Genomic DNA, 86,820 nt, shown 5'->3' with positions numbered 1-86,820 from the left:
GCTGTGCGTTGCAACAAAATTACTAAATCTGAAAGCTATTCCCAGCGAAAAAATGGAAAGCACAAAACCCTGAAAATAATAATCTACTCAAAAATCATGCACCAAAAAAGTTTTCAACAACGAAGATGAGTTTGGAATGATTCCAAATAAGCATCTGCGGAGAAAAGAAAAACGAGGCAAAAGTAGCGAGGAAATGGACTTTCACGGACTAAAATACGAATTAAAACAAGCCGGACAACAATCTGTATATAAAGCGTTTTCAATTTGTATATAAATCGTTTCTGTTTTATATATAAATCGTTTTCAATAAATATATAGATCGTAAGTGATTTATATATAAATCGCAGACCCCAAAAAGCCTTTTCCGAAGTCGGAATAAAAGAAGCACCCGCCGAGTTCTACGGAGAACTCCGACGGGTGCAGTCTGGATATGTATGTGGTGGGGCCTATGCCAAGATGCTATCCTTTTGCATGTGATTCAATGTAGCTGCACGATTCCGCTCTGCGATCTCGGATCGGATCGAGGGCTGTCGCTGTACCGAGGTATCCGAATAGGAGCCTATTCGGGTTTGATGTCAGGTGATGGGGCGTAGACGGTAGTTTTTCGATGTGTGGCATACTGTATAATAGTCTCTTTTTCAATTTATTGCTCGCCTCCAATACAGGGGAAATTCACGGTTCGGAGCAATGCTTTTCGGGAAGACAAAATTAGCCAAATCTTTTTTCTCCCGCCAACGGCCGGTATGCTTGCTCTTGGCTGCAGGTGTGTGAGCAACTGATTACAGATTCGCATAAAGCCAAAAAGTCCGATAAAAAAGATTACCTTTGCACCGGAATAAAGATGGTCAGGTAGCTCAGCTGGATAGAGCAATAGCCTTCTAAGCTATCGGTCCTGGGTTCGAATCCCAGCCTGATCACAGAAAGAAAAAGGGATGCGATAAGCATCCCTTTTTCTTTCTGTGATCGGGCAATAGAGATTCTTCCTTATCTTAGCGCGACTTAAAAAGAGGACAATAGCCTGTCATAGCTTTGTCGTTGCTGCATCGAACAAGAAACACAACACAATGATGAAACGTTTTTTCCTGGCCTTAGGGCTATTACTTCTGTGCGTCCCCATGCTGCAAGCAGGACCGGTGACGCGATCCAAAGCCGAACAAACGGCCAAGAACTTTTTTGCCAAACGGCAATACACAGCCTCTTCATCGGCTCCAAGTATCCGAATGGATTTCGTATATAAGGCTGCTGAAAGAGGGGAGGCTTTATTTTTCATCTTCAATCGAGGAGAAAAAGACGGCTTTGTCCTCGTCTCAGCAGACGACCGTTTTCCCGAAGTAATAGGATATGCCTTCAAAGGGCATTTCGATGCTGCCCGTATGCCGGACAACCTCAGGGGATGGCTCAAAGGTTATGAACGTGAAATGCTTGCCGTAATGGACGGCAAGGCTGATCCGATAGATCCTATCCGTGAAGCCAAGCCCACACGGGACCTGCCATCATCTGTTACCCCTATTTTGGAAACGGGTGAACATGAATCGGATCCGATCTTGTGGGATCAGAGCTATCCATTTAATACCTTGCATCCCCTACTCCCTTCGGGACAACAGGCTTATACCGGTTGTGTCGCCACCGCGATGGGACAAATCATGCGTCATTACAAGTGGCCGGAGAAGGCTTCCGGAGGATATGACTACTACGATGATATGACGGGGACGCATACCCACTACTCCGGCACATTCGGCGATACTTACGACTGGAGCAACATGCCCGGTAGCGTTTCCGTTGATGTCAGCCCCGAAGAGGTCAAAGCACTGAGTACTTTCATGCGCGATGTAAGTTTTTCAGTCAATATGCAATTTGCAAGTTTCGGCAGTGGCACCTATTCTCTGTTCGTCGAGCGTGCTTTGCGTGAGAATTTTCATTACAAGAAATCGCTTCGCTACGTCTATCGTTTCAACACTCCGAGTCTGGAGTGGAAAGCTATCATCCGTAAGGAACTGGCAGAAAACAGGCCTGTGTATTATGCCGGTGCAGACGGATCGATGGGACATGCTTTCGTCTGCGATGGATACGAACCGGACGGAACGTTCCACTTCAACTGGGGATGGGGCGGTATGAGCAACGGTAATTTCTACCTCAACCTACTCAATCCGGGTTCGCTTGGGACAGGTGCAGGCAATGGTGGCTACTCCACTGACCAAGAGGTTATCATAGGAATAGAGCCTGCCAATGATGGCGATCCCGGCATCGTACCGGATCCGACCATCACGCTCTATGGGTTGCAACACAAGATGTCCGAAGAAGCACTTGAGCTGAATGTGGAAATCAAGAACTATTCCACTTATGCCGGGGATGTAAAATTGGCTTACCGCTTGACGCTTCCCGATGGAACGGAAACGATCAACTCAGCCGTCACCGTCCCCATCATCTGGGAAGACATTATCGGAGAAAGCACAGGCAACATAACCATACCACGCAGTCGATTTGCCGAGGGGAAAAATATCATCTCCATACTCTATCGAACAGATGGTATGGCGGATTGGAAAGAACTCAAGCATATACTTATGGGGCTTGCCAATAAGATAGAAGTGACTATGCCTGCCGGAGATGTAGCTTACTCCGTTGCCGATGCCAGGATCGTTCTCAAAGACGGTTCTCTTTCGCACAACCTGAAAGCCTACTCCGACTGTAAGCTCGGTGCCACAGTCTACAACCCGGGTACGGAAGAATTTCGCAGTCGCGTCACCTTTGCCCTCCGCAATACAGAGGGACGGCTCTATTTCCTTGGCAGACGTTTAGTCGAATTGCTCCCGGGAGATGAAGACGGCGAAAAAGTTTCGCTGACAATAACGGGACTCAAAGCTCGTGCAGGACAATACATGCTTGTCTGTACAGGTGATATGGAATCGCTTATGGAAGATGCCTCATGGATCGAGCTGGCTTCCATAGAAGTAGCAGAGAATACGAGTACCCATTCATCGTTGCTGGTGGCCTCCAATCCACAGATCGATCTTCTCACAGTTCATCGGGCCAATCCCGAGACATTGCCGACTTTCAGCATCACGAATGAAGGTGGTGCTACTTTCTCCGGAGAAATCGAAATAGTGGCTATAAAGGCTCATTCGGAAGCTTTCTTCCAAGCGAAAAAAGAACACATGAGTCTTGCCAAAGGAGAAACCCAAGTATTGTCTCCGGAACTGACTGCGGCCTCTTCTCTCTATACAAATGCCGATCTCTTTCCCGATGGTATCTATTACATTGTCATCAGAGAGCAGGGATTTTGGGATCCGATCGATTTGTTTGGGGACTATTACTATCGTATTCGTCTCGTTACGGACCTATCCTCTTCGGACATTGCAGGCAAGGACGCTTCTACTATAGTACTCTATCCCAATCCTGCTCGTGATTATGTCCATGTAGCCATTCCTCCTACATATGCAGGAAGCACACTTCGCATGTTCGATATTCAAGGGCGAATGCAGCTCTCCACGAAGATCGAATCTGCCGATATGCGCCTCGACATCGGACATCTCCCGAAGGGTACCTATATCGTTGTGGTAGAAGACATGGTCGGGAAGCTCTTCATTCGCTGATTTAGTCTGTCAGCAGCAATAACCGACAAGGGCAATACCGGAAGGGAGATCCCCTCAGGCATTGCCCTTGCATCGTTTGTTAGGATACACCAAAGAAAGGAGATAAAGAGTTCGGTTTGCTTCATACTGATGGGATCCTCAATAGCATTTCCGCTTCTTCGCCGATGGCGATATTATATCACGAAGGCTTTTTCTTGTGCAACTCCAGTATTCCCAATACCGTTTATTTAGTATAAATCCGACTTCAAATACCTACAAGTTGGGATTGTTCGTTTTTTGTGAACGTCTCAACTTTGCAGCCGGATAGAACCTAATAACGTAAGATCAGATAATTATGAAAAAAATCATTTTCTCCGCACTCTGTGCATTGCCTTTGATTGTCTCTCTCACTTCTTGTGGAAAAAAGAAAGATGAGCCGAACCAACCCTCCACGCCCGAAGCAGTAACCAAAACCGTAACTATCGATGCTTCGAAATACGAAACGTGGCAGTATTTCTCTTTCTCTAAGGGTGAAGTCGTTAATGTTGCCGACTATAAGAACGATTTGAATTGGGACATGGCCCTCCACCGATATGACGTTCGTCTCAATTGTGGTGAAAGTGGCAAGGGAAAAGGTGGTGCCGTATTCTCCGGTGTGACAGAGATGGATCAGGTCACTACCGTTCCTGCAGAAGGTTATATGGTAGACGTTCTTGGTCGTATTACAGTCAAGTATTCGATGGGACCTGATGGCCATGTGATGGAGCATGAAGATCAGGGCTTCAGTGAAGTGATTAGCGGTAAGAAGAATGTGCAAGGATTTGCTTCTGGTGGCTGGTTGGAATTCTCTCACGGCCCTGCCGGTCCCACTTACAAGCTGAGCAAAAAAGTTTTCTTCGTTCGTGGTGCTGATGGAAATGTTGCCAAGGTGCAGTTCACTGACTATCAGGATGCAGAACTGAAAAAAGGAGTCATCACTTTCACTTATACGTACCCCGTTAAATAAGTTAAGAGGGAAATATGAAAAGTGTAGTAACAAAGCAGGCCCTCATCGGCCTGCTTTTCTTTAGTATAAGTATATACTCCCATGCGGCCAACCCTCCGGCCCAACCCATAGATACCACCGTATGCCGCAACATCGCTCTTGACGATGTGGTTGTAACCGGTAGCCGTACAGTCCGTCTGCTTAAAGATGTGCCTGTCCCCACAAAGGTGTTCAAGGCTAAAGATATAAAAGCTATCGCCCCTTCTTCTTTTATTGACGTACTGCAGTATATCCTTCCCGGGATCGAATTTACCAAGCATGGTTCCAGAGATCAGCTCAATGCTCAGGGCTTTGACGAAAGCTCTATTCTCTTCCTCGTCGATGGCGAATTGATTTCGACAGGATCTACCAGTGGGATAGATTTCGAACGAATCAATCCGGACGACATCGAGCGAATCGAGGTGCTCCGCGGAGCTTCCTCTGCGTTGTACGGATCCAATGCTATCGGAGGTGTTATCAATATCATCACCCGTACAGCCAAGGATCCTTTTCGCGTATCTGCTTCGGCTCGATACGATAGTCGCGACGGACAGAAATACGATGTAGCGGCAGGGGTGAAACGTGGGATCTTCTCCAGTCAAACCGGTGTACAATATAGAGCGGACAAAAGCTATATTTTGGCCGATCAGTTCGAGCAGGAACTGAATGTCGCAGGCAATACGACATGGAATATAAATCAGAAGTTTACAATCACTCCGAAAGAAAACTTATCCTTCAACCTTGCCGGACTGGTGAATCTGCGTAAGCAGCACTGGACGGATAAGATCGACTTTCTGTACAACTCCTACGATGTCAAAGCCGGTGCCAACTGGCGTATCAGCGAGACTTCGGATCTGGACATTTCTTATCACTACGACAAATACAGCCGTGATACCTGTCTGATCAAAACTGAGAACCAAAAGAAACTCCCCATTTTCGATGAGGATATGCACCATTTGCGAGCACAATACAATCTCAATCTTGCTGAAGTCCACTTTTTCAATGTGGGTTTGGAGTATATCCATGATAATGTAGCATCGCCCCGTCTTTCCTCTCCGAGCAACCCGGGGGAAAAGTCTGTGAACAACAAAATCCTATACGGACAGTACATATATAAAGTAACCCCCAAACTCGTATTGAGCTATGGAGGACGCTTGGACAAGCACTCCGGATTCGGCTTGCACTATACATCGCGCCTGTCTGCCATGTACAAGTACAGCCATGTCACCAATCGCTTGTCTTATGCGGAAGGGTATCGTGCCCCTTCTTTGCAGGAAATGTACTTTTTCTTCAATCATGGTGCCTTCTTTATTTACGGCAATCCGAATTTGAAACCGGAGAAGAGCCGCATGCTCTCATACTCGGCAGAAGCTCACTGGAATAAGCTTACACTGATGGGGAACGTCTTCTTCAACCATGTTCGCAATCGGATCGATTTCACCTACAAAGGCACAGATTTGATCTACACCAACGTATCGAAAGAAATGAGAATATTCGGCTTTGAAGGACAAGCCAACGTAGTATTGCCTTACGGCTTTGGTTTTCGAGCTTCGTATTCCTACACTTATGATCGATGGAAGGCGACCGATAAGGCCGGAACTGAGATGAAACTCTCAAACACTCGCCCTCATGCAGCTACTGCCACTCTCTCTTACGGACACAATTTCTCGAAGAATTACAGACTTGCCTCCAACTTCTCCGCGCGCTTCCTTTCCGATCTGAAAACAGGGCGCATGAACTCCGACGAGTTGTTTGAGGAAATAACGTATCCGGGTTACACCATCTGTCGTTTGGATATAGAGAATCATTTCTATCGGAACTATACGCTCCATATCGGTGCGGAGAACCTGTTCGATTATAAACCCAAAGCATTGGCATTCAATTCCCCGACATCACCCGGGCGTATCATATACGGGTTGGTTCGGATCACTTTCTAATACGACTTATTTGCAACAGAAATATAATTCGTTACGATGAAGAAAAAAATAATTTATCTGTTGGTAGCCATCTTATTGGTGGCTATCGGCTTTGCATTTTGGATGTTCCGTCCACAACCCTCGCGTGTGGCATTGGTGAACTTCCCCCAGTTTATGGTGGCACGAATGAGTCTTTCTTCCGATGCACGAAATGTGACAGTAAACGTTGAGGACGACCTCAGCAAACTGAAGAAGTACGATGCGGTACTATGTTTCGGCATGGGTGCAAAATGGAACGAAGACGATCGTGCCCAGATCAAGAGTTTGGAAGAAAAGCAGATCCCCTATATCGTGATGTCTGCCACCAATCCGGAGAACAACCTCTGCTCTATCGATAGCACAAAGGCGGAAGTACTCTCCAAATACTTCAGCTATGGAGGTGGCAAGAACTATAGATCGGGATTCAACTACCTGCGTCAGGAGATTCTGGGAAAATCTCTTCGGGAAGGTAAGATCGAGGCACCGATCGAGTATGCCGGCAACCTCTTCTTCGGCAAGACCGATGAGGATATTTTCGAATCCATGGATACTTATATGCAGTACTATCGTACGCATGGTTATCGCGAGGGTGCTCCGCGCGTAGCACTGCTGATAGGCTTCGGCAATCCCTTCAACTCGAACCGCGAGCATATAGACGAGCTTGTAGCCTCTTTGGAAAAAAGCGGACTCAATGTCTTCCCGTTTTCAGCAGGCAATAAGCGTCTCGAATTCTTGGAACTCATCAATCCCGACCTTCTGATTTATATGCCTCACGGACGTTTGGCAGCAGGCCATTCCACTGAAGCGGAAGCATGGCTCCGCAAGCAAAATGTTCCTATTCTGGCACCTCTTACAATCGGCAATCTTCGAGAGACTTGGTTGGAAGACAAGCAAGGTATGGTAGGCGGCTTCTTGGCACAGAGCGTATCGACTCCCGAGTTGGACGGTGCCATGGTTCCCTTTGCATTGGTTGCTCTCGAAAAAGATGCCAAGACAGGATTACAACTCTTCAGAACCATCCCCGGACGACTGGAGGTATTCACCAGTCTGGTGAACAAATACATCGTCCTAAAGAACAAACCCAACAAGGAGAAGCGCGTTGCCATCTACTATTTCAAGGGACCGGGACAAAACAGCCTCGTAGCACAAGGAATAGAGACCCTGCCTTCTATCTATAATGTATTGCGCAAGATGCAGAGCGAAGGCTATGACCTCACCGGATTGCCCACCGATGAAGCTGCTTTCGAAAAGATTATCATGACGCAAGGAGCTATTTTCAATAGCTATGCCGAGGGCAATCTGGCACGCTTTACCGAAAGTGGCTATCCGGCATTCGTACCCACAAGTGATTTGAAGCAATGGATGCAAGAAGTCCTTACGCCAAATCAAATCCAGCTTCTGCAAGAACGCTACGGAGAAGCTCCCGGAGAATACTATTCGATGGAACAAAACGGAGTGGGCGGCATCGGTGTAACCCGTGTACAGTTTGGCAATGTCGTTCTTTTGCCTCAGCCCGTACAAGGTGGAGGAGCCAATGACTTCAAAGCCGTACACGGCTCTAATCCGGTACCTCCTTACGCCTATGTAGCCTCATATCTGTGGACACAGAAAGCATTCAAAGCAGATGTGATGATGCACTTCGGTACGCATGGCAGCCTTGAGTTTATCCCCGGCAAGCAGATTGCTCTCTCTTCTGAGGATTGGACAGACCGCCTCGTCAATGACCTGCCCCATATCTACTACTACACCATCGCCAATATCGGTGAAGGAATGATCGCCAAGCGCAGAAGCTATGCCGGTACGGTATCTTATTTGGCTCCTCCTTTCATCGAAACGCGCATGAGGGGTCAAGTAAGCGAGTTCCTCAGCTTGACGGATAAATATCTGGAGCAGGACAACGATGATAAAGCCCTGTCTCTCCGCATCAAGGCCTTGGCCGTGAAGAACGGCTACCATCGCGATCTGAAGCTCGACTCCATCCTCGACAAACCTTATACACGTGAGCAAATCGTCTCTCTTTCCGACTTTGCCGAAGAACTTGCTGTCAGCAAGATCCCGGGCGGTATGTACAAGACAGGTATCATGTTCCCGGAAGAAAAGATCCGTTCTTCCGTGAAGCATATTGCTACGGATCCTATTGCTTATGCTTTGGCTGCTATCGACCGTCAGCGTGGACGCTACACGCAGGAGCAGCAGGATAGCGAACGATTCTTCACCAACCATTATCGTCGTCCTGCCGAAGCACTGGTGGAGCGTTACCTTGGACGTGAGACGGTGGATGTGAATGCAGCATTGACTACGCTGGGTGTACTGTCCAGTGAAATTGCCCAATCCGAAGCCGTAGTCCGCTCTGCAGAGGATAAAGCATCTTCCATGCGCGAGCAAATGATGGCTGCATCCGGCGGCCGTATGCCTACATCGGCCGAGATGGCGATGATGAGGAAGATGGGCGAGCAGATGAGAACAAACGGAGGTTCCGGACCCGACTCGGCACAGATAGCTGCCATGAAAGCCATGGCTGCTAAGATGAAAGCAAATGGAGGAAAGGAACCCGACTCGGCTCAAATCGCTGCCATGAAAGCCATGGCCGCTAAGATGAAGAGCGATGGAGCACAGCACGCTATGCCTTCTCACGGCAAGGATTCTATGCAAGCGGCACATTCGGAAAAGGCAAAAGCCATGATGCCCGATAAGTCGAAAGCCAAGCAACCGGCCATGGCGAATCAGCCGTCACGAGAACTTACGGCCAAAGATAAAGCCATGGCAGCAAGCATCAGCGAACTCAAGCATGCCATTGCCCAAATACCTTTCTACTATAAGGCACTCAAAAACAGCCCACAGCTGGAGCTGACCTCTATGATGAACGCTCTCTCCGGCGGTTATACGGCACCCTCGCCCGGCGGCGACTATATCGCCAATCCGGAGACACTTCCTACCGGAAGAAACCTCTTCTCTATCAATGCCGAGGCCACACCATCAGCAGCTGCATGGGAAAAAGGAAAGAAGATGGCAGAAGACATGCTGGCCGACTACGCTCGCCGTCACAATGGCGAACTTCCTACGAAAGTCAGCTTTACGCTATGGAGCAGTAGCTTCATCGAAAGCGAAGGTGCTACCATAGCTGAAATACTCTATCTGCTCGGGACGGAGCCCGTACGCGATCCGATGGGACGTGTGCAGGACATCCGACTGATACCGATCGAAAAACTCGGCCGCAAACGTATCGATGTGGTAGTACAAACGTCCGGGCAGCTTCGCGACTTGGCTGCTTCTCGCCTGTTCCTTATCCAAAAGGCTGTGGATCTGGCTGCTGCCCAAAAGTCCGAGAGCGACAACGAAGTTGCTCGTGGTGCAGTAGATGCGGAGAAAGTATTGCTCGGCAAGGGCCTTTCTCCGGCTGATGCACGTATGCTGGCTACGCAGCGTGTATTCGGTGGCGTGAACGGCAACTACGGTACCGGCATCCAATCCATGGTCGAAAGCGGTGATCGCTGGGAAACCGAAAAAGAGATTGCAGATGTTTACCTCAACAACATGGGCGCAATCTACGGTATGCAAGGTCGCTGGGGAGATTTCCAACAAGGTATGTTCGAAGCAGCTTTGCAGAATGTGGATGCCGTGGTACAACCTCGCCAGAGCAATACGTGGGGAGCCTTGAGCCTCGACCACGTCTATGAATTCATGGGTGGCCTCACGCTCTCTGTCCGCCAAGTGACGGGCAAAGATCCGGAAGCATACTTCAACGACCTGCGCAATCGTCACAAGACACGCGTGCAAGAACTGAAACAAGCCATCGGCGTGGAAGCCAGAACTACGATCCTCAATCCTACCTATATCCAAGAGCAGCTCAAAGAGGGACAGAATGCCGCCAACGGAATTGCCGAAACGATCCGCAATACCTATGGCTGGAATGTCATGAAGCCTTCGGCCATCGACAAAGAATTGTGGGATGACATCTACGCTACTTATGTGAAAGATGAGAAGAATCTGGGCGTCCACGAATTTTTCCGCGAAAACAACCCTGCCGCTTTGCAGGAGTTCACTGCCGTAATGATGGAGACCGCACGCAAGGGTATGTGGAAAGCTACACCCGAACAGCTGAAAGCTATTGCCGAATTGCATGCCAAATCCGTGGCTGAATTCGGAGCCGGCTGTAGCGGATTCGTTTGCGACAATGCCAAGCTGCGCAGCTTCATCGGCGAACGCCTCGATGCAAGTGACAAGAAAGCCTACGAAGAGAAGGTAGCCGATGCTCGCGAAGTATCGATCAAGGATGCCAAGAAGGGACAGCGACTCAAGAAAGAGACTCGCTCAAGTGAGGATACCTCCAGCCCTGTCACCTCCTACCTGCTGCCTGCAGGAGTAGCCCTCGTGGTGATAATCCTGATACTCTTCCTCATTGCCAAGCGCAGAAAAGGAAAAGAATGAGAGAAGTCCTGCTGACCATAGCCTTATTGGCTACGCTCAAGTATCTGTTCGAGGAGGGAGTACATAGTTCCCTCCTCGTCCGATGCTTGCATGCGGTGGCCTACGCGGCTTTCATCGCACTCGTACACGGACTGACGCAGCACGTCAGCCGGATGGAGGTCGAGACTCTCCTGTACTCGCCCGAAGCCCTGCGCAATGTCTCTCTGGCTGTGATGGTGGATCTGCTATATGTCGTATATATATGTACGCACCGTCCCTCCTCCTTCCGCCTGTACCGAACGTGGGTGCGCCATTTGCCTCCGCTCCTGTTCTTCCCCACCCTCTTCTATCTGCGTCTGAGTCTGTTCTACGTCCTGCCGGGCTATTCGTTTGTTGGAGTTTCCATCGTGATGGCCCTCATCGTGGCAGCCCTGAGTATAACGGCTCCCTATCTGTGGAGAGCACTCGGACTCAAACGGGAGGCCTTGCGGGAACCGCTTGTTCTGCTTTCGCTCTGCACCTTTGTCTTCGTCATTGCTGCCGGAGTGTTGCACCCCGACTCCGCAGTGCGAACAGCCGGTATCACTACCGACTGGTGGCAGGCACTCTATCTCTTCCTGATCGTCTTGGCCGGAGCCTCAATCGGCTATTTGGCCCCTCGCCTGTGGGCTGTAATCAGAAGAAAAAACAACCGAAAAAAATAATCATCGAATCGGACCGGATCCTCATCCCACGCCGAACCACTCACTAACAATACTTTCCCAATGAACTTCTTGTCCAACGTCATGTTTTGGGTCTCCAACGGCCTGTTGGTACCGGTAGTCGCCGGACTCATCTATCTTTTCATCAAATCTCTTCTCCTCCTCGGCACCCTCTTCGGCACGTGGCAGAGCTACCGTCGCCGGCAGGAGACCTTCGCCCGCATCATCGAAAACAAGGCCGGCCTCGACACCGAAGCCCTCAGAGCCGAAGCAGCCAAACGCCCCCACGCCCCGTTCGAAAATGTGCTGGCCGAAGTCCTCGATGCCGATTCCGCCCGTCGCAACCTGCTCATCGGCCGGTACGAGCTCTCTCGTGAGCAGCGTCTGAGTTCGGCCAAAGTACTCACTAAGTTCGGCCCCATACTCGGTCTGATGGGTACGCTCATCCCGATGGGCCCGGCCCTTGTCGGGCTCTCCACGGGCGACATCGGGCAGATGGCTTATAATATGCAGGTAGCCTTTGCCACCACGGTCATCGGTATGTTTGCCTCGGCTGTAGGGTACATAGCCCTGCACATCGTGCGCACTTACAACCGGAACGACCTCGTTTGGCTCGATTATATCAACGAAAAACTCTCCTGATCGCCATGCCCAGAAGACGCTTCCACGAAGAAGACACGGATCCCTCCTCACTCGTATCCAACCTCTTCGACGTAGCCATGGTCTTTGCCGTGGCTCTGATGGTTGCCCTCGTCACCAAATTCAACATGACCGAAGTCTTCAGCAAGGAAGACTACACGATCGTCAAGAATCCCGGCAAGGACAACATGGAAATCCTGATCAAGAAAGGCGATAAGGTGGAGAAGTACACCCCGTCCGACGAATCCTCCGATGGAGCCGGCAGCAAAGGCAAGCGCGTAGGTGTAGCTTACCAGCTGGAAAGCGGCGAAATCATCTACGTGCCGGAAGACTAAGACGGAGAAACCGGCTATTATCATCCGACCTCAAGCCCAAAAGCTCTTTTTTCTATTTCCTCCGGCCCTGCGAAAGCACTTTTTGCAGGGCCGGTTTTTTATATCAAACGCCGTAGACAAAATAAATAAAGCATTGCTTCAATTCTGGCCTATGATTTACAGAATCGAATTGACACATGCATATTCGAGTATGAGGTATTAAATAATTCAAATACATATATGTATTCGAGAGGGTGTTGGTGATCAAACAAATACAATCCGAAACATAGCCATGGGAGTATTTTTTTGCTATATTTGCGAACAATTAGGTGCTCTCCCGAAAGGCGTGTATTCCTACCGATAGAGCAACATAGCGTAGATTAAATATTTTGATAAAAGAAACAAAAGACATGTTATCCACTCTACTCCTGCCCAATGCTCATTCGAGCTTACTCGCACGAAATCGGTCGGCATATTTCATTGCCTACAAAAACAAATGCTCGTATGAAGAATAGAGCTTAATAGCTCTTATACCGACACCTCAAGACATAAGGCACCCGTCGCATTCGACCACGAATTCGACGGGTGCCTCCGTTTTATCGACTCACGAAATAATCATCATAGACCAACGATTTATATAGAAATTATTTCCGACCTATATATTAACTGAAAACGATTTATATATAAAGTAAAAACGATCTATATATAAATTGAAAATGATTTGTATATAGATCATTAAGTGGCAGATTGAAAAATACCTTTTGATCTGGCAAAGTCTATTTTCAACTCTTTCTTGCCTCGTTTTATACTCCTCTATAGGTGCTTATTTAGAATCATTCCAAACACATCTTCGCTGTTGAAAACTTTTTTGGCACGTATTTTCATGACAGAAAAAGGATAATAAAAAAGAGAGAATCATACCCCATGAATGGATTGTAATATATCGACACTTAATATAAGAGCTATTAAAATTATCGGCCATTAGATTTTCAAAAGGAGATCAGAAGTAGATTGAAAGCCATCGAATATACCTAAATAGGCACAAAAACGGAAAAAGAATACCTCAAAGTAGGTATTGGCCTGTCTGGTGGTGGCCAATACCTTTGTGTCGCTAATAACCAATGAGAAAAATCATTATGAAAAAACTTTTTTTAGCCTCCATGGCTTTCTTATGCGTATGGATATGGAATGCTGGTGCGCAGACAATGGCACCAAACTATTTCCATGCAAACCCACAACAGTTCAAACAAAGAATCGCAAAAGTAAAAAACTTCTCTTCTTGTTTTTTCTATGAATATGGAGTGAACAATCGCTTGAAAAAGATCCGTTCAGAAAACCAAACAGGACAAACTATTCAGGAAAGAGTATTCTCTTACAACGATGCCGGATACATGATTCGAGAGGAAGAATATGTGGGATTGGATCTGACTCTTTTGGGGAAATATGAGTATGAGCGGAACGATAAGGGGTATATTACCCATTTCAAACGCCATATGCCCAATGAGAATCTGGAATTGGTCGAGGATATACGCATCGATTTCTTTTATGATACCGATATGAAACTGATCAAAGCAGAAATAGATGCATTTAACCATATGTCGAATGAGTGGTACGACCTGCGTACAACGAATCTTGTATACAACGAAAATGGACTTCTAAAAGAAGTAATCCAGATAGACACTGAAAGCGGAGAAGAATTGAACAGAGAAATACTTACGTACAATAACGTCAATAAAATAGTCTCTATCAGATTTAAGCCAGGGCATGCAGGTATAGGAGAAGAAAAGGAGTGGATATTCGAATACGACAATGAGAATTTGGATATTATCAAAGCCGGGCGCGAAGATTTCTGGCGTTACTACCAGTATGACAAAGAAAAACTTGCCTCTGAAACATTTTTCCCAAAATCAAGTTTGGTTTATTTAGTATACTTCGGCCCCAAAGACTACATGGATTTTTCAGGTTTACCATCCATGAACAGTTATACGCATGCTGTGATCAAAGAGACTGAAAATGAGATGGAAGTTACTTACGAATCCAACGCCGCGTATAGTCTTACAATCATTCAGCCGGAAAACGGGGAGATAAAATTGACTGCCGATGGAGAATCTTTGAGCAGTGGTTCCATGCTGGTTGGAGGACATACGATCACCGTCCACCCTACACCTGCTGATGGATATGAAGTCGATAAGGTATTGGTGAACGGACAAAGCATCGAAAAGCCGTATCAATTCGTTATTGAAAAGAATACTGAGGTGACTGCCTTGATGAAAAAGAGTAATGCTGCTGACGAGATCGCAGCACAAGACTTCCGCATCTATCCCGTACCAACCTCCAAAGATTTAACGATAGAAATACCGTTAGAAATGGTGGGAAAAGTGGCATCCCTCATAGATATGAACGGACGGATTGTTTACAGAATTACGCTTGATAATATCTTCCAGCAGATAGACATCAGCCATCTCAAAGGTATTTTCCTCTTGCAGATCGGTGATATTACAGAAAGAGTGATCGTTCAATAACGACGCGCGAGTACAGACAAAAAGATCGGGGCAGCATGGTGAGAGACTTTTTCTCTCTCCGATGCTGTCCCGATTGCTTTATTATCTTTTCTATCCGAAAAAAATTAGATCTGGAAGTCTATACATGCCCGACCGTCCTTATACGGAGCTATCAACTCTCGAACGACGGTCATGTGAGCAGGATGCTCGGCATAGGCTTTGACATCGGCGAGACTATCAAGGTCTGCCTCCAGCATAAAGTCATACTCTTCGGTAGGATTCATATTGAGGCGAACGCTCATGCTTCGCAGGGGTTCTATTACTTGTACGAGGGCTTCCAGTGCATCCTTGATCAGGTGCAGGTGTTTCGTTTTGGCTTCTGCAGAGTCAAAACCTGCCAACTTGAACATCACGATATGTTTGATCATAGTGCAGATGTTATAATTTTTCGGTGAGCAATTCGTCGTCTATATGCGAATCTTTATATCCGAGGAAATATAGGACCCCGTCAAGACCGACCGTGGAAAGGCTCTGCTGAGCTGTGGCCTTTACTTTCGGTTTGGCATTGAATGCAATACCGAGACCGGCAAGTCCGATCATAGGCAGGTCATTGGCTCCATCGCCTACGGCAACAGTCTGCATGAGGTCTATCTTCTCTACCTGAGCAATGAGCTTGAGCAGTTCGGCCTTGCGCTTGCCATCCACCACCTCACCAACATAACGGCCGGTGAGTTTACCGTCTTTTACTTCCAACTCATTGGCATAGACATAGTCGATCCCGAACTTCTTGGCCAAATAGTTGCCGAAGTACATGAATCCCCCCGAAAGGATAGCGATCTTGAAACCTACCATCTTGAGTATCTTCATCAGACGCTCCACCCCTTCGGTAATAGGAAGACTTTCGGCGATCTCCTGCATCACAGACACATCAAGCCCTTTCAGCAGAGCCACTCGCTGGCGGAAACTCTCCGTAAAGTCGATTTCGCCTCTCATGGCACTCTCGGTAATGGCTTTGACCCGATCGCCTACGCCGGCTCTGATAGCCAGTTCGTCTATGACCTCTGTCTGGATCAGCGTAGAGTCCATATCGAAGCAAATAAGACGACGCATACGGCGGAACATACTCTCACGCTGGAAAGAAATATCCATGTTGAGCTGAGAAGCCATTTCCATGAAGTTGCGCTGTAGCTTCTCTATATCCGTGGGAGTTCCACGCATGGAAAACTCTACACTTGCTTTGGGGGAGCGATCTGTTTCATTGAGCGGAATACGACCTGTCAGTCGCTTGATGTCATCGATATTCAGTCCCTGCTCGGCACTGGATCGGGCAATGCCGGCAATCATCTCAGCCGTGATCTTCCGAGCCACAACGGTAATGATGTATCGGTTTCGCCCCTGCATTCCCACCCATTCGCTATAGGCTTCTTCTGTGATGGGTTCGAATCTGATAGTCACATCCAACTCATAGCTTTTGAACAAGAGGTCTTTCAGTATCGATCCCGAATGACTTTCGTCTGTCTGGAAGAGTATTCCGAGCGAGAGGTTATTGTGAATATCAGCTTGGCCGATATCCAGTATGAAGGCATTGTGCTTAGCCAGGATGGCAGTTAATTCAGCGGTAACACCTGGCTTATCTACTCCGTGGATGTTCGCTAAAATGAGTTTTCGTGTTGCACTCATATATGAGTTTTTATTTGATGAAAGATTTACGTACCCGAACTGCCCTGTGACACCTTATTTAAGTATCACTTTCGTGCGTACGACTTTGTTGTTTGCAGCTGTAACCTCTGCAATATAGGTGCCTCTCGGGAGAGATGCAACTCCGATAATGGCCAAATCGCCTGTCAGCTCGGTGGTTCTAATCAACTTACCGTTGAGGTCGAACAGAGAGAGACGAAGCAGTTGTGACCCCTCTATACGCAGAAAATCCGTGGCAGGACGAGGATAGATCTTGATCGCTTCGCTTACTGCGACATCGGTCAGAGCATTGCCCTGCATATCGGTATAGAAGTAGTTGTAATCGCATACCTCAGACAAGCCGTCTCCGGAGTTATAGAAATACGTTTGCTTTGTACGCATATGCTTCATGAAACTGGGCAAAATAGGGCGGAAGAACTCTTCATGCGTGGGGAACAATACGGAAGATAAAGAGATCGACGTATCATATTCGAAGTTGTTGGCGTACTTGGTGACACCAAACTCATCTTGCTCCCAACGAATACAATTATGCTTATTGTCGTATGTATAACGGTGAGTAAACATTTCTACCCACTTGTTTTGAAGAGGAAGAAATACACTGTCACGAAGCAGTACAGCATCATTATTGGCATCAAACTCATATACCATTCTACCCGTTTCGATCAAGTCGGCCGATGGGTTTTCCTGAGTCATGATGTTTATTCTCGCGATCTTGTTGTTGCGATAGGTTATCGCACGACTTTGAAAATATCCATCGCTTGTTTCTGTCGTTGTTTCAAAAGGAAGATTGCTACCACAGAAATAGTTATAGAACTCCTTTCTTAAAGCGATCTCATCTGATGGGGAGTTCTTGAACTCCCGAAGGACCAACCGATCTCCATCGTATATGTAATCTTCCACTTGGCGCATCTGGAGAGCATTGTCCATATTCACATAATAGCGTACTTGCATCAATCTGTCGTCCTCGTAGAAAAGCGAGTCTACATTAGAGAGCATACCACCGATAGATCTCTGTATCTTGGTCGGTATGGTTCCTTCTTCATAGAAATAATCGAAAACTTCGCGAGAATCGGGAACACTGATCTTGTCCAATCGATAGCGTGCATCTCTTGCTATGCGAGTTTGTACATCTATTTGAGGGATTTGGGGAGACTGAGCAGATAGGTTTTCTACGGCTACGAGTCCTGCAAAAAGGAAAAGAGAGAGTAATTGTTTCATTTGTTACTTGTTAGTTGCGGTTTTTATTTCTCCGAGCAAATATAATGTTTCATTCCATAAGTAAATCGCTCTTTGTGCGGTATCGGCATACAAATTTGACACCATAGAAGAGAGAGAGAAATACAAAAAAAGCCGTACTCGGTCTCTCGACCACGAGTACAGCCTCTTTTTGATGAGTGATTTTCCTTTTATTCCCTCTTACAAATGATCCGGAGAAGTCGCCGAATATAAAAGAGAGAAAGCCGTATTGCCCGAAGGTATTAGCCTACGAATTCGTCAGAAACGGTCAGTTTGGCACGGCCTTTTGCACGGCGAGCAGCCAATACACGACGGCCGTTTGCCGTTGCCATACGAGAGCGAAAGCCATGCTTGTTCAGTCTCTTACGGTTAGAGGGTTGATATGTTCTTTTCATTGCTCTTATATTGTTTTGTTAGTTATCCCTACACTTCGGGGTGCAAATATAGGGACTTTAATTTGATTCGCCAAAGTCTTTCAGCTCATTATAGAGCAAATGAACGGGTAGCCCCATGACATTGTAGAACGAACCCTCCACTCGCTGGATGGCGATATAGCCTATCCACTCCTGTATGCCGTACGAACCGGCTTTGTCATAGGGGCGGTAGCGTTCGAGGTAATAATCGATCTCCTCGTCGCTCAGATGCGCAAAGGTTACCAGACTGGAACACGAGAAAGCTCTTGTCTCCGACCGGTGGCTGACGCACACACCGGTCACTACCTGATGCGTACGCCCGCTTAATGTACGTAGCATCCGAGCGGCCTCTTCTCGGTCTTGCGGTTTGCCGAGAATGGCACCATCGATAATGACCACCGTATCGGCCGTAATCAGCAAAGTAGTGTCCTGCATCATACCTTTCGATCGATAAGCCTCAGCCTTCATTCGAGCGAGATAGAGCGGTACCTTCTCCGGATCGAGGTCGGCAGGGTAATCTTCTGCGATGTCCGGCATGGCCTTTTGTTCGAATCGAATATCGAGACCGGAGAGGAGTTCTTTTCTTCGGGGCGATTGCGATCCGAGTACGATCTTATATTTCTTCAGATTGTCCAGCATAAAACAACAAGATTTTTTTCGATCAAAGAGACTTCCGTCCTCTACCATCCAAACCCATTTCCCTGTGCCCAGCAGCCTTGCGCCTTGAGCGTTTGCTCGATGACATCGCGGACGACACCCTCTCCTCCTCGGCAATGGGATATGTATTTGGCCACCTGTTTGATCTCCGGCACGGCATCCGCAGGGGCAACGGGCAAAGCCACTCTCTGCATCACCGGCAGATCGGGTATATCGTCCCCTATATATACTATCTCTTCGGCTTTCAACCCTGTCTCCTGCAAGAGGTGTTCGAGCTGTTCCACTTTGTTGGACGAACGCATATAGACATGTTTGATGCCGAGATATTCTGCCCGTTTGGCTATGGCCGGACTGTATCCGCCCGTGATGATGGCCAGCAAGAAGCCTTGCTTGACGGCATATTGCATGGCATAACCGTCTTTTACATTCATCGTTCGCATAGGTTGGCCTTCGGCATCCATAGCCGAAACGGTATGGCTGATCACTCCGTCCACATCGAAGACGAATCCCCGTATGGACTTCAGGTCGAATGGAATACTACTCATGAGATTAAGATGGGGTTTATTGTTCTTTCGGTCCGTACATTTTCCAAATGCTATCGCTAAGCATCCGATAGATCTCCTGCCAATCCGGATATGGGTTGAGCAGACCGAGATGTTTTTGCAGAGTGTTTGTATCGTCTCTTTTGGCCGGCCCGGTCTGTGCCTCAGTGGCGGACATTTCCTGCACCTTGGCTGCAGTCTCCGCGATAAGAGGAGCCAGAGAGCGCGGTGGCAGGCCATGTACGGCCAGCATTTGCTCACTCAAGGCATAGAGATGATTCGTGAAATTGCAGGCAAAAACAGCAGCCAAGTGCAGATAGAGTCGCTGCTCCGATGTACAGCGCAGTACACTCCCGCTGATAAGACGAGCGACAGACTCCAACAGTCGTACCACGGCCTCATCGCTACCCTCTATATATATAGGTATGGAGGAATAGTCCACTCGGCGTTCGCGACTGAATGTCTGAAGAGGATAAAATACACCGATCCTCTCGTGATAAGGGCGAAGGGCGTCCATCGGCATACTGCCTGCCGTATGTGCCCATATTCCCGTTGTAGAAGGAAGAGAAGCAGCTACGGATTCGATAGCATGGTCGCTCACCGCAAGGAGATAAAGATCTGCATCGCAGAGCAGCTCCTCCACCCGATCGGTAGCGGTTGCTCCCGGCAACATGGAGGCCAACCTCGCGGCATGCTCGGCACACCTGCTCCATACCTGAATGGGCGGATTGCCGGCTTCGGACAAGGCCAAAGCCGTTCGGGTAGCCAGATTTCCACTGCCGACAAGCACTATGCGCACGAAAGTATCGGGCAGTCCTACAGGATCAATCATGCGACACACTCTCCCAATCGGGATATTCGCCTATAAAAACGTTCTCCCACTTCAATTCCGATGCAGGGCGCGGATCCCTGTGCTCGGCTTTGTGTCCGATGGCAATGATACACAGGACTTCCAACTGATAGGGGATATTCAGCGTATTGCGCACATACTGAGTAGCCTCCTGCCCATTCGGTGTAAGCGATCCGAAGACCTGACACCAGCAGCTGCCCAGCCCCAGATCCTCCGCCTGCAGTTGGATATAGGTAGCGGCTATCGCAGCATCTTCGTGCCAACGCTCGGAAAACATGGGCGATCCCAGCACCACTACAGCCAAGGCAGCATCCGCCAAGAAACGGGAACCATGCTGCTTCATCAGGCTTAGCACTTGCAGCTTGTCACGGTCTTCCACCAGTATATACCGGGTCTGTTGCCTGTTCTTGCCGGATGGAGCGCGCAATGCTGCTGTCATCAGAGCCTGCACATCCTCGGGCAAAAGCTGCTCTTCCGAAAACTGTCGGATAGAGCGGCGATTCTCTATTAACTCTGCAAATGATTTCATATAGACAAAGATATACAAATAGCCCTCTTGGCTATCTTCCCATCTGCACGAGAAATAGCGACAAGGCAGTACGCCCGATCGAACCCGATGGACTCCACATCTTAAAAGGACTCGATCACGAGCAAGAAAAAGCCCATTTATGGCCCCCATAAAACGTAGTGCGAGAAAATTTCACTTTTGGAGGCCTTTGAAAAATTTATTGACAACCGCTTATTTTTTCAGACGTCTATATCGGTTTACTCGTCGCCGTTGGATTGTTTTTTTTCAGGCCGGGAAAAGTTTCTCCGACAGCCGACAAAAATAAATTGTCCGGCCGGAAAATCTATATCCAAAGCTTTCGTATATATAAACAAAGCCTTTGGATATATATTTGAAACCTTTGTTTATATATCCGAAGCCTTTGAATAAAGAATTGCATAGTGGCATTTTAACTTTTCCGTACTGCAGAAAAAACTTTTTCCGGCCGGGAACGATTGTTTCTTTTATTGCAGTGATCTGTGCCGTGTATACTACCTCCCTACGAACGAGTGCTCCGGCAAAGTATCCGCCTTCGTGAAGGCATGCGGTGCAGCACAGAATCCTTTTGCATCAGTACACGTCAATCTACTTCGCCTCCCCTCTTCGAGTATGCATGCAGAGGTACGGGAATATGGTTTGTGGTTGCGATGGGTTAGATTTATCTTTGTCGCAAAAGAAATCCTTATAAATATGGTGTACAAAGTTTTTTTGTCGCTCTGCATAGGCTTAGCCCTGACAGTAAGCACTGCCCTTCATGCCCGGAAAGTAGTATCCGGACATGCCCCCATCCAAGTAGAAACGCCTGCTCGCCCGTCGGGACAGAAGCACGTTTTGCAGTTAGTAACGCCCAAACTGGAAACGGTACGTATCGGGATCATCGGTCTCGGCATGCGTGGGCCGGGTGCAGTGGAGCGATTCACCCAAATCCCCGGAGCGCAAGTGGTAGCGCTGTGCGATGTGCTCCCCGAACGTGTGGAAAAAGCCCAAGAGATCCTCGTCAAAGCCGGACTACCCAAAGCGGCAGCATACTCCGGCAGTGAGGACGCCTGGAAGAAACTATGCGAACGCAAGGACATCGACCTCGTATATATCGTCACAGACTGGAAAACCCACGCCGAAATGGGCGTATATGCGATGGAGCACGGCAAGCATGCCGCCATCGAAGTACCGGCAGCCATGACGCTCGAAGAGATATGGAAGCTCATCGACACTTCCGAGCGCACACGGAAACACTGTATCCAACTCGAAAACTGCGTATACGACTTTTTCGAGCTGACCACGCTGAATATGGCTCACCAAGGTGTATTCGGCGAGATCCTGCATGCAGAAGGGGCCTATATCCACAACCTCGAAGACTTCTGGCCCTACTACTGGAACAACTGGCGTCTGGACTACAACCGCAAGCATCGTGGCGATGTATATGCCACCCATGGTATGGGTCCGGCGTGCCAACTGCTCGACATCCATCGCGGCGACCGCATGAAGACCATCGTAGCCATGGACACGAAAGCCGTGAACGGGCCGGCATACATCAAGAAGAAGACCGGAGAGGTGGTGACCGACTTCCAAAACGGCGACCAGACAACCTCGCTCATCCGCACGGAAAAGGGCAAGACCATCCTCATCCAGCACAATGTAATGACTCCCCGCCCCTATAGCCGCAAGTACCAAGCCGTGGGTACCGACGGATTTGCAGACAAATACCCGCTGGAGATGTACTGCCTCCGTCCCACGCAAGTGGACTCCAACATAGCCCCTGACCACGAAAAGCTCAATGCCCACGGCCCCGTATCGGAGGAGGTGAAGAAGGCTTTGATGGAAAAATACAAACACCCCATCCATCGCAAACTGGAAGAGACGGCCAAAAAAGTAGGCGGACACGGTGGCATGGATTACATCATGGACTATCGTCTCATCTATTGCCTCCGCAATGGCCTGCCCCTCGATATGGATGTGTACGATCTGGCCGAATGGTGTTGTCTGGCGGAGCTAAGCCGCATCTCCATCGAAAACGGCTCTGCCCCCGTAGCCATCCCCGATTTCACGCGTGGCAATTGGGATAAAGTAAAGGGCTACCGGCACGCAATGGCAGAGTAAAGACAATCGGACACTATGAGGAATTTCCTATTGGCACTTGCGGCAACTTTGACTGCCGCAAGTGTCGTTTTCAGTGCAGAGGCACAGATCGCAGAGCCGGGGCTTCCATATTGGAAAGACATCCGTACAGTAAGCGTAAACAAAGAACCGGCGCGTTCGTCCTTCATGACCTATGCCGACCGAAGCGAAGCTCTCACCGGCAAGTATGAGAAGAGTTCGTACTACCGTCTTCTGAACGGCACGTGGCGATTCTTCTATGCCGAGAGCGAGGCACATCTGCCTGCCGGCATAACGGATAGCTCGGCAGACGCAGACGGATGGCACGACATCCAAGTCCCCGGCAACTGGGAGATACAGGGGCACGGTGTGGCCATCTACACCAATCACGGATACGAGTTTCAGCCTCGCAATCCGCAGCCGCCCAAGCTGCCGGAGGCCAACCCCGTAGGAGTATATCGGCGCGAGATAGAAGTACCCACGGACTGGATGGAGCGCGACATCTATCTCCATATAGCCGGAGCCAAGTCCGGACTCTATGTCTATATCAACGGGCAGGAAGTCGGCTACAGCGAAGACTCCAAGAATCCGGCCGAATTTCTCATCAATCCGTATATCCATGCCGGAAAAAACATACTCACGCTCAAGATCTATCGTTGGAGTACCGGCTCGTATCTGGAGTGTCAGGACTTCTGGCGCATCAGTGGCATCGAACGCGATGTATTCCTCTATGCACAGCCCAAGGCGGCAGTGAAGGATTTCAGCATCAAATCCACACTCGATGATAGCTACCGCAATGGTATATTCTCCCTGAAAGCCGACTTGCGAAACCGTCGTAACAAAGACACCGAGCTGTCTCTGACCTACGAGCTGCTCGATGCCAAAGGAAAGGCTATCGCCACCGAAACCCGTTCGACCCTCATAGCTGCCGGCGGAGAGAGCACCCTCTCTTTCCAAGCTCGGCCGAATGCGGTACATACATGGACGTCGGAGCATCCCTACCTCTATAAGCTCTTGATGACGGTACGGGAGAATGGCCAAGTCACCGAGGTAATACCGTTCCGTGTCGGCTTTCGCAGGATCGAAATCAAGCCAATAGAGGAAAAAGCGGCCAACGGTATGCCCTACGTATGCTTCTTTGTCAATGGACAACCCATCAAGTTGAAAGGGGTCAATATGCACGAACATAATCCCGTCACCGGTCATTACGTACCCGAGGAGCTGATGCGCCGGGATTTGGAGCTGATGAAGCAGCACAATCTGAATGCCGTCCGGCTGGCACACTACCCGCAAGATCGCCGTTTCTACGAGCTGTGCGACGAATACGGGTTCTACGTGTACGACGAGGCCAACATCGAAAGCCATGGCATGTACTACAACCTGCGCCGTGGGGGCACCTTGGGCAATAATCCCGAGTGGCTGAAGCCTCATATGGATCGTATAGCGAATATGTTCGAACGCAACAAAAACCACCCGTGCGTTACGATCTGGTCGCTCGGCAATGAAGCAGGCAACGGGTACAACTTCTATCAGGCCTATCTCTGGCTGAAAGAGGCCGATTGCGATCTGATGGCGCGCCCCGTGAATTACGAACGTGCCCAATGGGAGTGGAATACGGATATGTACGTACCCCAATATCCCGATGCGAAATGGTTGGAAGACATCGGGCAGGCCGGTAGCGATCGCCCTGTGATCCCCTCGGAATACGCTCATGCCATGGGCAATTCCACCGGCAACCTGTGGGGGCAGTGGCAGGCTATCTACAAGTACCCCAACCTCCAAGGCGGCTTCATCTGGGACTGGGTGGATCAGGGCATCCTGCGCACTGACGATAAGGGGAAATCCTATTGGGCTTATGGAGGAGACTTCGGAGTGGATGCACCGAGCGATGGCAACTTCCTTTGCAACGGACTGGTCAATCCCGACCGCACACCCCATCCTGCCATGCAGGAGGTGAAGTATGTGCATCAAAACGTAGGCTTCGAAGCAGTGGATGCCGCCAAGGGACATTTCCGCATCACGAATCGGTTCTACTTCACCAACCTCAAGAAATACCGCCTGCGCTATACGGTTTCGGCTAATGGCAAAGCCGTGCAAAGCAAGGTCATCGGCTTAGACCTCGATCCTCAGACTTCATCGGATATTACCATACCAGTAGCGAAGCTCAAGCCGATGGCCGGTGTAGAATACTTTGTCGATTTCAGCGTGCAGACCCTACAGGCAGAGCCGCTGATTCCTATAGGGTATGAGATTGCCCACGATCAATTCCGACTTCCCATCGAAGCCCAAAAGACTACCTACCGCGCTACAGGCCCTACCCTGTGCACAAGCACAGAAGGAGATGAATTGAGGGTCGTTTCGTCCAAAGTCCATTTCGTTTTCAACAAAAAGAGTGGATTGGTAACCTCTTATAGGGTGGATGGTCAGGAGTTTTTCCAAGACGGATTCGGCATACAGCCCAATTTCTGGCGTGCTCCCACCGACAACGACTACGGCAACGGTGCTCCAAGACGCTTGCAGATATGGAAGGAATCGAGCCGTGACTTCCAAGTAGTCGAGGCAGGATTAGCCACCGAAGGGAATGCCGTCCTGCTCAAAGCGACCTATCTGCTTGATGCCGGCAACCTCTATGGCCTGACCTATAAAATATATCCCGATGGTGTGGTGAACGTGAAAATGCGATTCTCTTCGACGGATATGGAGACCGACGAATATGAATGGTCCGAAGCAGCCCGAACCGCTACATTCTCCCCCGGCAGAGAAGCTCTGCGCAAGGAAGCTTCTACCCTCGAAGTGCCTCGTATAGGTGTACGCTTCCGCCTTCCTGCGGATATGAATGAGGTACGATACTTCGGAAGAGGGCCGGATGAGAACTATATCGACCGCAATTACGGGGCGACCGTAGGCTTGTACACTACTGCTGCCGACAGGATGTACTATAACTATGTACGTCCGCAAGAGAACGGGCATCGTACCGATACACGCTGGCTGATGCTGCACGGACGAGGCTTGGGCTTGGGCATAGTAGCCGACGAAACGATCGGCTTCAACGCTCTTCGGCAAGCTATCGAGGACTTCGATTCGGAAGAAGCCAAGCACAGACCTTACCAATGGAACAACTTTTCACCGGCCGAGATACAAAGCCGAGATGAGAGCAAAGCTCGCAACGTCCTCCGTCGGCAGCATCATGTCAATGATGTGCCCGTGCGCGACTTCGTAGAGGTGTGCGTGGATATGAAACAACAAGGAGTAGGAGGATACGATAGCTGGTCGGCTCTTCCCGAACCTCAGCACCGCCTACCGGCCAATCGGGAATACAGTTGGGGCTTTACCCTTCTTTCGGTACGGTCAGTCGGACAAATGACTACTGCCACCCGATACGCCTACTAAGCGACAGGAGTGGTGAAAGCAACGAGAGTATCACCCACACTCATAGATCTTATACAGAATAAAATACAGCATAACGCATGAAGCAACTGAATGAAATAGTAGCACATTTCCACACCGAGGGAAGCGTGGCAGAGATCCTACCCTTAGGTGCCGGTCTTATCAATGATACTTACAAAGTAGTAACAGCCGAAGCCGATGCACCTGACTACGTTTTGCAACGAATCAATCACACCATATTCAAAGATGTGGAAATGCTACAGGCCAATATTACGGCCGTAACTGCACACATCCGGCACAAGCTGACCGAATCGGGAGCCGATGATATCGAACGCAAAGTGCTCACCCTCGTCACAAGCGATGGGGACAAGACATATTATTACGATGGAGAAAACTATTGGCGGATGATGGTTTTCATTCCCCGAGCACAAACCTTCGAGGCGGTAACACCCGAATACTCGCGATATGCAGGACAAGCATTCGGCAACTTCCAAGCCATACTGTCGGATTTACCCGACAAATTGGGCGAAACCATTCCCGACTTCCATAATATGGAGTTCAGGCTCAGCCAGCTACACGATGCCTTGAAGACCGATCCGGTGGGGCGCGTTGAGGAAGTTCGTTACTATATCGATGAAATAGAAAGGCGAGCAGAGGAAATGTGCAAGGCAGAGCGTCTGCATCGCGAAGGAAAACTGTCCAAACGGGTATGTCACTGCGACACGAAGGTAAACAACATGCTTTTCGACGAAGACGGACATGTACTTTGCGTCATCGACCTCGACACCGTGATGCCGAACTTTATCTTCTCCGACTATGGCGACTTTCTCCGTACCGGAGCCAATACCGGCGAGGAGGACGACAAAGACCTCGACCGTGTAAACTTCGACATGGAAATCTTCAAGGCCTTTACCGAAGGATACCTGAAGGGGGCAAGCTCTTTCCTCACCGACATCGAAATAGAGAATCTCCCATATGCCGCAGCACTCTTTCCCTATATGCAGTGTGTACGCTTCCTGACGGACTACATCAACGGTGATATGTATTATAAGATCAAGTACCCCGAGCACAATCTGGTGCGTACTCGTGCACAGTTCAAGCTGCTACAGAGCGTGGAGGAGTACATGCCTCAGATGCAAGCATTTATCAACCAATGCCTTGGCCGATAAGGCTTTTACCCCATACGAATAGGATGTATCTTTTTGTCAATTCGGTACTACGAAAGTTTTGTACCTTAGCGCGCATGAAAAAGACCAATCTGTTTTTGTCCCTGCTGGTGATCTTTATCACCGGTAGCTTTATGACTGCCTGTGCACAGAAGTCCAAGACGAACAAACTCACCGAAGAAGATCGGAGCCGCAATGAGTATGTACAGTCGATGGATGTGCTTAGCAATATTATCGGCAATGTCAGGCTGTATTTCGTAGACACCATAAGTATCAATCAGATGACTCGCCGCGGTATAGATGCCATGTTGGGCGGGCTTGACCCCTATACCGAATACATTCCTTTCGAGGAAATGGACGAACTGAAACTGATGACTACAGGTGAGTATGCCGGAGTCGGAGCGATCATATCGCAGCGGCCCGACAGCTCTGTGATCATCCAACGCCCTATGGAAGGAATGCCCGCAGACGAAGCAGGGTTGATAGCCGGCGACCGCATCCTGACCATCGATGGTAAAGACTTCCGAAAATCCACCACACCGAAAGTAAGTCAAGCACTGAAAGGCATAGCCGGTACCGTTGCAAATGTGACAGTGATGCGCTACGGCGAGACCAAACCGCGCTCTTTTTCGGTAAAACGAAGAAAAGTGATCATGAACTCTGTCACTTACAGCGGTATGCTCGATGGTTCGATAGGATATATTCGGCTGAACAACTTTACGGACAAAAGTGCTGAAGAGGTGCGTTTGGCTCTATTGGATCTACGAGACAAGCAAGGCGCGAAAAGCCTCGTTTTGGACTTGAGAGGCAATGGTGGTGGACTGATGCAGGCCGCCATAGAGATAGTCAATCTATTTGTTCCCAAAGGAAAAGAGGTGGTAACAACGAAAGGTCGCATCGCAGAGTCTGCATCCGTATTCCGCACATTGACAGAACCACTCGACACGAAGCTCCCGATCGTAGTCCTGATCGACGGCCAATCGGCATCCTCTTCGGAGATTGTGGCCGGAGCATTGCAAGACATGGACAGGGCGGTACTGATGGGACAAAAGAGCTATGGCAAAGGGCTGGTACAAACTACGCGCCAGCTTCCATACAATGGTGTGATCAAATTGACCACAGCCAAATACTACATCCCAAGCGGACGGTGTATCCAGCGCATGGACTACAGCCGCACCAATCGGACGGGTGTGGCTACAGCTATTCCTGACAGCCTGCACAAAATCTTTTACACCGCTGCCGGAAGACGCGTAGAAGATGCGGGAGGAATCTTGCCCGATATCGAGGTCAAACAAGATACAGCTGCTACACTACTTTATTATATAGCAGTCAACAATGACGTATTCGATTTCGTTACAGGTTATGTGCTCAAGCATAAAACGATTGCCAAGCCGGAGGATTTTTCGATAACGAGCGAAGACTATGCGGCTTTCTGTAAGATGATGGAAGAAAAGAAGTTCGACTATGACCGTCAGAGCGGCAAGATGCTTGACAAACTGGAGGAATTGGCCAAGATAGAAGGCTACCTGCCCGAAGCCAATTCGGAACTTAAAGCTCTACGCGAAAAGCTAAAACCCAACCTGTCGCGCGACCTGCTACGATTCAAGAAAGAGATAACCAACTATCTGAACAACGAAATTGTTACCCGCTATTATTACGAGCGAGGCAGCATCCGCCAGAGTTTGCCGGAAGACAAGGTAGTCAAAGAAGCTATTAAGCTGCTGAAAGACCATCCGGAACAAATTCGACAGATCCTTGCCGGCCCGAAAGCAGAGAGTAAGGGATAAGCCTAAAAAGAGGGTATTACAGAATAGAACTCCGAACGTTTTGCACAAAATCGACGGAGTTCGTTTGTTTGCAATTGTCAAGCTCTCCCTGTCAAGAAAACCTTATCGTTCTTGGTTTCGAGAGATCTTGATAGAATATGAACAAATTGGCCATGCAATAATTGTGCACACAAACCTTGCGGAGCTTTCATGGTTAAATATATTAGTCGTACTTTTGCGCGCATAGATAAGTATGTAGAGACTTATACCCTCTACCGAACAAGAAACGAAATAGACAACATAACGATATGATCAAAATTACCTTTCCCGATGGCAACTTCCGCGAATATGAAGCGGGAGTTACTGGTTGGGATATAGCCGGTAGCATCAGCCCACGTTTGCAGCAAGATGTATTGGCTGCAGGCGTAAACGGACAAACGTGGGATCTGCATCGCCCGATCAATGAAGATGCAGAAGTGAAGTTATTCAAATGGGACGATGCGGAAGGCAAGCATGCATTTTGGCACTCCAGTGCCCACTTGATGGCCGAAGCATTGGAAGAATTGTATCCGGGTATTAAATTCGGCATCGGACCTGCTATCGAAAACGGGTTCTACTATGACGTGGATCCGGGCGAAGGCATTTCTATCAAAGATGCCGACCTCCCTGCCATTGAAAAAAGAATGCAGGATTTGGCTGCTCGCAAAGAAACGATCATTCGACGCGATATAGCCAAGGCCGACGCTCTTCGGATGTTTGGAGATAAGGATGACCAATATAAAGTGGAACTGATCAGCGAACTTGCTGACGGCACGATTACAACCTATACGCAAGGTGGTTTTACCGACCTTTGCCGTGGCCCGCACTTGCCCAATACCGGTTACATCAAAGCGATCAAGCTTCTAAGTGTAGCAGGAGCCTACTGGCGCGGTGACGAAAAGAGAAAACAGCTGACACGAATCTATGGGATCACTTTCCCCAAGAAAAAAATGTTGGATGAATATCTTGAGCTTTTGGAAGAGGCCAAGAAACGTGACCACCGAAAGATTGGCAAGGAGCTTGAACTCTTCGCTTTCTCCCAAAATGTAGGTGCCGGTTTGCCGCTTTGGCTGCCGAGAGGCACACAGCTACGTTTGCGTTTGGAAGATTTTTTGAAGCAGATACAGAAGCACTTTGGCTACCAACAGGTAATTACGCCGCATATCGGCAATAAGAATCTCTACATCACCTCCGGGCACTACGCCAAATACGGACAGGATTCTTTCCGCCCGATCAATACACCGCAGGAGGGAGAAGAGTTCATGCTAAAACCGATGAACTGTCCTCACCACTGTGAGATATTCAAGATCACACCACACTCCTACCGCGATCTGCCGATTCGTTTGGCCGAGTTCGGAACAGTATATCGTTACGAACAAAGCGGAGAGTTGCATGGGCTGACACGTGTAAGAGGTTTCACGCAGGACGACGCACACCTGTTCTGCCGTCCGGATCAGCTCAAAGAAGAATTTTGCAAGGTGATGGATATCATTTTCATCATCTTCAAGGCTCTTGATTTCAAAAACTTCGAAGCACAGATATCACTTCGGGATAAAGTAAACCGAGAGAAGTATATCGGAAGCGAAGAGAATTGGGAGCGTGCCGAGCGCGCAATCATCGAGGCTTGTGAAGAAAAAGGTCTCCCCGCTGTCATAGAATACGGTGAAGCTGCGTTCTATGGTCCCAAGTTGGACTTTATGGTCAAAGATGCATTGGGTCGTCGTTGGCAGTTGGGGACCATTCAGGTGGATTACAACCTGCCCGAACGATTCGACCTAGAGTACACCGGTGAAGACAATAAAAAGCATCGCCCTGTGATGATCCATCGTGCACCGTTCGGTTCGATGGAGCGTTTCGTTGCTGTACTCATAGAGCACACAGCAGGTAAATTTCCGCTTTGGCTCACGCCTGATCAGGTTGTTGTCCTGCCCGTAAGCGAGCGCTTCAACGAGTATGCTCATCGTGTGGCTAAAGAATTGAACCAGCGAGATATCCGCGTACAGGTGGACGACAGGAATGAAAAGGTCGGACGAAAAATACGGGACAATGAGTTGAAACGTATTCCGTATATGCTCATCGTTGGCGAAAATGAAAGCCAGAAGGAAGAGGTATCAGTACGCAAACAAGGCGAAGGAGATATGGGTATTATGAAAATTACTACCTTTGCCGAGCTTATCGAGAAAGAAGTGGATGATATGATTAGCGCTTGGCGTAAAGATTATCAAAACTAAAGCCTTCTTTTCAGAAACAATAATAAGGTAACAACAATTCAAACAAGTATTATCAAAAGGGGAAATCGGCAAAACCGGCCCTTCCCCCTCTTAAACATTTTGAATGGCAATCGATAAAACGAAGAATCAACATCGGATCAACGAAGCAATCCGAGTGAAAGAGGTGCGTCTCGTCGGTGACAATGTGGAGCAAGGTGTGTACAACATCCAAGAAGCACGACGCATTGCCGAAAGCCAAGATTTGGATTTAGTCGAGATCTCACCAAATGCTGATCCGCCCGTATGCCGTGTTACCGACTATCAGAAGTTTGTTTACCAACTGAAGAAGAAGGCTAAAGAACAGAAAGCCAAATCGGTGAAAATCGTAATCAAGGAGATCCGTTTCGGACCCCAGACGGACGACCACGATTACAACTTCAAGCTCAAACATGCGAAAGAGTTTTTGCAAGAAGGATCTAAGGTAAAAGCTTACGTATTTTTCCGTGGACGTTCAATCCTTTTCAAGGAGCAAGGAGAAGTTCTTTTGCTTCGTTTTGCCAATGATTTGGAAGACTTTGCTCGCGTAGAGCAAATGCCTATTTTGGAAGGTAAGCGTATGACTATCATGCTTACGCCCAAATCCGCATCAAAAAAAGGACATACACCACCGAAAACGCAGGTGGAGACTTCTAAACAAGTCAAAGAATCCGTAGAAACCGAAGAAGAATAAAAAACACCGCTGTCCGACAAGACCTGTCCTACAGCAGTGGAATAACAAGAAGTGTTTAATAATAATAGTGTTGGAAAATGCCTAAATTGAAGACTAACTCCGGTGCCAAAAAGAGGTTCGCCCTTACCGGAACAGGTAAAATCAAGCGTAAGCACGCTTTCAAGAGTCACATCTTGACAAAGAAAACGAAGAAGCAAAAGCGTAACCTCACCTACTTCTCCACAGTACACAAGGTAGATGAGAATGCCGTTAAGCAACTCCTTTGTCTCCGATAACAAACTCTTTCAAAGCAAACTAACAACGATTTTTTTAACAGAGAGGCATGCTTTATCAAGTGCGTAGGTTTATTAAAACCGAAGCCGCTGCCAATCAAAAACAATTAGTATTATGCCAAGATCAGTCAATCACGTTGCATCACGAGCTAAACGCAAAAGAATTCTGAAGCTCACACGCGGATATTTTGGTGCTCGTAAGAATGTATGGACGGTTGCTAAGAACACGTGGGAAAAAGGTTTGACCTACGCCTATCGCGACCGTAAGAACAAAAAACGTAATTTCCGTGCTCTGTGGATACAGCGTATCAACGCTGCAGCTCGTTTGGAAGGGATGTCATATTCTCGCCTGATGGGTGCTCTCCATGCAAACGGTATCGAAATCAACCGCAAAGTTCTCGCTGATTTGGCGATGAACCATCCTGAAGCTTTCAGAGCTATTGTAGCCAAAGTAAAAAACTAAATGCTTGCCACACCTCTTATTGAGGTGGTGGTCAAAGTAACATAAAGAAGATGTGTCAAAAAGATTTTGGCACATCTTTTTTGTTTCATACGTACTACTGGCAAAGTAGAGAAGAGAGACAGGAGTGCGCAAGGGACTAAAAACGGACTATGCCGAAGGGAGACTTCTCTCTTCGGCATAGTCATTTGTAAGACTTTGTGACCCGGGCGGGATTCAAACCCGCGACCTTCAGAACCGGAATCTGACGCTCTATTCAGCTAAGCTACCAGGCCTTTCTGCTGCACAAAAGTACAAAATTCTTTCCGTTTGGGATTGATTTCTGTCAAGTGGCTTACCGCTTGCGACGGAAAAAGAAGCTCAGATGCTTCATGATCGACTTCTTGCTACCGTAGTAATGCATCATAATCAAGAATCTTTCTTTGAGCGAAGCCTTATGGTTTTTATAGGTTACACCTCTTCTATCGTCCAAAGAGTGTACCAAGATCATCTCTGTATTCACCACATTGCGAGCCGCCTGAAGAATGCGAATGCACCAATCGAAATCGGCTGAAAACCGATATTTCAAATTATATGGAGGTGCAATCAATCGCTTAGCAATAAAAGCCTGGTGACAAACCAACATCCCATCGGCAAAACTTCTCCATTGAAGTTCGAAAGGAGGACGAAGTCGTCGCAAACCTTTCTCCTTACCGTCGGCATCAATCAACATGGTATCACCGTAAAGAACATCCGGCAATCCCATTGAAGAGCCTTTAATACCGTTGGCTATCGTCTCGACAAGCTCATTGGATGGCAAAAGATCGCCCGCATTCAGAAACCAAACATAGTCTCCCGTAGCCATACGGAGTCCCTTATTCATAGCATCGTATAATCCTTTGTCCGATTCGCTGATTAGTTTGATATCCGAAGACAGCGAACGTACTACCTCAGCTGTATTGTCGGGAGAAGCTCCATCAACAACAATGTATTCTATATTAGGGTATGTCTGCGAAAGTACACTTTGGGCTGTTTTGGCAATAACGTCCCTTGCACAATAGCAGACTGTAATAATTGAAAAAACAAGTTTATTCTCTTCCATAATATTCCCCAAAGGATAGGTATCGGATCTCGACACACAAATTCACGCAGCAAGAAATGCTTGCAAAAGCATCACTTACCGAATTAAAAACTCAAGCGATTCCTATTTTGTTCGCCTGGGATTATGCGTTGCTGTTTCGAATATGGTGCGCAAATTATTCGAAATTGAACGTAAGCATAATCATTCGAGTGCGTGCCTGCCTGATGGACTGCGTATAGATGAGCTTATAATCATCCAAAAGATCGGGACGTTCGTGCATAATAACGTCGGGAAAGCCAAAACTAAAGCGCAGTTCGGGACACAACTTGAAAAATGGCAGGTAAAAATCGCAACCGAGGCCGATCTGTACCCCATAATCATTGGCTTTGGTATAAATCTCCAGCCCCTTCTTTCGCCCCAACTCCATGGTCCAATAAGGACCACCAATGATGTATGGACGTATATTATTCAGGCGTCTGGAACTGTATTTCAGCAGCAAAGGAAACTCCAAATAATTGGATCGAACCGAGAAAGATGCCACAGACTTCTCCCCATCGGAAAAGACGAATTGCTTGTCCCCGAAGTGCAAGGTCGGCAGGAGACGCAAATTCAAATTAGGCAAGAGGAACATATCGCCGATCACGCCAACGGAAAACCCGGGCGAATACTTGGAGATTTGGGCAAATATCGGAGCCGATGTACTTCCCTCCGGCACGAATCCGTTGTTCGAGATAACTAAATCCTGGGCATGCATCCCTACATGGAATCCAAGATGATAGCGTTTGTAGTCCGCATAGGGACGATTCTGCACTTTTTCCGTTTGCGCCGAAAGGGTACGACCGGCCAAAGCACAGATCAGACAAAGGAGAGCGATTCTCAACGAAAAACGTGAATTATATAAGAATTGCATCTGAGGGAATAATCTTCAATTCTTTATTTGGTGTGTAAAACCAACGTCTTATGCAGCAAAGATATTGTATTTTTGCGCGAATCGGTGTTAGAACGCCTCGTTCGTGGATTCGCACAACTCACCTCACAACAATAATTATGGAAGTAATACACTTAGGTGCCGAGCACTCTCTTCTCAATAGATTCGTCATGGAGATGCGCGATGTCACCATTCAGAACGATCGACTGCGCTTTCGTCGCAATATAGAACGTGTGGGAGAAGTAATGGCCTATGAGATAAGCAAGAAGATGACGCAGCAGGTGCGTACCGTCACTACTCCTTTGGGGGAAGCCGAGTGCATCGTCCCACAGGACAAAGTAGTGCTGGCTACGATCCTTCGGGCAGGATTGCCTTTCCATCATGGCTTTCTGAACTATTTCGACTATTGCGAAAACGCCTTTGTATCCGCCTACAGGAAATACAAGGACCGTCTGAATTTCGACATCCACATCGAATACATAGCCTCCCCGGACATCACGGACAAGGTCCTCATCATATCCGATCCCATGCTCGCCACAGGCAGCTCCATGGAACTGGCCTACAAAGCACTACTGACCAAAGGCAATCCGAAGCACATCCATATAGCCAGCATAATAGCCAGCCAGCAAGCCGTAGACTATATACGCGGTGTCATGCCGGAGAATACTACAATATGGATTGCAGCCATCGACCCCATCATCGACGAGCATTCCTATATCGTACCGGGATTAGGCGACGCAGGCGATTTGGCCTATGGCGAGAAGCTTTGAGCCACGGCCTGTAGAACTGCTTGCTCCGGCCAAAGATCTTGCCACGGGTCGGGCGGCAATCCTCCACGGTGCCGATGCCGTGTATATCGGTGCTCCGTCTTTTGGCGCGCGAGCTTCCGCAGGAGTATCGATAGAGGATATAGGCCGGCTGGCATACTTCGCACGACTTTATCGTGCCAAAGTATATGTAGCACTCAACACGATCCTGTACGACGATGAGCTTCCCGAGGCCGAACGCATCGCATGGGAGCTTTATCGGGCAGGAGCAGATGCCCTGATCGTACAGGACATGTCTCTATGTCGTCTAAGCCTCCCACCTATAGCCCTCCATGCCAGTACACAATGCGATATCCGCACTGTGGAGAAAGTCCGGATGTTCCAATCCCTGGGCTATGAGCAGGTGGTATTGGCCAGAGAGCTGTCTCTCCCCGAAATCCGCAAGATAGCTGACTCCACATCAGTGGTATTGGAAGCCTTTGTACATGGCGCACTCTGTGTGAGTCTGAGCGGTCAGTGCTACCTCTCCGAAGCACTGACCGGACGCAGTGCCAACCGAGGAGCTTGTGCCCAGCTTTGCAGACTGCCCTATACGATGATCGATGCCGATGGAAAGGTAATCCGAAGCAATCAGCATCTCCTTTCCTTGAAAGACTTGAATCGCTCTGCTGAACTGGAGTCGATGCTTGAGGCTGGTATCTCTTCGTTCAAGATCGAAGGCAGACTGAAAGGCATCTCCTATGTCAAAAACGTAACAGCTCACTATCGCCGTCTTCTGGACGAACTCATCAGCCGCTACCCCGAACGCTATTGCAGGGCCTCATCGGGACGGTGCTCTTTCGCTTTCCACCCCGCTCCCGAAAAGAGCTTCAACCGCGGCTTCACCGATCTGCTTCTGAGCGGCAAACGGGATACGGACTCCCTCATCACACCCGAATCGAACAAAAGCCGAGGAGCCTATATCGGCCGAGTGACCGCCGTAAAGAGGGACAAGATCAGTATCCGACTACGATCCGACAATACGGAATCCAAAACCTCTCTGGCCAATGGCGATGGTCTCTACCTCCTGCATCCTGACGGCAGCATGAGTGGCACACGCATCAATGTGGTCTTGCCCGACGGCAGCATACAGGTGGACAATCCTGCCGGCATCGTACCGGGCACAAACGTATTCCGCAATTACGACATTCGCTTCGAGAAAGCACTCTCACAGGACAACTCGGCCGTCCGCCTCATTCCCGTATCCCTTACTCTGACGGACGTTCCGGAAGGCTTCTCCCTATTGATAGAAGCAGACGGCTATCCACCGGCAAAGGGCACGATAGCGGCCGCCCACGAGCCTGCCAATCGGTTCGATGAAGAGCAGATCCGCAAGAATCTGTCCAAATTAGGAGGCACACCGCTTGAAGCCATCTCGGTCAATATCCGGCTCAGTCACGACTATTTCATTCCGCTTTCCCTCATTGGTCAGCTAAGGAGAGAAGCAGTTCAGTCTTTCATTGAGACAGCCTCGGCTATGCCCGAGCGCAAGGGAAACGCCGTTGCACGACACCGCAAACCTCCTACGGCAGACTGTCCGCGCGAGGGAGACCAGAGCCTTTCCTTTTTGGCCAACGTGGCGAACAAGGAAGCAGAAGCCTTCTACCGGCAGATGGGATATACCGCCATCGCCCCCACCTTCGAACACTCGCACCCCCAAGGCGTCCCACTTATGTTTTCGAAGCACTGCCTTCGCTATCACTTGGGATACTGCCCCACGTTCCAGCACAAGAAATCGCCGTACAGAGAACCGTATTATCTGGTTCATGGCGAGAGCCGCCTGCGATTGGAGTTCGACTGCCGACACTGCCAAATGCTGGTCTACCTTGACAAGCAGATCCAATAAAAGTCAAAAAAAGCCAAACCTTAGGAGGCGGTGAGAGCAAAGCGACATCGCCAATCATCTTTCCAGATCCCAAGCCTTTTGGTTCGTATTTTTTCTCAACTCACAAACCGAAAAACGTGGCGCGAGAACGTTTTTGTTTTGGTGCGAGAAGCAAAAAATTCCCGCGCCAAAACGAAAAAGTTTACGCGCGTGTTTACACGAAAACTCAGGCCACAATCCGCCTGTTTTTGGCTCGTGATCTCTCTGTAAGCCATGCCGCTTCCACCGGGTTCGACCTCCTTTTCCGTGAACACGAATTAAACTTATTTCTCTTTCTTTCTCTATTTCAGTTGTAGGGTAAGTCGTAATATACCATTTCGGAGGATGGGAACGATAGCACCTATTTTTCTTTTCAAACTTTTCTTATGCGATCGATTTATCAATTACTGTTGTCAATGCTCCTTGCTTCTCTTGGTTTCGTTGGGCTGGAAGCCCAACAAGCCGGAGTAGCAGGCAGAGTATTGGACGAAGAGGGACACCCCATGATTCAAGCCAACGTACAGCTTGTACAAAGTACCGGTCAAAAGGCCGTAGTAGCGGGTGCCACCGATGAAAAAGGAATGTTCAGTCTGAAGACGTCACAGGATGGCGACTACATTCTGCGCGTTTCGTATGTAGGGTACAACACCCACGACGAAAAAATATCTCTCAAAAGCGGGCAAACCATCACGCTGAAGGATATTTCCATGAACGAAGATGCCCGTCTCCTACAGAGTGTGACGGTGCAGGCCAAAGCGGCAGAGGTCGTCGTACGCAACGACACGCTCGAGTTCAATGCCGGCTCCTATACCGTAGCGCAAGGAGCCTCTATCGAGGAGCTGATCAAGAAGCTGCCCGGAGCAGAGATCAGCTCGGATGGAAAAATCACGATCAACGGCAAGGACATCAGCAAGATCCTTGTCGATGGAAAAGAATTTTTCTCCAAAGACCCGAAGGTGGCGATGAAGAATCTTCCCGCCGATATGGTCAATAAAGTACAGGTGCTGAACAAGCTGAGTGAGTTGTCGCGAATGAGCGGTTTCGATGACGGAGAAGAGCAGACCGTAATCAATCTGACGGTGAAACCCGAAAAAAAGAAGGGGCTCTTCGGATCGGTCCAAGCCGGCTACGGTACTGACCAACGCTATATGGCCGGAGGGAACGTCAATCGGTTCGACGGGAATAAGCAGTGGACATTGATCGGCAGTGCGAACAACACGAATAATATGGGCTTCAGCGAAATGGGCAGCGAGATGGGATCCATGACCTTCTTCTCCCCCCAAGGCTTTGGCAGACGGGGCTTCGGCAATAGCGGAGGCATTACCTCTTCTTCGATGCTGGGCGGCAACTTCAGCGTCGAATTCTCCTCTGCCCTTAACACGGGAGGCGATGCGCGCTACGGATACAACGACAAGGCCATAGAGACCACCAAACGCGTGGAAAACATCCTCGCCGAAGGGAATACTTATATGGACGAGAGTATATCGGAACGCTCTTTCTCTCACAACGGTCAGGCTCGATTCAGGCTGCAATGGAAACCGTCCGAACGTACCGAAGTGGTCTTCGAGCCCGACCTCTCGATATCCAAGATGGATGGCTTCTTCAACGACGCATACGAGACGAAGAATACGACCGGAAGCATCATCAATAAAGGCTCCATCCACCAGACTACGCAAGGGAACAACTTCCGTCTGAACGGGGAACTGGACATCAGCCACAAACTCAACGATGAAGGGCGTACCCTGAGTGCTTCCATCAGCGGCGGACTGACCGACGAAGACGGAGAAGGCATATATCAGGCCGTGCTCCAAAGTGTGGAGACGAATCAGAAGCAATTCAACGACAACTCCAACCTGCAATATCGCCTTCGGCTCTCCTACGTAGAACCATTGGGCAAAAATTACTTCGCACAGGCTATTTTGAACCGACGCTTCTCGCGTCGCAATTCGGACCGTGAGGTGTACCGATTGGGCGACGACGGACTGTACTCCACACTGGACGATCAGTACGGACTCTCCTACAACAACGAGTTTACCCAGTATCGCATCGGACTGAACCTCAAGAAGATTGCCAAGACGTGGGACTACACCGTGGGGTTCAACGTGGATCCCAACAGAACTGTCAGCTATCGGAACGTAGGAGGAGTAGAGCAGGACAAGTTGGCTTTCAATCGTGTCAATCTCTCTCCGATGCTCCGAATCAACTACAAGCCGAACAAGACCACCAACCTTCGCGTAGATTACCGAGGGCGTACTACACAACCATCCATCAATCAGATCGCTCCCGTTCAGGACATCACGAATCCGCTCTTCGTGACAGAAGGAAATCCGGGCCTGAAGCCCAGCTATTCGAACAATGTGATGGCCATGTTCTCGGACTTCGACGCCAAAAGTCAGCGAGCTTTCAGCATCGTTTTCTTCGGCAACTATACATTCGACGACATCGTCCCCAATACGCACTACGACCAGTCCACAGGGATCCGTACCACCCGCTATGAAAATGCTTCCGGCACATGGCAGGCGAATCTTCATGGGACACTGTCGGTTCCGCTCAAGAACAGGGCATTTTCTTTCAGGATGTCCTTGTTCAACAGGCTGGCCGAAGGACAAAGCTTTATCAATGACAATAAGAACAAAGCCCTCTCGTTCCGAACGAGAGAACGCCTGACGCTGACCTATCGCAACGATTGGATCGACACGGGTATCGGAGGCAACATAGGATTCTATATGGCGAATAATAGTCTGAGCGGACAGAAAGATTCGCGCACATACGACTTCGGCGGCAATTATCAGGTCGCACTAACGCTTCCCTATGGATTCCGTATTGACAGCCAATTCGAATACAACACGAACTCCGGCTACAGCGGAGGATTCAGCCTGAACGAATGGCTTTGGGATGCTTCGCTCTCATACAGCTTCCTTCGTGACAAGGCCGGTACACTGCGGGTCAAAGGCTATGACATCCTCGGTCAGCGCTCTAATATCAGCCGTTCTGCTACGGCCATCAATATAGAAGAGACCATGTCCAATACGATCGGACGCTACGTGATGGTGGACTTCATCTACCGATTCAACGCCTTCAGCGGTGGTGGATCTCGGAGCGATCACCGACGTGGCAATATGAATCGTCCCGGCGCACCTTTCGGTCGTGGCGGACGACCGTCCTAATCGGACCTCTCTTCTCAGCAAGAGACAAAGTGTGTAAGTGTTTTTATAACAAACTGATCGAGGGTACATCCATACCGGGTGTACCCTCTTTTTTCAATCATAAAGCGGCCGCTGACTTCCGACGAATCGCGCCACTCTCAAGCAGCCAATGATCAATTCAAAAGGTCGAATCAGCATGCAAATTGCGCCCTCTTTCGGCACCTATGGATCTCCCCACAGAAACCACTAGTAGATTCTCTCAAAACTACTGGTGGATTCTCGCGAAACTAATAGTAGTTTTGAGCGGAACTAATATTAGTTTGGATATATTGAAAAAAAAGAGCTGTGCACAGGGAGGATTTCCTTTCTGCACAGCTCTTTTTTTGCGGGGATTATAAGCGGTTCCTCTTACGGAAGCGATCTAATCTCTTGTTTCCGCATTTTCCTTGCGGAATAAGATATGCTTACTTCTCGATATTGGGGAGTTCAAGTCCGTAGCCTTTCTTTACATCGGCCCCTTTCAGGAGAATACCGAGGATAAAGGCGAGTACACCAAATGAAGCAAAAACCAGCATCGCCAAAGTATAGTTCTTCGGTTCGCCGGCTGCAACACCCTTATTCGTGGCGTCGAGGATAGCTCCGATCACGATGGGAACAACCATCAAGCCGATATTCTGAATAAAGAAAATGGCCGAATAAGCCGAACCGAGTACTTTGGGATCGATAATCTTGGGTACGGAAGGCCAGAGTGCAGCAGGTACCAAAGAGAAAGAAATACCCAGTACGACGATGGCTGCAATGGCTATGGCCAGCGAAGAAGTGGTGCCGCTCTCAAAGGGGAAAATGGCGAATGTCAGGTGGCAGATAAACATCAGCACTGCTCCGACGATAAGCATGGTGGCTCCTTTCCCGACCTTATCCAAGAATGCACCGAGGAAAGGCGTCAGCACCATGGCTCCCAAGGGGAACATACTGAAGATACGGGCAGCTCCTTCTGCTGTCAGACCGATATTGGACTGAAGCATCTCGGTGGCAAACTTCTGAAAGGGGAAAATGGCTGAATAGTAAAGCACGCACAGGAGGGCAACAATCCAGAACATGCTATTGCCGAATACCTGTTTGAGATCTTTGAAGCGGAAAGGTTCTTCCTCTTCCACGTTTGCATCCTGCACTTCGCGATCGAGCTTCTTGTCGAGGATACCGTAGATACCATAGAGAATCAAACCGATGAAAAGAAGTGCCGTAACAAAAATAACCGGTACCTGAACGCTCTGAAGCGTACCTTCGAACTGCTTTGAAATTATAGGTGAAGTCCAGAATACGGCGAAGACTCCCAAACGGGCAATAGCCATCTCAAGTCCCATGGCCAAAGCCAACTCTTTGCCATGAAACCACTTCACGATAGCACGCGAAACGGTTACGCCGGCCATTTCACAGCCACATCCGAAAATAGCAAAACCGACACAGGCCAGCTTGGCAGATGGGGGGAAGCCCATAGAAAAGGAATTGAGCATATCGTAACCGAAGCCGCCATTATTGAAGACTTCACTCAGGGCATATACCTTAATAAGGGCACCCAAAAGCATCAAACTGCCGGATAAGATGGCAGTGAAACGCACGCCCATGCGGTCCAGAATGATCCCTGCCAATATGAGGAATCCGAAGAAAACGTTGATAAAGAACTCGCTACTGCCATAAGAGCCGAAGACCGTGGAACTCCAATTGACCTGCTGCTCTAACTGTGTTTTCAGAGGAGAAAGCACATCCACGAACATGTAGGCAAAAAACATGGTGGCAGCCACTAAGATAAGTGCTGTCCACCGGACTGCGGGCTTGTCCCTGAGGGATTGTTTGATTGCGTCAGTCATTTTTTTAAAAGGTTTTTTATTGATATGATTACTTAGTTATTTGAATTCTTCTAACAAATCGGCTACGATAAAATTGCTCCCTCCGACGAAGATAAAATCATCCGCATGCGCCTCTCGTCGGGCGGCTTCGAGTGCCTCCCGAACCGAAGAGTAGGTACTACCGGCCAAGCCGAAAGCAGCGGCCTGCTGCTGCAGATCGTCTTCCGGCAAAGCTCTATCGACCGAAGCACGGGTGAAATAATAAACGGCCTCCCGGGGCAAGAGAGCCAATACGGCTGTGATGTCCTTGTCATTGACCATGCCGAAGACGATACGCAGCTGTCGGTAAGTCTGTCGCCTCAGTTGCTCGGTGATCAGACGGAACCCATCTTCGTTGTGTCCGGTATCGCATACGATCCGTGGCTGCTCGGCCAGCTGCTGCCAACGGCCAAACAGCCCAGACATTGCCGTAACATGGGCAAATCCTTCGCGTACGTGCTCCGAAGAAAGATTCAGACCGCATCGTTTACAAAGGACATCCACGGCACAGAGAATCGTACGGGCATTCTCCTCCTGCGCCAAGCCGGTCAGTTCGCCACGAATCGATCCATAGTCTCGTGTTCGATATGTATAGCAACCGTTCTCTAATGTCGAGGACGTGATTACGCCCGATTCTTGTGCAAAAACAATATCTGCTCCTTCCTCATCGGCTTTGCGCTGAAAGACATCGCGCACACCGCCCTCGGCCCGGCCGACTACAACGGGGACTCCGGATTTGATGATTCCGGCCTTTTCGAAGGCTATCTTCTCCGGCTTATCCCCAAGGAACTGCACATGATCCTTGCCGATATTCGTAATGATACTCAGGATGGGGGTAATGATATTGGTGCTATCCAAACGGCCTCCCATCCCCACTTCGATAAGTGCCATATCGACCTGAGCGTGCCGGAAATAGTCGAAAGCCATCATCGTAGTCAGCTCGAAGAAAGAGGGATGCAGCGTTGTCACCATCTCACGCGTTCGCTCGCAGAAATCCACTACGTATTCTTCCGTAATACAAATGCCGTTTACACGAATACGCTCGCGGAAATCCACCAAATGAGGAGATGAGAACAAGCCTACCCTCATACCGGCAGCCTGTAAGATGGCAGCCAGTGTAGAGGCGGTAGAGCCTTTGCCGTTAGTGCCGGCAACATGTATCGTTGGGTAAGCCTTGTGGGGATGTCCCAGCAGGCGGTCTATGGTCTCTACGGTACCGAGCCCGGGTTTATATGCACTGCCTCCTTGGTGTTGGAAGACAGGGGTGGCGGTAAAGAGATATCGGATAGCTTCTGCGTATGTCATCATGCCTGCCGGATGATGGTCTGCTCTCGGTCGGGACCCACGGAAACGATAGCGATACCGACTCCCAATTCTTTTTCCAAGAAAGCGATGTAGTCGCTAAATTCTCGGGGGAAATCGGCCTCGGAGACGACGTTCGTCATCAGCCGCTGCCAACCGGGAAACTCCTTGTAAACGGGCATTACCCCTTCTGTCAGATGGAAGGGGAAATCGCGTGTCTCCTTACCGTCTATCTGGTATGCCACACAAGCCTTGATCGTGGGGAAAAGATCCATCACATCGCTTTTCATCATGATCAGCTTGGTCACACCATTCAACATGATGGTATAGCGCAAGGCTACGAGGTCTATCCAGCCGCACCGGCGTTTACGTCCCGTCACAGAGCCGAATTCGCGCCCCAACTCACAGAGCTTGTCTCCCGTCTCGTCGAACAGCTCCGTGGGGAAAGGCCCTGCTCCGACGCGCGTGCAATAGGCTTTGAATATCCCATATACATCCCCCACATTGCGAGGGGCGACTCCCAAGCCGGTACAACAGCCGGCACATATCGTATTGCTACTGGTCACAAACGGGTAAGAACCGAAGTCAATATCCAAGAGCGATCCTTGTGCTCCTTCGGCCAACACCTTCTTGTCGGACGCAAGAGCACCATTGATCAGAAATTCACTGTCCACAAATTCGAACGTGCGCAGGTATTCTGTAGCCTCCATCCAACGCTTCTCCAGATCCGCCAGCTCGTCCGTAGGATAGTTCAGAGAATTCAGGATGCGAAGATGACGCTCCTTGGCTACCGAATAGGCTTCCTCGAAGCCGTGCTCCAAATCTCCGACACGCAGACCGTTGCGGCTCACTTTGTCCGTATATGTGGGGCCGATCCCTTTGCCTGTGGTTCCGATCTTGCCGCTTCCCTTAGCTATTTCGTTGGCAGCATCCAGCAGTCGATGCGTAGGCATAATGAGGTGGGCCTTGCGCGAGATCACGAGACGCTTGGTCAGATCGTGACCGCTGCGCGCAAGAGCTTCGGCTTCTTCCTTGAAAAGCAGGGGATCGAGTACCACTCCATTGCCTATGACATTCGTTTTCTCTCCTTGGAAGATTCCCGAAGGAATGGAACGAAGCACGTATTTCTCCCCATTGAACTCAAGCGTATGTCCGGCATTCGGGCCACCTTGAAAGCGAGCGACAATATCGTAGTGCGGAGTCAGTACATCCACTATTTTTCCTTTTCCTTCATCGCCCCATTGCAGGCCGAGAAGTACATCCACTTTTTCCATATCGGATCAATGTTATATGTCTGTGTATTATTTTTTCTTCTTGGGAGCAGCTTTGTCCGCCGCCTTTTTGAGGGCCGACTGCTTCTTCCTGCATTTGTCGCATATCCCATAGAGACAAATGATGGCCTGCCTATAAGAGAAGCGTGGTGGTCTGAGATCTTTGTCGGCCAGTATCGACTTCACATTTCGTCGGTAGTAGGTAGAGAATTGTGCACATTCGGTACAGAAAAGCAGCGGACACTGCTCTGCGAAGGAAGCCATCAAGTACTGATATTTGGTTTCGGGAGAAGGCAAACGCAGAACGATCCCGCAGCGTTCGAGCAAGGTAAGGGTATTATAGACCGTAGAAAGACTTACAGGCAAGCCATTCTCGCGAGTGAGATCGAACAAGTCGTCCGGCGTGAATATCTTCTTCAGATTATATGCGACTTCAAGAATGCTGTACCGCTCGGGAGTATGACGCAAGCCGTGCTCCGACACATACGCACGCAATCTTGAGCGAAGGTCTTCCAATGATGTGACTATCATCTTTACAACTGCCATGGCACTATCGACAGGAACTACAAATATAGTTCTTTTGAAGAAGTTGGTCGCGAGAAAACCTGTCGGTTTTTATCTTTTCGATCCATTCTTGCCGGTTGAGAGCAAGACAGTGGGCGAATCCTCCTTGAGAATCGGAGCAAGCGAATCGAACGACAGTGTAATCTGTATCGGCCCCATGGCATAGGGAGCGATCTCGTACTCATTGTAGAGGAAAGTGATACCTCGCTCCGATATTCCAAAATTGTCCGTAGGATAAAGATCCCCCAAGGTGCCATAGCCCATTTCGTTGAGGCTTTCCAAGGAAGAAACCCCTTGGTCTGCCATCAACTGCTTCCAGAGCAAATCGGTGAGAGCAGCATCTTTGCCCTGTGCGACGATGTCTTCCAAAAGAATCTGCTTGCCGGTACGCAAATCGAGGTTGAGATATGCAACGTCACCGTAACCATGACTGCCGCCCATGTATTTGAAAGCTTCGATCTCATAGACCAAGAGGCTGTCCTGCCGGAAGACGACCTTGCCCGTTATGTGATCGATATAGGCATAAAGCCCCAAGTCCGGTCTATAATCGGGCTTGAGCGTAAGTTCCTCCTTCAGCAAAGGCTCCATATCCGACAAATAGGTGGAATCGCTGGCGGCAGCATAAGCCGACATAGCCTCGGAAGGCGACATGGATGCATATGCCGGGCCGAACAGGGCATTGAGGATATTCCACCTCACCGAATCGCCTATGGCATGAGGAATGCTGTCCGACGGATATTCAAACAGGATTTTAATATCGTTGCAAGGCATGGTGGAGTCGCCTAACAAGTGAGTGCAACGCTCCATGGAAATACTGTCGAAAACGATCCTGTCGCTTTGTTTGTTCCTCTCTTTCTTACAGGATGAAATCTGCAGCAAAAGGGCGAAAGCCGCAAGCAGGAGTAATGGCATTTTTGCTTTCATCGGATAAATCTTTTAGCAGTTAGTGGAAGCAGGGATATAGGTCTCAAGCAGCTTGCACCCTGCTTGAGGGTCAGGGACAAGCTCTACATCAGCGATCAAGGCCGGGATGAGGGCACTCTGTCCCTGTCGGAGTTCGAGGAGATAGCCATTCTTGTCCGTAAGGGTAAGCCCTCCCTCCATACATATATATATAACGAAGCTATCCTCTTGTGTAAGATCGCGCCTGATAGGCTTGTCCAGCTCCAGCAGAGCCGTACGGAAATAAGGACAGTCCGCCAACCGGACAGCCGTATTGGGCCGATGCGTATAGGCCGTCCTGTACGAATCCTCCAGCCGATAGTCGATGGCATCCTTAGCCCATTCGGTATGCAGTTCGCGCAAGCGACCGTTTGCGTCAGGGCGGTCATAATCGTAGATACGATAGGTGATGTCGGATGTCTGCTGTATCTCTGCCACAAAGCAACCGGCACCGATGGCGTGTATCCGACCGGCAGGCAGGAAGAAGACGTCGCCCGCCTCGACCTTATACTCGGACAAAGCCTGCATGATCGTGCCTTCGGCCACACGCCTTTCGTAATCTTCGGGAGAAGACTGCGTAGAAAAACCGGAATAGAGACGAGCATCCGGATCGGCATGTACCACGTACCACATCTCCGTCTTGCCGAAGGATTGGTGCCTCTCGGCTGCCAACCGGTCGTCGGGATGAACCTGTACGGAAAGATCATCGCGCGCATCGATGAACTTGATCAATAGGGGAAATTTCCGGCCATACCGCTCGAATACGTGCCGGCCAAGGAGATCTTCGCCATGATACACCAGCAAATCGTCTATCGTCTTACCGGCCAGAGGTCCGTTTGCTACGACCGAATAGTGGTCGCTCACATGCGAAATCTCCCAGCTTTCTCCGATGTTTTCATCGGTCGGCTCCATTCCCTTGAAAGGGCGTATCCTGCGGCCGCCCCACACGACCGGTCGAAGGATGGGATGGAATATGTAAGGATAGAGTTGTGCCGTGTCCGTCATACTTCATTGTAGCGTTAGGTGACTATTCGTCGGGTTTTTCATCGTATCGGGCATACTGTTCCATATCGTGCCGGCGACGCTCGCGCATCTTGTATCGCCGTATCAATACCCACCGCAACAAGATGAGTACGACCAGCTCCAAAGCGCAAACCAACAGATACGTTACCAGCCGGTCGGTACCGTCCGGAGCTATCCTTTCGCGCGGGTATCCCAATACGGACATCACTACGAAGTATATAAAGAGAAAGCCGATGGTGATATTGATTCTTTTCATTCCCTCTTTTACATCATATTATCCCCGAAACGTTTCGTCTGTAAAGGTAGGTTTTTCATTTAGAAAGAGACTTCATTTTCAAAGCTCTAACTGCAAAAAAATGTCTCTCAAGAGAATCTCCCCGTATAGCATGCATCAGCAGATTACTGTTGGGGAGCAGGTGGGCGGCTACAGCCGTCCTTGAACAAGAAAGGCTGACATCAGCCATAGGAAACGGATGCAAAGGCCGCCGGGAAGTCGCTCTTTCTCATCCTTCGGGCTTGGAATCGTTCCTCATTTTACGAGCCAAAATTCGTCCATTTCTCGTCCCTGTTTATCCGAAAAATGGTGCCAAAACTTTTTCGTTCCGGCGCGAGAATTCTTCCGTTTACGCGCCAAAACGAAAAACTTCCCGCGCCACGTTTTTACGATCCACGCATGGAGATTTTTTCAGATGTAAAAATATCAGAGAGGCAAATAACCCCTTTCTGCTCTTTTTCCCCTTTCCAAAGCCGATCCAAAGCTCGCATGGAAGTGCCCTGCGGGACACAGCTCGGGGAGCCGTCTTTCCCCAAAAACACGTATCTTTCGGAGATTTTAGCTGCAACCGCCCGATTATTATGAAGCATTTTTTCAGTGCTATACGCCGTTTCGTGCCACCCTATAAAAAGTATGTGGCATGGAGCGTGGTGGCCAATACGCTGAGTGCACTGCTCAACCTATTGTCTTTCTCTCTGATCATGCCCATCCTGCGCATCCTCTTCCGGATAGACCGCCAGGTGACCACTTACATGCCGATGGATGGGATAGACTGGAGCAGCATGGATGGGTGGAAAGCTGCCGGAGCCGCTCTGAGCAATAATTTCAGCTGGTACGTAAGCCAGCTTATAGAGGTACGTGGAGCATCGTTTACGCTTATCATGCTGGGCATCTATCTGGTGGTGATGACCTTCCTGAAAGTGGCTTCGATGTACCTCGGATTCTACAGCATGATTCCGCTTCGTACGGGTGTGGTGCGGGATATTCGCAATCAGATCAACGATAAGATCCTCGGACTCCCCCTTTCCTTTTTCAGCGAAGAGCGCAAAGGCGATATCATGGCACGCATATCGGGCGATGTGAATGAGATAGAGACTTCCGTGATCAGTTCGCTGGATATGTTGCTGAAAAATCCGATCCTCATTTCCATCTACCTGATCGGGATGATCCTGATCAGCTGGCAGCTCACCCTTTTCGTTTTCATCCTCCTGCCAATAGCCGGAGGGCTGATGGGCAAGGTGGGCAAGACACTCAAGCGTAAGAGTCTGGAAGGGCAGAATCAATGGGGAGGCCTGATGAGCCAGATAGAAGAGACGCTTGGCGGCCTGCGTATCATCAAGGCATTCAATGCCGAGAAGAAGATGCAGGATCGCTTCCATCGTGCCAACGAGCAGTTTCGCCGTACGACGATGAAGGTCTTCCGCCGCCAGCAGTTGGCACACCCGATGAGCGAATTTCTCGGCACGGCTACCATAGCCATCGTACTCTGGTATGGGGGCACGCTTATTCTGAACAATACGAGCGATATCGATGCTTCCACCTTCATATATTATCTGGTCATCTTCTATAGTCTGATCAATCCGGTCAAGGAGCTGAGCAAGGCATCCTACGCCATCGAAAAGGGCTTGGCCTCCATGTCGCGTGTGGACAAGATACTGATGGCCGAGAACGACATCAAAGATCCCGAACAACCCCACCCCGTCGTGTTCGAAGAGGCGGTCGTTTATGACCATGTGTGGTTCCGCTATGGTGAGGACTGGGTGCTGCGCGATGTATGTCTGACGATTCCCAAAGGGAAAACGGTGGCACTGGTCGGTCAGAGCGGATCGGGCAAGAGTACGATCGTGGATTTGCTGCCACGGTTCTACGACATCCAGCAAGGGCGTGTGCTGGTAGACGGGACGGATGTGCGGGACGTAAAACTGCGCGAGTTGCGTGAGCTGATCGGCAACGTCAATCAGGAAGCAATCCTTTTCAACGATACCGTCTTCAACAACATTGCCTTCGGCAAAGAGAATGCCACGGCCGAAGAGGTAGAGCATGCAGCACACATAGCCAATGCGCACGACTTCATCATGCAGATGCCCGAGGGTTATCAGTCCAACATCGGCGACCGCGGAGGCAAGCTGTCGGGAGGCCAGCGGCAACGGATCAGCATCGCCCGAGCTATTTTGAAGAATCCACCGATTTTGATTCTGGATGAGGCCACGTCCGCACTCGATACGGAAAGCGAACGTTTGGTACAGAATGCCATCGAAAAGCTGATGGCCAATAGAACGGCTATCGTCATAGCGCACCGACTGACCACGATCCGCAATGCGGATATTATATGTGTGCTGCATGAGGGGCGTATCGTGGAGCAAGGACGCCACGATGAGCTGTACGCCCTGGGCGGATACTACACAAAGCTATGCGATATGAATGCAGAATAAATAATCAACAAAAGAATGATGATGAAAAAATTTTCACAACTGCTGGTAGCGCTGGCACTGCTCCCGCTATTTTTTTCATGCAAGAATGAAGAACCGGATCCATACAGTGGCACCCCTCGCATCACTCTTACTACAGCAATCAAACCCGGAGAGAAAATCCACCTTACCATTGAGACAATGGATGATGATGTATGGGTAGACATCAATGGTGACCGCATATGTCAGCCGGAAGAAAAAATAGAGCCGGGGATGCTAGTAACATATGGAATAATCACCCTATATGGATATAAATGGTATGATGTCGTTAATCCCACTATTACTATCTATGGACGTGTGCAAGGATTGGATTGTTCGCTTAATAAAATTACCGATATTGATCTTAGCCGGTCCTCAGGTTTGCTCACATTGGTTTGCTACGGCAATTATCTGAAGTCATTAAATCTCAATAATACTCCTGATTTGGAAACGCTACACTGTTCTGGGAATGCATTGTCCAAACTGGATGTAAGTAACCTCAAGGCCTTGAAAAGACTTTTTTGTGAGGGAAATTCGATTGAAAAGATCAATGTCAGCAATAACAGTGCTTTGGAGACTCTTTTTTGTTCACATAATAGGTTGAAGGAATTGTCCGTGGACAAAAATCCTCTACTTAGCGAGCTGGCCTGTGACGATAATGCACTTACTCATTTGGATCTAAGCAATAATAAACACTTACAAGTAATCAAGTGCAGCCAAAATAATCTGAAACATTTGGATGTCTCCGCCACGAAGAGTTTGACGGAACTCAATTGTTCTCAGAATAGTATCGAGACCTTACTCTTTAATCCGGATGCAAACCTATTATCATTTGTTGTTTGCTATAATAACCAAATATCGGGAGAAGGTATGGATACGTTGGTAAATAGTATACCGATTACTGATAATAATGGCGTTATTTGGATTAAAACGTTGAATGATCCGAAGGAAGGCAATGTCTGTACAGATGCTCAAATAGCAATTCTAAAAGAACGGCATTGGCTCGTTGAATACAACCAATGGCCTCAGTTTTATGGAGCAGAGAGTCTTTTGAAAAATTGAAAGTCAATACTTTATACCTCTCTTCACTTGTATTCTTTTGCGGATTGTGACGCCTGAGACAAGAGACCGCTTTCGAAAAAAGAAATGATACTTTTGTAAAGAAACGGAGACTGATGGACTACAAGACTCGCATCATATATGCCTTATCGAAAAGCAGGTTGAAAACCATCGACACCTATGCCTCCCGAGCAGAAGAGATACAAGACCGACAGCTCAAGCGCATCCTGTCGAGTGCAGCCTACACATCCACCGGCATCCGCTACGGCTTCAGTCGTATCAGTTCGAAGGAGAGTTTTGCTCGCAATGTACCTGTGCGTGACTACGAGTCGACACAAGCCGAAATAGAACAGATGCTTCGCGGCGAAAAGGATGTGCTCTGCCCGGGGCGTTGTACATGGTTTGCCAAAAGCAGTGGGACCACCAATAGCAAAAGCAAGTTCATCCCCGTTCCATATCGCTATCTGCACTATTGCCATTATCAAGGGGGGAAAGACTCCTTATGGCTGTACCTACGCAACAGACCTGACAGTCGTTTCTTCACGACGAAAGGTTTGGTACTGGGTGGCAGTCACGCCCCTGTATCCATGAATGCCGACATACAAGTTGGCGACTTGAGTGCCATCCTTGTCGAGAATATGCCTGCGCTCGGCAACAGCATACGGGTGCCCTCGAAAGAGACGCTCCTGATGGATGAGTGGACGGAGAAGCTGAAAGCCGTAGTTCGCGAAGTGGTACATGCACGGGTCGGGAGCTTGTCCGGCGTACCGTCTTGGATCCTTGTCCTGATCAAGGAAGTACTCGCAGCTACAGGCCGAGAGACTTTGTCGGATGTATGGCCGGAGTTGGAAGTATTCTTCCACGGCGGCATCAGTTTCGCGCCCTATCGAGAGCAGTATGAGAAGCTGATACCTTCTTCGCGGATGCAGTATATGGAGACGTACAACGCTTCGGAAGGTTTCTTCGGTATTCAGGATGATCCGACGGATAGCGGCATGCTACTGATGCTCGATTACGGAGTTTACTACGAATTCATCCCAATGGAGCATTTCGGCCAGCCCGAGGCGGAAGCCATCCCACTCGAAGGGGTGGAAAAAGGGCGTAACTACGCTATGATCATCAGCACGCTCGGCGGACTCTACCGTTATGTATTGGGCGACACCGTACGCTTCACCTCGGTCAAACCATACAAAATAGTCATCACCGGTCGCACCAAGCACTACATCAACGCATTCGGAGAAGAGCTGATGGTACACAATAGCGACAAAGCATTGGCGACGACATGCAAGCGATTCGGCGTGCAGGCAGTGGACTATACGGCAGCACCCCACTTTTTCCCGGAGGAGGGTAAGGGGTGGCACGACTGGCTGATCGAATTTGTCTCTGCACCGGCTGATCCGAATGCGTTTGCCCAAGCGTTGGACGCCGAACTGCAAACGCTCAATTCCGACTACGAAGCCAAGCGATATGCAGACATGACTTTGCTCCCACTCTCCTTGACGATCGCTCGCCCCGGTCTCTTCCATGATTGGCTTGCAGAGCAGGGCAAGCTGGGAGGACAGCACAAAGTGCCTCGTCTGAGCAATACACCGGAAATAATGAGGTCTATCCTCGAAATGAACAGTTAATCGCATCTTCCCGATTATTGGCAGGGGGAGGTGTTTCCGAACAAAAGAATCAATGAGTAAAAGGAAAGATAAAAGCAAGAGTAAAGCTCGCAAGGGAGACGCTCCTCGCATCAACCGCGCCAGCCGCAGGAACAAACGCATGACCAAGGAGGAAATGCGCAATGCCATTTTGGGCGTATTCCAAAGCAATCCTCAGAGCGTGATGAACTACAAGCAGGTAAGCCATCTGATGGGAATAGAAGCCACGCCGCAAAAGCTAATGGTGAACTCCCTGATGGAGGACATGGCTGTGGACGACATTCTGCATGAGATAGAACGCGGACGCTATCGGTACAATGCCTTGGGATTGATTGTCATAGGCACCTTCGAGCGTCGGTTCAATGGCCGCAATTCATTTATTCCCGAAGGAGGTGGAACGCCCATTTTCATTGCCGAAAGAAATTCGGCACATGCCATGGACGGCGACAAAGTGAAAGTACAACTCTTTGCCAAACGCCGTGGCCGTGCGCCGGAAGCCGCCGTGATCGAGATCATCGAACAGAAGCAGGCCACTTTCGTCGGCAAGATCCAAATCAATCGAGACTTCGCTTTCCTTGTTACGGAAGATCGCACCTTAGCCAATGACATTTTCATCCCCAAGGACAACCTCGGCAATGCGAAAAACGGCGATAAGGTAATAGCCCGAATACTCGAATGGCCGGAGCAATCCAAGAATCCCATCGGAGAGGTACAAGCCGTGTTGGGACCGGCCGGAGACAACGATGCCGAGATGAATGCCATTCTGGCCGAGTTCGGATTGCCCTATATCTACCCCCAAGAGGTGGAAGAGGCAGCCGACCGTCTGGATGGCAAGATCACAGAAGAAGAACTGGCGCGAAGAGAAGATTTTCGGTCCGTACTCACCTTCACCATCGACCCGAAGGATGCCAAGGACTTCGATGACGCCCTATCGTTCCGTCCGCTAGAGGATGATTGCTACGAGGTGGGCGTACATATCGCGGATGTCTCGCACTACGTCACTGAGGGCGACATCATCGATCAGGAAGCATACAACCGCGCCACGAGTATCTATCTCGTGGATCGCACCATCCCGATGCTCCCCGAACGCCTCTGCAACGACCTTTGTTCCCTCCGTCCCGACGAAGAGAAATATGCCTATAGCTGCATATTCCAGATGAATGATGAAGCCAAGGTATTGGAGTATCGCATCTGTCGCTCCGTGATCAAGAGCGACCGCCGGTTCGCCTACGAAGAGGCACAGGCCGTGATCGAGACCGGCGAAGGCGACTGCAAAGAGGCCATTCTCAAACTCAATGAGCTGGCACAGCGACTTCGTGAAGAACGATTCCAAAACGGAGCGATTGCTTTCGAAAGAAAAGAAGTCCGCTTCGAAATAGACGAGAAAGGTCGTCCTCTGGGTGTAGTGGTCAAGGAAAGCAAGGAAGCCAACAAGCTGATCGAAGAGTTCATGCTTCTGGCCAACAGGACGGTAGCCCGACATATAGGTGACGAGACCCAAGGGAAACGAGCCAAGACCTTTGTTTATCGTATCCACGACCTGCCCGATCCCGACAGGCTGGAGACCTTGTCGGACTTCATCCGCCGATTCGGCTATAAGCTGCGCACTACAGGCAGCAATGTGGAGGTAAGCAAGAGCATCAATTCTCTTCTGGACAACATCCAAAACAAGCCCGAGGAAAATCTGATCTCTACCGTCGCCATACGCTCCATGGCCAAGGCCATCTACTCAACGGACAACATCGGCCACTACGGATTGGCATTCGATTTTTATACCCACTTCACTTCGCCCATTCGCCGCTATCCGGACTTGATGGTGCATCGACTGCTGACGAAATACCTTTCGGGAGGAAGTTCCGTAGACAAGAATGACTATGAGGAAAAGTGCAAGCATTCATCGGCAATGGAGCAACTGGCAGCCTCGGCCGAACGCGCTTCCATCAAATACAAACAGGTGGAGTTTATGTCCGAACACCTCGGCAAAGTATTCGATGGTGTAATATCGGGCGTTACCGAGTGGGGGTTGTACGTAGAACTGAAGGAAAATATGTGCGAAGGCCTTATACCCATCCGCTGTCTCGATGATGACTACTACGAATACGACGACAAGAACTTCTGCCTCATCGGGCGTCGCTATCGTCATCGCTACAGTCTGGGCGATGCCATCACCGTACGCGTTGCTCAGGCCAATCTGGACAGAAAGCAACTCGACTTCGAACCCGTAGGCTAAGCGATCCTGCGAGACCATCCACTTGCAGACCCTTGTCTTCGCCGAATTCGGTGGCATGGTCATACTCAAAAAGTAAGGCAATATCTCCATCGATCTTAGTTCTCTGTGCCCAAGCTGTTTGGTTTAGATGGCCAAACCCTCTGACCAAACTCTCTACCTCCTCCGATACAAAAAACGGCGAGAGGGAGCATACTCGTCTTGCACGCTTTTACGTTCGTCAATTTTGTCGAGTATGGCTCCGCAAAACGTGGCGTGAGATTTTTTTCGTTTTGGTTCGAGAATTTTTTTGTTCTCGAGCCAAAACGAAATTTTTTACGCGCGTGTTTTCAGAATTTCCGGAACCACTTTCTTCTGATTTGCGGTTCGTCTTTTCCTGACGGATCGAACACTTTTAGAATGCCGGTAAGCCTCTTCGAACTATTATCTTGTGAGGAGCTTTTGGAGGAGACAATGGAAAAAGAAGAGTCAAAAGTGCAGAAACTTACATGGTGCAGAAGTAAAATCGTTTGGCAATTTCAGATTTAATACTACCTTTGCAAACGCAAAACGGATTTTTGTCCTTTGCTAAGATCATCCGGAGGCCCATTCGTCTATCGGTTAGGACGCAAGATTTTCATTCTTGAAAGAGGGGTTCGATTCCCCTATGGGCTACAGAATTAAAATTATCACAAGAGAAGGATATGGCAAATCATATTTCATCAGAAAAGCGAATTCGTCAGACAAACGCGCGCAGACTGCACAATCGTTACTATGCCCGTACGGCTCGTAATGCTGTGAAAGCGTTCCGTGCACTGACGGACCGTACTGAAGCTGAAAAGAAATACCCCGTATTGGCATCGATGCTTGATCGCTTGGCCGGCAAGAATATTATTCACAAGAATAAAGCCGCCAATCTGAAGTCAAAGCTCGCTCGCCGCATGAATACATTAGCGTAAGGGAAGACTCTCCCCCCTCGCTCGTACTTGTCTGCGAAGCGGAGAGGAGTGTCAGGCTCGGTTTGGCCCATTCGTCTATCGGTTAGGACGCAAGATTTTCATTCTTGAAAGAGGGGTTCGATTCCCCTATGGGCTACACGCAGAACGAATAGCAGTTCCCATACTAAGGCTGTGTCAAAGGATTATCCCCTTTATGACACAGCCTTAGTCGTTTTGCAGGCAGTCTATACTCAACTTAGAAGCAGTCGGATTTTCCTCTAAAAGAGGTAACTCCTAAGGTTCGGATCCCTCTATCTCTTTGTTTTCTCATGGCAGTACCTTGTCACTAATTGAAAAAACAGCAACACTCGGAGGAAGAATTGGCTCAAACAAGGTTTTATTCGTTCTTTTGCAGATAGAAAAAAGACAAAAGACAGCAATGAAGAAAGACATTATCATATTGGGGATCGAAAGCTCCTGTGACGACACCTCAGCAGCCGTGGTCAGGAACGAAACGATGCTTAGCAACGTGATCGCAGGACAGGCCGTACACAATGCCTATGGGGGAGTGGTGCCCGAACTGGCATCGCGTGCGCATCAGCAGAACATTGTCCCGGTGGTGAGCGAGGCTATCAAACGTGCCGGCATTCGCAAAGAAGAAATTGATGCCATCGCTTTCACCCGTGGCCCGGGTTTGCTGGGATCGCTCCTTGTAGGCACCAGCTTTGCCAAGGGATTGTCTCTTTCCTTGGGCATTCCGATGCTGGAAGTCAATCATCTTCATGCCCATGTCCTGGCCAACTTTCTTCGTGAGCCGGGTGAGGAGTCGCAGCATCCCTCTTTCCCATTCCTGTGCTTGTTGGTTTCGGGGGGCAACTCCCAGATTATTCTGGTTCGCTCTCCTTATGACATGGAGGTAATAGGACAGACGATCGACGATGCAGCCGGAGAGGCTTTCGACAAATGTGCCAAGGTGATGGGGCTGGGTTACCCCGGAGGCCCCATCGTTAATAAGTTGGCCTCCGAGGGCAAACCCGATGCATTCCGCTTTGCCCGTCCTCATGTGTCCGGTTACGACTACAGCTTCAGCGGACTCAAGACATCTTTCCTCTATACTCTGCGCGACAAATTGGCCGAAGATCCCGACTTCGTCGAAAAGAACAAGGCCGATCTGTGTGCCTCTCTTCAGCACACGGTCATAGACATCTTGACGAAGAAACTTCGCCAAGCGGCCAAAGATCATGGCATCAAACAAGTGGCCTTGGCCGGTGGTGTATCAGCCAATACCGGACTGCGCGATGCTTTTCACGATCATGCCCGACGTTATGGCTGGACTGTATTCATCCCCAAATTCGCCTATACGACGGACAATGCTGCCATGGTAGCCATTTCCGGATACTATAAGTACTTGCAGGGCGATTTCTGCCCCATCGATGCCGTCCCATTCTCGCGCATCACGATCTGATGGATAGTCCCGTTATTTCCGAACTGGCGAAGCTCTTGACAGAGCGAGGTCTTACATTGGCTACTGCCGAGAGTTGTACCGGAGGAGCTATTGCTTCGGCTCTAACTCATTGCCCGGGAGCCTCGGTTTTTTTCAGGGGTTCGGTCGTGGCATATCAGAACGACATCAAAATACGCCTTTTGGAAGTGTCCCAAGCCGATATTGAATGCCATACAGTGGTCAGCGAGCCTGTGGCACGCAGTATGGCTGTGGGTGTTTGTCGTCTGCTTGATGCCGATATAGGAATTGCGACTACGGGAATAGCCGGACCTTCGGGCGGTTCGGATCGGGCACCGGTCGGCACAGTTTGGATCGGTCTTGCCATCGGTGAGGATACTTTTGCACACTGCCTGCATCTTAGCGGTACTCGTGAGGAGGTCATCGCTCAGGCCACCGATCAGGTGCTTTTGACTATATTTGACCTCTGTAAAAACAAATTATGACCGGTATAAATCCAATAATAAAATATCAGCAGAAATGAAGATGAATCGTTTATTTGCTGTAGCAATCGCTGCATTGCTTTCAGTAACAGCGACTTTGGCTCAGTCCGCAACGGGGAGCGATCAGGTCTGTCGCATCGGTATGCAGTACCAAATCAGCTATAACGAACATTGGGGTGCCAATAGGCCTGTTATCATCACGGTAGAGCCGGGCAGTGCTGCCGATGTGGCAGGACTCAAACCCGGCGATGTCATTGAGAAAGTGGCCGGCAAATCTACTGCGTCGCTGGACGAAGTGGATTTTCAGAAGCTCCTGATCAGTGGAAATACGACCCGACTGGAGGTCTCCAATCTGTCGGGAACCAAGCAAATCACCTTAGGACGTGACTGCCAGTCTCGGTATATTCTGTCCGAACGTCAGTTGGCACGCTCTTTCAGCTTCTACAGCTTGCAGGATGCCAGCGATCGCCGTATCGTGCGTCCATACAAAGTCAAGACATCGACCAAAGCGGACTTTACCAATCTGCGTACATACTCTTTCGCTGCTTCTTCGCCCGACAACGAGGAGATCGATATAGCTGTCTACAAGGAAGTGGGCAAATATCTGAGCGCCATGGGAATGAAAGAGACGCTGAACAATCCCGATGTAATCGTCGATTGTTATTATCTGTTCGATAACAACAAGCTCTTTACCTCATTCAATAGCTCCGCTCCTCATAATTCTTGGCAGTATTCTCCGCGTGACAAGAAGATGATATCGATCCCCATTATGCCGGCCGGTACACAGGAGATCAATGCTCCTTATGTGATCCAGCTCGGTGTACGGCTGATCAACGCCAGGAACAACCTCCAAGTCTTCTGGCAATGCGAGTCGAATGATTTCCTTTCCTCACCTTTGGGGTTGGCGGAATATGCGCGATACAACGTGCCTTTGATGATGATGGAGTTCCCGTTTATTCGCTATCGTGAGAACCCGACGTTCCGTCTGCGGAGTCAGCGTTACTTCTATACGGGGCTGTACTATCAGGCCAATGATCTTTCGCTCGTGGCAGCAGTCGATCCCGACTCTCCAGCAGCGAAGGCAGGGCTGAAAGCCGGAGACCGTATCATCAGCATCAACGGTATTCCTGCTTTGTCCGGATCCGAGGAGTATTCCGCTGCTTATAAAGAGTTTATCAAAAAGACCATGAAGTACCGTACCGAGGAGGACATCTTCACCGATGCCAATGGTTTGGCCGGCTGTCGTTATTGGTCACCCAAGAACTACGAGAAGATTGCACGCATAATGGCACAGCCCAAATACAAGCCGGCTTTTGCCTATCTCTTCTTCTTCCGTTCGTACGTGAACGACCAGCAGATTACTTCGTGCGTCTTTCAGGTGCAGCGCGATGGTATGCCCGAATCCATTTTGGTGCAACCCGTCCTGCGCGACGAATCGTCAGTTACGCTTGAGTAATCCCTGCGGATGAAGCGAAGCAAATACCGGCTCGGACGCATAGGCCGTCTGACCATCGACCGTATCGTATCCATCGGGGCATATCTCGATGGAGGCGATACGGATATTTTGTTGCCCAATCGCTATCTCCCGGCGAATGCCGCACCCGGAGTGGAAGTGGAGGTGTTCGTCTATCATGACAATGAAGGCAGACTCATAGCCACCACCATGCGACCGCTTGTCGAAGTGGGACAGGTGGCTCTGCTGCGTGCCGTCTCTGTCACGGATAGTGGGGCATATATGGAATGGGGCATACACAAGGATCTCTTCGTTCCTTTTCGAGAACAGATGCAGCTCATTCGTGAAGGCGGACGCTATTTCGTCTATGCTTATATCGATCATGTGAGTGGCAAGATCGTCGGCTCGGCGAAGTTGTCCAAACATTTGGGCAACATTCCCCCATCCTACTCCCCCGGGGACGAGGTGTCAGCACTGGTTTACGAACGAATCGATCCGGGTTATCGCATGATCGTGGATCATACCCACTGGGGGATGATCTATTCCGATACGTTGCCGATGCCTCTGGCGATCGGAGCACAGCTGAAGGCTTACGTAATTCGCCTCCGCGACGATGGTAAAATCGACCTCTCGCTCAAACCGATAGGCTATGGCCGTATCGACTCCGAGAGCGAACGACTGCTACACATGCTCCGAAGAAGAGGTGGTCGGCTTCCCATTGGAGATAAGAGTTCGCCCGAAGAAATTCTGGAACATACCGGTATGAGTAAGAAAACGTTCAAAATGGCTGTCGGAACGCTCTATCGTCGCCGTTTGATCAGGCTCACTCCTACGTCAATAGATCTGAACGAAACCATATCTACTCCCGAAGCATAAGCCAACAACCAGCCGGAAGCAAACAATCAAACATGCGCAATGCAATGAATCATACGGAACAAGATAAGGAGATGATGCGCGAAGCGATCCGATTGGCAGACGAAAGCGTTGCCAATGGCGGTGGTCCTTTTGGTGCCGTGATAGTAAAAGATGGAGAGATCATTGCGGCAACGAGCAATCGTGTGACCCTCGACAATGATCCCACGGCGCATGCAGAAGTGAATTGTATTCGTATGGCTTGTAAGCGGCTCGGCTCTTTCGATCTTTCGGGATGTACCATTTATACCTCATGCGAGCCGTGTCCGATGTGCCTCGGAGCCATCTATTGGGCACGCATAGATCGGATTTTCTATGGTAACGGTCGGCAGGATGCTGCCGATATAGGATTCGATGACGATTTTATCTATCAAGAGTTGGCTCGTCCTTTGGATAGCCGCTCCACTCCGATCATCCCGATGCTGCGGGATGAAGCTCTCCATTCTTTTCGTCTTTGGACGGAAAAAACGGATAAGACCGAATACTAAGGGCTTTCCGGCCCATTGATTTCAGGTTTCCTCCGACCTCCCTCTTCACAATTTACAGCCATCCCTCCGGCTTTTTTCTTTTGTGATAAAAGAGAGAGGAGCATCGAAACGTTTGTTTGTTCGGTAGATACTGAAAATGGAATCGGGGCTGCGCCAATGAGATTGGACACAGCCCCGACAATATATTTGGTATTTGAGCGGAATTACTTCAGTGCAGCGATAGCAGCTTCATAATTCGGCTCTTGGGTGATCTCGGGAACAAGCTCTTCGTAAATGATCTTGCCGTTTTCGTCCACCACAACGACGGCACGAGCCAAGAGACCTTTCAGAGGGCCATCGGTCATCAGCAGACCATAACCCTTCTCGAAGCAGTCGCAGCGGAAAGCTGAAACGGTAATAACCTTGTCCAAGCCTTCGGCACCACAGAAGCGAGCCTGTGCAAAAGGCAGGTCCTTGGAGAGACAGAGTACTACCGTATTGTCCAAAGAAGATGCTTCCTGATTGAAACGGCGTACGCTGGCTGCACAGACACCTGTATCTATACTGGGGAATATGTTGATTACCACTCTTTTTCCTTTGAATTCCGAGAGCGATACTTCGCTCAGGTCAGCCTTCACGGCTTTGAAGTCGGGAGCTACTGAACCTACGCCCGGGAGCTGTCCGTTCGTATTGATGTTGATTTTGCCTTGTAATGTTACTGTTGCCATAACTGATAATGCTGTTAGAAATATTTTTAGACTCATTGTAATCATATCTTTATTCCTAAAACAAGGAGTTCGTCTTATTGTTCATCGCACACGAATCATGCTCAGCCCGTCGCGCATCGGAACGATCAAGTTCTCCACCCGCTCATCCTGCATGACCATTTCGTTGAAGCGAAGGATACCCTGTGTTTGGCTATCGGTCGGAAGAGGTTCGGCCACCACCTTACCGTCCCAAAGCGTATTATCGGCCAAGATGAGTGCTCCGGCAGGCAGGTGGTCTATGATCATTTCATAGTAAAGGGTGTATTGTCTCTTGTCTGCATCCATATAAATCAGATCGAAGCATTCATTCTTGACCAAGTCCGGTAGCAGATCCAAGGCCTCACCGATGTGCAATTCGATCTTCGCGCCCAAATCCGATGCCTCCAGATAGCGGCGGATGAAGTCCTCCATCTCGTCGTCGCGCTCCAGCGTGTGGAGCAATCCGTCCGGAGCCAATCCCTCAGCCAAGCAGAGTGAGGCATAGCCGGTATAGGTGCCGATCTCCAAGATCCGGCGTGGCCTCATCAGATGAGAGATCATCGACAGGAAACGTCCCTGCAGGTGTCCGGAGAGCATCCGCGGACGCATCAGGTGCAGATGAGCATCCCGATCCAACTTTTGCAGGAGGGGCGGTTCGGCCGATGTATGTGTCGCAATATATTCGTCGATGGTCATACCCTTAGCGTTCACGCGAGATCAGATACTTGACCAGATCTATTTCCAGCGCAGTCGTAGAACCTTCCTTCCCACGCAGCCCACGCATATAAGCCACCATATCCTCCGGCATCAGGCAGTGACCGTCTATGAGATGGAGCAGGGCTGCGCGGAGTCCTTCCTGATGCTCTTCTGTCGCCGATTCGAAGGCAGTAATGACCCCGTAAGAAAGAGCCAACTGGCGAATAATTTTCTCCTCATAGCAGATCGCATAGACAGGAACGCGCCCACGGAATGCAGCCAGATAGCGAGCCGTCCTGCCCGTAAAGGAGTCCGTAATGATGGCTTTGACTCCCAGCTTGGCAATACTCTTCACCGCCTGCTTGGCCAAAAAGGCCGTAGTGGTAACATCATCGGCATTGTATGATACACGAATATCATTGGCTGCGATTTTGTTTTTCTCCGCTTCTTCGATTATGCGACTCATCGTGCGCACGGCTTCCAACGGATATTTGCCGTAAGCCGTCTCGCCGCTGAGCATCACGGCATCTGTACGGTAGTAGATCGCATTGGCTACGTCGGTCACTTCCGCTCGTGTAGGGCGAGGATTCTTGATCATCGAGTGGAGCATCTGTGTAGCCACGATCACGGGAGATTTCCGCTCCACACACTTGCGAATCAGCATGCGCTGGATGGCCGGTATTTTCTCTTGGGGAACTTCGATACCGAGGTCTCCACGTGCAATCATCACACCATAGGCCACATCGAGGATTTCGTCTATGTTGTCCACCCCCTCCTGGTTTTCTATCTTGGCAATAATCTTAATATCACTTCCCTCCTTGTCGAGTATGTGCTGAATGTCCAGAACGTCCTGTTTGTTGCGGACGAAGGAGTGAGCGATGAAATCGACCCCCTTGCGGATGGAGTACAGAATATTTTGCTTGTCTTTTTCCGTCAGTGAAGGCAGATTGATCCGGACGCCGGGTACGTTTACACTCTTACGGCTGCCGAGTGTGCCATCATTCAGCAATACACAGGCCAAAGCATCGGCACTCTTGGCCACCACTTCGATTTCCAGATCGCCATCGTCCACCAATATGCGGCTGCCCACCTCCACATCTTGTACGAAGAGCGGGTAGGAAACGCATATACAGTCGTGTGTCGTTTTTTGCTCCGGATCAGGCTTGATCAGGATACGGTCGCCTGCATGAAATTCGATCGGTTCGTCACAAACGGTCGTGCGTACTTCCGGACCTTTCGTATCCATCAGTACCGCCAAGTGAGGAGAAACGGCACGGACATTGCCGATCACACGATCGAAACCCTCCTCGTTCATGTGAGCCGAATTGAGTCGGACTACGTTGATGCCTGCTTCGTAAAGGGAGCGGATAAAGTCCACATCACAGCGAAGGTCGGAAATGGTGGCGACTATTTTTGTTTGTTTCATCTGTTACAATACTATATACAGCGTTTGATTTTATTAGTCTTTAGAAATCAGCTTAATGTTTTCTTCTGTTTCTTGATCCCACCGGATAAACAACTCTCCGGATATTACCTTGGGATAGAAATGTATCGAGTCTTTTTCCACTGAAAGTTTTTCTGAATCTATTTCACACGTGTAGACTGTGTCTTCATGAGTAATGCGGACTTGTAAAGTCTTAAAATCTTTCGGATTCCCATATTTGACTCTACAATTTTTACTTTTCGCAATTTTTCGATTTCTAACTAATTTTTCCAACATAGAGCTATTGTTTATTCTTTCACCAAAAAATCTACTGCCAACCGGTAGCTCTCCAACCCAAAACCTGATATGATTCCCCGACAAGCCGGTGCTATCATCGACTGCCGGCGGTACTCCTCGCGTGCAAAGATGGAACTGATATGCACCTCCACTACCGGAATGCCGATGGCTCGGATGGCATCCAGCAAGGCGACGGACGTATGCGTATAACCACCGGCATTGAGCACTACACCCACGGCACCGCTTTGCTCGGCGCGGTAAAGGGCATCGATCAGTTCGCCCTCATGGTTGCTCTGATAGTAGGAGATGGTAGCATCGGGATAAAGACCTCGCAGATCTTCGAGATAAGCATCGAACGGACGGGTGCCGTAGATTTCCGGTTCTCGCTTGCCCAGCGACGCCAGATTGGGACCATTGATAATGTGTATAAGCTTCATAACGATTGTTTATCTTTGGGAGGCAGAGCCATAAAAAACGGCTTATGGCACAAGCTCTCCTTTCGGCGTGTGCATAGGTCTGCACACAACCTCTACAAAGGTATAGATATTTGACAATGATAGAAGATAGCCTTTCCAAGCGTTATAAGTCCTACCTCAGTCTGGAACTTCACCTGACACCCAACAGCGTAGATGCTTACCTAAAGGATTTGAGCAAGTTAGACTCTTATCTCACGGCTGAGGGCATCTCTTTTCGAGAGGTTTCGTATGAAAATCTTCAACATTTCGTAGCCGAATTGTATGACCTCGGCATCAGTGCACGTTCGATAGCGCGTATCATCAGCGGTGTCAAGAGTTTCTTCCGCTTCCTCGTTTTGGAAGAGTATATCGAAGCGGATCCTACCGAGTTGCTCGAAGGCCCTCGTATCGGTGTTCATCTGCCTACGGTATTGACCATCGAAGAGATCGATCGGCTGATCGGAGCGATCGATCCGGCAGCTCAGTTCGCCCGGCGCAATCGCGCCATTCTGGAAATACTCTATAGTTGTGGCCTGCGTGTCAGCGAACTGACTTCTTTGAAATTCGGCAATCTCTTCCTCAACGAATCGTTCTTGCGTATTGATGGCAAGGGACGCAAACAGCGTCTCGTACCCATGAGCGAGGCTGCTATCACCGAGCTGAAGCGGTATCTGTCCGATCCCGAACGCCCGACCCCTGTTCGTGGACAGGAGGAGTACGTGTTTCTGAGCAATCGTGGCAAAGCCATCTCCCGCATCATGGTTTTCGTCATGATCAAGAAGCTGGCAGAAGAAGCCGGCATAACGAAGAGTATCAGTCCCCATACATTCCGCCACAGCTTTGCCACCCATCTGCTCGAGGGGGGGGCTAATCTACAGGCCATTCAGCTCATGCTTGGCCATGAGAGCATTGCCACGACGGAGATCTATACCCATATCGACAGAGAAACGCTCCGACATGAAATCGAGACCTACCATCCGCGCAATCAATCCTACCGTCGATCCGGTTCCGAAGCTGACCAATAAGAAATTTCAGCCGGCCGCTTCATCAGAAAAAGACGAACCACAAAAGGGAGAATTGCGGTTCAAGAATCGCTGAAAACACGCGCGTAAAAAATTTCGTTTTGGTTCGAGAATTTTTTCGTTCCCGAATCGGAGCGAAAAAATTCTCAGACCTCATTTTTACACCCCATACGCATCAGTTTCTTGGAACGAAAATACGAAGAGGGATAAAGGGGCCGAAGCCCACGATTTTTCTTTTCTGTAAAATGGAAACGGAGAGGCCGAGAGACCTAAATCCGACTTCGAGAGTTAGTGGCTACGGCTGCAATGGCATGCACAGGTAAGGACAAATTCGTCAGTGCAAAGGGCCTGAACGGAAATGAGAATATCGCTGCCGAACGAATCCGAATAGATCAGATCGAAAGGGAACAGCGTGTTTTCGCTCGGCAATTCGGGGGGAAGTGCTGTATCAAAGCGTTTGAGAGAGGCATCGGAGGGGTTGAAAATTTTGTATGCGGTCTCTTTGGCACTCCATATAATGGTCGCAAGCAATCGTCGTCTCGCCTCATCCACAGACATCAGCCATTCGTACTCTCGCTCATTCATGAAGCGCGGGGCTACTCGCAGAGCACGATCCGATAGCATCTCAATGTCGATGCCCGGTATCAGGCTTGACGGTGTCACATAGATAGCTCCATAAGAACCCGTATGGCTGATACTGATGTTGTGTGCCGAGTCGAGTACCGGCTTACCACTTGGCAGATGTCCGATTGGCGGAGTATCGTGGGGAAAAACCTGTCGAAGGAGGAGTGAGATCCTTTGCCTTTCATCCTCACGCTTATTATCGGAGCCTTTTTCAAAGCGGCCGACAAGTACACCGGGGATGTTGATGGGGAACAAATGCATACGGGACAGGATCCAATCGAAAGAGGAGAGGACGGGGGGCTATTCCGTCTCCCAAGTGCGTTCAAAAGGGAAAATCTTGATTTCGATGATTCGACGCTTGTCCATTTGGGTCACCTGAAAACGGAACGGCTCGTATGCCGCCGTATCGCCTACATGGGGCAGCTCCTGCTTGATCTCCAGGAAGAGTCCACTAAGCGTATCGACCTCATCCCCCAATTCTCCGAAAGCATTTTCCGGCAAGTCGAGATAGTGCCGAACATCGGAGAGAGACGTCTTTCCTTCGAAAAGATAGCTGCCATCCCCCAAAACCTTAAAGGGGAGTTCTTCCTCGTCGTATTCGTCGGTAATCTCACCGACGATCTCTTCCAATATGTCCTCCATCGTGATCAGTCCGCATGTACCCCCGAACTCATCCACAACGATGGAGACATGCACCTTGTTGGCTCTGAACTCTTCGAGCAGGTCGTCTATACGTTTGTTTTCGGGGACAAAATATGCTTTGCGAATCAGAGGGTGCCAATCGAAATCATCGTCTTTCTCCATGTGGGGAATAAGATCCTTGATGTAAATCACCCCTTTGATATTGTCCTCCGAGCCCTCGGATACAGGAAGCCTGGAGTAGCCTGACGAAACGACAAAGTCCAGCATCTTACGAAATGGCCAACTCAGGTCTACATCCACAATATCCATACGCGGGACCATGATCTCGCTGGCAGTCTTGTTATAGAATTTGATGATTTCGTTGATCATTTCTTTCTCCTCCGGCTCCCCTTCGGTGGTAGTGAGAGCCACTGCTTTCGACAGTTCGTCCACGGAGATGTCGTATTTTTTCTTGCTGATACTCCGGGTAACAATACCGGTACTCTTGACCAGCAATTTGGAAAACGGTGACAACACCTTATAGATAACGGACATAGCCGCAGCAGAAAAGCGCGAGTATTGCAGGGGATTTTTCCGTGCATACACTTTCGGCAGGATCTCCCCGAACAGCAAAAGGATCGTGGTCAGAAGTATCGTTTGGATAAGGAAACCGACGATGGGAGAAGAGAAATCGAACGTCTGTTCGATGGCGTAATTGGAAAGGATAACGATAGCTACGTTGATGACATTATTTCCGATCAGAATGGTGGCCAATAGCTGATTCGAATTGTCTAATAAATTGGAGAGCGAGATGTCGGAAGAGTGATTCCGTTCGCGGATATTTTGCAGATCGATCGGCTTTAGTGAGAAGTAAGCGACCTCACACGAGGACATAAAGGCCGAACAGCAAAGAAGAAGCAGGTCGATAATGAAAGCCACTATGGCTGCTGCACCGATGGAATTGACCCGAATCCCTTCAAAAAAATCAGTAATAAGGTGTAAGTCCAAAATAAATCTGATTTGGGTTAGAACGGAAGGTCGGACGGAGGTTCCGAACTTTCTTCTTTCGCCGTATCACGGACGAATGAAGAAGACGCAAGGGGCGTCGTATCTTGAGTCGATGAAGATGTCTGTGAAGTTCTGCTCTCGTCTCGATTGGAGGAACCGCTTTCAAAAAAGTTGATTTTCTCGGCAAGGATTTCCGTCACTTGGCGGCGAACTCCTGTATTGTCCACATACGTGCGGTAGCGGATCTTTCCTTCGACATACAGGAGACTTCCTTTCTTGATCCACTTCTCGGCAAAAATGGCCAACTCACGATAAGCAACTACATTGTGCCATTCCGTTCGCTCCGGCACTTCAGTACCATTGGCCAGCTTGTAGCCTCGCTCGGAAGTAGCCAGCGAAAAGTTTGCGACAGCCGAATTGCTGTCGAAATACCGAATCTCGGGATCCTTGCCCGTACGGCCTATTAAAATGACTTTATTCAGAGACATGAGCAATTTCTAACCAAGTGAACGAAACAAAAATAGGAAATATGATTCGTTCAAGCCAAATGCTGTCCCGTCTGCAACTTGTGCATATCCGATGGGACGGCCGAACGCAGCAAACTAATCAACTGCTCACGCAGTCTCTGGCGAGAATAATCCTGACGCACTGCCAGACGGACTTCCCTCACCGGACGAGGTATACCGAACGGACGCACCAGCTCCTTCTGCGAAAGCGATAATTGCTCCACGGTCAGTTGTGGAATAAACGTAATTCCCTGACCGCTCTCCACCAGTCGCATGAATGCTTCCATGCTACCGCCGGAATATGCCGTCTGACGTTCGTGCAATCCTTTCATCTGACAAAAACGCATGAGTTGATCTCTGAAGCAATGCCCTTCGTCCAACAACCAAAGACGATGAGGATCGACCTCGGTAGTGCGAATTACGTCTTGCTCGAATAGTGGTTCACAGCGCGACACATACCCCAGAAACTCCTCATAATAGAGCAAGTCGTCTTCAAGCCCTTCGGTCTCGGTCTTGGAGGCTATGATAGCCATATCTATATCTCCGGACAGAAGGGACGCCAGACAACGGGATGTCTGCATTTCGCTGACGTGTATTTCCAATCCTGCCAGCTCTTTTTTCCAGATCGGGAGGACGCGAGGCAGGAGATAGGGCGCGATGGTTGGCAAAACGGCTATATTCAGTCTGCCGGTGAGCGATTGCTGCTCTTCCTCGATTATCCGTGTGATACTGTTAAGATCGTACAGTATTTGCTTGGCTTGTGAAATGACAAGCGCACCTATCGGTGTCGGCTCTATCGGCTGTCGGCTCCTGTCGAAAAGCTTAGCACCAAGTTCTTCCTCCAGTTTGAGAATCATGGTGCTGAGCGTAGGCTGCGACACATTGCAGTAATCTGCAGCTTTGGCAAAGTGTCGGAACTTATCCAATGCGGCTATGTATTCGAGCTGCTGTATATTCATGGGGAAGGATTGTTTTGTATTAGGGAAAATAATATCTGCGATACGGGCAGAAGCCGGACAGCTTCCGATGTGATTATTCAGCTATTTCCAAGACTACCGGACAGTGATCCGAGTGGACGGCTTCATTCAATATGTCGGCACCTTTTATTCGGTCGGTCAGATTGTTTGTCACCATACAGTAATCTATGCGCCAGCCCTTATTGCGGCTGCGTGCTTGGAAGCGATAGCTCCACCAAGAGTATAGGACTAACTCCGGATGGGTATGACGAAAAGTATCGACATATCCGTCTGCTAAGAAACGGCTCATCCATTCGCGTTCTTCCGGAAGGAAGCCGCTGTTTTTGGCATTACGGATGGGATCATGAATGTCAATAGGTTCGTGACAGATATTGTAGTCGCCACACAGAATCAAGTTAGGGCGGCTCTTACGGAGTTCATTGACATAGGACTGAAAACGCTCCAGCCATACCATCTTGAAGGCCTGACGCTCATCGCCACTCGTCCCGGATGGATGATAAACGCTCACGACAGAAAGATCGCCGAAGTCGGCACGGATAAAACGACCTTCCGCATCGTATTCTTCCATACCCATACCGTATTCTATATGATCAGGCTGATGCTTTGTGATGATGGCGACACCGCTATATCCTTTCTTTTGGGCCGAAAAAAGATAGGAGCGGTAGCCCAATGCTTCAAATTCTTCTTTTTCGAACTGGTCATTCTGCATCTTGGTTTCCTGCAGGCACAGCACATCAGGATTCTCTTCTCGAAGCCAACCGATCAGATCTTTCTTCATCGCAGCCCGAAGGCCATTGACATTATAACTGATAATTTTCATTCTTCTATATGTTTACACTATCCAAATAATTAGGAAACAGGCTATCTCCCTTTTGTGATCATACCACTTCCGTAGCAGAGATGGTGGTTTTCATCGTAGATCACACAATATTGCCCGGGAGCAATACCCTGGATTCGATCTTCGCTCTCAAGGCGATAGCCTTTTTCGCCCTTATAAAGCAATCCGCGCGTGAATTCGGGTGTATGCCGGATCTTGAACGTCACGGGTGTAGCATCCTCCCGATTCCAATACCCTGCTTCATAAGCATCCTCAGTAATGAAGTCGAAAGTCTCCATCTCTATCGTCTTGCCGTATTGGGTATCAGGGTCGTACCCTCTGCTAACGAGGATGATATTACGTTTGATATCTTTCTTGACTACGAACCAAGGCCCTCCACTGAGTCCCAACCCTTTGCGTTGCCCTATCGTATGAAACCAGTAACCCTGATGTCGGCCTATTACTTTCCCTGTTTCCAGTTCGATTATCCGGCCTTCCTTCTTTCCCAAATAACGTTCTATGAAGTCATTGTAGTCTATCTTTCCAAGAAAGCAAATACCCTGACTGTCTTTTCTTTTGGCACTCGGCAGTCCGGCAGCATTGGCGATAGCACGTACTTCGGACTTCAATAGATGGCCAATGGGGAACATGAGTTTGGATATTTGAGCGAAGTTGATCTGCGCCAAAAAATCCGTTTGGTCTTTGACAGGATCTTTAGCTGTAGACAGATAAGTCTTTCCATTCAGGAGATCGGTTGTGGCATAATGTCCTGTGGCGATTCGATCGAATTGGTAGCCCCAACGCTCTTCGAAACAGCCGAATTTGATCAGCTTATTGCACATCATATCGGGATTGGGAGTCAATCCCCGGCGAACAGTTTCCACCGTATAGCTGACCACACGCTCCCAATACTCCTTGTGGAGATCGACTACCTCAAAGGGGCACCCATAGCGACGAGCAATCAGTGTCGTCAGTTCTATATCCTCTTCTGCCGGACAATCTATATAACCATCCTTATCCTCCATTCCTATCCGGATGTAGAAGATAGCAGGCTTATATCCCTCCTCACAAAGACGATGAACGACTACGGAGCTGTCCACTCCTCCCGACACCAATGCTGCTACATTCATCTGCTTACATCCTTTCGGGCATCTCGATGCCGAGGAGAGCGAAACCTTTCCGCATCGTGAGAGCTACAACCTCGGAAAGAGCCAGACGGAATGCACGGACACGTTCATCTTCCTCCTTGAGCACCGAAAAGTCGTGATAGAACTGGTTGTACTCCTTCACCAAATCGTATATATAGTTTGCTATAAGAGCAGGGCTGTAAGAGCGACCGGCTTCACTGACAACCTCAGCATATTCGCTCACTTTTTGAATCAGAGCCTCCTCCTTCTCGCTCAGGGGAAGGTCCGCAGGCAGCTGAGATGGGATGTCATAGCCCGCAGCCTCTGCACGCCGCATCAGCGAACGAATACGTGCATAAGTGTACTGGACAAAAGAACCCGTATTGCCATTGAAATCAATAGACTCTTTCGGGTTGAAAGTCATGTTCTTACGCGGATCTACTTTGAGGATGAAATACTTGAGAGATCCCAAGCCTACGATACGGGCTACCTCACGAGCTTCCTCTTCGTCCATTTCTGCCGCCTTGCCGGCTTCGGCAGCTATCTCGGCAGCTGTTCTGATCATTTCATCCATCAGATCATCCGCATCAACGACTGTACCTTCGCGACTTTTCATCTTCCCTTCGGGCAACTCCACCATACCGTAGCTGAAGTGTACCAGCCCTTTGCCAAACTCAAAGCCAAGAAGATCCAACAGGATGGACAGGACTTGGAAGTGATAGTTCTGCTCATTGCCGACAACATAGATCATACGGTTGATGGGATAGTCATTGAAACGCATCTTGGCCGTACCTATATCCTGCGTCATGTACACCGATGTGCCATCGGCACGCAAAAGCAATTTTTCATCCAAGCCATCCTTTGTCAGATCCGCCCATACAGAACCATCGGAATGTTTGACAAACAAGCCTTCTTCCAAACCCCTCAGCACTTCTTCCTTACCGACGAGATAGGTCTCGGATTCATAGTATATCTTGTCGAAGTCTACACCCATCATCTTGTATGTGGCATCGAATCCGTCGTATACCCACTGATTCATAGTACGCCAGAGATCGACGACCTTTTCGTCTCCTGCCTCCCACAATCGTAGCATCTCACGAGCTTCAGCCATGAGGGTGCTTGCGGCTTCGGCTTCTTCTTTGCTCTTACCTTCAGCCATAAGGGAATTGAGTTCGGCTTTGTAGTGCTTATCGAAAAGGACATAGAAGTCTCCGATCAGATGATCGCCTTTCTTACCGGCCTTCTCCGGCGTTACACCATCTCCCCACTTTTGCCAAGCGAGCATGGACTTACAGATATGAATGCCTCGGTCGTTTACGATATTAGTCTTGACCACACGATAGCCATTGGCTTTCATGATCTCGGAAAGACTATAACCCAATAGGTTGTTACGTACGTGTCCAAGGTGTAACGGCTTATTGGTATTCGGAGATGAATACTCCACCATTACCAGCGGGCTATCCTCTGTAGCGACCTTATGACCGAAGTTGATGTCCGCTCGGATCTCGTTCAGCAACTCCAACCACACCCTCGGAGCAATGGTCAGATTGAGAAAGCCCTTTACCACTTCGATGGCAGATACTGCCGACTCGTTTGCAAGCAACCATTCTCCTATTTCCGTGGCAGTCGCTTCGGGACTTTTTCGAGACATCTTGACAAAAGGGAAAACCACCAAAGTCAGGTGTCCTTTGAATTCGCGCTTGGTCTTTTGTAATTGAATCTGCCCTTCCATAGGATCTGTTCCGTAAAGGGCTTTCACTGCTGCTGCAGCACTATTCTCCAATTTTTGCAGGATGGACATATATTTCTAATTGTCGTTATCTGTTTTTTCCGTTTAATCTAAATATACACAAAGGTAGGCTTTTTATTGCCTTCCAAGTTAAGAGAAGGTCAGACTGATCACAAAGCCAAAAGCGCATCCGAAGAGGTAAAGAATAAAGGCAAATACAGCCATGGGGTGATCCGAATACGATCACACACAACCTCTTTCTTTCAAAACAGTTGGGATTTCCCTCTTCGGAGGGATATCTGTCAAGGTGAAATCACCCTTTTTGTAGTATCATTCGTCAGATGAAAGGTGTGCTTCCTATCGGCCAACTTCTCCATGGTCAGAAGGAGGCGATCGCAAGTCACCTCATCAGTATTGATCAGGATATGGCTGCGGTCGTGATAGGCAGATATAGCAGCCTCTCCCTCAGAAGGATGCCAATAGAATATTTTGGCAGGCTTCTCTGCCACCGGAGTCTTCCTCAGACCGCGAAGCATCAAGGCAAGGGCTGTACGCGCTTTGATGACGACATTGATCAGTCCATGAAGCAGTGGGTTCATCTTGTTTCTATAGTATTTATCGAAAAACAAACCCATCGCCCCATAGAACGAACGAAGATATTTAACATCGGTGACTGACGAACTCTCTCCTTTGTAATGAAGAATAGGAGTCGGATAGTAATAGTTGTCGTATCCGCCCAATATCAAGCGATAAGAGAGGTCGATATCCTCGCCATACATAAAAAAACGCTCGTCGAGCAAGCCGACCTTATCCAATGCCTCCCGACGCATCAGCATAAAAGCACCGGACAGCACCTCTACTTTGTGCACCTCGTCACGGCTGAGATAACTGAGGTGATAGCGATTGAAACGAGACGAATGCGGAAAGAGTCGGTTAAGCCCGGACAACTTACAGAAGGACACCCATGGAGAAGGAAATCCGCGCTTGCTCTCAGGCAAAAAGCGGCCATGACCATTGAGCATCTTTACGCCCAGTCCGCCTGCATTAGGCTTCGAATCCATAAAGTCCACCACAGTACGCAGTGTACTTTCTCCGATAAGGGTATCGGGATTGAGCAAGAGCACATATTGCCCCTTGCTGAGACGGATAGCCTGATTGTTGGCACGAGAGAAGCCTACATTCTCTTCGTTGGCCACAAAATGAACTTCGGGAAAACGACCTTGAAGATACTCTACCGAACCATCCCCCGAATTATTGTCTACGACCCATACCTCCGTATCGATCCCTTGGGCAGACTTTCGTACGGAAAGAAGGCACTGTTCCAAGAAATACGGAACACGATAATTGACAATAACGATGGATAGTTTCATGAATGCGCTATCCGTGTATTCAGTCCACGATGATCAGATAATAGCTTTTCTTGCCTTTTTGCGCCAGCAGATAGCGGTCGGACAAGAGGTCGCCCTCCCCTACCGTCTGTTCCGCATCGGCTACTTTCTCTTTGTTCAGGCTCACTCCGCCGGCTTTCACCGTCTTGCGCAATTCACCTTTGGACGGGAATATATCGGTAGCATCGGCCAGCAAATCGACCAATGAAATTCCCGTGGCTATCCTGCTGCGCTCCACATGATACTGCGGCACACCGGCAAAGACATCGAGGAGAGTGGCCTCGTCAAGCTTGCGCAATTGCTCTGTAGTACTCTTGCCAAAGAGGATCTCACTGGCTTCGACAGCAGCATCATAGGCTTCACGACTGTGTACCATGACGGTGATCTCTTCTGCCAATCTCTTCTGCAAGGGGCGTAGATGCGGAGCCTCGGCCTGACGATTTGCCAGTTCTGCTATCTCGTCCTGATTCAGTCCCGTGAAGATTTTGATATACTTTTCGGCATCGGCATCGCTCACATTGAGCCAGAACTGGTAGAAGGCATAAGGAGAAGTTCTGGCAGGATCCAGCCAGATGTTGCCGCTCTCCGTTTTTCCAAACTTGCCACCGTCGGCTTTGGTAATAAGCGGACAAGTAAGGGCGAAGGCCTCTCCTCCGTCCTTGCGTCTGATAAGCTCCGTTCCGGTGGTAATGTTACCCCACTGGTCCGAACCACCCATCTGCAAGCGGCAGTCCTCATTCCGATATAGATAGAGATAGTCGTAGCCCTGCAGAAGCTGGTAGGAGAATTCCGTAAAGGACAGACCGGTGCTGCTCTCGGCACTAAGGCGTTTCTTCACAGAATCCTTTGCCATCATATAATTGACGGTAATATGCTTGCCGATGTCCCGAATGAAACCGAGGAAAGAATAGTCCTTCATCCAATCGTAATTGTTCACGAGCTTCGCGGCATTGGGTGCATCGCTATCGAAATCGAGGAACTTGGCCAGTTGCTGCTTGATGCAGTCCTGATTATGCCGAAGAGTGGCTTCGTCCAAGAGAACTCGTTCGGCCGACTTCATCGAAGGATCCCCTATCATTCCCGTAGCACCACCTATAAGAGCGATGGGCCGATGGCCGGCACGCTGGAAATGGCGCAGCATCATCACACCCACGAGGTGCCCGATGTGCAACGAATCAGCCGTAGGGTCAATGCCGACGTATGCCGACGTCATACCTTTGTTCAAGTGTTCCTCTGTACCGGGCATAATATCGTGGATCATACCCCGCCAACGCAGTTCTTCTACAAAGTTCATTTGTTTGTCGTATGTGTATTTTGGAAATGCATCCGAAGCCTACAGCCATGCGGTTGCGGCTCCTTGACGAGCAAAGGTAAGCATAATGCATATATTGCCATTCCTAAACCAAACGAGGATGTCGCAAACCTTATTGCCTGAACGATAACGTCAGTTCGATCCAGCCCCAAGTTCCCTATTTGCACTTAGATCGAACTGACATTCAATACGAGTATAGTCCATTATTATCTGTACCTCAGGAGCAGAGGGAACCGGCCGAAAGCCGGCTTTAGAGAGTTATTCTTTCTCTGCGAGCCATGCTTCGAAGAGAGGTTTCGATCGGTTGGTATAGGTTATGCCGACTGTTAAGAGCCGGGGTGACTTAATGCCCTGCAATCGGCGTTTTCGCCCTAAGACAACCAATACCTGAGACACCGGGGCAACCGGCTCAATACAGTGCCTGAACCCGTACTCGGAAGTCCGAGAAAGTACACATCGCTACGCCCTCCCCCTGCGATGGTTTAGGCTCCAAAAATTGCCGGCTTTACAGCCATGAAAGTGTGGCGCGTAATTTTTTACGTTTTGGCTCGGGAGGGAAAATTTTTACGCGCCAAAGCGAAAAAATTCTCGCGCCGTTTTCTCAGGATTCGCAGACCACAATCCGGGCATTTTCGGTTCGTAATTTATCGAAGTGACAGATTTTACCGCATTAAGATCAGAGATGTCAGTTCGATCTAAGTGCAAATAGGGAAGTCGGGGCTGGATCGAACTGACGACTAACTATACCACAAGGATTATAGCGGTATTCCGTAGAGGATGATGAGCTATCCCGTACAGCTCTTCGAGCTACGCTGTAGGGCTCAGCGAAGTATGCTCTACGGCGTAGCGAGCCGAGCCGTAGGGCCCGGCGCGACAGACTCTACAGCGTAGCTCGAAGAGCCGTAGAGCGTAGCTCGGTACGCTCTACGGCGTGGGTCAAGTAGCTGTAGGGCGTAGCTCGACCTCCCCTCCGAAAAAACAAATCCATCAGCAAGGTCGGGCCTGCTGATGGATCAGGGAAAAATTTATTCTTGTCCTAATAGCTGTAAAGCTTTTGTAGGACGAGACAAAAGTATTTTTAGTAGCAGATATTGCAGGAGCCGCACCGCATGCAGCCTCCGCGGAACCGATGTTCGATAATGTCGCGCAGACGTTCACGAAGTTGCTCGATATGAACCAGCTTGACTACATCATCGGTAAAGGCCACGCTAAGCATAGTCTTGGCTTCAGCCAGAGGAATGCCGCGCTGACGCAGATAGAAGAGAGCGTCGTCGTCCAGCTGCCCCGTAGTCATACCATGCGAACACTTCACATCATCGGCATAGATCTCCAACTGCGGCTTGGAGTACATGCGAGCCGTATCATCCAGAAGGAGGTTACGATTGTTCTGATAAGCTGCCGTTTTTTGTGCCCCTTTCGCCACATAGATTCGTCCGGAGAAAGCTCCCTGCGCCTGCCGGCTGAGAACGTATTTGAAGAGTTCGTTGCTTTGGCAGTTGGGAACGAGGTGCTCTATCCTGCTGTAGTTATCGACATGCTGTTTCCCTTCGGCAATGGCCATTCCACCCAAGGTCAGATCAGCCCCTTCCCCTTCAAGATGGCAGTAGTAGTTGTTGCGTGTCAGACCGTTGTGAATCGTCATGCAGTTGATCGTCACATTCGAATTCTCAGCTTGACGTATATGGACTGAAGCTATACGCTTGGTGTTTTTGCTGCTTTCTTCAAGATCGTACAAGGCAAATCGACTGTTCTCCGCAGCGAATATCTCTACAACTTCCGTTACGAGGAAAGAATGTGTATCCAGCGTGTGTTCGCATATCAGCAGAGAGGCTTCGGCATCTTTGCCCAGGACGATGAGCAACCGACGATTAGCGAGGATCTCCATGTCGGCTCTGAGCAGTTGTACGAGCTGGATCGGATTCTTCAGTACAGCACCATCCGGGAGATATATGACGAATCCATCTTGAGCAAACATCGTGTTGAAAGCAATGATGCCATCGTGATCAGGTGCAGCGGCTTGAGCATAATAACGAGCTGCTATCTCCGGATGGTTGAGGGCAAAATCGCTCAGACTGCCGACAAATGCTCCTTCCGGCAGCTCGGATACGCGACTCCATTCGTTGTCGTACGCATCATTGACAATGTAGCAAAGGTCCGTGTCCAAATCCGGCAACGTACAATGAAAAGCTTCTTTCTGTCTGATTGGGAAATTGACACGATTCAGGTTTACTCCGTAGTCATAACCGAATAGTTCAGACAAATCGGTACGCTGATAGTTCTCGGTGCCATACCGAGGCAACCCCTTCGAGGCGAAAGCCACTGACGCCTTCTCCCGTTGCTCATTGAGCACTCGGGGAGAGTGGCTGTCTATTGCTTCGCGATTCTCTCGGAAGAGTTGCAGATATTGTTCTTCTACCTTCATATCCGATTATTCTCCTATCTCTTCCTTGATCCAGTCGTAGCCTTTTTCTTCGAGCGTGAGAGCCAGTTCGGCTCCTCCCGACTTGACGATGCGCCCCTTGTAAAGGACGTGTACGAAGTCCGGCTTGATATACTCGAGCAAACGCTGGTAGTGGGTGATTACAATAGCAGCATTCTCCGGAGAGCGGAGTCGGTTCACCCCACCGGCTACGATGCGGAGAGCATCGATGTCGAGTCCGCTATCGGTTTCGTCCAAAATAGCCAGTTTGGGTTCGAGCATAGCCATTTGGAAGATTTCGTTTCTCTTTTTTTCTCCACCGGAGAAGCCTTCGTTCACAGAACGGCTGGCCAATTTGTTGTCCAGCTCCACAATAGCACGTTTTTCGCGCATCATCTTGAGGAAGTCGCTTGCCGATACGGGTTCTGCTCCGATCGCTTTCCTGTGTTCATTGACAGCTGCCCTCATGAAATTCACCATACTGACGCCCGGGATCTCAACCGGATATTGGAAGCTGAGAAAGAGTCCGAGGTGTGCACGTTCTTCCGGTTCGAGTTCGAGCAGATCGATTCCATTGAATGTCACCTCTCCTTCCGTGACTTCAAAAGAGGGATGTCCCACCAAAACGGAAGAGAGCGTACTTTTTCCTGATCCGTTAGGCCCCATGATGGCATGAATCTCTCCGGCATTGATCTCCAGATCGATCCCTTTCAATATCTCTTTGCCCTGTACTGTGGCGTGGAGGTTCTTTATCTTAAGCATACTTGAGTGTTTTTTATTTTGAAATGATTGCAGAGATCTCTATCCGACCGATCCTTCCAGAGAGATACTAAGTAGTTTCTGTGCCTCTACGGCAAACTCCATAGGCAGCTTGTTCATTACCTCTTTGGCATAACCATTGACGATCAGTCCCACGGCCTCTTCCGTACCGATTCCTCTCTGATTGCAGTAGAATATCTGCTCTTCGCTGATCTTGGATGTCGTAGCCTCATGCTCGATGATAGCCGTGTCGTTTTGGACATCTGCATAAGGATATGTATGTGCGCCACAATGGTCGCTAAGGAGCAAGCTGTCGCATTGCGAATGGTTACGGGCATTGACCGCATTCTTGGAGATCTTGACCAATCCGCGGTAGCTGTTCTGGCTGGAACCGGCCGATATACCTTTCGACACGATGCGACTGCGAGTGTTTTTGCCAAGATGGATCATCTTCGTTCCCGTATCTGCCTGCTGGAAATTATTGGTAACAGCTACGGAGTAAAATTCCGCTATCGAATTGTCGCCACGCAGGACACAACTGGGATATTTCCATGTGATGGCAGAACCTGTCTCGACCTGTGTCCAGGATATTTTGGAATTATCGCCTTTGCAGACACCTCGCTTTGTGACGAAGTTGTAGATACCGCCCTTGCCTTCTTTGTCGCCGGGATACCAATTCTGTACCGTAGAATACTTGACTTCCGCATTGGTCTCGGCAATGATCTCCACGATTGCAGCATGAAGTTGATTTTCATCTCGCTGGGGAGCCGTACAGCCTTCAAGATAGCTCACATAAGAATCCTCATCGGCAACGATCAGCGTTCGTTCGAACTGCCCTGTATTGGCTGCATTGATTCGGAAATAGGTAGAAAGCTCCATCGGACATCTGACGCCTTTGGGGATATACACAAAGGAGCCGTCGCTAAATACGGCAGAGTTGAGAGCTGCAAAGAAGTTGTCCTTACTGCTAACGACCGTACCCAGATATTTCTTGACCAAATCGGGGAAATCCTTCACGGCCTCGCTGAAAGAACAGAAGATGATTCCTTTCTCTGCCAGTTTTTCTTTGAAAGTTGTTTTCACCGATACGCTGTCCATCACTGCATCCACAGCCATTCCGCTCAAAATCTTCTGCTCTTCGAGCGGAATGCCGAGCTTGTCGAATGTCTTCAGTAGTTCGGGATCCACTTCGTCCAGACTCTTGGGACCCTTTTTCTTTTTCGGAGCGGCGTAATAGATAATATCTTGGTAGTCTATCGGTGGGATATTGAGGTGTGCCCAGTCGGGCTCTTTCATGGTGAGCCAGTGTCTATAGGCATTCAGGCGGAATTCGAGAAGCCACTCCGGCTCTTCCTTCTTCGCAGATATGAGACGGACAGTGTCTTCGGAAAGCCCGCGTCCTATAGTTTCTGTTTCGATGTCGGTTACGAAGCCGTATTTATATTCACTGCCTGTAACCTCATCCAATATATTATTGTTATTGTTCTCTTGCATATTTGAAGTCTCTGAGTAAGCTCTTTACGGATTTCAATTCATAAACAGCCGATGGGGGCTAAAGGTTGGGACTATGTTTTTTACATGGTCGTACAGTATCGAAGTATTGCGGAGGGACGGATTGTCGCTGTCTGTTCCATCTCTTGAAAAGACATTGTCGGCAATCAGAAAAAGATAGCTCATCAGAATAGCTGCTATACCTATCCCGACTATTCCGCCGGCCAAGTGATTGAGAAAGCCGATAGGAGTCTTGCCAACGATTTTCGAGACCTTATTGCCGACCATCGGGATGATAATCAAAATAGCCAGAAACCCAATGATCAAAGCAAAAGTATGAGCCACGCCTCGAGAAAGGCCGAAAAAGGGCCCGATCCACGTCTCTATGGGAACGGCTAATAAGGTGCAGCCATACGTGGCAACGACTATGGTTATAAGCGAAACTGCCTGTTTGATGATACCATCAAACAGGCCTTTCAGTAATCCTATCGCCATTATTATCAGTATGGCTAAATCGATCGCGTTCATGGGTGGTACCCCGTCGGTTCGATTTTAGAGAGTCTTCTTGATTTCGATCTCGTCGAAAGCTTCGATTATATCACCATCTTGGATGTCGTTCGAGTGAGCCAGATTAAGACCACATTCGAGTCCGGCTACCACTTCCTTGGCATCGTCCTTGAATCGTTTCAGAGAGCCAAGCTCTCCGGTGTGGATCACTATACCGTCGCGTATGAGACGAACCTTGCTTGTTCGCTTGACCTTACCTTCCTTGACCATACAGCCGGCGATCGTACCGACCTTACTGATCTTAAAGGTCTGCAATACTTCCAGAGAGCCGGTGACCTCCTCGCGGATCTCAGGCGAAAGCATACCCTCCATGGCAGACTTGATGTCTTCGATCGTGTCGTAGATAATAGAATAGGTACGGATCTCTACGCCATCGGTTTCCGCTTGCTTGCGAGCAGCTACGCTGGGACGAACCTGGAATCCGATGATAATGGCAGATGAAGCAGCTGCAAGCACCACATCCGACTCGGAAATCTGTCCCACTGCTTTGTGGATGACATTGACTTGGATTTCCTCTGTAGAGAGGCGAATGAGCGAATCGGACAAGGCTTCTACCGAGCCGTCCACGTCACCTTTGACGATCAGATTAAGCTCTTGGAAGTTGCCTATCGCACGGCGACGGCTGATGTCTTCGAGCGTGAGTATCTTGTGCGTACGCAGTCCCTGCTCGCGTTGGAGTTGCTCTCGGCGGTTAGCTATTTCGCGAGCCTCCTGCTCCGTCTCCAATACATTGAAAGTATCACCGGCAGCCGGTGCACCGTTCAGACCGAGGATAAGCACCGGTTCGGACGGTCCCGCTTGCTTCACGCGCTGATTCCGTTCGTTGAACATGGCTTTGATACGTCCGTGGCAGGTACCGGCCAGCACCACATCGCCCATATTGAGCGTACCGTTCTGTACCATGACGGTAGAGACATAACCCCTTCCCTTGTCCAGAGAAGATTCGATGACGGAGCCAATGGCACGGCGGTTCGGATTGGCTTTCAGCTCCAAAATGTCTGCTTCGAGCAAAACCTTCTCCAGCAATTCGGTGATATTGAGGCCTTTCTTGGCCGAGATCTCCTGACTTTGATATTTGCCACCCCAGTCCTCAACGAGGTAGTTCATGTTTGCAAGCTGCTCTTTGATCCTCTCCGGATTGGCAGCCGGTTTGTCTATCTTATTGATGGCAAATACCATCGGTACACCTGCCGCCGAAGCATGATTGATGGCTTCGACAGTCTGTGGCATCACATCGTCGTCAGCAGCAACGATAATGATGGCAATATCCGTAATCTTCGCACCACGGGCACGCATAGCCGTAAAGGCCTCGTGTCCCGGCGTATCCAAAAATGTAATACGGCGGCCGCTGGGAAGTTTCAGACCATAGGCTCCGATGTGCTGGGTGATACCCCCTGCTTCCCCTTCGATCACATTCGTATTCCTAATGCGGTCCAGTAATGAAGTTTTACCGTGGTCTACGTGTCCCATGACCGTAACGATCGGAGGACGGGCTACGAGGTCTTCCTCATTATCCTCTTCGGGAGCAATGGCTTCTACCAAATCCGCGCTGACGAACTCCGTCTTGAAGCCAAATTCTTCGGCTACGATATTGATCGTTTCGGCATCGAGACGCTGATTGATCCCCACCATCATGCCGATACTCATACAGGTGGCGATGACTTCGTTCACGGGGACGTCCATCATATTGGACAGGTCGCTTACGGTAACGAATTCGGTCAGCTTCAGTGTGTGCTGCTCTTCGCTGTTCAGCTCCATGGCATCCTGAGCTGCGCGAGAAGCCGCATCACGCTTGTCCTTCCTGTATTTGGCTCCACGCCCGAGCGTGGTACTTGTCTTTTTCGTCGTGAGGCGTGCCAGCGTCTCTTTTACTTGTCTCTGTACATCTTCGTCCGAGATCTCCACCTTGGGAGGGATAGACTGACGCTTGTTGTTCTTGCGACCTCCTGAAGCATTGGACTGCTGCTGAGTCGGACGGTTGTTCTTATTGCCGGACGGATGGCTTCCTCCTCCGGCATTACGTTTGCCCTGCTCCCCACTCACCTTTGCCGCCTCTTTCTTGACATCTACGGCAGCTTTGTTGATGCGCTTGCGTTTCTTCTTGCCATCGGCATCGTTCTGCTCACGCTGGCGATCTTCCTTCGTCTTCTTTTTGGGACGTGTGGATGAATTGATCGAAGAGAGGTCTATCTTTCCGACTACCTTTACTTGAGGCTCCTGCGTATTGGTTTTGAGGCGGAAAACCTCTTCGGTGTCTTCTTTTTTCTCCATCTCTTGAGCAGGAGGAGTTTCGGCTTCTTGAGGTTTCTGTGTCACGACCGGCTGCTGTGGTTTCTCCGCAGGTTTTTCGACCGGCTTGGTTACAGGAACTACCTGTACAGGTTCTTCCCGTTTGGGTTCTTCCCGTTTAGGCTCTTCTTGCTTCGGTTTTTCTTCCTTGGGCTTATCTTCCTTGACGGGAACGACCTTTGTTTCCTCTTTTACAGGTGCAGTTTCTTTGGCGGGTTTGTCCTCACGCACGATGTCAGGCTCCTTGCCCTTGGGCGAAGGAGCCGGTGCAGCCGGCTTTTCGGTCTCTACTTTCCCTTTGATCGTGAAGCGAGGTCGCATGTCCTGGGGTACTTCCGTAGCTATTACCTGAGCTTCTTTCGCTGCCGTCCCCGCGGTTTCCTCTTTGGCGGACGGAGCAGATGCAGGAGCACCTTGCTTTTGCTTGACGAATTTCTTGCGAATGCGCTCGGTCTCACCCTTGGGCAGCGACTTGCCAAATTCGGTCAGCAGCAGATCGAACTCTTCATTCTCAATGCGAACATTGGGATTGTTGTCCTCCACATCGAAGCCTTTTTTCCGAAGAAAGCCGGCGAGGGAGCCTACTCCTACATTTAACTCTTTAGCTAAGCTGAATAATTTTATTGACATACTAACCTTTTCTTCTTCTGTGATTTATGCTGCACTTTTGTGAGGATTGTACTATGAGATGAGGGATGGGGAGGAGATCGCTTTTGTTCTTCTTACTCTTGCTTCAGGTCGTCTTCCGCAGAGAAATTGTCCATATCGTCCAAATCGTCCGAATCAGCACCTTGGTCATCAGTCACCTGATCCTCATCGGCAAATTCGGCACTCAGGACTCCGAGTACATAGTCTATCGTGGAGTCTTCCAAATCCGTCTCCTTGATCAGATCTTCCCTATTCTTGTTGAGTACGCTCTTGGCCGTGTTGCAGCCGATATTCTTGAATATGTCGATGATCCACTGGTCGATCTCGTCGTTGAATTCGTCCAGATAGATGTCCTCTTCGTCCATATCGTCTATGTCGCGGAACACTTCGATCTGATAACCCGTCAGCCCCGATGCCAGCTTGATGTTCGAAGCATTCTTACCGATGGCCAAAGGCACTTCTTCGGGACGCAGGAATACTTCGGCCTTATGCTCTGCTTCGAGCAGGCGAATCGAAGATATACGTGCCGGACTGAGTGCTCGCTGGATGAAGAGGGCGGTGTTCGTCGTGTACTGCGTAACGTCGATATTCTCGCCTCTCAGTTCGCGTACGATGCCTCGTATGCGCGAACCGTTCATACCCACACAGGCTCCTACGGGGTCGATACGATCGTCGTAAGACTCTACGGCCATCTTGGCTCTCTCTCCCGGGATGCGGGCTACGCAGCGGATGGTGATCAGACCATCGGCAATCTCCGGCACATTCAGCTCGAAAAGCCTCTTGAGGAACTCTCCGCTTGTACGCGATACGATGATCTTGGGATTGTTATTGGTATTCTCCACGCGCTCCACAACGGCATGAACGGTCTCACCTTTGCGGAAAAAGTCGCTTGGGATCTGTTCGCTCTTCGGCATCAGGAGTTCGTTGCCATCGTCGTCAATAAGCAGAGCCTCGCGCTTCCATACCTGATATACTTCAGCCGAAATGAGCTGCCCGATACGTTCCGTGAATGTATTGAACAGGTTTTCCTTCTGAAGCTCCATAATTTTGCTGGAGAGAGCTTGGCGAAGATTGAGAATGGCACGGCGACCGAAGGAAGCGAAATTCACGGAGTCCGTTACTTCCTCCCCGACCTCCGCCTCGGGGTCGATCTCGTGAGCATCCGACAGAGACACCTCGCGGCTTTCGTCCTCTACGGCACCGTCTTCTACTACCTGACGGGTGCGCCATATTTCGAAGTCGCCTTTCTCGGGATTGATGATTACGTCGAAGTTGTCGTCCGATCCGAAGATTTTTGCCAGAACATTCCGGAAGGAATCCTCCAGGACGTTGATCATCGTCTCTTTATCAATGTTTTTCAGCTCTTTGAATTCTGCCAGCGATTCTATCATGCTGATCGTCTCTTGCTTCTTGGCCATAGGACTCTCTTTATGGTGTATTCTCTTGATTCTTTTTTATTATTTCTTATATGACGCGCACGGCCTGTTTGATGTCGGCCATGACTATTGTCAGCTCTTGAGTTTCAGGCTTTTTGCGCTTGGCTCCTTCCGGCTTCACCATGCGCACCACCTCCAGCTTGATTGCTTCGGGAGTGACAGCAACAAGGCGACCGGTCTCCTTCATCCCATTGGTCAGCAGTACAGACAGCTCGCTATCGATGCAGTTCTCCCACTGGCGCATCACTTTCAGAGGAGACGTCAGTCCGGCCGAGCCTACTTCCAGTTCGTAGTCTTCTATATCCCGATCCACTTGGGATTCGATGTGCCGACTCAGTGCTACGCACTCATCTATGCAGACCCCTCGTGCGCTATCCAGCTCTACGACGATTCTGTTGCCCGGATGTATCGCCACCTCCACGAGGAAAGTCTCCCCTATGGACAGATAGTCCGAAACGATCCGAACGATTTGTTCTCTGTCTATCATCTCGCTCTGTACTTACTTAGACATTGGGATAAACAAAAAGGAGGAACCTTGATCGGGTCGCCTCCTCCATCCATCCGTAACAGCTGCAAAGGTAATCTTTTTTTACTATGGAACAAATAGCTTGTCTTTGCTATTTTTCAGCATCGTACACCTATTTATATATAGCGTGGGCAGATGCGTGCTGTAGCCTTCACTGTCGAAAACTTTTTGGGTAGACGAGCGAAACCCGCTTTCCTATAATTGCGGTGCAGAAAAATGCCTGCTTATGGAGCTGAAAAACATGGCGCGAAAAAAGATCAGAAGTTAGACCAAAAGCAAAAAAATCTCGCCTGTAAAAAATTTTCTTTTCGTTCGAGTTTCTGAGATTTCAGGCTCGGCAATTCTCCGTTTTGCGGTGCCAAAAACAAGCCGACGCGTCCTCTCCGATAAGCAATTGACGTGTACTGAAAAAAGTTGACAGTTGGGCGGGATAGTTCTACAATTGGTTTACCAGTTCTTTCTATAATTCTACTTTAGGTTGACAGCCTTTACCCTTAGGTCTAATTTCGGTTGACACGAGCAAAGTTAGCTTTTTGTCTGACATTCATTCTTCGGTATAGCTCGGGGGCAATCTCCGGCCAATGTTCGATCCTTGCCAGTAAGGGATTTTCAGACTCCGGTG

The 86,820-nt window shown here is 49.3% G+C and carries 74 protein-coding genes, 4 tRNA genes and 1 pseudogene; 37 read left to right on the top strand and 42 right to left on the bottom strand.

The annotated features are described in order from the left end of the window. The first annotated feature begins 843 nt into the window (after positions 1 to 843). The 9 genes from F452_RS0103505 to F452_RS0103460 all read left to right on the top strand — a co-directional run bounded on the left by F452_RS0103505 (position 844) and on the right by F452_RS0103460 (position 15,131). Positions 844 to 917, top strand: a tRNA-Arg gene (locus F452_RS0103505). Positions 918 to 1,064: 147 nt separating this feature from the next. Continuing rightward, a complete protein-coding gene (locus F452_RS0103500) occupies positions 1,065 to 3,590 on the top strand; it encodes a C10 family peptidase (protein ID WP_235317490.1) in 2,526 nt (841 codons plus the stop codon). A gap of 334 nt (positions 3,591 to 3,924) precedes the next feature. After that, the gene (gene hmuY / locus F452_RS0103495) at positions 3,925 to 4,575 is read left to right on the top strand and encodes a hemophore-like protein HmuY (protein WP_018964857.1); all 651 of its coding nucleotides are present in this window, start codon (positions 3,925 to 3,927) and stop codon (positions 4,573 to 4,575) included. A 14-nt stretch (positions 4,576 to 4,589) separates the two neighbouring features. After that, positions 4,590 to 6,530 carry a TonB-dependent outer-membrane receptor HmuR gene (gene hmuR / locus F452_RS0103490; protein WP_018964856.1) on the top strand — a complete coding sequence of 647 codons (1,941 nt, stop codon included), beginning with the start codon at positions 4,590 to 4,592 and terminating at the stop codon, positions 6,528 to 6,530. A 36-nt stretch (positions 6,531 to 6,566) separates the two neighbouring features. After that, positions 6,567 to 10,976, top strand: a complete 4,410-nt coding sequence (locus F452_RS0103485) for a cobaltochelatase subunit CobN (RefSeq protein ID WP_018964855.1) — start codon at positions 6,567 to 6,569, stop codon at positions 10,974 to 10,976. Beyond that, entirely contained in the window at positions 10,973 to 11,659 is a 687-nt protein-coding gene (locus tag F452_RS0103480) for a hypothetical protein (RefSeq protein ID WP_018964854.1), read from the top strand. The genes F452_RS0103485 and F452_RS0103480 overlap by 4 nt, the downstream gene beginning before the upstream one ends. Positions 11,660 to 11,719: 60 nt before the next feature. Next, positions 11,720 to 12,298 carry a MotA/TolQ/ExbB proton channel family protein gene (locus F452_RS0103475; protein ID WP_013815629.1) on the top strand — a complete coding sequence of 193 codons (579 nt, stop codon included), beginning with the start codon at positions 11,720 to 11,722 and terminating at the stop codon, positions 12,296 to 12,298. Positions 12,299 to 12,303: 5 nt separating this feature from the next. Next, the gene (locus F452_RS0103470) at positions 12,304 to 12,630 is read left to right on the top strand and encodes a DUF2149 domain-containing protein (RefSeq protein WP_018964853.1); all 327 of its coding nucleotides are present in this window, start codon (positions 12,304 to 12,306) and stop codon (positions 12,628 to 12,630) included. 1,115 nt (positions 12,631 to 13,745) lie between these two features. Beyond that, positions 13,746 to 15,131, top strand: coding sequence for a T9SS type A sorting domain-containing protein (locus F452_RS0103460; protein WP_235290040.1), 1,386 nt, complete (start codon positions 13,746 to 13,748; stop codon positions 15,129 to 15,131). A gap of 104 nt (positions 15,132 to 15,235) precedes the next feature. Here F452_RS0103460 and F452_RS0103455 read toward each other — a convergent pair whose 3' ends face one another. From F452_RS0103455 to F452_RS0103420, 8 genes are all read right to left on the bottom strand, one after another. Further along, entirely contained in the window at positions 15,236 to 15,538 is a 303-nt protein-coding gene (locus tag F452_RS0103455; RefSeq protein ID WP_018964850.1) for a Dabb family protein, read from the bottom strand. 10 nt (positions 15,539 to 15,548) lie between these two features. Further along, positions 15,549 to 16,790, bottom strand: a complete 1,242-nt coding sequence (gene serB / locus F452_RS0103450) for a protein-serine phosphatase SerB (RefSeq protein WP_018964849.1) — start codon at positions 16,788 to 16,790, stop codon at positions 15,549 to 15,551. Positions 16,791 to 16,844: 54 nt separating this feature from the next. Continuing rightward, positions 16,845 to 18,026: a T9SS type A sorting domain-containing protein gene (locus F452_RS0103445; protein ID WP_018964848.1), complete on the bottom strand. Its 1,182-nt coding sequence runs from the start codon at positions 18,024 to 18,026 to the stop codon at positions 16,845 to 16,847. A 260-nt stretch (positions 18,027 to 18,286) separates the two neighbouring features. Then, positions 18,287 to 18,439: a 50S ribosomal protein L34 gene (gene rpmH, locus F452_RS0103440; protein ID WP_004585205.1), complete on the bottom strand. Its 153-nt coding sequence runs from the start codon at positions 18,437 to 18,439 to the stop codon at positions 18,287 to 18,289. Positions 18,440 to 18,496: 57 nt separating this feature from the next. After that, complete coding sequence (locus F452_RS0103435) at positions 18,497 to 19,096, bottom strand: Maf-like protein (RefSeq protein ID WP_018964846.1); 600 nt, start codon at positions 19,094 to 19,096, stop codon at positions 18,497 to 18,499. A 41-nt stretch (positions 19,097 to 19,137) separates the two neighbouring features. Further along, entirely contained in the window at positions 19,138 to 19,659 is a 522-nt protein-coding gene (locus F452_RS0103430; protein ID WP_004585207.1) for a KdsC family phosphatase, read from the bottom strand. Positions 19,660 to 19,675: 16 nt separating this feature from the next. After that, on the bottom strand, positions 19,676 to 20,488 hold the full coding sequence (locus F452_RS0103425) for a Rossmann-like and DUF2520 domain-containing protein (RefSeq protein WP_018964845.1): 813 nt from the start codon (positions 20,486 to 20,488) through the stop codon (positions 19,676 to 19,678). After that, complete coding sequence (locus F452_RS0103420; RefSeq protein WP_018964844.1) at positions 20,481 to 21,035, bottom strand: nitroreductase family protein; 555 nt, start codon at positions 21,033 to 21,035, stop codon at positions 20,481 to 20,483. The genes F452_RS0103425 and F452_RS0103420 overlap by 8 nt, the downstream gene beginning before the upstream one ends. A 708-nt stretch (positions 21,036 to 21,743) precedes the next feature. Between F452_RS0103420 and F452_RS0103410 the strand changes: the two genes are divergently transcribed. The 8 genes from F452_RS0103410 to rplT all read left to right on the top strand — a co-directional run bounded on the left by F452_RS0103410 (position 21,744) and on the right by rplT (position 33,180). Next, positions 21,744 to 23,150, top strand: a complete 1,407-nt coding sequence (locus tag F452_RS0103410) for a Gfo/Idh/MocA family protein (protein ID WP_018964842.1) — start codon at positions 21,744 to 21,746, stop codon at positions 23,148 to 23,150. 15 nt (positions 23,151 to 23,165) lie between these two features. Beyond that, positions 23,166 to 26,537, top strand: a complete 3,372-nt coding sequence (locus tag F452_RS0103405) for a glycoside hydrolase family 2 TIM barrel-domain containing protein (RefSeq protein ID WP_033317134.1) — start codon at positions 23,166 to 23,168, stop codon at positions 26,535 to 26,537. A gap of 77 nt (positions 26,538 to 26,614) precedes the next feature. Then, a complete protein-coding gene (locus F452_RS0103400) occupies positions 26,615 to 27,703 on the top strand; it encodes a phosphotransferase enzyme family protein (protein WP_018964840.1) in 1,089 nt (362 codons plus the stop codon). Positions 27,704 to 27,777: 74 nt separating this feature from the next. Beyond that, positions 27,778 to 29,487, top strand: a complete 1,710-nt coding sequence (locus F452_RS0103395; RefSeq protein WP_018964839.1) for a S41 family peptidase — start codon at positions 27,778 to 27,780, stop codon at positions 29,485 to 29,487. Between the two features lie 287 nt (positions 29,488 to 29,774). Then, a complete protein-coding gene (gene thrS, locus F452_RS0103390) occupies positions 29,775 to 31,736 on the top strand; it encodes a threonine--tRNA ligase (protein ID WP_018964838.1) in 1,962 nt (653 codons plus the stop codon). A 103-nt stretch (positions 31,737 to 31,839) separates the two neighbouring features. Further along, positions 31,840 to 32,445 carry a translation initiation factor IF-3 gene (gene infC, locus F452_RS0103385; protein WP_018964837.1) on the top strand — a complete coding sequence of 202 codons (606 nt, stop codon included), beginning with the start codon at positions 31,840 to 31,842 and terminating at the stop codon, positions 32,443 to 32,445. Positions 32,446 to 32,522: 77 nt separating this feature from the next. Beyond that, complete coding sequence (gene rpmI / locus F452_RS0103380) at positions 32,523 to 32,720, top strand: 50S ribosomal protein L35 (protein WP_004584226.1); 198 nt, start codon at positions 32,523 to 32,525, stop codon at positions 32,718 to 32,720. Positions 32,721 to 32,832: 112 nt separating this feature from the next. Next, positions 32,833 to 33,180 (top strand): 50S ribosomal protein L20, encoded by a 348-nt coding sequence (rplT, locus tag F452_RS0103375; protein ID WP_012457918.1) that lies wholly within the window; start codon positions 32,833 to 32,835, stop codon positions 33,178 to 33,180. A gap of 198 nt (positions 33,181 to 33,378) precedes the next feature. Here the strand turns inward: rplT and F452_RS0103370 are convergent. The 3 genes from F452_RS0103370 to porT all read right to left on the bottom strand — a co-directional run bounded on the left by F452_RS0103370 (position 33,379) and on the right by porT (position 35,147). Continuing rightward, positions 33,379 to 33,452: transfer RNA gene (locus F452_RS0103370), tRNA-Arg, on the bottom strand. A 59-nt stretch (positions 33,453 to 33,511) separates the two neighbouring features. After that, complete coding sequence (locus tag F452_RS0103365) at positions 33,512 to 34,258, bottom strand: glycosyltransferase family 2 protein (RefSeq protein ID WP_018964836.1); 747 nt, start codon at positions 34,256 to 34,258, stop codon at positions 33,512 to 33,514. Positions 34,259 to 34,412: 154 nt separating this feature from the next. Then, positions 34,413 to 35,147 carry a type IX secretion/gliding motility protein PorT/SprT gene (gene porT / locus F452_RS0103360; protein ID WP_033317133.1) on the bottom strand — a complete coding sequence of 245 codons (735 nt, stop codon included), beginning with the start codon at positions 35,145 to 35,147 and terminating at the stop codon, positions 34,413 to 34,415. Positions 35,148 to 35,284: 137 nt separating this feature from the next. Here porT and upp point away from each other — a divergent pair, with 137 nt between their 5' ends. Both upp and F452_RS0103350 read left to right on the top strand, forming a co-directional pair. Beyond that, entirely contained in the window at positions 35,285 to 35,935 is a 651-nt protein-coding gene (gene upp, locus F452_RS0103355) for a uracil phosphoribosyltransferase (protein ID WP_018964834.1), read from the top strand. Then, positions 35,919 to 37,817 carry a peptidase U32 family protein gene (locus tag F452_RS0103350; protein WP_018964833.1) on the top strand — a complete coding sequence of 633 codons (1,899 nt, stop codon included), beginning with the start codon at positions 35,919 to 35,921 and terminating at the stop codon, positions 37,815 to 37,817. The genes upp and F452_RS0103350 overlap by 17 nt, the downstream gene beginning before the upstream one ends. 95 nt (positions 37,818 to 37,912) lie before the next feature. On the opposite strand, the gene F452_RS13250 is transcribed toward F452_RS0103350, so the two are convergent. Next, entirely contained in the window at positions 37,913 to 37,987 is a 75-nt protein-coding gene (locus F452_RS13250) for a DUF1661 domain-containing protein (RefSeq protein ID WP_369684611.1), read from the bottom strand. On the opposite strand from F452_RS13250, the gene F452_RS13245 reads away from it, so the two are divergent. Together F452_RS13245 and F452_RS0103345 are read left to right on the top strand one after the other, a co-directional pair. After that, on the top strand, positions 37,959 to 38,066 hold the full coding sequence (locus F452_RS13245; RefSeq protein ID WP_235290047.1) for a DUF1661 domain-containing protein: 108 nt from the start codon (positions 37,959 to 37,961) through the stop codon (positions 38,064 to 38,066). The two genes, F452_RS13250 and F452_RS13245, sit on opposite strands and share 29 nt — an antisense overlap. 185 nt (positions 38,067 to 38,251) lie before the next feature. Beyond that, positions 38,252 to 41,002 (top strand): TonB-dependent receptor, encoded by a 2,751-nt coding sequence (locus tag F452_RS0103345; RefSeq protein ID WP_018964832.1) that lies wholly within the window; start codon positions 38,252 to 38,254, stop codon positions 41,000 to 41,002. Between the two features lie 443 nt (positions 41,003 to 41,445). On the opposite strand, the gene F452_RS0103340 is transcribed toward F452_RS0103345, so the two are convergent. The 8 genes from F452_RS0103340 to F452_RS13240 all read right to left on the bottom strand — a co-directional run bounded on the left by F452_RS0103340 (position 41,446) and on the right by F452_RS13240 (position 48,603). Then, positions 41,446 to 42,849, bottom strand: coding sequence for an MFS transporter (locus F452_RS0103340; protein ID WP_026292150.1), 1,404 nt, complete (start codon positions 42,847 to 42,849; stop codon positions 41,446 to 41,448). Between the two features lie 36 nt (positions 42,850 to 42,885). Further along, positions 42,886 to 44,175, bottom strand: coding sequence for a bifunctional folylpolyglutamate synthase/dihydrofolate synthase (locus tag F452_RS0103335; protein WP_018964830.1), 1,290 nt, complete (start codon positions 44,173 to 44,175; stop codon positions 42,886 to 42,888). Next, positions 44,172 to 45,443, bottom strand: coding sequence for an adenylosuccinate synthase (locus F452_RS0103330; RefSeq protein ID WP_018964829.1), 1,272 nt, complete (start codon positions 45,441 to 45,443; stop codon positions 44,172 to 44,174). Before F452_RS0103330 ends, F452_RS0103335 begins: the two co-directional genes overlap by 4 nt. A gap of 27 nt (positions 45,444 to 45,470) precedes the next feature. Next, the gene (locus F452_RS0103325) at positions 45,471 to 45,971 is read right to left on the bottom strand and encodes a Fur family transcriptional regulator (RefSeq protein WP_026292149.1); all 501 of its coding nucleotides are present in this window, start codon (positions 45,969 to 45,971) and stop codon (positions 45,471 to 45,473) included. Positions 45,972 to 46,055: 84 nt separating this feature from the next. Continuing rightward, on the bottom strand, positions 46,056 to 46,928 hold the full coding sequence (locus tag F452_RS0103320; protein WP_018964827.1) for an RsiV family protein: 873 nt from the start codon (positions 46,926 to 46,928) through the stop codon (positions 46,056 to 46,058). 12 nt (positions 46,929 to 46,940) lie between these two features. Continuing rightward, the gene (locus tag F452_RS0103315; protein ID WP_018964826.1) at positions 46,941 to 47,951 is read right to left on the bottom strand and encodes a type I phosphomannose isomerase catalytic subunit; all 1,011 of its coding nucleotides are present in this window, start codon (positions 47,949 to 47,951) and stop codon (positions 46,941 to 46,943) included. A gap of 22 nt (positions 47,952 to 47,973) precedes the next feature. After that, the gene (locus F452_RS0103310; protein ID WP_018964825.1) at positions 47,974 to 48,225 is read right to left on the bottom strand and encodes a hypothetical protein; all 252 of its coding nucleotides are present in this window, start codon (positions 48,223 to 48,225) and stop codon (positions 47,974 to 47,976) included. Between the two features lie 273 nt (positions 48,226 to 48,498). Beyond that, positions 48,499 to 48,603, bottom strand: a complete 105-nt coding sequence (locus F452_RS13240) for a DUF1661 domain-containing protein (protein WP_235318063.1) — start codon at positions 48,601 to 48,603, stop codon at positions 48,499 to 48,501. Between the two features lies 1 nt (position 48,604). On the opposite strand from F452_RS13240, the pseudogene F452_RS13235 reads away from it, so the two are divergent. The 5 genes and pseudogenes from F452_RS13235 to rnr all read left to right on the top strand — a co-directional run. Continuing rightward, positions 48,605 to 48,664: pseudogene (locus F452_RS13235) on the top strand (hypothetical protein); the annotation flags it as partial. Positions 48,665 to 48,824: 160 nt separating this feature from the next. Beyond that, on the top strand, positions 48,825 to 50,675 hold the full coding sequence (locus F452_RS0103305; RefSeq protein ID WP_018964824.1) for an ABC transporter ATP-binding protein: 1,851 nt from the start codon (positions 48,825 to 48,827) through the stop codon (positions 50,673 to 50,675). A gap of 15 nt (positions 50,676 to 50,690) precedes the next feature. After that, the gene (locus tag F452_RS0103300) at positions 50,691 to 51,752 is read left to right on the top strand and encodes a leucine-rich repeat domain-containing protein (protein ID WP_018964823.1); all 1,062 of its coding nucleotides are present in this window, start codon (positions 50,691 to 50,693) and stop codon (positions 51,750 to 51,752) included. A 113-nt stretch (positions 51,753 to 51,865) separates the two neighbouring features. After that, a complete protein-coding gene (locus tag F452_RS0103295) occupies positions 51,866 to 53,377 on the top strand; it encodes a GH3 auxin-responsive promoter family protein (RefSeq protein ID WP_018964822.1) in 1,512 nt (503 codons plus the stop codon). Between the two features lie 52 nt (positions 53,378 to 53,429). After that, complete coding sequence (rnr, locus tag F452_RS0103290; protein ID WP_018964821.1) at positions 53,430 to 55,625, top strand: ribonuclease R; 2,196 nt, start codon at positions 53,430 to 53,432, stop codon at positions 55,623 to 55,625. Positions 55,626 to 55,842: 217 nt separating this feature from the next. On the opposite strand, the gene F452_RS12635 is transcribed toward rnr, so the two are convergent. Further along, on the bottom strand, positions 55,843 to 55,926 hold the full coding sequence (locus tag F452_RS12635; protein ID WP_235317493.1) for a DUF1661 domain-containing protein: 84 nt from the start codon (positions 55,924 to 55,926) through the stop codon (positions 55,843 to 55,845). Here F452_RS12635 and F452_RS13230 point away from each other — a divergent pair. The 9 genes from F452_RS13230 to F452_RS0103245 all read left to right on the top strand — a co-directional run bounded on the left by F452_RS13230 (position 55,895) and on the right by F452_RS0103245 (position 61,336). Continuing rightward, a complete protein-coding gene (locus F452_RS13230) occupies positions 55,895 to 56,002 on the top strand; it encodes a DUF1661 domain-containing protein (RefSeq protein WP_394358154.1) in 108 nt (35 codons plus the stop codon). The genes F452_RS12635 and F452_RS13230 overlap by 32 nt on opposite strands. 202 nt (positions 56,003 to 56,204) lie before the next feature. Next, positions 56,205 to 56,276, top strand: a tRNA-Glu gene (locus F452_RS0103280). Between the two features lie 29 nt (positions 56,277 to 56,305). Beyond that, entirely contained in the window at positions 56,306 to 56,560 is a 255-nt protein-coding gene (gene rpsT, locus F452_RS0103275) for a 30S ribosomal protein S20 (RefSeq protein ID WP_026292148.1), read from the top strand. Positions 56,561 to 56,624: 64 nt separating this feature from the next. After that, positions 56,625 to 56,696: transfer RNA gene (locus F452_RS0103270), tRNA-Glu, on the top strand. Between the two features lie 282 nt (positions 56,697 to 56,978). Continuing rightward, positions 56,979 to 58,004: a tRNA (adenosine(37)-N6)-threonylcarbamoyltransferase complex transferase subunit TsaD gene (tsaD, locus tag F452_RS0103265; protein ID WP_018964819.1), complete on the top strand. Its 1,026-nt coding sequence runs from the start codon at positions 56,979 to 56,981 to the stop codon at positions 58,002 to 58,004. After that, positions 58,004 to 58,486: a CinA family protein gene (locus tag F452_RS0103260; RefSeq protein ID WP_018964818.1), complete on the top strand. Its 483-nt coding sequence runs from the start codon at positions 58,004 to 58,006 to the stop codon at positions 58,484 to 58,486. Before tsaD ends, F452_RS0103260 begins: the two co-directional genes overlap by 1 nt. Before the next feature lie 40 nt (positions 58,487 to 58,526). Beyond that, complete coding sequence (locus F452_RS0103255; protein WP_230587916.1) at positions 58,527 to 59,939, top strand: PDZ domain-containing protein; 1,413 nt, start codon at positions 58,527 to 58,529, stop codon at positions 59,937 to 59,939. Positions 59,940 to 59,948: 9 nt separating this feature from the next. Continuing rightward, entirely contained in the window at positions 59,949 to 60,812 is an 864-nt protein-coding gene (locus F452_RS0103250) for a CvfB family protein (protein WP_018964816.1), read from the top strand. Positions 60,813 to 60,844: 32 nt separating this feature from the next. Further along, positions 60,845 to 61,336 (top strand): nucleoside deaminase, encoded by a 492-nt coding sequence (locus F452_RS0103245; RefSeq protein ID WP_018964815.1) that lies wholly within the window; start codon positions 60,845 to 60,847, stop codon positions 61,334 to 61,336. 203 nt (positions 61,337 to 61,539) lie between these two features. Here the strand turns inward: F452_RS0103245 and tpx are convergent, their stop codons facing one another. The 4 genes from tpx to F452_RS0103220 form a co-directional block, all read right to left on the bottom strand. Next, positions 61,540 to 62,043 carry a thiol peroxidase gene (gene tpx, locus F452_RS0103240; RefSeq protein ID WP_018964814.1) on the bottom strand — a complete coding sequence of 168 codons (504 nt, stop codon included), beginning with the start codon at positions 62,041 to 62,043 and terminating at the stop codon, positions 61,540 to 61,542. A gap of 81 nt (positions 62,044 to 62,124) precedes the next feature. Then, complete coding sequence (locus F452_RS0103235; protein ID WP_018964813.1) at positions 62,125 to 62,757, bottom strand: O-methyltransferase; 633 nt, start codon at positions 62,755 to 62,757, stop codon at positions 62,125 to 62,127. A gap of 4 nt (positions 62,758 to 62,761) precedes the next feature. After that, the gene (gene pyk, locus F452_RS0103230; protein WP_018964812.1) at positions 62,762 to 64,183 is read right to left on the bottom strand and encodes a pyruvate kinase; all 1,422 of its coding nucleotides are present in this window, start codon (positions 64,181 to 64,183) and stop codon (positions 62,762 to 62,764) included. A gap of 305 nt (positions 64,184 to 64,488) precedes the next feature. After that, positions 64,489 to 64,914, bottom strand: a complete 426-nt coding sequence (locus tag F452_RS0103220) for a type II 3-dehydroquinate dehydratase (protein WP_018964810.1) — start codon at positions 64,912 to 64,914, stop codon at positions 64,489 to 64,491. A gap of 116 nt (positions 64,915 to 65,030) precedes the next feature. Between F452_RS0103220 and F452_RS0103215 the strand changes: the two genes are divergently transcribed. Beyond that, positions 65,031 to 65,957, top strand: a complete 927-nt coding sequence (locus tag F452_RS0103215; RefSeq protein ID WP_018964809.1) for a site-specific tyrosine recombinase — start codon at positions 65,031 to 65,033, stop codon at positions 65,955 to 65,957. 22 nt (positions 65,958 to 65,979) lie between these two features. On the opposite strand, the gene F452_RS13225 is transcribed toward F452_RS0103215, so the two are convergent. The 10 genes from F452_RS13225 to tyrS form a co-directional block, all read right to left on the bottom strand. Continuing rightward, entirely contained in the window at positions 65,980 to 66,111 is a 132-nt protein-coding gene (locus tag F452_RS13225) for a DUF1661 domain-containing protein (protein ID WP_152567397.1), read from the bottom strand. 131 nt (positions 66,112 to 66,242) lie between these two features. Then, complete coding sequence (locus tag F452_RS0103210; protein ID WP_018964808.1) at positions 66,243 to 66,839, bottom strand: 4'-phosphopantetheinyl transferase family protein; 597 nt, start codon at positions 66,837 to 66,839, stop codon at positions 66,243 to 66,245. Positions 66,840 to 66,878: 39 nt separating this feature from the next. Then, positions 66,879 to 68,207, bottom strand: coding sequence for a gliding motility-associated protein GldE (gldE, locus tag F452_RS0103205; RefSeq protein WP_026292146.1), 1,329 nt, complete (start codon positions 68,205 to 68,207; stop codon positions 66,879 to 66,881). A 17-nt stretch (positions 68,208 to 68,224) separates the two neighbouring features. Continuing rightward, positions 68,225 to 68,695: a single-stranded DNA-binding protein gene (locus F452_RS0103200; RefSeq protein ID WP_018964806.1), complete on the bottom strand. Its 471-nt coding sequence runs from the start codon at positions 68,693 to 68,695 to the stop codon at positions 68,225 to 68,227. A 50-nt stretch (positions 68,696 to 68,745) separates the two neighbouring features. Further along, positions 68,746 to 69,672, bottom strand: coding sequence for a hydrogen peroxide-inducible genes activator (locus F452_RS0103195; RefSeq protein WP_018964805.1), 927 nt, complete (start codon positions 69,670 to 69,672; stop codon positions 68,746 to 68,748). Between the two features lie 73 nt (positions 69,673 to 69,745). Then, a complete protein-coding gene (locus tag F452_RS0103190) occupies positions 69,746 to 70,510 on the bottom strand; it encodes an exodeoxyribonuclease III (protein ID WP_018964804.1) in 765 nt (254 codons plus the stop codon). Positions 70,511 to 70,551: 41 nt separating this feature from the next. Then, a complete protein-coding gene (gene mnmA / locus F452_RS0103185) occupies positions 70,552 to 71,637 on the bottom strand; it encodes a tRNA 2-thiouridine(34) synthase MnmA (RefSeq protein WP_018964803.1) in 1,086 nt (361 codons plus the stop codon). Between the two features lie 4 nt (positions 71,638 to 71,641). Next, the gene (gene argS, locus F452_RS0103180) at positions 71,642 to 73,435 is read right to left on the bottom strand and encodes an arginine--tRNA ligase (protein ID WP_018964802.1); all 1,794 of its coding nucleotides are present in this window, start codon (positions 73,433 to 73,435) and stop codon (positions 71,642 to 71,644) included. Positions 73,436 to 73,665: 230 nt separating this feature from the next. Then, positions 73,666 to 74,733: a glycosyltransferase family 2 protein gene (locus F452_RS0103175; protein WP_018964801.1), complete on the bottom strand. Its 1,068-nt coding sequence runs from the start codon at positions 74,731 to 74,733 to the stop codon at positions 73,666 to 73,668. A 19-nt stretch (positions 74,734 to 74,752) separates the two neighbouring features. Then, a complete protein-coding gene (gene tyrS / locus F452_RS0103170; protein ID WP_018964800.1) occupies positions 74,753 to 76,045 on the bottom strand; it encodes a tyrosine--tRNA ligase in 1,293 nt (430 codons plus the stop codon). A gap of 531 nt (positions 76,046 to 76,576) precedes the next feature. On the opposite strand from tyrS, the gene F452_RS11890 reads away from it, so the two are divergent. Then, positions 76,577 to 76,762, top strand: coding sequence for a DUF1661 domain-containing protein (locus F452_RS11890; protein WP_155259035.1), 186 nt, complete (start codon positions 76,577 to 76,579; stop codon positions 76,760 to 76,762). Positions 76,763 to 77,141: 379 nt separating this feature from the next. Here the strand turns inward: F452_RS11890 and sufD are convergent, their stop codons facing one another. The 7 genes from sufD to rimP form a co-directional block, all read right to left on the bottom strand. Then, a complete protein-coding gene (gene sufD / locus F452_RS0103165; RefSeq protein ID WP_018964799.1) occupies positions 77,142 to 78,485 on the bottom strand; it encodes a Fe-S cluster assembly protein SufD in 1,344 nt (447 codons plus the stop codon). A gap of 6 nt (positions 78,486 to 78,491) precedes the next feature. Continuing rightward, on the bottom strand, positions 78,492 to 79,244 hold the full coding sequence (gene sufC, locus F452_RS0103160) for a Fe-S cluster assembly ATPase SufC (protein WP_004583906.1): 753 nt from the start codon (positions 79,242 to 79,244) through the stop codon (positions 78,492 to 78,494). Between the two features lie 39 nt (positions 79,245 to 79,283). Continuing rightward, on the bottom strand, positions 79,284 to 80,735 hold the full coding sequence (sufB, locus tag F452_RS0103155; protein ID WP_018964798.1) for a Fe-S cluster assembly protein SufB: 1,452 nt from the start codon (positions 80,733 to 80,735) through the stop codon (positions 79,284 to 79,286). Between the two features lie 33 nt (positions 80,736 to 80,768). After that, positions 80,769 to 81,260 (bottom strand): CvpA family protein, encoded by a 492-nt coding sequence (locus F452_RS0103150; protein ID WP_018964797.1) that lies wholly within the window; start codon positions 81,258 to 81,260, stop codon positions 80,769 to 80,771. A 24-nt stretch (positions 81,261 to 81,284) separates the two neighbouring features. Next, positions 81,285 to 84,218, bottom strand: a complete 2,934-nt coding sequence (gene infB, locus F452_RS0103145) for a translation initiation factor IF-2 (protein WP_026292145.1) — start codon at positions 84,216 to 84,218, stop codon at positions 81,285 to 81,287. A 92-nt stretch (positions 84,219 to 84,310) separates the two neighbouring features. Further along, positions 84,311 to 85,654, bottom strand: a complete 1,344-nt coding sequence (gene nusA, locus F452_RS0103140; protein WP_018964795.1) for a transcription termination factor NusA — start codon at positions 85,652 to 85,654, stop codon at positions 84,311 to 84,313. A gap of 46 nt (positions 85,655 to 85,700) precedes the next feature. Continuing rightward, positions 85,701 to 86,159, bottom strand: a complete 459-nt coding sequence (gene rimP, locus F452_RS0103135; protein ID WP_018964794.1) for a ribosome assembly cofactor RimP — start codon at positions 86,157 to 86,159, stop codon at positions 85,701 to 85,703. Positions 86,160 to 86,820: the final 661 nt, after the last annotated feature.

Origin of the sequence: Porphyromonas gulae DSM 15663, from assembly GCF_000378065.1 — a bacterium.
In the GTDB taxonomy this organism is placed as follows: Bacteria; Bacteroidota; Bacteroidia; order Bacteroidales; family Porphyromonadaceae; genus Porphyromonas; species Porphyromonas gulae.
Note: the sequence above shows the minus strand (reverse complement) of the source record. Positions and strands in the feature narration are given on the sequence as shown.

What these genes read in the sequence shown, in the direction of transcription:
- F452_RS0103325 (WP_026292149.1), bottom strand. Translation starts at nt 45,971, where the DNA reads ATGATAGTCACATCATTGGAAGACCTTCGCTCAAGATTGCGTGCGTAT.
- nusA (WP_018964795.1), bottom strand. Translation starts at nt 85,654, where the DNA reads ATGGCCAAGAAGCAAGAGACGATCAGCATGATAGAATCGCTGGCAGAA.
- F452_RS0103245 (WP_018964815.1), top strand. Translation starts at nt 60,845, where the DNA reads ATGCGCAATGCAATGAATCATACGGAACAAGATAAGGAGATGATGCGC.
- rpmH (WP_004585205.1), bottom strand. Translation starts at nt 18,439, where the DNA reads ATGAAAAGAACATATCAACCCTCTAACCGTAAGAGACTGAACAAGCAT.
- F452_RS0103435 (WP_018964846.1), bottom strand. Translation starts at nt 19,096, where the DNA reads ATGCTGGACAATCTGAAGAAATATAAGATCGTACTCGGATCGCAATCG.
- porT (WP_033317133.1), bottom strand. Translation starts at nt 35,147, where the DNA reads ATGCAATTCTTATATAATTCACGTTTTTCGTTGAGAATCGCTCTCCTT.
- F452_RS0103410 (WP_018964842.1), top strand. Translation starts at nt 21,744, where the DNA reads ATGGTGTACAAAGTTTTTTTGTCGCTCTGCATAGGCTTAGCCCTGACA.
- hmuY (WP_018964857.1), top strand. Translation starts at nt 3,925, where the DNA reads ATGAAAAAAATCATTTTCTCCGCACTCTGTGCATTGCCTTTGATTGTC.
- tsaD (WP_018964819.1), top strand. Translation starts at nt 56,979, where the DNA reads ATGAAGAAAGACATTATCATATTGGGGATCGAAAGCTCCTGTGACGAC.
- F452_RS0103200 (WP_018964806.1), bottom strand. Translation starts at nt 68,695, where the DNA reads ATGTCTCTGAATAAAGTCATTTTAATAGGCCGTACGGGCAAGGATCCC.
- F452_RS0103420 (WP_018964844.1), bottom strand. Translation starts at nt 21,035, where the DNA reads ATGAAATCATTTGCAGAGTTAATAGAGAATCGCCGCTCTATCCGACAG.
- pyk (WP_018964812.1), bottom strand. Translation starts at nt 64,183, where the DNA reads ATGAAACAAACAAAAATAGTCGCCACCATTTCCGACCTTCGCTGTGAT.
- sufD (WP_018964799.1), bottom strand. Translation starts at nt 78,485, where the DNA reads ATGAAGGTAGAAGAACAATATCTGCAACTCTTCCGAGAGAATCGCGAA.
- serB (WP_018964849.1), bottom strand. Translation starts at nt 16,790, where the DNA reads ATGAGTGCAACACGAAAACTCATTTTAGCGAACATCCACGGAGTAGAT.
- rnr (WP_018964821.1), top strand. Translation starts at nt 53,430, where the DNA reads ATGAGTAAAAGGAAAGATAAAAGCAAGAGTAAAGCTCGCAAGGGAGAC.
- F452_RS0103345 (WP_018964832.1), top strand. Translation starts at nt 38,252, where the DNA reads ATGCTCCTTGCTTCTCTTGGTTTCGTTGGGCTGGAAGCCCAACAAGCC.
- F452_RS0103190 (WP_018964804.1), bottom strand. Translation starts at nt 70,510, where the DNA reads ATGAAAATTATCAGTTATAATGTCAATGGCCTTCGGGCTGCGATGAAG.
- rpmI (WP_004584226.1), top strand. Translation starts at nt 32,523, where the DNA reads ATGCCTAAATTGAAGACTAACTCCGGTGCCAAAAAGAGGTTCGCCCTT.
- F452_RS0103250 (WP_018964816.1), top strand. Translation starts at nt 59,949, where the DNA reads ATGAAGCGAAGCAAATACCGGCTCGGACGCATAGGCCGTCTGACCATC.
- F452_RS0103305 (WP_018964824.1), top strand. Translation starts at nt 48,825, where the DNA reads ATGAAGCATTTTTTCAGTGCTATACGCCGTTTCGTGCCACCCTATAAA.
- F452_RS0103255 (WP_230587916.1), top strand. Translation starts at nt 58,527, where the DNA reads ATGAATCGTTTATTTGCTGTAGCAATCGCTGCATTGCTTTCAGTAACA.
- tyrS (WP_018964800.1), bottom strand. Translation starts at nt 76,045, where the DNA reads ATGAACTTTGTAGAAGAACTGCGTTGGCGGGGTATGATCCACGATATT.
- F452_RS0103235 (WP_018964813.1), bottom strand. Translation starts at nt 62,757, where the DNA reads ATGACCATCGACGAATATATTGCGACACATACATCGGCCGAACCGCCC.
- F452_RS0103150 (WP_018964797.1), bottom strand. Translation starts at nt 81,260, where the DNA reads ATGAACGCGATCGATTTAGCCATACTGATAATAATGGCGATAGGATTA.
- F452_RS0103400 (WP_018964840.1), top strand. Translation starts at nt 26,615, where the DNA reads ATGAAGCAACTGAATGAAATAGTAGCACATTTCCACACCGAGGGAAGC.
- F452_RS0103395 (WP_018964839.1), top strand. Translation starts at nt 27,778, where the DNA reads ATGAAAAAGACCAATCTGTTTTTGTCCCTGCTGGTGATCTTTATCACC.
- F452_RS0103460 (WP_235290040.1), top strand. Translation starts at nt 13,746, where the DNA reads ATGAAAAAACTTTTTTTAGCCTCCATGGCTTTCTTATGCGTATGGATA.
- F452_RS0103445 (WP_018964848.1), bottom strand. Translation starts at nt 18,026, where the DNA reads ATGAAACAATTACTCTCTCTTTTCCTTTTTGCAGGACTCGTAGCCGTA.
- F452_RS0103315 (WP_018964826.1), bottom strand. Translation starts at nt 47,951, where the DNA reads ATGACGGACACGGCACAACTCTATCCTTACATATTCCATCCCATCCTT.
- infC (WP_018964837.1), top strand. Translation starts at nt 31,840, where the DNA reads ATGGCAATCGATAAAACGAAGAATCAACATCGGATCAACGAAGCAATC.
- F452_RS11890 (WP_155259035.1), top strand. Translation starts at nt 76,577, where the DNA reads ATGAAAGTGTGGCGCGTAATTTTTTACGTTTTGGCTCGGGAGGGAAAA.
- argS (WP_018964802.1), bottom strand. Translation starts at nt 73,435, where the DNA reads ATGTCCATCCTGCAAAAATTGGAGAATAGTGCTGCAGCAGCAGTGAAA.
- F452_RS0103310 (WP_018964825.1), bottom strand. Translation starts at nt 48,225, where the DNA reads ATGAAAAGAATCAATATCACCATCGGCTTTCTCTTTATATACTTCGTA.
- F452_RS0103350 (WP_018964833.1), top strand. Translation starts at nt 35,919, where the DNA reads ATGGCGAGAAGCTTTGAGCCACGGCCTGTAGAACTGCTTGCTCCGGCC.
- rplT (WP_012457918.1), top strand. Translation starts at nt 32,833, where the DNA reads ATGCCAAGATCAGTCAATCACGTTGCATCACGAGCTAAACGCAAAAGA.
- sufC (WP_004583906.1), bottom strand. Translation starts at nt 79,244, where the DNA reads ATGCTTAAGATAAAGAACCTCCACGCCACAGTACAGGGCAAAGAGATA.
- F452_RS0103260 (WP_018964818.1), top strand. Translation starts at nt 58,004, where the DNA reads ATGGATAGTCCCGTTATTTCCGAACTGGCGAAGCTCTTGACAGAGCGA.
- infB (WP_026292145.1), bottom strand. Translation starts at nt 84,218, where the DNA reads ATGTCAATAAAATTATTCAGCTTAGCTAAAGAGTTAAATGTAGGAGTA.
- F452_RS0103175 (WP_018964801.1), bottom strand. Translation starts at nt 74,733, where the DNA reads ATGAAACTATCCATCGTTATTGTCAATTATCGTGTTCCGTATTTCTTG.
- F452_RS0103210 (WP_018964808.1), bottom strand. Translation starts at nt 66,839, where the DNA reads ATGCATTTGTTCCCCATCAACATCCCCGGTGTACTTGTCGGCCGCTTT.
- mnmA (WP_018964803.1), bottom strand. Translation starts at nt 71,637, where the DNA reads ATGAATGTAGCAGCATTGGTGTCGGGAGGAGTGGACAGCTCCGTAGTC.
- F452_RS0103295 (WP_018964822.1), top strand. Translation starts at nt 51,866, where the DNA reads ATGGACTACAAGACTCGCATCATATATGCCTTATCGAAAAGCAGGTTG.
- F452_RS0103320 (WP_018964827.1), bottom strand. Translation starts at nt 46,928, where the DNA reads ATGAAAGCAAAAATGCCATTACTCCTGCTTGCGGCTTTCGCCCTTTTG.
- sufB (WP_018964798.1), bottom strand. Translation starts at nt 80,735, where the DNA reads ATGCAAGAGAACAATAACAATAATATATTGGATGAGGTTACAGGCAGT.
- F452_RS0103470 (WP_018964853.1), top strand. Translation starts at nt 12,304, where the DNA reads ATGCCCAGAAGACGCTTCCACGAAGAAGACACGGATCCCTCCTCACTC.
- F452_RS0103195 (WP_018964805.1), bottom strand. Translation starts at nt 69,672, where the DNA reads ATGAATATACAGCAGCTCGAATACATAGCCGCATTGGATAAGTTCCGA.
- F452_RS0103330 (WP_018964829.1), bottom strand. Translation starts at nt 45,443, where the DNA reads ATGGAAAAAGTGGATGTACTTCTCGGCCTGCAATGGGGCGATGAAGGA.
- F452_RS0103300 (WP_018964823.1), top strand. Translation starts at nt 50,691, where the DNA reads ATGATGATGAAAAAATTTTCACAACTGCTGGTAGCGCTGGCACTGCTC.
- upp (WP_018964834.1), top strand. Translation starts at nt 35,285, where the DNA reads ATGGAAGTAATACACTTAGGTGCCGAGCACTCTCTTCTCAATAGATTC.
- F452_RS0103455 (WP_018964850.1), bottom strand. Translation starts at nt 15,538, where the DNA reads ATGATCAAACATATCGTGATGTTCAAGTTGGCAGGTTTTGACTCTGCA.
- F452_RS0103335 (WP_018964830.1), bottom strand. Translation starts at nt 44,175, where the DNA reads ATGATGACATACGCAGAAGCTATCCGATATCTCTTTACCGCCACCCCT.
- F452_RS0103425 (WP_018964845.1), bottom strand. Translation starts at nt 20,488, where the DNA reads ATGATTGATCCTGTAGGACTGCCCGATACTTTCGTGCGCATAGTGCTT.
- F452_RS0103430 (WP_004585207.1), bottom strand. Translation starts at nt 19,659, where the DNA reads ATGAGTAGTATTCCATTCGACCTGAAGTCCATACGGGGATTCGTCTTC.
- F452_RS0103480 (WP_018964854.1), top strand. Translation starts at nt 10,973, where the DNA reads ATGAGAGAAGTCCTGCTGACCATAGCCTTATTGGCTACGCTCAAGTAT.
- thrS (WP_018964838.1), top strand. Translation starts at nt 29,775, where the DNA reads ATGATCAAAATTACCTTTCCCGATGGCAACTTCCGCGAATATGAAGCG.
- rimP (WP_018964794.1), bottom strand. Translation starts at nt 86,159, where the DNA reads ATGATAGACAGAGAACAAATCGTTCGGATCGTTTCGGACTATCTGTCC.
- F452_RS0103500 (WP_235317490.1), top strand. Translation starts at nt 1,065, where the DNA reads ATGATGAAACGTTTTTTCCTGGCCTTAGGGCTATTACTTCTGTGCGTC.
- F452_RS0103365 (WP_018964836.1), bottom strand. Translation starts at nt 34,258, where the DNA reads ATGGAAGAGAATAAACTTGTTTTTTCAATTATTACAGTCTGCTATTGT.
- F452_RS0103405 (WP_033317134.1), top strand. Translation starts at nt 23,166, where the DNA reads ATGAGGAATTTCCTATTGGCACTTGCGGCAACTTTGACTGCCGCAAGT.
- F452_RS0103485 (WP_018964855.1), top strand. Translation starts at nt 6,567, where the DNA reads ATGAAGAAAAAAATAATTTATCTGTTGGTAGCCATCTTATTGGTGGCT.
- F452_RS0103340 (WP_026292150.1), bottom strand. Translation starts at nt 42,849, where the DNA reads ATGACTGACGCAATCAAACAATCCCTCAGGGACAAGCCCGCAGTCCGG.
- rpsT (WP_026292148.1), top strand. Translation starts at nt 56,306, where the DNA reads ATGGCAAATCATATTTCATCAGAAAAGCGAATTCGTCAGACAAACGCG.
- F452_RS0103215 (WP_018964809.1), top strand. Translation starts at nt 65,031, where the DNA reads ATGATAGAAGATAGCCTTTCCAAGCGTTATAAGTCCTACCTCAGTCTG.
- F452_RS0103220 (WP_018964810.1), bottom strand. Translation starts at nt 64,914, where the DNA reads ATGAAGCTTATACACATTATCAATGGTCCCAATCTGGCGTCGCTGGGC.
- F452_RS0103475 (WP_013815629.1), top strand. Translation starts at nt 11,720, where the DNA reads ATGAACTTCTTGTCCAACGTCATGTTTTGGGTCTCCAACGGCCTGTTG.
- hmuR (WP_018964856.1), top strand. Translation starts at nt 4,590, where the DNA reads ATGAAAAGTGTAGTAACAAAGCAGGCCCTCATCGGCCTGCTTTTCTTT.
- tpx (WP_018964814.1), bottom strand. Translation starts at nt 62,043, where the DNA reads ATGGCAACAGTAACATTACAAGGCAAAATCAACATCAATACGAACGGA.
- F452_RS13225 (WP_152567397.1), bottom strand. Translation starts at nt 66,111, where the DNA reads ATGAGGTCTGAGAATTTTTTCGCTCCGATTCGGGAACGAAAAAATTCT.